A 103,848-nucleotide genomic window follows, 5' to 3' on the forward strand; every position below is an offset into this window, starting at 1 on the left:
TCCAGCTGATCGCCCCGGACGGCACGGCGTACACGCTGAAGTCGTACGGGACGGGCGGCAGTTCGGACAACATCGACACGACGTACTCCGTGAATGCCTCGTCGGAGGCGGCCAACGGGGTGTGGAAGCTGCGCGTGAGCGACAACGCGAACCTCGACACCGGGCGGATCGACGCCTGGGCGCTTCAGTTCTGACCGCCGCTCAGTAGTCCCCCTCGTCCTCGCGGTACGGCTCCGGGTCCGTCACCCAGCCCGCCGCGAGGACGAGCCGTGTGTGGCGGTGTACGGCCAGGAAGCCGAAGGGGCGGTCGAAGGTCGCCTCGATGGTCGTGTTCTGCCAGCGGAGCTGAGGGATACCCGCCCCGACCATGCCGAACGCCGTCACCGCCGCCGCCTCGAAACCCCGCGCGCCGAAGCGGGCCATGGCCGACTGCCGGGCCCCCTCCACGTACAGAGGGAAGTCGCTCACCCCTGGAAAGTGGCCCGGCAACTGATTGCGCCTCGCGGTCGTCAGGCCGAACACCTCGTGGTGGTCCAGGAGATCGTGGCTCGCCCGCACCTCGTACGCCAACGTCATGACGTCCAGCGTCGGCGGCCGGGGCCGCGCCGCGCGCTCCTTCACGACACGCAACCCGGGGCCCACCTCGCCGTACGGGAGTCGAGGACCGGAGGCGACCGGATGCCCGGCCAGGACGTCCACCCCCGCCCCCAACACCTGCCCCGGCGTCATCCCCTCCTCGCCCAGCAGCAGATGGACGTCGATGGCGTTGTCGCCGAGCACCTTCAGTTCGGTGACGTGCCCGGCGGAGGTGTCCGCGACGCCGACCCGGTCCAGCAGCGCGCTCCTGCGGGACAGGCCCAGCAGCTCCTGCCCGCGCCAGGGGCCGTTCTCCGGCATCCACAGCCGCTCCACGAAGGGCCGCAGCCAGTTCGTCCGCAGCGCCAGCGCACTCGCCAGCACCAACTCGGTGTCGGCCGTCAGCGGGACGGGCATCTCCTCGATGAGCCCGCCCGTACGCTTCGCCGCCCACGCGTCCAGCGTCCCCTTGTCGGCCACCGGATCCCCGGTCAGCACCCCGTGCGCTGACGTGGGCAGTCCCGCCGTCCACTCGTCCCGCAGCTCCAGAGTCCGCTTGGTCCAGAGCCCGAGTGCCACGTCCAGGCCCGGCATCGACCCCATCGCTCGCAGCAACTCCCGTGCCGCGAAAGCCGATTCATCCGCCGCGATCCCCACCGCGTCGGCCAGTTCCACCCGTGCCGTACCGCCCGCGCCGTCCGCCAGGAAGGCGAGCAGTGGCCAGGCGCCGGTCGCCGAGAAGACCGTGCCGTCACTGGTCTCGTCGGCCCAGCGTGCGGTCAGCCGGTTCGCTGCCCGGATCGTCGCATTCGTAACCGACATGACAATCCCCCTCACCGCACGCTTACCATGCGCGCAGTCGTACGCCCGTTCCCCGAATCAGGAGCACGGTACTCGTGTCCATACCTCCGCCTGCCGGACCCCAGCAGCCATACGGCGCCCCGGGGCCGTACCCGTACGGTCATCCCGGCTACGGCCCCTACGGGCGGCCCGTGTCCATCAACGGGCTCGCCATCGCCTCCCTCGTCCTCGGCATCCTCTGCTTCGTGCCGGCCGTGGGTCTGGTGCTGGGGCTGATCGCGCTGGCGCAGATCAAGAGGAAGGGTGAGCGGGGCAAGGGGATGGCGGTCGCCGGTTCCATCCTGTCGACCGTCGGGCTCGTGCTGTGGACGCTCGCGCTGACCACCGGCTCCGCCGCCGACTTCTGGGACGGCTTCAAGGGCGCGGCGACCGGCGAGGGCACCGCCTTCGCGCTGGACAAGGGCAACTGCTTCGACTCACCCACCGGCAACCTGGAGGGCGAGGCGTACGACATCGACGAGGTGCCCTGCTCCGGCCCGCACGACGGCGAGGTCTTCGCGGTCGTCACCCTGCCGGGCGGGGCCTATCCCGGCGACGAGGAGGTCACCAGGAACGCCGACGACAAGTGCTATGCCCTCCAGGACGGTTACGCCATGGACACCTGGGCCGTACCGGACGACGTGGACGTGTACTACTTCATCCCGTCCCGGCAGAGCTGGCGCCTTGGCGACCGCGAGATCACCTGCTTCTTCGGCGGCACGGAGCGCGACACCGAGCTGACCGGCTCCCTGCGCAGCGACCCGACGACCCTCGGCCTGGACCAGACCGTCTTCCTCTCCGCGAGCAACGCCGTCGACACGGCCCTGTACGAGGAGCCCGAGGAATACGCGGAAGACGACCTCGCGGCCAACAAGGCCTGGGCGAAGGACGTCCAGGTGGTGCTCGGCGCGCAGATCGAGGCGATGCGCGGGCACGGCTGGGGGCCGGAGGCGAAGCAGCCGGTCGCCGAGCTGATCGAGGAGATGGAGGACGCCCGCGCGGAGTGGGCACGGGCGGCCGGGGCGAAGGACGCGGACGCGTACTACGAGCACTACGACAACGGGTACGACTACGTGGACGGCCCCACGACCGTCACCGCCCGCGAAGCTCTGGGCCTGGACACCACCGCACCGACGTACGAGGACGAATCCGAAGGCGGCGGCGGGAGCGATGACACGGGTGGGATCGATGTGTGAGCGCGGCTATAGCGGGGAGAAAGTGCCTGCGTAAAGCCCCCCGTGGGCACAAGTCATCACATCGAGTGATTCTCTGGCCTTTGCTTGCACGGGACAACTCATGGTTGCCACGCTGTTGCTGTCTGTACAACCTGATGGGAGCGGCCAGTGACTTTCGGTGAGCAGCCGGCGTATCTGCGCGTCGCGGGTGATCTCCGCAAGAAGATCGTCGACGGCTCGCTCCCGCCGCACACCCGACTCCCGTCCCAGGCCAGGATCCGCGCAGAGTACGGCGTCTCGGACACCGTCGCGCTGGAGGCGCGCAAGGTGCTGATGGCGGAGGGCCTGGTCGAGGGGCGCTCCGGTTCCGGGACCTATGTGCGAGAGCGGCCCGTGCCGCGCCGTATCGCCCGCTCCGGCTTCCGCCCGCCGAGCGGTGCGACGCCCTTCCGGCAGGAGCAGGCCGACGGTGAGGCGCGCGGCACCTGGGAGTCCAGCAGCGAGCAGGCCGAGGCCAGCGTCGCCGTCGCCGAGCGGCTCGGCATCCGGCCCGGCGAACGCGTGATGTGCACGCGGTATCTCTTCCGGGACGCGGGCGAGACGATGATGCTGTCCACGTCCTGGGAGCCCCTCGCCGTCACCGGCCGCACCCCCGTGATGCTGCCCGAGGAGGGCCCGCTCGGCGGCATGGGGGTCGTCGAGCGGATGGCCGCGATCGACGTCGTCGTGGACAACGTCACCGAGGAGGTGGGCGCCCGGCCCGGCCTCGCGGAGGAGCTGCTGACGCTCGGCGGCGTCCCCGGTCATGTCGTCATCGTCGTCCAGCGCACCTACTACGCGTCGGGCCGTCCGGTGGAGACGGCGGACGTGGTGATCCCGGCCGACCGCTACCGGGTCTCGTACCACTTGCCGGTGAAGTAGCCCACCCGAAGGGTGAAGTAGCGCGCCCAGTAGGTGCAGTAGCGCATTCCTGGGTGAGGTAGCGCACACCTCACGGCAGTTGCCATCGTCAGGGACTCCACTCCCGCCAACTCCCGTCCCTTCCGCTGCCGTTGCAATCTGGCCGTTTTCGCAGGTCGCCATGGGCGTGCCCGGTATGCCCGTGACCGGATGCATCTACGTCTCCGCACGGCGCATTCGATGCCGTGCGCCCCCTGCGACTTGGCTGGTTGCGTACCTCTTTGTGAAAAGCCGTATTCGCTGCGTAAAGGTTAGGCGTAGGCTCGGGCATATGCGGATTGCGGTTTCCTTAGCGGGCGGGGCACGGCGCGGCGGCCGGTCGTGGGCGGGAAGGAGCAGTGGAGCGCGATGAACGACAGCACGATCACTCTTCCTTGGCTCGTCGTCCGGCAGGACGACAACGGCAATCGCTACCGGGTGGGCCGTTACGCGACACGGGCCGAGGCGCAGAAGATCGCGGACAGCCTCGACAGCCGCGGACACAAGCAGCTGTACTGGGTCGAGCGGATCGCGCAGAACGGGGACAGCGGGGGCAACTGACACACCCTCCGCTCCCGTAGGCTCCGGCGCATGACGGAACGGATCGTGGTCGGCGCCGCGTTGCTGGACGCGGGCCGCCTGCTCGCCGCGCGGCGCAGCGCGCCGGTCGAGCTGGCCGGGCGCTGGGAGTTGCCCGGGGGCAAGGTCGAGCCCGGCGAGACACCCGAGGCGGCGCTCGTGCGCGAGCTGCGGGAGGAACTCGGCGTGGACGCCGAGCTGATCGAGCGCGTACCGGGGTCGTGGCCGCTGAGATCCCCGTACGTCCTACAGGTGTGGACCGCCCGTCTCCTCCCCGGCACGGGCGAACCCAAGGCCCTCCAGGACCATGACGCGCTGCGCTGGCTGAGCCCCGACGAGCTCTGGGACGTGGACTGGCTGGACCAGGATGTGCCGGCGGTCAGGGAAGTGGCGGCGCGGCTTCGGCCCTAGAATCCCGGGTCCCGTTTCTTCACGGAATACCTTCACGGATTCCTACCCTGTCGCATACCTTTCGCACGGTACCGGCTCCCGAATATCGGGTATGTGGTCACTAACCCTGCGAAACCGGACATGGTGAACCCGCTGGCCTGGGAAGTGATCGGCGTGATCGACACCGGAGGCGACTGCGCCGACTGGACCTTTCCCGCGGAAGCGGGCGCGGTGCGCGCTGCCCGTGCCGCCGTTCGGGGCACGCTGTCCGGCTGGGGTCTTGACAGCCTCGTCGACATCGCCGCGCTGCTGGTCAGTGAGCTGGTGACCAACTCCCTGCGGCACGCCACGGGCCCCATCGGTGTACGGCTGGTCCGTCCCGCCCACCTGGGTGACGTCCTGTTGGTCGAGGTCTCCGACCCCTTGCCGGATCCGCCCCGCGAACGCGTCGCCCAAATCGAGGACGAGAGCGGGCGCGGACTCCAGCTCGTGGCGCACTCCTCGCGCCGCTGGGGGACCAGACCGGGCCGGAACACCGGCAAGACGGTGTGGTTCGAACTCGCGGTGCCCGAGTGATACCTGGCGCCCCCCGTGCCCCGTACCGAGCCCCGTACGAGCCGTGTACAACCCGTCAGTAGGCGTCTGTCGCGGTGTACGTCGACCAGTGCACTGTCGAACGAATGGTTCAGGCCAGTGGCAGGTGCCGAACCGGGTGATTCGACTGCGTGTCCGCTGGTTAGAAGTCTGGAAGTGTTTCCGCAGCCGGGACCGAAAACCATCGGGATCGTGCTGTGATCGTGAACACCGTGTTGTGCGGGGCCGTAGTGCTGGATACTGCGGGCAGCCGCCGCCGGTGACCGGTGCCGGACGCGGTGAGCTGGAGGGGACGGTTCGCGTGAGCGAGATACCAGCGAAGGCGACGGAGTCCGAGGACCCGTCGGACGGCGCGAGGACGAGGGCCGCGACGGGCGCCGCGGGGGAGCGGCCCCACGACACACGGGCCTCACAGGGCTCGCGGACCGCTCGCGACACACATGTCTCTCCGGCACTCCCCTTCGACGAGCCCCGCCCCGGCGACCCCGTCTGGCAGAGCAGCCCGCCCGGCTCCATCTACGACTACATCAAGGTCGCTTCCTTCTCCATCGGCCCCGACGGCCTGGTCGACCAGTGGAGCCTGCGGGCCGAGCAGGTCTTCGGCATCCCGGCCGAGCGCGCCGTCGGCATGGACCCCATCGAGGCGTTCGTCGACCCCGACCTGCGCGACGACGGCCAGCGCAAGATGGCCGAGATACTGGACGGACGGGAGTGGACCGGCGTCGTCCCCTTCCGAGTGCCGGACGCCGAGGGGCGGCCCGGTGCGGAGGGCCTCGCCGAGGTGTACGTCATGCCGACGCGGACCGAGGGCGGTGAGAAGGCCGCCGTCTGCATCGTCGTGGATGTACGCACCCTGCGCCGGATCGAGACCGACCTAGCTGCCTCGCAGTCCATTTTCGGTCAATCTCCCTTCGGCTTCCTGCTGATCGACCCCGATCTGCGGGTGCGGCGGGCCAATCAGCGGTTCGCCTCGCTGTTCGGCGGCACCCCCGACGACCATCGCGGCAAGAACGTCCACGACTATCTCGCCCGCCCCGAGGCCGACCGGGTCGCCGCCACCCTGCGGCGCGTCCTGGAGAGCGGCGACTCCATCACGGACATGCATGTCACCGGCTTTCTGCCGGGCTCCGACGACCGCCGCCACTGGTCCGTCAATCTCTACCGGGTACACAGCGGCAGCGGCCGCCCCATCGGCATCGCCTGGCTCGGAATCGACATCACCGCCCGCCGCGCCGCCGCCCGCGAGGCCGCCGCCGCCCGGCGCAATCTCGCCCTGCTGAACGAGGCCGGGGCCCGCATAGGCAACTCCCTCGACCTGGAGACCACGGCCCGTGAACTCCTCGACGTGGTGGTGCCGGGCTTCTGCGACATGGCCACGGTCGACCTCTACCAGGGCCTTCTGGCCGGCGACGAGACCCCGCCCGGCCTCGCCGACGGCAGCGCGGAACTGCGCCGGGTCGCCTTCGCCAGCGCGGTCTCCGACGCGCCGTTCGTCGGGGGCGGCGCGCCCGTCGCGGTCGGCGCCGTCCACCACTACCCCTTCAACTCGCCCGGCGCGGACGCCCTGCGCACCGCCCGGCCGGAGCATGTGCCCGGCGAGGAGGGCGGCCTCGTCCAGTCCACGCTCGTCGTGCCGATGGTCGCCCACGACACGGTCGTAGGACTGGCGCAGTTCGCCCGTACGAAGGGCAGCGAGCCGTTCGGCGAACGGGACCGTGATCTCGCGGTGGAGCTGGCCGCGCGGGCGGCGGTGTGCATCGACAACGCCCGGCTGTACCGGCGCGAGCACGAGCGGGCGCTGATACTGCAACGGTCCCTGCTGCCGCCCGGCGACCCGGTCGCCTCCGGCCTGGACATCGCGTGCCGCTATCTGCCCGGCAACTCCTCGGCGGACCGGCCCAGCGAGGTGGGCGGCGACTGGTTCGACGTGATCGAACTGCCGGGTCACCGTACGGCGTTGGTGGTCGGGGACGTCATGGGCCGCGGTCTGCGCGCGGCTGTCGCCATGGGCGAACTGCGTTCCGCCGTACGCACGCTGGCGTTGCTGGACCTCGAACCGGCGGAGGTCCTCTCGGCGCTGGACGAGATCGCGCGCGGCCTGGGCGCGCCGGGGGGCGTGCAGCAGGCGACGCGCGCGGCGCGCCGCCCCCGGGAGGCGGACCTGTCGGAGGTGTATCTGGCGACCTGCGTGTACGCGGTCTACGACTCCGTCACCCGCCGCTGCACCTTCGCCAACGCAGGCCACCTCCCGCCGGTCCTGGTCGAGCCCGGTGAGCCGGCGCTGATGCTGGATGTGCCGCCGGGGATGCCGCTGGGCGTGGGCGGGGAGCCGTTCGAGGAGGTGGAGGTCGAACTGCCGGAGGGCGCGCTCCTCGCCCTGTACACGGACGGTCTGGTCGAGTCCCGCGACCACCCCCTGGACGAGGGCCTCCAGGCGTTCGTCGGCGCGCTGACCGACCCCTCCGAGCCGCTGGAGGACGTCTGCGACCACGTCCTGAACACCCTCGACACACACCACGGCGAGGACGACATCGCGTTGCTGATGGCACGTGTCCAGGGACTGCCGGCGGAGTCGGTGGGCGACTGGACCCTCCCACGCGAGCCGCGCAGCGTCGGCCGCGCGCGTGAGTACGCCCGCGGGCAGCTCCTGTCCTGGGACATGGAGCCGCTGGTCGACACGACGGAACTGCTGGTCAGCGAGCTGGTGACGAACGCCCTGCGGTACGGAGAGGGCGAGATCAGACTCCGCCTGCTGCTGGACCGCACTCTGGTCTGCGAGGTCTGGGACTCCGGCCTGGTCCAGCCCCGCCGCCGCCGCGCCCGCGACACGGACGAGGGCGGCCGGGGCCTCCAACTGGTCGGCCTCCTCAGCGCGGCGTGGGGTTCCCGCCGCACCCCGCGCGGCAAGACGGTGTGGTTCGAACTGCCGCTGCCGGACGGGGAGAACGGCCTGACGGACCCGGCGGAGGCGTTGCTCAGCCTGTTCTGAGACCGCTCAGGAGTCGGCGGGGTACTTGCGCCGGTCCCGAGTACGGGGCCCGCCGAAGCTGGGTGGTGCGCCGTCGCGCAGCAGGATGCCACCGAGGACGGCGCCCGCGAGGCCGCCCACGTCAGGGGCGTCGACGGGGTTGCCGTGCATGCGGATGTCCTGTTCGGCGAGGTCGCGGGCCTGTCGGGCGAGGGTGTCGGCGGCGACGAGGTCGGCGAGCTCCCGCCCCGGAGCGGGCGAGGTCAGCAGACGCCGGGCCTCCGCCAGCCGGGTACGCGCCTCGCCGCCCACCGCCGCCCGATGCGTCGCCACGACGTCGTCCGCCCCCGCGACAGCTCCCCGCGCACACACCTCGGCAGCGACCGGAATCACCCCGGCCCGCCCCGACACGACCGGCGCGACGGCCCGCACGATCCGCCGCAACAGCTCGACGGGGTCGTACGGCCGCCCCGAGACCAGCACCTCCCGCACACCGGCGAGAGCGAGATCGGCGTGGATGACGCGGGCCTGGAGCTCGCCGGGGGGCACGTCGGAGGGCGGTTGTCGCCTCACTCCCGCCTCCCGCGCCCCGCGGATCTCCACCTCACCCCCCGTCAGCGCCGCCGGCACCATCGCCGCCGCCGTCGCGAGGTCCCCGGCGAGGCGTTCGATGCCGGTGATGAAGGTGGTGGCCTGGGCGATGGCGGACTCGGCGGTTCGGAGGTGGGTCGCGGCTCGGTCGGGGGTGCCCGCGTCGGCGGACTGGCGGGCGTGATTGAGGTGGGTGGTGGCGAAGACGAGGCGGTCCTTGGCCTGCTCGGCGTGGCCGGCGACGGTGGCGATCGCGGCGGGACCATGGCGTTCGCCGAGTTCGGCGAGGGTGGTGGTGGCACTCGCGGCCCGGCCCGTCAGCTCCCGGAACCGGCCCTCGGCGACGACCAGGGCGTGCCCCAGGCCGCCGCCCAGCCCCTCCTCCAGCCCCCGTACCTGATCGAACGCGGCGGCCTGTCCGTCCAGCAGCCGCCCCGCCTCCTCGCACCGCCCGACGATCCCCGCCAGTGCGTGCCGCCGCGCCGCGGCCTCCTCCGGCACCCCGCCCTCGTACTGCCACCGCATCCGGAACGCCACCGCCAACTCGGCCTCCGCGTCCCGCAGAACCGCCGCGAACCGCTCCGCGACGAACCCCACCTCCTTCTCGCTGACCCGCATCGAGTCATCGGCCGTGTCCAGCTCCACCCCGAAACGCTCCGCGACGAACCCCAGCTCCTCCGCGCTGACCCGCACCGCGTCATCGGCCGCGACCAGCGAAGCCCGCGCCCGCTCGTCCAGCTCCCCGACAGGCGGCTCCACGCCCGCCCCCGGCGCCCCACCTGGTGTCGTACGTTCCCGCGCCCGCCGCCTGCGCCGCAGGAAGCCGTACCCGGCCAGTACGCCCGCGGTGACGATGGCCGCCACCGGCAGGACGAAGTCCACCGCGGAGTCCCCCTCGTCCTCCCCCTGCCCCACCGCCCCGGCGACCGGCCGCTCCGCCCCGCCCGCGACCCCGCCGACCACCGTCATCCCGGGCAGCACCAGCCACACCACCCCGACCAGCCCGCCCACCAGCGCCTGCACCAGCCGCACCGATATCTGCGAGCGCTGACACGGCGGCCGGCCCCGGATCGACGATGACTTCACATTTGGGAGCGTATGAGCAGCAAAGCCACCGCGCGACCGGGGTGTGACAGGGCCGCCGCAAAAGCGCCTGCGGGCCGCCGGGCCGGCCTGCGACGATCGGCCGGGTGACCGCCACCCGCAAGCCCCTCACCCGCGCCGACCTCGCCCCTCTCGCCCGCGCCGCGACCGGCCCGCACCGCACGCTCACCGCGGTGACCCGGCTGCGCGGCGGAAGCAGGAAGGGCGTCTACCGGCTCACCCTCGACGACGGCACGACGGTCGTCGCCTACGTCTGGTCCGCGGCCGAGGACTACTGGGACGCCGGCCCCTCCGACCCGTTCTCCCAGGGCACGGGCCTCGACCTGTTCACGGCCGGGCACGACCGGCTGACCGCCGTCGGCGTCCGCGTCCCGCGTCTGCTGTACACCGACGCCACGCACACCCGCCTCCCGGCGGACGCGGCGATCGTGGAGGACCTGTCCGGCGGCAGCCTGGAGGACCTGCTGCACCGGGATCCGCAGACGGCGCCCGCGGCGATGGAACGCCTCGCGGACCTGCTCGCCACCCTGCACGCCGTCACCGGCCCCCGTGTCGGCGAGGCCGCACCCGTCGAGGGCGCCCTGCGCTCCATCGAGGAGGCCGCCGCCCGCGAACCGCGGATCGCCGCCGTACGCGAGGAACTCACCGCACGGGTGCGGGAGCTGGCCGCCGAGGTCCGGCCCCGCGCCCGGCACACCCTCATCCACGGCGAACTCGGCCCGGACCACGTCCTGCTGACCCCCGACGGGCACCCCGTGCTGATCGACATCGAAGGCCTGCGCCACGCCGACGTGGAGCAGGAGCACGTGTTCCTCCGGCTCCGCTTCGGGCGCCACTACGACGCCCTCCGCGTCCCCGGCCTCGACGAACACCGTCTGCGGCTGTACCGCCTGGCCATGCACCTCGGGCTGGTGGCAGGCCCGCTGCGCCTCCTCGACGGCGACTTCCCGGACCCGGCGCCGATGCGCGCCATCGCCGAGCACAACCTTCAGCAGACGCTCACTCTGCTGAGGAGCGCCTCCTGATCTTCGAGCCCAGCCAGACGAGAGGGTCGTACTTGCGGTCGACCGCCCGTTCCTTCAGGGGGATCAGGGCGTTGTCGGTGATCTTGATGCCTTCGGGGCAGACCTCGGTGCAGCACTTGGTGATGTTGCAGTAGCCGAGGCCGTGTTCGTCCTGGGCGGTCTTCTTGCGGTCGAGGCCGGTGTCGGCGGCGGCGTCCAGGGGGTGCATGTCGAGTTCCGCCACCCGCATCAGGAAGCGCGGGCCCGCGAAGGCCGGTTTGTTCTCCTCGTGGTCGCGGACCACATGGCAGGTGTCCTGGCACAGGAAGCACTCGATGCACTTGCGGAACTCCTGCGAGCGGTCCACGTCCTCCTGCATCATCCGGTACTCGCCGGGGCCGAGGTCCTGTGGTGGTACGAAGGACGGGACCTGCCGTGCCTTGTCGTAGTTGAAGCCGACGTCCGTCACCAGGTCACGGACCACCGGGAACGCCCGCAGCGGCGTGACCGTGATCGTCTCCTCCCGGGTGAACACCGACATGCGCGTCATGCACATCAGCCGCGGGCGGCCGTTGATCTCCGCCGAGCACGAACCGCACTTGCCCGCCTTGCAGTTCCAGCGGACGGCGAGATCGGGCGCCTGGGTGGACTGGAGGCGGTGGATGATGTCGAGGACCACCTCACCCTCGTTGACCTCGACCTTGAAGTCCTCCAGGTCACCGCCCTGGACATCGCCCCGCCACACCTTGAAGCGGGCCTCGTAGCTGCTGCTCACTGGTAGAGCTCCTCTTCGGCGAGGTACTTGACCAGCTCCTCCTTGTCGAAGAGAGCCAGCAGGTCCTGGCGGACGGGGTCGGTGGTCTCCCGGACAAGATTGATCTGGCCGCGTTCGGGGTCCGTCGCCGCGAGACCGCCCGTCGGGTCGGCGAGGTGGCACAGCAGATTGATGTTGCGCCACTTGCGGTCCATCGTCGGATGGTCCTCGCGGGTATGGCCGCCGCGCGACTCCGTGCGCTCCAGCGCCGCCCGCGCCACGCACTCGCTGACCAGCAGCATGTTGCGCAGGTCGAGCGCGAGATGCCAGCCGGGGTTGAACTGGCGGTGCCCCTCGACCCCGGCCCGGCGGGCCCGTACCCGAAGGTCGGCGAGTTTCTCCAGCGCCTGCTCCATCTCGCCCTCGCGGCGGATGATGCCGACCAGGTCGTTCATCGCCTGCTGGAGTTCCTGATGGAGGGTGTACGGGTTCTCCGGCGGGCGCGGCCCGTCGTCCTCGCTCCCGGTCGGGCCCTCCGCGGAGAAGGGACGCAGCGCCTCCGCCGCCGCCGTGTCGATCTGCATGTCGCTGACCTCGGGGCGTTCGAAGGCCTGCGCCGCCGCGTACTCGGCGGCGTGCCAGCCCGCCCGGCGGCCGAACACCAGCAGGTCGGAGAGGGAGTTCCCGCCGAGGCGGTTCGAGCCGTGCATCCCGCCGGCCACCTCACCGGCCGCGTACAGGCCCGGCACCCCGCGCGCCGCCGCCGACTCCGAGTCGACCGCGATACCGCCCATGACGTAGTGGCAGGTCGGCCCGACCTCCATCGCCTCCGCCGTGATGTCCACGTCCGCCAGCTCCTTGAACTGGTGGTACATGGAGGGCAGTCGGCGCCGGATGACGTCCGCCGGCATACGCGTCGACACATCCAGGAAGACCCCGCCGTGCGGCGAGCCCCGGCCCGCCTTCACCTCGGAGTTGATGGCCCGCGCCACCTCGTCACGGGGGAGCAGTTCGGGTGGTCGCCGGTTGTTGTCCGGGTCCTCGTACCAGCGGTCGCCCTCCTCCTCCGACTGCGCGTACTTCTCCTTGAAGACGTCGGGGATGTAGTCGAACATGAACCGCTTGCCCTCGGAGTTGCGCAGCACCCCTCCGTCGCCACGCACCGACTCGGTGACCAGGATCCCCTTCACGGAGGGGGGCCAGACCATGCCCGTGGGATGGAACTGCACGAACTCCATGTTCAGCAGGGGCGCGCCCGCGAGCAGCGCCAGCGCGTGGCCGTCGCCCGTGTACTCCCAGGAGTTCGACGTCACCTTGAAGGACTTGCCGATCCCGCCCGTCGCGATGACCACGGACGGGGCCTGGATGACGAAGAAGCGGCCCGTCTCACGCTCGTAGGCGAAGACCCCGGAGACCCGACCCCGCTCGTCCTTCAGGATCCGGGTGACCGTGCACTCCTGGAAGACCTTGAGCCGGGACTCGTACTCGCCGGTCTCCTTCTTGTCCTCCTGCTGGAGCGAGACGATCTTCTGCTGGAGGGTGCGGATCAGCTCCAGGCCGGTGCGGTCGCCGACGTGCGCCAGGCGCGGATACTCATGGCCGCCGAAGTTCCGCTGCGAGATACGGCCGTCCTTCGTGCGGTCGAAGAGCGCGCCCCAGGTCTCCAGCTCCCAGACCCGCTGCGGCGCCTCCTGGGCGTGCAGCTCGGCCATCCGCCACTGGTTGAGGAACTTGCCGCCGCGCATGGTGTCGCGGAAGTGGACCTGCCAGTTGTCGTGCTCGTTGGCGTTGGCCATGGCCGCCGCGATACCGCCCTCGGCCATCACGGTGTGCGCCTTGCCGAAGAGCGACTTGCAGATCACGGCCGTACGGGCGCCTCGCTCCCGTGCCTCGATCGCCGCCCGGAGGCCCGCGCCCCCCGCGCCGATCACGACGACGTCCCACTCCTGCCGTTCGACCACGGACATCTGTTCAGTCCCCACTCACGAATTAGAAGAAGCGCGGATCGTCGAAGACCCCGGACGCGACGAGATAGACGTAGAAGTCGGCGAGCGCCACGCTCACCAGCGACGCCCACGCCAGCTGCATGTGCCGGGCGTTGAGCTTCCCGATCCACTGCCACATGCGGTAGCGCACGGGGTGTTTGGAGAAGTGCTTGAGCTTGCCGCCCACGATGTGCCGGCAGGAGTGGCAGGACAGGGTGTACGCCCAGATCAGCGCGATGTTGAGGAGGAAGACGAGGGTGCCGAGGCCCATGTGGCCCCACTCGTAGTTCTCGTCGCGGAAGGCGAGCACCGTGTCGTACGTCAGGATCCCGGCGACCAGGAGCGCGGCGTAGAAGAAGTACCGGTGGATGTTCTGCAGGATCAGCGGGAAGCGGGTCTCACCGGAGTACTTCGTGTGCGGCTCCGCCACCGCGCAGGCCGGGGGCGACATCCAGAAGCCGCGGTAGTAGGCCTTGCGGTAGTAGTAGCAGGTCAGGCGGAAGCCGAGCGGGAAGATCAGGATGATGATCGCGGGGGAGATGCCCCACCAGCTCCCGAAGAGATCCCAGTTCGGCCCGCCGCGCATGGTCTCGCAGTTCTCCGCGAGGCAGGGCGAGTAGAACGGGGAGACATACGGCGCCGCGTAGTAGTCCGCGTTGGCGAAGGCCCGCCAGGTCGAGTACACGATGAACGCCAGCAGACCGGCCGCGGTGACGGCCGGGGCCAGCCACCAGCGGTCGGTCCGCAGGTGCGGGGCGGTGATCGCGGCGCGCGTACCGGTGCGTACGCCGCCGCTGTTCAGATGGGGTTCCGTACCAGTGGCCAATGCATGACTCCGGTCGGGTCGGGTGGGGGGTCAGGGGGCGTGGCGGTCCCTTGCGCCGAGACCCTCGTCATCCGTGTCGATCCACAGAGAGTCGTCGTACGGCGTGTCGGGGATGGTGACGAGTTCTGGTTTGCGCTGGGTGGCGGGGGACGCGGCGGAGTCCCGCAGCAGCGCGACGCTCTCGCGGAGATGGTTGGCGTCGGTGCGGACGCGGCGCATCTCGATTCCGCCGGTGCCCAGCTGCTTCTCCAGCCGGCCCACGGACCGGGCCAGGTCGTCGAGGCAGCGCTGGACAGCTGTCAGGTCGTCTTGCACGGACATGACGTGACCTCACTTCCGTGGGCCGTTCGGCCCTGGGTGGCAACGTTCATGCGCCTGCGAGTGTTGCGCGTCACACCTGCCCCTGTGAAGGCATGTGCAGCGATTGGCGGATTGCGCGCCTCCGACGCGCGCTCGCATGCGCTCTGTGTACGCCGGGGGAGCTCACGGAGTGCGGGAGCCCGCGTTGCTCCACTCGGGTGGGCTTGCGCGCTCCCGCCGCCGTGTCGTCTCCGCCCGGCGAACCCTTTCCTCTTCAGTGGGGTGCCTTAGATCTGATCAACTCCAAAATACCGCCAAAAGTGATCAGAACGTACATATCGTCACCGGCGGGTTGGCTCCCCGGAGGTACCACAGATGTCCCACGACGGCGTCGGAACTCGCTCGGTCATGCGCTCGGCCGCCTTCCTCGGCGCGGGCGCGCTCGCGGTCTCCGTGCTCACCGGATGCAGCGACCCCGACCCGGCCGGCAAACCCCTCGCAGGGCAGGACATCGCCCCGGCCGCCCGCGCCGAGATCGCCGACGGCGGCACCCTGCGCTGGGCCGTGGACGCCGTACCGGAGACGCTGAACACCTTCCAGTCGGACGCCGACGCCACGACGACCCGGATCGCGCAGGCCACCCTGCCGTCGATGTTCCGGCTCGACGCGAACGGCCGCTCGGAACGCAACCCGAACTACCTCGAATCCGCCAAGATCGTCGAGACCGAGCCCAAGCAGGTCGTCCTGTACAAGCTCAACCAGCAGGCCGTCTGGAGCGACGGCCGCGAGATCGGCGCCGCCGACTTCTCCGCCCAGTGGCGGGCCCTGTCCGGAAAGGACAGCGCCTACTGGACCGCCCGCAACGCCGGCTACGACCGCATCGAGAAGATCGAGCGCGGCGACAACGACCTGGAGGTGCGGGTCACCTTCGGGCGCCCGTACGCGGACTGGCGCTCCCTCTTCTCCCCGCTGTACCCGAAGGAGGTCATGGGCACGCCCGACTCCTTCAACGACGGGGCCCGGGGCAAGCTCAAGGTCAGCGCCGGTCCCTTCACCGTGAAGAAGATCGACCGCAAGGGCGACCAGATCCGGCTCATCCGCAATCCGCGCTGGTGGGGCGAGCCGGCCAAGCTCAACGAGATCCTGCTGCGGGCCGTGCCGCGCGACGAGCGGGCCGCCGAGCTGGCCGCCGGGGAGCTGGACCTGGCCGAGGTCGACCCCACCGCGGCCAAGCGGATCGCGCTCGCGGCGCCCCCGCGTCCCGCCTCACCGTCGGCCAGTGTCTCCAGCACCCCGCTGATGGGCCCCGACCGGCGCACCCTCACCCCCAAGCAGAAGCGGGACCGCGTGCGATTCCGGGGCTTCGAGGTACGCAAGTCGCTGGAGCCGTCGTACACCCAGCTCGCGCTGAACGGCGGGGACGGTCCCTTCGCCGACGAGCGCGTACGGCGGGCGGTGGCCCGCGCCCTCGACCGCGAGGAACTGGCGAAGCTGGTCCTCTCCCCGCTCGGACTCCCCGCCGAGCCGGTCGGCAGCCATCTCGCACTGGCCGGCCAGGCGGCGTACGCCGACAGCAGCGGGGCGATCGGGGGCCAGGACCGGAAGGAGGCGCAGGCGCTGCTCGCGGATGCGGGGTGGGTGCCGGGCGGGCCGGTCGAGAAGAAGAAGGGGGAGAAGGGGGAGAAGGCGGCGGGGGCCAAGGGGGAGAAGGCCGAGAAGGGCGAGAAGAGCGGCAAGAAGTCCGAGTCCGGGGACGACGGGACCTACATCGTCGGCGAGGACAACAAGGGGGAGGACGGTGACGAGGGGCGCAAGGGGGAGCATCTCGCCCAGGACGGCAAGCAGTACGGCAAGGGCGGGGTGCCCGGCGCGTATGCCCCGCAGGGCACCGCGGCACCGGCGGGCGCGGCGGTGCGGCCGCTGGCCAAGGACGGGAAGCCGCTGACGTTGAGGTTCGTGGTGCCGGCGGGGGAGGGGTCGCAGACGCTGCGTACCGTGGCGGACCGGATCGGGATCATGCTGGAGCGGGTCGGGATCCGTACCGTGATCAGCAAGGTCTCGGACGAGAGCTACTTCAAGGATCACATCGCGTCCGGGCAGTACGACCTCGCGCTCTACTCCTGGCCGGCTTCCGCGTACCCGGCGACCGACGCGCGGCCCATCTACGCCAAGCCGGTGCCGGCGGCCGACGGCTCGCTGAACGTCGAGCAGAACTACACGCGGGTCGGTACCGACCAGGTGGATCAGCTCTTCGACGAGGCGATCGCCACGCTGGACGAGTCCGAGTCGCGCGCGCTGATCCGGAAGGCCGACTCACGGATCTGGGCCGCGGCGGGATCGCTGCCGCTCTTCCAGCGGCCTCAGCTGGTGGCGGTGCGGGCGAGCGTGGGGAACGCGGGGGCGTTCGGATTCGGGACGCCGGTGTATGAGGACATGGGGTTCCTGAAGAAGGCGCAGAAGCCGGCGGCGACGGCCTCGACCGACTAGGGGTCTGGGGCGGAGCCCCGGAAGGATGGGACGGGTAGGGGCGGCGGGGGCGCATAAAAGGCCCCCCACCTGCACCGACGTATCCCGGCGAGCCCCAGCGGCAGCGGCCCCGTACCATGGGGTGAGGCCGTGGCGTGTCCAGCCCGGCAGGGCCCGCGTATCAGAGAGCTACGCGAGAGCCGTCGTCACCACTCCGGGAGTACGCCACACCATGGCCACGCGCCACGACATCCGCAACGTCGCCATCGTCGCCCACGTCGACCACGGCAAGACGACCCTCGTCGACGCCATGCTGAAGCAGGCCGGTGCCTTCGCAGCGCACGCCGCCGAGTCGCTCGACGACCGCATGATGGACTCCAACGACCTGGAGCGTGAGAAGGGCATCACGATCCTGGCCAAGAACACGGCCGTGAAGTACCACCCGAAGGATGGCGGCGACGTCATCACCATCAACATCATCGACACCCCGGGCCACGCCGACTTCGGTGGCGAGGTCGAGCGCGGTCTGTCGATGGTGGACGCGGTGGTGCTTCTCGTCGACGCCTCCGAGGGTCCGCTGCCGCAGACCCGTTTCGTGCTGCGCAAGGCGCTGCAGGCCCGCCTGCCCGTCATCCTGTGCATCAACAAGACGGACCGCCCCGACTCCCGTATCGACGAGGTCGTGAACGAGGCCTACGACCTCTTCCTCGACCTCGACGCCGACGAGGACCAGATCGAGTTCCCCATCGTCTACGCCTGTGCGCGTGACGGTGTGGCCTCGCTGACCAAGCCCGAGGACGGCACCGTCCCGCAGGACAGCGACAGCCTGGAGCCGTTCTTCTCCACGATCCTGTCCCACGTCCCGGCCCCCGAGTACGACGAGGAGGCCCCGCTCCAGGCGCACGTCACCAACCTGGACGCGGACAACTTCCTCGGCCGTATCGCGCTGCTCCGTGTCGAGCAGGGCGAGCTGCGCAAGGGCCAGACCGTCACGTGGATCAAGCGCGACGGCACGATGTCCAACGTGCGCATCACCGAGCTGCTGATGACCGAGGCGCTCACCCGCAAGCCGGCCGAGGTGGCGGGCCCCGGTGACATCTGCGCGGTCGCCGGTATCTCGGACATCATGATCGGCGAGACCCTCGCCGACCCCGAGAACCCGATCCCGCTGCCGCTGATCACGGTCGACGAGCCGGCGATCTCGATGACCATCGGTACCAACACCTCGCCGCTGGTCGGCCGTGGTGGTACCGGCAAGGGCGCCGACAACAAGGCCGCCGTCAAGGACCGCAAGGTCACGGCCCGTCAGGTCAAGGACCGCCTGGACCGCGAGCTGATCGGTAACGTCTCCCTCCGGGTGCTCGACACCGAGCGTCCGGACGCCTGGGAGGTCCAGGGCCGTGGTGAGCTCGCGCTCGCCATCCTGGTCGAGCAGATGCGCCGCGAGGGCTTCGAGCTGACCATCGGCAAGCCGCAGGTCGTCACCAAGGACGTCGACGGCAAGGTCTACGAGCCGGTCGAGCGCATGACGATCGACGTGCCCGAGGAGCACATGGGCGCGGTCACGCAGCTCATGGGCGTCCGCAAGGGCCGGATGGACAACATGTCCAACCACGGCTCGGGTTGGGTCCGCATGGAGTTCGTGGTGCCGTCGCGCGGTCTCATCGGCTTCCGTACCGAGTTCCTCACGCAGACGCGCGGCACCGGCATCGGCCACTCCATCCACGAGGGCCACGAGCCCTGGTTCGGCGCCCTGCAGACCCGTAACAACGGTTCGCTGGTCGCCGACCGCGCCGGTGCCGTCACCGCCTTCGCGATGACGAACCTCCAGGAGCGCGGTGTGCTGTTCACCGACCCCGGCACCGAGGTGTACGAGGGCATGATCGTCGGCGAGAACTCCCGCTCCGACGACATGGACGTGAACATCACCAAGGAGAAGAAGCTCACCAACATGCGCTCCTCCTCGGCCGACTCGTTCGAGGCGATCGTTCCGCCGCGCAAGCTCTCCCTCGAGCAGTCCCTGGAGTTCTGCCGCGACGACGAGTGCGTCGAGGTGACCCCGGAGGCCGTCCGTATCCGCAAGGTGAACCTGGACGCCCGCGAGCGCGCCCGCGCCGCGAGCCGCGCCAAGCACGGCTAGTATTCGGACACTTGGGCCCGGACTCCCCCGCTAGGGGAGTCCGGGCCCTTTTGCAAGCCATTTTCCTATGGCCGAGAATCAGCCTCCTGTCCGAAATGCGGGGATCGTCGCCCGATAGCCATGTAACACGCCCGTTTCGCGCCGTTCTTGACGCCGACGGTTTGTCCGGACTTTGGAAGATCTACGCGCCAGCTGTGACTGAATTGAGATTTAAAGACGGTAGTCGGTAGTTGGCGCATGGCAGATAGTTATCGGCACCAGGGGGGCGGCTGAACCTCCCTACGCGCGTCCGGCTGCGGACTTCCGTACGCCTCGCTTTGGGCATACTCATACCAGCGAAACGGGCGAAACGTGACAAGTCGTATCGGTATTGAGGGTGGCGGTGCCTCGGCCATCGCGGACGGTGAACCGTCGCCGGCGATGAAGGCCGAGGAGGAACAGCTCGTCGGCCGGTCCCCCGGCCAGTTGATGTGGATCCGCTTCAAACGCGACCGCACCGGCGTGATCTCGGCCTCGGTCGTCATCTTCTTCTTCCTGATCGGCCTGCTCGCCCCGGTCGTCTCCTGGCTCTACGGCAAGAACCCGTACACGGTGTACGCCGACGAACGCCCCGAGCTGTTCGACAGCGCGGGCGTGCCGGTGCAGCCCAACGGCGGCATCAGCGGCGAGTTCTGGTTCGGCCTCGAACCGGGCAACGGCTACGACGTCTTCACCAAACTCCTCTACGGCATCCGGACTTCGCTGGGGATCGCGGTGGCGGTCACCCTCGCGACCGTGCTCACCGGCATCATCCTGGGCGTCACGGCCGGCTATCTCGGCGGCAAGGCGGACTACTGGATCAGCAGGGTCATCGACTTCCTGCTCGCCTTCCCGGCCCAGCTGTTCTTCATCGCGAGCATGCCCGTGGTGGTCTCCCTGTTCGTCAGCCCGCGTGACGAGACCCCCGTCTACGTCCGGGTCGTCGCCCTCATCCTGGTGATGTGGTTCCTGGGCTGGATGAGCCTCGGACGGATCCTCAGAGGCACCACACTCGCCCTGCGGGAACGGGAGTTCATCGAGGCCGCCAAGGTCAGCGGGGCCCCGCCGGGCCGGATCATCCGCAAGGAGATCCTGCCGAACGTGGTCACGCCGATCCTCGTGCAGAGCACCTACATGCTCCCCAACTTCGTGACCGCCGAGGCCGGTCTGTCCTTCCTCGGCGTGGGCATCGTCGAACCGACGCCGGACTGGGGGCAGATGTTCTCCAAGGCGTCCACCGAGCTCGTGATGCAGAACGACATCACCTACATGTTCTTCCCGGGCATCTCGATGATCATCTTCGTCGTCGCGTTCAACCTGCTCGGGGACTCCGTCAGGGACGCCTTCGACCCCAAGACGGCGCGCTGAACAACTGGTTGGCACTTCCTTCGCACTGGTGACACACAGATGGGTGGAAACTGAGTGATGAGTAAGGGCGGACGCCACACATACGCGGCAATCTCGGTGCTCGCGGCCGGCGCACTGGTGCTGACCGGGTGCAGCGAGGGCGGCAGCAAGGGCGGTGGCGATGACAAGAAACAGCAGGAGAACGCCGAACGCCAGCAGTCGGCGATCAAGTTCGGGGACGCGGCCGCGTCCAAGGGCCCCGCGGCCGAGGTCCCGGGAGCCAAGAGCGGCGGCACCATCTCGGTGCTGGCACGCGACAGTTATGCGCACCTGGATCCGGCCCAGATCTACGTCCAGGACGAGATGTCGGTCTCGCAACTGCTGCACAGAGGTCTGACCGGCTACAAGGCGACCAGCAACGACGGCAGCAAGCACGAGGTCGTCGGCGACCTCGCCACCGACTCCGGCACCACCACCGACGGCGGCAAGACCTGGAAGTTCACGCTCAAGGACGGCATCAAGTTCCAGGACGGCTCGGCGATCACCTCGGCCGACGTACGGCACACCTTCGAGCGGCAGTTCGCGGCCTTCATCAACCAGGGCCCGCCGTACATCCAGCAGTGGCTGGCCGACACCCCGGGCACCGACTACCGCAAGCTGCTGCCGGACGGCCCGTTCAAGGGCAAGCATCTGCCGGACAGCACCCTGGAGACACCGGACGAGAAAACGGTTCTCTTCAAGTTCAAGAACCCGCACCCCGACCTCCCGTACGCCCTCGCCATGACGGGCTACGCCGTCGTCTCCCAGAAGGGCGACACCAAGGAGAAGTACGACAAGGCGCCGGTGGTGACCGGGCCGTACAAGATCCAGGAGTTCAAGTCCGGCAAGTCCATGGTGCTCGTCAAGAACGAGAACTGGGACCCGGCCACCGACCCGCTGCGGCACCAGTACGTCGACCGGTTCAACATCACCTTCAACCAGCAGTACGAGGACTCCACCAAGGCGCTCCTCGCCGACAGCGGCACCGACCGCACCGGCGTCAGCTTCAGCAACCAGGTCGACGCGGGCAACCTGTCCAAGGTCCTGAACGACCCGAAGATGAAGTCCCGTACCGTCTCCGGCTTCCAGCCGTACGTCGGCCAGGTCAACATCAACATGAGCCACGCGGAGATGAAGGACCTCAAGGTCCGCCAGGCCATCGCCTACGCCCTCCCGGTCACGCCGTTCGTGCGTGCCTACGGCGGCACCGACGCGATGGAGGTCGCGGGCGGCATCATCAGCCCGACCGTCAGCGGCTACGACCCGTCGTTCGACCCGTACGGCAAGAAGAAGAAGCCGGCCGGTGACCCGGCCAAGGCCAAGAAGCTGCTCGAAGAGGCCGGCAAGACCGGACTGAAGCTGACCTTCGGCTACATCAACACCCCCGAGGGCCAGCAGTACTCCACCGCCATGGCGGCGGGCCTGGAGAAGGCCGGCTTCGACGTCCAGCGCCAGGAGATCCCGGCCGAGACCTTCTACGACCAGGTCAGCAAGCTGGACAACAACTACGACATCTTCCACACCGCGTGGGGTGCCGACTGGCCGTCCGCCTCGACCGTGATCCCGCCGCTGTACGACGGACGCGTGATCGCCGAGGGCGCCCAGAACTACTCGCAGGTCAACGACCCCAAGGTCAACAGCGAGATCGACCGCATCAACAAGATCACCGACCCGGTCAAGGCCGCGGCCGAATGGGAGACGCTCGACAAGTACCTGCTCACCAAGGTGGTCAACGTCGTACCGACCGCCTACTACAAGCAGGTCCAGATCGCCGGATCCAAGATCGGCGGACTTGTCTACGACGACATCATCGCCGGCGTCGACGCACGCCGCCTGTTCGTCAAGTAACCCCGCCCGCCAGGCATCCGGTGCCCTCCGCCCGTGCGAGGGGCACCGGATGCCGCCCGGTTCGACGTCTGAGAGCCTGCCATGCTGCGCTTCCTGGTCCGCCGGTCCCTCGGCGCCGTGATCATCCTCTTTCTGCTGAGCATCGTCGCGTTCCTGCTGTTCTTCGGGATGCCGCGCGACCCGGCGCTCCTGATGTGCGGCAAGACGTGCACCCCGGCCAACCTGGAGAACCTGCACCGGGTGCTCGGCCTCGACAAACCGATCCCCGAGCAGTACTGGATCTTCCTGACCAACCTGGTCTCGGGCAGCGACGACTTCGCCCAGGGCCCCTGCCCCGCGCCCTGCTTCGGCTACTCGTACCACTCCAACGAGCAGGTCTGGGGCACCCTGATGGACCGGCTGCCCACCACCGTCTCGCTCACCCTCGGCGGGGCCGTCTGCTTCCTGGTCGTCGGTCTCGGCACCGGTCTGATCGCCGCCTGGAAGCGCGGCACGCTCGTCGACAAGACCTTCACGGCCGGCGCGATGGTGATCAGCTCGATGCAGATCTACTTCCTCGGCCCGCTGGCCCTGGCGATCCTCGTCTATCAGACCCATGTCTTCGACAAACCGGCCTACAACCCGTTCACCGAGAACCCCGGGGCCTGGTTCACGGGCCTGATCATCCCCTGGGTCGTCCTGTCCACGATCTTCGCCTCGCAGTACACCCGTATGTCCCGCTCGTCGATGATCGAACAGCTCCAGGAGGAACACGTCCGCACCGCCCGCGCCAAGGGCATGTCCAGACGGTACGTCTTCTTCCGCTACGCCTGGCGCGGCTCCCTGATCCCCATCGTCACCATCTTCGGCATCGACCTCGGCTCACTGCTCGGCGGCGCCATCATCACGGAGTACACCTTCGGACTGCCGGGCCTCGGCCGGCTCGCGGTGGAGTCGGTGTTCTTCAGCGATCTGCCGCTCCTCTTGGGCGTGATGCTGTTCTCCGCCACCATGATTCTGCTCTGCAACATCGTCGTCGACGCCACGTACGCCTTCATCGACCCGCGTGTGCGGCTGGCCTAGGCCGCGCTGAGGAACAGGCTGAGGAGCACTGACGTGACCACTCTGACCAAGGAGGCCGGCGCCCCGGTCCCGGCCGGCGAGGGCGCGTTCCTCTCGGTGCGGGACCTGCATGTCAGCTTCCGGACCGAGGACGGCGTCGTACGGGCCGTGGACGGGCTGTCGTTCGACCTGGAGCGCGGCAGCACGCTGGGCATCGTGGGCGAGTCGGGCTCGGGGAAGTCGGTGACCAACCTGACGATCCTCGGCCTGCACAACCCCATGTTCACCACCGTCGAGGGCGAGATCCTGCTGGACGGCAAGGAGCTGACCACCGCCCGCGAGTCCGAGCTGGAGAAGCTGCGCGGCAACAAGGTCGCCATGATCTTCCAGGACCCCCTCACCGCGCTGTCGCCGTACTACACGGTGGGCCGGCAGATCGCCGAGCCGTACATGAAGCACATGCGCGCCTCGAAGAAGGCCGCCTGGGAGCGGGCGGTGGAGATGCTGGGGAAGGTCGGCATCCCCAACCCGCGGCAGCGTGCGAAGGACTACCCGCACCAGTTCTCCGGCGGTATGCGCCAGCGCGCGATGATCGCGATGGCCCTGGTCTGCGACCCCGATCTGCTGATCGCCGACGAGCCGACCACCGCCCTGGACGTCACCGTCCAGGCGCAGATCCTGGACCTGCTCAAGGACCTCCAGCAGGAGTTCGGCTCGGCGATCATCTTCATCACCCATGATCTCGGGGTGATCGCCGACATGGCCGACGACATCATGGTGATGTACGCGGGCCGTGCGGCGGAGCGCGGCAGCGTCGCCGAGGTGCTGAGGGCGCCGCAACACCCGTACACCTGGGGCCTGCTGAACTCGATGCCCCGTCTCGACTCGGACCCGCACGCCCCGCTCGCCCCGATCCCCGGCACCCCGCCGTCCCTGCTCCGCCCGCCCTCCGGGTGCCGTTTCCATCCCCGCTGCACCTTCCAGGACCGGGTCGGCGGCAACCGCTGTGTCAACGAGGTCCCGCTGCTCGGCCCGGACCGCTCCTCCGCCTGCCATCTGACGGCGGAGCAGAAGCGGACCATCTTCATCGAAGAGATCAAGCCCCGACTCGGCTAGTGGCCAGGAGGAGTACGGATATGACAGAGGACCTCGTCCTCCCCGCTCCCCGCGACGCCGTCACCGACGCGCCCGGCGAACCGCTGCTGGAGGTGGAGAAGCTCGTCAAGCACTTCCCGGTCAAGGGCGGCTTCCCGATCCGCCGTACGGTCGGCCAGGTGCAGGCGGTGGACGGCATCGACCTGACCGTGCACGTCGGCGAGAGCTTCGGTCTGGTGGGGGAGTCGGGCTGCGGCAAGTCCACGACCGGCCGGCTGATCACCAAGCTGCTGGAGCCGACGCGCGGCCGGATCTCGTACCGCGGCAAGGACATCACCCGCGCCACGCGCAGAGAGCTGGCGCCGATCAGGTCCGAGATCCAGATGATCTTCCAGGACCCGTACGCGTCGCTGAACCCGCGCCAGACGGTCGGCAAGATCATCTCCGGTCCGATGGAGATCAACGGGCTCCAGCCGGACGGCGGCCGGGAGAAACGGGTCCGTGAGCTGCTGGAGATCGTCGGCCTCAACCCCGAGCACTACAACCGCTTCCCGCACGAGTTCTCCGGCGGCCAGCGGCAGCGTATCGGTGTCGCCCGTGCCCTGGCCCTGGAGCCGAAGCTGATCGTGGCGGACGAGCCGGTCTCGGCCCTGGACGTGTCCATCCAGGCGCAGGTCGTGAACCTGCTGCAGAAGGTCCAGCAGGAACTCGGCATCGCCTTCCTGTTCATCGCCCACGACCTCGCCGTGGTCCGCCACTTCTCCCAGCGCGTCGCCGTCATGTACCTCGGCAAGGTGATCGAGGTCGGCGACCGCGACTCCATCTACACCCGCCCCCGGCACCCCTACACCCACGCCCTGCTGTCGGCCGTGCCCGAGGTGAACATCACCGGGGAGGAGGCGGCCCAGCGGGAGCGGATCCGGCTGGCCGGCGATGTGCCGTCCCCGATCTCCCCGCCCTCCGGCTGCCGCTTCCGCACCCGCTGCTGGAAGGCGCAGGACAAGTGCGCCTCCGAGGAACCGCCCCTGGTGCAGCTCTCCGGCAACCACACGGGCCATCTGACGGCCTGCCACTTCCCGGAGGACCCGACGATCGAGGCGCGGGACGAGGACATCGTGCTGGATCCGGCGCTGGCGGCGCTGGAGGAGGGGGCGGAGGACGACTAAGGGGCCGCCTCGGCCACGGTGATGATCTCGGGGCTGGTGGCGGTGAGCGGGGTCCGCCGCCAGTCGCCGTAACGGTCGACGACGGTCAGGCCGGCCTCGCGGAGGTGGGCGTCCAGTGCTTCGGGGGTGAGGAAGCGCAGGGTGGAGCGGCTGACTCGGGGGCGTTGCCAGGTGTCGCCGTCGTAGGTCTCGGTGAACGTCACGCGATCGCCGAGGACGGGCCGCTGCACCTCGTGCCACATCCGCAGGGCGTGTCCGTCCGGGGCGGCCACCTCACGCACCCGCTCGGGCGTCCACGCCTCCCACGGCCGTGCCGCCGGATTCCGCGTCTCGAACACGAACCGCCCGCCGACGCGCAGGGCGCCACGCACGGCCCGTAGCGCGGCACGCAACTCCTCGTCGCGGAGCAGCACTTGGAAGACATGCCCGGTCATCACGACGAGATCGAACTCGCCGTACCAGTACCGCGTCCGCAGATCCCCGAGCACCCACTCGACCGCGCCCGCGCGCTGCCGCGCCTGTACGAGCATGGCGGCGGCGGGATCCAGCCCCACGAGGCGCCCGCGATGCCCCTCACCATGGGCCCGCCGCAACAACTGCCCCGTCCCGCATCCGACATCGAGCACCGCGTCGGCACCCATCACGAACCCGAGGTAGAAGTCGTCCCCCGGCCCCCAGGGGTTCAGGATGTCGTACAGAGCGGCTAGCGAGAGATCCCCGAACGACCGATCGACCACTCGCGGAAGTGTGCCACAACTCCCCCTGCGCCAGGGCCGCTTCGCCGTCCTTCAGCGCAGGACCCGCCCGCGCAGGACGATGCGCCGGGGATGCCGCAGCACCCCGGGCTCCAGGCGCGGATCCGCGTCGTACACGGTGACGTCGGCGAGACCGCCCTCGACCAGCCCCGGCAGCCCCAGGAAGTCCCGCGCCACCCAACTCGCCGCGCCCACCGCCACGTCGGCGGGCAGTCCGGCGGCGATGAGGTGCTCGACCTCGGTGGCCACGTTGCCGAAGGGGGCGGAGTCGGTGCCTGCGAGGACGGTGACGCCGGCGTCGTGGGCCTCGCGGACCCGGCGGATCATGATGCGGTGGCCTTCGCGCCAGAGCCTCCCGCGGGGGTTGTCCTTGACCTGGGGTGCCCTTCGGGCGAAGGGGGTGAGGGTGGGGACGTACGCGGCACCGTGCCCCGCCATCAGCTCCACGCACTCCTCCGGCATCCCCATGCCGTGCTCGATCGAGTCGACGCCCGCCCGCGCCGCGTTGAGCACGCCCTGCGCCGACTGGCAGTGCGCGGCGACCCGTCCGCCCTCCGCGTGCACCGCGTCGGTGACGGCACGCAGGATGTCGTACGGCACCGGGTCCGCCTCGTAGTCCCAGTCGCCCATGAGCTTGCACCAGCCGTCATGGGCCTTGGCCTCGGCGACGGCGGCGGTGACGAGGTCGTCGGTGATGGTGTGGAAGTCGGCGTTCTTCGACAGCCCGGCCCACGCCAGCCACCGCCCTGCGGTGATCATGCGCGGCATGTCGGGCGCGTCCCGCAGCGCGTCCGGGATCTCACCGAGCAGCCCAGGGAACCGCAACGCCGTCGTCCCGGCGTCCCGGTGCGCGGTGATCTGCTCGGCGAACGCGTCGGGGTCCCAGCGCTCCTGGTCCTGGGGCGCGGCCCCCGGGTGGGTGTGGACGTCGACCAGTCCCGGGAGCAGAAAGCCGCCGTCGGCCACCGTCTCCGCCTCGACCGAGGGGCGTTCGAAGGTGATGCGGTCACCGAGGATCCAGAGCTCGCCGACCGCGCCGGCGGGGAGGAGGGTGCCGCGCAGGTGAAGGGCCATCTTCTCAACCTACTTGAGGGGGAGGGGAGTTGAGTGGCAGGGCGCGTCCCCGGCGGCCCCGGCCGACTCACCCGCATTCGATGAGATGCCGTTCCCCTCGGCCTCGGCCGGCCTCATCCGCCGGACAGGCGCTCGCGGCCGTCACGGGGCGCGAACACCGCGAAGGCGTCCGCCTCGGTGGCCCGGGCGGCGAGGAAGTAGTCGGCCCACTCGGCCGCCTGCTCGTACGCCGACTCCGCGGCGACCCGGGCGACCGCGGCCGGCACGTCCAGCGGGGTGCGCCGCAGCTCGACCCCCGGCCCGAGCAGCGCCCAGTGGGCGCCGGGCCTGCCGTACGGCATCCCGACACTGCCCGGGTTCACCACGAGCCGCCCGGTCGCGAGCCGGGTGAACGGCATATGGGTGTGGCCGCACACGACGGTGCCGACAGCGGGGGCGACCCCGGCGAGGACCTCCGCCCAGCGTCCGGCGGCGGAGTCGACCAGCACCACCTCCTCGTCGTCGCGCGGTGTCGCATGGCAGAACAACACCTGCCCGAGCCCTTCGACGGGCAGCGTGCGGGACGTCGGCAACCGCTCCAGGAAGTCGACCTGTTCGTCGCGGAGGCTGTCGGCGGCGAACGGGGCGATGGGATCGGGGATCGTCGTACGCGTTCCACGGCGGTACTCGACGAGTTCGCGGTCGGCGTTGCCCCGGATCCACACCGCCCGGTCGCCCAGCCCGGTCAGGAGATCCATGACCTGCGTCGGCTGCGGGCCGTACGCGATGTCACCGGTGAGCACGATCCGCTCCGCGTCCCGGACGTCGGGCTCGGCGAGGACGGCTTCGAGGGCGGGCAGGACGGCGTGGATGTCGGAGAGGACGGCTACTCGGTTGGGCATGTCGCCAGTATCCGGGGGCGAGGGGAGGGCCGGTGGACCCACGAGTTCCCGCGAAGCCCGTACTACTCGCACTGCGAAGGAAATGTCCGAGGGCCCGCGCCGGGGAGGCGCGGGCCCTCGGACGAAACGCAGGCGTGGCTCAGGCCACCGGCTCCTTGGAGAGCACCGGTGCGGTGGTCGCCTCGTGGGTCTCCGGGTAGTGGCAGGCCGTCAGGTGGCCGGGCTTGTTGCCCTCGACCTGGACCAGCGGCGGGGCCTCGGAGGCGCACTTGTCCGTCGCCTTCCAGCAGCGGGTGCGGAAGCGGCAGCCGGAGGGCGGGTTGATGGGCGAGGGGACGTCGCCCTTGAGGCGGATGCGCTCACGGGCCGGAGTGTCGTCCGCCGTCGCCTCGGGCACGGCGGACAGGAGCGCCCGGGTGTAGGGGTGGCGCGGGTTCTCGTACAGGTCGTCGCGGTCGGCGATCTCGACGATCTTGCCGAGGTACATGACGGCGACGCGCTGCGAGAAGTGGCGGACCACGGCGAGGTCGTGGGCGATGAACAGGAACGCGATGCCGAGTTCTTGCTGGACCTTCTGGAGCAGGTTCACGACCTGCGCCTGGATGGACACGTCGAGGGCCGAGACCGGCTCGTCCGCCACGATCAGCTTCGGCTCCAGGGCCAGGGCACGGGCGACACCGATGCGCTGGCGCTGGCCGCCGGAGAACTCGTGCGGGAAGCGGTTGTAGTGCTCGGGGTTGAGGCCGACGATCTCCAGCAGTTCACGGACGCGCTTCTCGCGGCCGCCCGCCGGGTTGATGTCGTTGATCTCCATCGGGCCGGCGATGATCTTGCCGACCGTGTGCCGCGGGTTCAGCGAGGCATACGGGTCCTGGAAGATCATCTGGATCTCGGAGCGGACCGGCGCCAGCTGCTTGCGGTTGGCGTGCGTGATGTCCTTGCCCTGGTACGAGATCTTCCCGGCCGTCGGCTCCAGCAGACGGGTGATCAGACGCCCCGTCGTGGACTTGCCACAGCCGGACTCGCCGACCAGACCGAGGCTCTCGCCCTCGTTGACCTGGAAGTCGAGGCCGTCGACGGCCTGGACATGGCCGACGGTCCGGCGGATCGGGAAACCGCCCTTGATCGGGAAGTGTTTGGTCAGCCCGGAGACGTCCAGGAGGGGAGTGGTGCTGCTCATGGTGGTGAAATCCCGTCTCTTGTACGTCAGTTGGCCGAGCTGCCGGCCAGGTCGGAGAAGTACTCGCCGCGCTGCTCGGCGGTCAGGTGGCAGGCGGAGCCACGTCCGTCGACGAGCTCCAGCAGCGGACGCTCCGACGAGCACAGGCCGCCCTCGACCTTCTCGGCGAAGGCACACCGCGGGTGGAAACGGCAGCCCGACGGCGGGTTCAGCAGCGACGGCGGCGATCCCGGGATCGGGTTCAGCGGCACGTCCACCGGGTGGTCCAGGCTCGGCATGGAGCTCAGCAGGCCCCAGGTGTAGGGGTGCTGCGGGTCGCGCAGCACCTCCTTCTTGGTGCCGCGCTCCACACACCGGCCGCCGTACATCACCAGCACGTCGTCCGCGATGTCGGCGATGACACCGAGGTCGTGCGTGATGAAGATGATCGCCGTGCCGAACTCCTTCTGGAGGTCCTTCAGCAGGTCCATGATCTGCGCCTGGACGGTCACGTCGAGGGCCGTGGTCGGCTCGTCCGCGATCAGCAGCTCCGGGTCGCAGACCAGCGCCATCGCGATCATCGCGCGCTGCCGCATACCGCCGGAGAACTGGTGCGGATAGTCGTCGACCCGGATCTCCGGCTGCGGGATCCCGACCCGCTTCAGCATCTCGATCGCCCGCTCACGGGCCGCCTTCTTGGAGCAGCCCGTGTGCTTGCGGTACGTCTCACCGATCTGCTTGCCGATGGTGTGGTACGGCGACAGCGAGGTCAGCGCGTCCTGGAAGATCATCGACATCTTGTTGCCGCGGAGCTTCTCCAGGGTCCTCTCCGAGGCGCCGTTCAGCTCCTCGCCGTCGAGGGTGATGGAGCCCTCGACCGTGGTGCTGTCCGGGTTGTGCAGACCCAGGATGGTCAGGTTGGTGACCGATTTGCCGGACCCGGACTCGCCCACGATGCCCAGCGTCTTGCCGCGTACGAGGTCGAAGGACAGACCGTCGACGGCCTTGACAGTGCCGTCCTCGGTCGAGAAGTGCACCTTCAAGTCCTTGATGGAGAGGAAGGGCTGCTGATCGGTGCTCGTCACGGGGACGCTCCAGTGAGGGGTGATGCGGGGTAGCTGGTGGGGGCGGGGGTCAGGCGAGCCTGATGCGCGGGTCGATCAGGGCGTAGCAGGCGTCGACCACGATGTTGGCGAGGACGACGAAGCTGGCCGTGACCACCATGACGCCGAGCAGCATGGGCAGGTCGTTGTTGGTCGCGGACTTCACCGCGAGCATGCCGATGCCCTGGATGCTGAAGGTCTTCTCGGTGATCATGCCGCCGCCGAGGAGGACGCCCATGTCGATGCCGAAGATGGTGACGATCGGGCCCATGGCGCCGCGCCAGGCGAACCGGAAGAACACATTGGGTCCGGACAGGCCCTTGGCCCGGGCTGTGCGGACGTAGTCCTCGTTGAGCTGCTCGACCATCTGGGAGCGCGTCATACGGGTGTAGTTCGCGGTGAAGATCAGCGCCAGGATCAGCCATGGCAGCAGGAGTCCGGCGAACCATTCGCCCGGGTTCTCGGAGAAGGGTGTGTATCCGGGCTGGTCCAGGATCTGCCACTGGTACACGAAGAGGTACAGAGCCAGGGTGCCCACGAAGTAGATCTGCATGGACGAGGCGACCAGCGAGGCGCTGCTGGCGAACTTGTCGGTGGCCTTGCCCTGCTTGCGGGCGGCGAGCATGCCGGCGCCGACGCCGAAGATCAGGAACACCACGGACGAGCCGATGAACAGCGAGAACGTCGTCGGGAACCGGTCCAGGATGGTGGAGAGGACGGGCTCGCGGTTGACGAACGAGTAGCCCAGGCAGGGGGCGTCGCAGTTGCCGAAGCCCGGGTACTCCCGGCCGAGGAAGATGCCGCTGAGCCAGTGCCAGAACTGGACCGGCATCGGGTCCGCGATCCCCATGTTGTGGCGGATCAGTTCCAGCGTCTCCGGGGTGCAGAGCTTGCCGCAGGCGATCCGGGCCGGGTCGCGCGGCACCGCGTAGAAGAGCATGAACGTGACCGCGCTGATGATGAACAGCGTGACCACGGCGCCGATGAACCGGCGGACGAGGAAGCGAAGCATGGGGGAGTGGCTTTCCTGGGAGGGCCGTCGTGCGGAGAGGCCGGACCGGGGGTCACCCGGGGGGCCCGGTGGACGAGCCGAGGGTGGGGCGGCACTCGGCCGCCCCACCTCTCAGGTGTGGATCAGGACTTGACGTACATCTTGTAGAGCATGCAACCGTCGAAGTTCGGGTCCATCTTCACGTTGCCGAGCTTGGAGCCGTGCATGTAGATGCGCTTCATGTAGACGTCGGGGACGAACGCGCCGATCTCGGTGATCTGCTTGTCCAGGGCCGCCCACATCTTGTTGGCCTTGTCCTGGTCGGTCTCGGCGGTCGCGGCCTTGATGGCGGCGTCGACGGCCGGGTCCTTGAGGTGCGAGTAGTTCTGGCCCTGGTCGACGACCTGGCTGCTCTCGAAGAGCGGCTGGAACACCGAGTAACCGGTCGGCCAGTCCGCGGACCAGCCACCCCAGTAGACGTCGAACTGGTTGTCGAGCTTGCCGATCTGGTCGTACCAGGTCGTGGAGTCGATGCCCTTGGTGACGACCTCGAAGCCGGCGGCCTTGAGGGCGTTCTCGACGACGACCTTGATCTTCGCCTGCTGCGGGTCCTGCTGGTAGGCGTAGACGACCTTGTAGCCGGACTTGCCGGCCTTCTTCAGGATCTCCTTGGCGGCCTTCGGGTCACCCTCGGGCTTCGCCAGCTTGCCCCAGACGTCCTGCGACTCGTAGCCGGCGACGAGCGGGCTCATGATGCCGGTCGCGTAGTCACCGCGCACCTTGCCACCGAGCAGCTGACGGATACCGGCGGTGGGCCAGGCCTTGATGATGGCCTCACGGACGGCCTTGTCCTTGACCCGGGTGGTGTTGATCCAGTAGACGCTGACGCCGTTGCCGAGCTGCTCGAAGACGCGGTCCTTGGCCTCGGTCTGCGCCTTCTGGATGCGCTCCTGCGGGATGGTGCGCCAGCTGGTGGCGTACTGGTCCTTGCCGGCGTCGGCGAGCAGACGGTCGATGGCCGTCAGCTGCTCGATGCCGAAGGTGAAGTCGAACTGGTCCGGGTAGGCGTTGCGGATCGGGTCCGTCGCCGGGTCCCAGTGCTCGTTGCGGACCAGGGTCATCGACTTGTCGGTGACGTGCGTCTTGATCCGGTACGGACCGCTGGACACCGGCTTCTTGTCGTAGTCCTGCTTGGTGTCCTTCTTGACCGGGGTCGGCGCGTAGGAGTGCATCGCCAGGACGTAGTTGAAGTCGGGACGCGCCTCGGAGAGACGGAAGGTGATGGTCTTCCCGCTCGTCTCGATCGACTTCAGGTGCTTGCCGCCGTACGGGCCCGGGTACGACTTGCGGTACTCCTGCGAGCCCGTCAGCCAGGTCTGGACGTAGAACGCGCCCTCGGTGACGAAGTTGGCGAAGCAGCGCTCGATGCCGTGGCGGACGTCATCGACGGTGAGGTCGGAGCCGTCCTCCCACTTCACGCCGTCCTTCAGGGTGAAGGTCCAGGTCTTGCCGCCGTCCTTCATGGTGCCCGTGTCGGTGGCGAGGTCGCCGACCAGGGTCTGGGAGCCGTCGTCCCCGATCTTGTAACCGGTCAGGGTGCGGGAGATGACGATCGCCGCGAGCGAGTTCCAGGCGTAGTAGATGCGCTGCGGGTCGAGGTGCGAGAAGTCGTCGTCGTTCAGCAGGTAGGCGGTGCCGCCCTTCTTCGCGCCGGCGACCTCGGGGGCCGGGCCCTTGGAGTCCTCGGCGGTGCCGATCTTGACGACGGTCGCGTCGGCCTTGGCCGCTTCCTGCTTGCCGCCGCCACCCGAGTTGCTGGTGCTGTCGCCGCTGCTGCACGCGGAGAGCACGGAGCTCGACGCGGCCACGACACCGGTGGCTATCAGGAAGTTTCTGCGCGAGAAGGACATCGCAATCCTGCCTTCGAAAGGTGAGTGATGAGAGGGATCCGGCACCCCGGCGCCGTCGCCGGGGTCCTGAAAAAAGCCGGAGTCAACGCTTGGTCTTCGGGTCGAGCGCGTCGCGCACCGAGTCGCCGAGGAGGTTGAACGCCAGAACGAAGATCACCATGGACAGACCGGGGAAGAGCAGGAAGGTGATGTCGTCCTGGTAGACCTTGGCCGCCTGGCCGATCATGACGCCCCAGTCCGGCGTCGGGTCCTGGATGCCCACGCCGAGGAAGGCAAGGCCCGCCTCCGTGGTGACCATCGCCGGGACGCTGAGCGTCGCCTGGATCAGGATCGGCGTCCAGAGGTTCGGCAGCAGCTCCTTGAAGATGATGCGTGCCGGAGACGCCCCCGTGACCTTGGCCGCCTCGACGAACTCCCGCTCGCGCAGGGCCAGTACCTGGCCGCGCAGCAGTCGGGCGATGGAGGCCCAGCCGAAGACGGTGAGCAGGCCGACGAGGCAGACGACGGTGAGCCAGACGGGTGTGTTTTCGTCGGCGCCCACGAACAGGGCGAGCACCACAGGGGTGAAGGCCACGAAGAACAGCTGCGACGGGAAGGCCAGCAGGATGTCGATGACCCGGCCGATCAGCCAGTCCGTCTTGCCGCCCAGATAGCCGGCGGTGACTCCGAGCGTCACGCCGATGATCACCACGAGGAGGGTGATGGCCGTGGCGATGAGCAGGGAGTTGCGGATCCCGTAGAGCAGGAAGGTGAAGAGGTCCCGGCCGAGCCCGGGCTCGATGCCGAACCAGAACTCGCTGTCGATGCCACCGTTGGGCTTCACCGGGAAGCTGTTGTCACCCAGCAGTCCGGGCGTGTTCAGGCCGTACGTCGTGTACGGGTCCTTCCCGTAGAGCTTGGCTATCAGTGGTGCGCACAGCGCGATCACGAAGAAGAAGATCACGATGCATGCCGCGGCGATGCCCGTGCGGTCCCGCTTGAAGCGTCGCCAGGCCAGCTGTCCCGGGGACTTGCTCTCGTTGGCCGAGTTGGCGGGAGAAGTGATCGACTTCTCGACGCTGTCGTCGGTTACCTCAAGCGGGGCAGCCGCTGATGGAGTTGGGGGGGTCATGGTGCTCCTGGCCCAAGGGAGGGTCTGAGTGACTCCGCAGGGCACGCTCCCCTACGGGCTACGCCGGACTTTTTCAACGCAATTCATTCAAGGTCAATAAATTCTCGGCCGACTTGGTTGTCTATTTACGTTCTTTACCCTGTCTTGACCATTCCGTAGCTACGCGGGTAGCGCAACGATATTGAGTTGTGCCTTGACTCGGACCAACTAGACGAATCGGGCAGAGAGTTCGATATGCGGATGCTCCCGTATCGAAATGTGTACATCCAGCGGTCGTAATCCAACGGTTCGGCATCGGATCGCGAAGATCCATTGCGTGGTGCATCGAAGATCCATGGGTCGGCGGGGGAGTCGGTGAAGAGGGCGGCCGGTGATCCGGATGGAGAAGTCCGTTTCGCCGGACGTATGGATGCGTGCATCCGGATGGTCTGTCGCCCCATTGGCTTGAGTCCGTGTGCGCTATGTGCCTTTTGACTCGATATTGGCCCGTAACGGATCAGCGCCAGAGGAGGCACTCCATGCGTGGAGCCACGCACGCCCGATGGGCCGCATGCGCGATGGCGGTCGCGCTCGCGACGAGCGGCTGCGGAGGCGGGGGCGACACCGGCAGCGCGGGCGACGCGGCGCTGAGCGCCGCGTGGACCGATCCGCAGAACCCGCTGGAGCCGGCCAACACCAACGAGGTGCAGGGCGGCAAGGTGCTGAACATGATCTTCCGCGGGCTCAAGCAGTACGACCCGAAGACCGGCGAGGCCGAGGACGTGCTCGCCGAGCGGATCGAGAGCACCGACTCGCAGAACTACACCATCACCCTCAAGGACGGCTGGACCTTCAGCGACGGCGAGAAGGTCACCGCCAAGTCCTTCGTGGACGCCTGGAACTACGGGGCGAGCCTGAAGAACAACCAGAAGAACGCCTACTTCTTCGGCTACATCGACGGCTACGACCAGGTCCACCCGGAGAAGGGGGCGCAGACCGCCGACACCATGTCCGGGCTGAAGGTCGTGAACGACCGCACCTTCACCGTCCGGCTCAGCCAGAAGTTCTCCAGCTTCCCCGACACCCTGGGCTACAACGCCTTCGTTCCGCTGCCCCGGGCGTTCTTCGACGACCACGCCGCCTGGCTGGCCAAGCCCGTCGGCAACGGCCCCTACAGCGTCGAGTCGTACACCAAGGGCTCCGAGATGCGGCTGGTGAAGTGGGACGCCTACCCGGGCGAGGACGCGGCCCGCAACAGCGGCGTCACCCTCAAGGTCTACACGGACAACAACACGGCCTACACCGACCTGATGGCCGGCAACCTCGACCTCGTCGACGACGTCCCGGCCCAGCAGCTGAAGAACGTCAAGGCCGACCTCGGCGACCGCTATCTGAACACCCCGGCCGGCATCATCCAGACCCTGGCGTTCCCCTTCTACGACAAGGAGTGGAACAAGGCCGGCTCCGACAAGGTCCGCAAGGGCCTGTCCCGGGCGATCGACCGCGAGCAGATCACCGAGACCATCTTCCAGCGCACCCGCACCCCCGCCACCGACTGGACCTCACCCGTCCTTGGAGCCGAGGGCGGATACAAGGACGGGCTGTGCGGCCAGTGGTGCGACTACGACCCCGCCGCCGCGAAGAAGCTGATCGAGGAGGGCGGCGGGCTGCCCGGCGGCCAGGTGAAGATCACGTACAACGCGGACACCGGCTCCCACAAGCTGTGGGTGGACGCCGTCTGCAACTCCATCAACAACGCCCTGGACAACGACCGCGCCTGCGTCGGCAACCCGATCGGCACCTTCGCCGACTTCCGGGCCAAGTCCACCACCCAGAAGCTCTCCGGGCCGTTCCGCGCGGGCTGGCAGATGGACTACCCGCTCCCGCAGAACTTCCTCCAGCCGCTCTACTACACCGACGCCTCCTCCAACGACGGCAAGTGGTCCAACGAGGAGTTCGACAAGCTCGTCGACGAGGCGAACGCCGAGACCGACGTCGCCAAGGCCGTCCAGACCTTCCAGAAGGCCGAGCAGGTCGTCCGCGACCACATGGCGGCCATCCCGCTCTGGTACCAGAACGGCAGCGCGGGCTGGTCCTCGCGCCTCTCGAACGTCTCCCTCAACCCCTTCAGCGTCCCCGTCTACGACCAGATCAAGGTCGGCTGAGCCCGCCGTGGGGCAGTACGTCGTACGGCGCCTGCTGCAGATGGTCCCGGTGTTCATCGGAGCCACCCTGCTGATCTTCCTCATGGTCAACGTCATGGGCGACCCCGTCGCGGGCCTGTGCGGCGACCGGCAGTGCGACCCGGCGACCGCGGCCCGGCTGCGCAAGGAATTCGGCCTCGACCAGCCGGTCTGGCAGCAATACCTGACCTACATGGGGAACGTCTTCACCGGAGACTTCGGTACGGCGTTCAACGGCCAGGAAGTCACCGAGCTGATGTCGACGGCCTTCCCGGTCACCATCCGGCTCACGATCGTGGCGATCGTCTTCGAGATCCTCATCGGCATCACCCTCGGCGTCGTCACCGGCATGCGCCGAGGCCGCCCCGTCGACACAGGCGTACTCCTGGCCACCCTCGTCATCATCTCCGTCCCCACCTTCGTCACCGGCCTGCTGCTCCAGCTGCTGCTCGGCGTCGAATGGGGCTGGATCAGACCGTCGGTGTCGCCCGCGGCCCCCTTCGGCGAGCTGATCGTCCCGGGTCTCGTCCTCGCCTCGGTGTCCCTCGCGTACGTCATGCGTCTGACCCGTACGTCCATCGCGGAGAACCGGCGCTCCGACTACGTCCGTACAGCGATCGCCAAGGGCCTGCCGAGACACCGGGTGGTCACCCGCCATCTCCTCCGCAATTCCCTCATCCCGGTCGTCACCTTCATCGGCGCCGACATCGGCTTCCTCATGGGCGGCGCGATCGTGACGGAGCGGATCTTCAACATCCACGGCGTCGGCTTCCAGCTCTACCAGGGCATCCTGCGCCAGAACACCCAGACCGTCGTCGGCTTCGTGACGGTCCTGGTGCTGGTCTTCCTCCTCTGCAACCTGGTCGTCGACCTCCTGTACGCCGTACTCGACCCGAGGATCCGCTATGCCTGAGCAGCCGTTCGGCAGGGGAGGCGCGATGGACTTCACCGCGAGCCCGGTGGAGGCACCCGCGCCGGCCGCCCCGCCCAGGACACCCGGGGAACCGGAGAGCGAGGTCGTGGCCGCCCCCACCGAACGGGCCCGCAGCCTCTGGTCCGACGCCTGGCGCGACCTCCGCCGCAACCCGGTCTTCATCGCCTCGTCCCTGATCATCCTGTTCCTTCTGGTGATCGCCCTCTGGCCCTCGGCGATCGCCTCCGGCAGCCCCCTCAAGTGCGACCTCGCCAAGGCCCAGCAGGGCTCCGCACCAGGCCATCCCTTCGGCTACGACGGCCAGGGCTGCGACGTCTACACCCGCACCGTCTACGGCGCCCGTACGTCCGTCGCCGTCGGCGTCTGCGCCACGCTGGGAGTCGCGGTCCTCGGCTCGGTACTGGGCGCGCTGGCAGGCTTCTTCGGCGGCCTCTGGGACGGGCTTCTCTCCCGCGTCACCGACGTCTTCTTCGCCATCCCGGTCGTCCTCGGCGGCCTGGTCCTGCTCTCGGTGGTGACCAGCAACAGCGTCTGGCCGGTCATCGGCTTCATCGTGCTGCTCGGCTGGCCGCAGATCTCCCGTATCGCCCGCGGCGCCGTCATCACCGCCCGACAGAACGACTACGTCCAGGCCGCCCGAGCCCTGGGCGCCTCCCCCTCCCGCATCCTGCTGCGCCACATCGCCCCCAACGCCGTGGCCCCCGTGATCGTGGTGGCGACCATCGCGCTGGGCACGTACATCGCCCTGGAGGCCACGCTGTCCTACCTCGGCGTCGGCCTGAAACCCCCCAGCGTCTCCTGGGGCATCGACATCTCGGCAGCCTCCCCCTACATCCGCAACGCCCCCCACGCCCTCCTCTGGCCCTCCGCCGCCCTCGCCCTCACGGTCCTGGCCTTCATCATGCTGGGCGACGCGGTACGGGACGCCCTTGATCCGAAGCTGAGGTGAGGGGCGGTGGACTCTCTGGACGCGGGTTGCGCGGGCGGGGCGCCAACCGCTGACAGGCTCTCCGAGGGTCTGGTGGCGAGGCCCTTGGCCAGGGCCATCGCTGAGGTGAGGGCCCTGGACTCTGTCGATCCGGGATGCGCGGGTGGGTCACCGACCGTCCGCAGGCTTTCCGGGGGCCTGGCGACGGGGGTCTTGGCCGGGGCCTACGGCGTCGCGGCGATCCGCGGCTCGGCCCCCTTCACGCGGGGGGACGTCGTGCGGCCCGCCGGCCGCCAAGGGTCCCGGTGGCCCGGTGGTCGTCGACCCGGGTTTCCTCCCGCCCGGGGACCGCGGTCCTTCTCGCGCCCGGAGACCTGGGCCCCCGCCCTCGATCCGAAGCTGCGGTGCAGGGCGATGGACCGCACAGCGCGAGACGTACGAGGCGGCCCCCCGACCCGCCGCCGAGGGCTCCGGCATCCCGGATCTCCCCCCGCCCGGGGACCCCAGCTCCTCCCACCCTCGGCGCCCCATCCCCCCGCCCCCACCCCGAAACCGAGGTGACCCCCCGTCATGCTGCTCGAAGTGCGTGATCTGCACGTGGAGTTCCGGACCCGGGACGGGGTTGCCAAAGCCGTCAACGGGGTGAGTTACGGCGTCGACGCGGGGGAGACGCTCGCCGTGCTCGGGGAGTCCGGGTCCGGGAAGTCGGTGACCGCGCAGGCCGTGATGGGGATTCTAGACCAGCCGCCCGGGAGGATCACCGGCGGCGAGATCCTCTTTCAGGGGCGGGATCTGCTCACGCTGAAGGAGGGCGAGCGGCGCAAGGTCCGCGGGGCCGAGATGGCGATGATCTTTCAGGACGCCCTCTCCGCGCTCAATCCCGTGCTCTCCGTCGGCGAACAGCTCGGCGAGATGTTCGTCGTGCACCGGGGGATGTCGAGGAAGGACGCGCGCGCCAAGGCCGTAGAGCTGATGGACCGGGTGCGCATCCCGGCCGCCGTCGAGCGCGTCGGGCAGTACCCCCACCAGTTCTCCGGCGGCATGCGTCAGCGCATCATGATCGCGATGGCCCTCGCCCTCGAACCGGCGCTGATCATCGCCGACGAACCCACGACCGCACTCGACGTCACCGTCCAGGCCCAGGTCATGGATCTGCTCGCGGAGCTGCGGCGCGAGTACCGCATGGGGCTCATCCTCATCACCCACGACCTAGGCGTCGTAGCGGACGTCGCCGACCGGATCGCCGTGATGTACGCGGGCCGGATCGTCGAGTCCGCGCCGGTCCACGACATCTACAAGGCGCCCGCCCACCCGTACACCAGGGGCCTGCTGGACTCCATCCCGCGCCTGGACCAGAAGGGCCGTGAGCTCTACGCCATCAAGGGCCTGCCCCCCAACCTCATGAACATCCCGCAGGGCTGCGCCTTCCACCCCCGCTGCCCCAAGGCCCGGGACATCTGCCGCACCGACGTGCCCGAGGTGCACGCGGTCGACGAAGACCGGGGCAGCGCCTGCCACTTCTGGAAGGAGTGCCTCAATGGCTGAGGCGATCATGGAGGTCGGCGGCCTCGTCAAGCACTACCCGCTCACCCGGGGCGTCCTGTTCAAGAAGCAGATCGGCGCGGTCAAGGCCGTCGACGGCGTCGACTTCACCCTCCACCGAGGCGAAACCCTCGGCATCGTCGGCGAATCCGGCTGCGGCAAGTCGACGGTCGCCAGGATGCTGGTCAACCTGGAACGCCCGACGTCCGGCACGATCAAGTACAAGGGCGAGGACATCACCAGACTGTCCGGCCGCGCCCTGAAGGCCGTACGCCGCAACATCCAGATGGTCTTCCAGGACCCGTACACCTCCCTCAACCCCCGGATGACGGTCGGCGACATCATCGGGGAGCCGTACGACATCCACCCCGAGGTGGCCCCCAAGGGCGACCGGCGGAAGAAGGTCCAGGCTCTGCTGGACGTCGTCGGTCTCAACCCCGAGTACATCAACCGCTATCCGCACCAGTTCTCCGGAGGCCAGCGCCAACGCATCGGCATCGCCAGGGGGTTGGCGCTCCGCCCCGAGATCATCGTCGCCGACGAACCCGTATCCGCCCTCGATGTCTCCGTCCAGGCCCAGGTCATCAATCTGATGGGGCGGCTGCAGGAGGAGTTCAGTCTCTCCTACGTCTTCATCGCCCACGATCTGTCCATCGTCCGGCACATCTCCGACCGGGTCGGGGTGATGTACCTCGGCCGGATCGTGGAGATCGGCAGGGACGCCGAGATCTACGACCATCCCACGCACCCCTACACCCAGGCGCTGCTCTCCGCGGTCCCCGTGCCCGACCCGGAGGCGCGTGAGAAGCGCGAGCGCATCATCCTCGCCGGCGACGTCCCGTCCCCGACGAACGTCCCCTCCGGCTGCCGCTTCCGCACCCGCTGCTGGAAGGCCCAGGAACGGTGTGCGGAGGAGGTACCGGTGCTGGCGGTGCCCTCACCCTTCAGGGAGCCCGGCGGGCCCGTCGCCCACGACTCGGCCTGTCACTTCGCGGCGGAGGCGGGCGTGGTGGAAGGGCAAAACAACGGGCCGGGGTGACATGGCGCACCCCGGCCCGTTCACGGCACCCGCACGGCCGTACGCTGTTCAGCCTCCACCGTCCGTATATCGGTACCGCTTCCGTGAAGTTGCCTGCGTGTTAACGCGGTTCATGGCCCTTTGCCCTGCTATGCCAGTGACCGCTTCAGGAAGTCGACCTGGAGCAGCAGCAGATTCTCCGCGACCTGCTCCTGCGGGGTCATATGGGTCACCCCGGACAGCGGCAGCACCTCGTGCGGCCGGCCGGCGGCCAGCAGCGCGGAGGACAGCCGCAGGGCGTGCGCGACGACCACGTTGTCGTCGGCCAGACCGTGCACGATCATCAGCGGCCGGTGCGGCTCGGCGGGTGAGGAGAGCCCGTCGTCGGTGATCAGGGAGCTTTTCGCGTACGACTCCGGCCGCGTGGCGGGGTCGCTCAGGTACCGCTCCGTGTAGTGGGTGTCGTAGAGCCGCCAGTCCGTCACCGGCGCACCCGCGATGCCCGCGCGGAAGACGTCGGGGCGGCGCAGCACCGCGAGCCCCGCCAGCCAGCCGCCGTAGGACCAGCCGCGGATCGCCACCCGGGACAGATCGAGGGGGTGCGACTTGGCGAGGTCCTGGAGCGCGTCGACCTGGTCGTCGAGGGAGAGGGAGAAGTCTCCGTGGATCGCCTTCTCCCAGGCGGGGGAGCGGCCCGGCGTGCCCCGCCCGTCCGCCACGACCACCGCGAATCCCTGGTCGGCGAACCACTGCGAGGTGAGGAAGGCGTTGTGCGTGGCGACCACCCGGGCGCTGTGCGGTCCCCCGTAGGGATCGAGCAAAACCGGGAGCGGGGTGTCACCGGCGTAGTCCCGAGGCATAAGCACGGCGCACGGGACGCGGCGTGCGCCCCCCTCGGTGAGGATCACGCGCGGGGTCAAACCGGGATCTTCGGCATGAGAACGGACGGTCGCGGTCCGCTTTCCGTCCCGCAGTACCTGCACCTCCGCGCCCGGCCGACCGGGGGTGTGGGAGACCAGTACCGTCACCGCCCCGGCACGCACCGCCCCATGGACGCCGGGCTCCTGTGACACCCGCTCCACGCCCAGCTCGTTCACCCGGTACACATGCACTTCGCCGATCTCCGGATCGGCCGCGGCCTCGCCCGCCGACGCCGAGATCAGTACGTTGTCGTCGGAGACGTCCAGCACCGCGCGGACGTGCAACTGCGGTCCCGTCAGCGGGCGTTCGCCCACCGTGAGCACCCGCGCGCCACCCTCGTCGGCGATGCGCACGAGGTTCCCCGAAGGGCTCCAGCAGGGCACCCCGGGGAAAAGATCCAGCCATTGTGGATCTTCGTCGGCATGCACCATCCGGGTCGCCCCCGTCGCCGGGTCCACGGCGAGGAACAGCTGGCTGCGCTGGTCGCGCGCCTGTACGAGCAGCAACGGCGCACCCGCCGCTGACCAGTGCACTCGCGCCAGATAGGGATACCGGGCCCGGTCCCAGGAGACCTCCGTTCGCACCCCGTCGAGGCCGATCACGAACAGCCGTACCTCCGCGTTCGGCGTCCCCGCCGCCGGATACGGCACCCGCTGCGGCTCCCGCTCCGGACGCGCCGGATCGGCGATCCACCACCGCTGCACCGGCGTGTCGTCCGCGCGCGCCACCAGCAGCCGGTCCGACTCCGGGCCCCACCAGAAGCCCCGGTAGCGCGCCATCTCCTCGGCCGCGATGAACTCGGCCAGGCCGTACGTCACCCCCTCCGACTCCGGCTCGGCGAGCGCGCGATCCCCCTCGCCCTCGGCGCCGACCACCCTCAGGGCGCCCTGCGCGACGTACGCGATGTGCCGTCCGTCGGGGGAGGGGCGCGGGTCGATCACCGGGCCGGGGACGGGGAGTTCACGTGCCGTGCCGGCCCGCAGCTCGGCCGTGAAAAGCCGCCCTGACAAGGCGAAAGACGCCAACTCTACGTCCGCGTCGGTGGCATGGGCGACGATGCCGGCACCGGCCTCACGGCTGCGCTCGCGCCGTGCCCGCTCCTCGGCCGAGAGGTCCTCCGAGGCGCCGCCCAGCAGGGCGCGCGGGTCGGCGGCCACGCGCTCCTCGCCGGTCTCCGTGTCGAGCACCCACAGCGAACTCGCCGGGTCCGTACCGGAGGTGGAGCGCAGGAAGGTGACACGGGAACCGTCGGGCGCCACCGCGAACGCGCGCGGCGCGCCGAGCGTGAACCTCTGGGTGCGGGCGTGCCGTCGGGGGAAGGAGACAGGCTCGGTCGTCATGCCCCGACCATATTGGCCAGTGCGCCCCCTTGTGCGGCTGTGCGCCGATCGATGCGCACGTACGGATAGTTATGATCACTAGCGCATAGTGGGTATGAACCTGCTGGCTGCTCCATGGATTTATCTGCGATCTGTCTGCCCCCATGTCTGGAATTCTTGGAGGTGAGCCGCCGTGGCACTCTCGATTTCGGCGGTGGTGCTACTGGCGATCATCGTCTTCCTGCTGATCAAGAAATCAGGACTGAAGGCCGGCCATGCGGTGGTCTGCATGCTGCTCGGCTTCTACCTGGCGTCCTCGACCGTCGCACCCACGATCAGTGAGCTGACGACGAACATCGCGGGCATGATCGGCAGCATCAAGTTCTGACCGTCCTGGCCGCCTCGTAGGGTGGGCTCCATGACGGAACTGCCCGAACTGCCCGACCGGCGTCTTCTGCTGGTGCACGCGCACCCCGACGACGAGTCGATCAACAACGGCGCGACCATGGCCAAGTACACGGCCGAGGGTGCCCGGGTGACCCTGATCACCTGCACCCTCGGCGAACTCGGCGAGGTCATCCCCCCGGAGCTACGGCATCTCACCGGCGCCGCGCTGGGCGCACACCGCCTGGGCGAGCTGACCGCCGCGATGCGCGAGCTCGGCGTGGCGGACTTCCGTCTCCTCGGCGGCAAGGGCCGCTACGGCGACTCGGGGATGATGGGTCTCGCCGACAACGACGACCCGGCCTGCCTCTGGCAGGCGGACGTCGACGCCGCGGCCGGCACCCTCGCCGAGGTGATCCTGGAGGTACGGCCCCAGGTCCTCGTCACCTACGACCCCGACGGCGGATACGGCCACCCGGACCACATCCAGGCCCACCGCATCGCGATGCGCGCGGCCGAGCTGGCCGCCGACGCCGGGTGGGAGATCCCCAAGATCTACTGGAACCGCGTCCCGCGCGCCGTCGCCGACGCGGCCTTCGCCCGGCTTCGGGAGGATCTGCCCGGACTGCCCTTCGGGAAGTCCGCCGCGGTCGACGACGTCCCCGGCGTCGTGGACGACGCCCGTATCACCACCGTCATCGACGGCACCGCGCACGCCGCCGCCAAGGCCGCCGCGATGCGGGCGCACGCCACACAGATCGAGGTGGCCGAGCCGTACTTCGCGCTGTCCAACGAGCTGGCGCAGCCGCTCTTCACCACGGAGTACTACGAGTTGGTGCGGGGTGAGGCGGGGGCGGAGACGGAGTCCGACCTCTTCGCCGGTCTCGCGCCCGGTCAAGCCACCCGGGAGGCGTCATGAGCTCGATGCTCGCCCAGCCGCTGAAGCTGAAGCGGCCCTCCGCCCTGCGGGCCCTCGCCTACCTCGGGCTCTTCGTGCTCGGCGGCGTCGTCGGCGTCGCCGGGGCGCTGGTGCAGCCGGCGTGGTTCCCGGGCGGGCTGCTGCTCGCGCTCGCCGGCGAGGCCGGGCTCCTGCTGGGCGCCGGCCGGGCGGCGGGCAGCAGGGCCGGGGCCGTGGCGCCGGCCGGCGGCTGGATGATCTCCGTCATCCTGCTCACCGCCAGCCGTCCGGAGGGCGACTTCGTCTTCGGCACAGGAACCGCCTCCTATCTCTTCCTCCTCGGAGGCATGGCGGTAGCTGTGATCTGCGCCACCCTCGCCCCATTGCGGCAACCGGGTGGCGACGGCGTCCGACTTGCCAAGTGACGTACCACTTCTCCACTCGATACTCGTGCGAGTCCCGTGTGGGTTTCCCAGGCGGTCGTGGGATGCGGGCCAGAAGTGGCCAGTATGGTGGTGCGCGCCGCCGAGCCGCCCCCAGCAATGAGGGCGAAACGGGCGGTGGAGCCAACCGGGAGAACCTGCCTTGAGTCGTGAAACTGACACTCCGTCCTCCGGGCCCAACGGGCGCGGCGGAGCCGCATACCCCTCGGGCACGCCGCCGTACGGGACCCCCATGGCTTCCGACAGCGGCGCGGACGCGGCCCGTTCGGGCTCGCAGCCGGAGGAACGCAAGACCGAGACCACGCTGACGACCCGGATCCGGATCAACATCCCCGGGTCCCGGCCCATTCCGCCGGTCGTCGTGCGCAAGCCCGTCACCGAGGCTGCCGAGAACACCGGCGATGCCGCCGAAGTAGAGGCACCGGCACCGTCCGGCGTCACTTCCACGGCCACCGGTCATGTCGAGCCCCAGGCCGAGCCCGCCGCGCAGGCCGACGAGAAGACCAGCGACTGGTTCGCGCCGCGCAAGTCCTCGGGCGGCAAGGGCGGTCAGGGCGGCCCCGCCACCAACGGGGCCGGGCTGCCCGGCGGTTCGGGCGCGGGAGCCAACGGCGCGGGTGCCGGGCGTCCCGGTGGTGTCGTCGGTTCCATGAGCGTGCCCGGCGGCTCCCGTCCCGGTGGCGCGAACGGCGCCCGGCCGGACGGCGGCTCCCGTCCCGGCGCGGGGCTCCCCGGCGCGACCGGCGGCCCCGTGGCCCCCGGGCACGGCGGCGGCACCGGTTCCTTCGACGTGACCGAGGCACTGGCGGCGGGCCCGCTGGGCGGCGGCAACGGCACCTCCCCGGGCGGCGAGGTGCGCCGCGACGACCTGCCGTACTTCTCGGAGAACGGGAACGGGAACGGGAACGGAAGCGGGAGCGGCCGTCCGAACGGCCCAGGCGGCCAGAGCGGCTACGGCGCTCAGGGCGGCCCCGGCGGCTTCGACCCGGCCGCGGACTTCAGCGCTCCGGGCGACTTCGGCGACTTCGGCGGCTCCAGCGACTTCAACGGCCCGAACGGCCATGGCGGCCGGGGCGGCTCACAGGGCCCCGCCGGCCGCACGACCGGCCCGGTCACCGGCGACGGTCCCATGGTGCCGCCGGTCGGCGGCGGCGGACCCGGGGCGCCCGGTGGTTCCGGTCTGCCCGGCAATTTCACCGTCCCCGGCATCCACGCGGGCCCGCCCCGGGCAGGCGGCCCGAACGGTCCCGGCAACGGCCCGAACGGTCCCGGCGGCGGTCCCACGGGCCCCGGCGTCCCCGGCAACGGCCCGAACGGCCCCGCGGGCCCCGGCGCCGGCTTCCAGCCCCCGGGTCACGGCCCCGGCGGCGGCATGAGCGACGACACCGCGATCCTCACGCCGCAGAAACCGGCCCCCGAGCCCGGCAACCCGAACTACGGCGGCGTGGCGGACAACGTCTCCAGCCACACCGTCACCAGCGGCATCCCGGTCGTGCCCGGCGGCGCCCAGGGCGGACCCTTCGGGCCGGGCGGCGACAGCGCGGCACCCGGGCCGCACACGCCCCCGAAGCTCCCCGAGCCGTCCTCCGCCGGCTCCTCGTCCTCCCGCGCGCCCAAGAAGAAGGGCCGCAGCAAGCTGGCGCTGATCGGCGGCGGCGTGGTCGTCCTCGCGGGCGGCCTCTACGGCGCCGGTCTGCTGATGAACCACACCGACGTGCCCAAGGGCACCACCGTGCTCGGTGTCGACATCGGCGGCGGCACCCGCGACGACGCGGTCAAGAAGCTCAACGACGCCTTCGACGACCGGGTCGGCAAACCGCTGAAGCTGTCGGTGGGCGGCAAGACCGTGGAGCTGCAACCGGACCAGGCGGGGCTCCAGTTCGACATGCAGCAGACCGTCAGCACGGCCGCGAACAGCGACTACAACCCGATCTCGGTCATCGGCTCCCTCTTCGGCAACGAACGGGTCGTCGACCCGGTCATGCCCACCGACGGCGAGAAGCTGCAGGCCGCCCTGCGGGACGCGTCCGGCGGCTCCGGCTCGGTGACCGAGGGCACGGTCAGCTTCAAGACGGGCAAGGCGGTCGCCGTCTACGGCAAGCCCGGCAAGGGCATCGACGCCGCCAAGTCGGCCACGGCGGTCGAACAGGCGTACCGCACCCAGGTGGAGACGGGCCAGTCCGGCGCGGTGCAGGTGGCGACGACCACCCAGCAGCCGACGGTCACGAACGCCGAGGTCGACCGGTTCATGAAGGAGTTCGCCCAGCCGGCGATGGCCGACAAGGTCACGATCCAGACGGACGCCGCGCACAGCATCCAGTTCGGCTCCCTGTCGCTGCCGAAGATCCTCGGCGCCAAGGCCGTCGACGGCAAGCTCGTGGACACGTACGACCTCACGGCGCTCAAGACGGCGTACGGCAACACCTTCGACGGGGTGCAGATCAACGGCGCGAGCGGCAAGCGTGATGTCCTGCCACAGGACGTCGCCTCCGCCCTGCGCAAGGCCCTGCGCGGCAAGTCGGCGGCCGAGCGCACCGTCACCATCGACACCAACCCGAGCTAGCCCGACCGCTCGGACCAGGGGGCACCCGGCACTCGCCGGGTGCCCCCTGGCCGTCGTATGACATCTGTCATCCGGCAGTCAGGACCGCCGACACTGCCGGGCCCGCACCCCGCGCGGCCAGTCTTGGCGACATGACAACGACAGCGTTGAACACGACGACTCCGGTGGTCGCATTCGACCAGGTGAGCAAGAGCTACGGGAGCGTACGGGCCGTCGACGGCCTCACGCTCGCGCTGCACCCGGGGGAGACCGTGGCCCTGCTGGGCCCGAACGGGGCGGGCAAGTCCACCACGCTCGATCTGCTGCTCGGCCTCAAGCAGCCCGACAGCGGCACGGTCGGCCTCTTCGGCACCGACCCGCGCTCGGCCATCGTCGCCGGACGGGTCGGCGCCATGCTGCAGAGCGGCGGCCTGATGGACGAGGTCACGGTGGCCGAGCTGGTGCGGCTGGCCTGCGATCTGCATCCGCGGCCGTACAAGGTCGCCGATGTCCTCTCCCGTGCCGGCGTCACCCAGATCGCCGACCGCAAGGTCGACAAGCTCTCCGGCGGCCAGGCCCAGCGGGTCCGCTTCGCCCTCGCCACGGCCGGCGACAGCGACCTGATCGTGCTGGACGAGCCGACGACCGGCATGGACGTCACGACCCGCCAGGCCTTCTGGGCCACCATGCGCGAACAGGCCGCCCAGGGGCGCACGGTCCTGTTCGCCACGCACTACCTGGAGGAGGCCGACGCGATAGCCGACCGGGTGCTCGTGCTGCACCGGGGCCGGCTGCTGGCCGACGGCACGGCGGCCGAGATCAAGGCCAAGGCGGGGGTGCGCAGGATCTCCTTCGACCTCGCCGACGGCACCGTGGACGAGTCCGTTCTCCGCGACCTGCCCTTCCTCACCACCCTCGCCGTCTCCGGCCGGACCGTGCGCATCCAGTCCTCCGACGCCGACGCGACCGTCCACGCCCTGTACGGGCTCGGCCTGTACCCCCTGGGCCTCGAGGTCACCGGGCTCGGCCTGGAGCAGGCGTTCGTCGCCATCACCACCGCCGAGGAGGCACGTACGTCATGAACGGCCTGATCCGACTCGAACTCACCCGCGCCCTCCGCAACCGGAAGTTCCTGTTCTTCTCCGTGCTGTACCCGTCGCTGCTGTTCCTGCTCATAGCGGGCAGCGCCGACAGCACCAGCAAGGTCGACGGCACGGGGCTGACCCTGCCGACCTACATGATGGTCTCCATGGCCTCCTTCGGCGCGCTCACCGCCGTCCTGATGGGCAACAGCGAGCGCATCGCCAAGGAGCGCGAGAGCGGCTGGGTACGGCAGCTGCGGCTCACCACGCTGCCGGGCCGCGGGTATGTGCTGGCGAAGACGGCGAGCGCGGCCGTGGTCAGCCTGCCGTCCATCGTCATCGTCTTCGCCGTCGCGGCGGTCGTGAAGGACGTACGCCTGGACGCCTGGCAGTGGCTCGCCCTCACCGGCGCGATCTGGGCCGGCAGCCTCGTCTTCGCCGCGCTCGGCGTCGCCCTCGGCTATCTCGCGAGCGGGGACGCGGTCCGTCCGATCACGATGATCACCTACTTCGGGCTGTCCATCCTCGGCGGTCTGTGGATGCCGACGACGTCCTTCCCGTCCTGGCTCCAGGACATCGCCAAGTGGGTGCCCACGCACGCGTACGCTGCCCTCGGGCAGGCCATCGAACAGAGCCAGGCACCGCACGCGAAGGACCTCGTCGTCCTCGTCGTCTCCTTCGCCCTGTTCACGGGCGGCGCGGCCTGGCTGTACCGGAAGGACACGTTGAAGGCGTGAGCGGCACAGGCGTCGGCATCGGGCAGCGCCCGGAGAACCGCAAGCAACGCTTCGTCAAGGTCCTGTGGACCGGCATCTGGCTGGTGTACCTGAGCGCACCGGCGGGCGACCTGCTGCACGGCGGGCACAGCACGGGCGTGCGGATCCTCGGCTGGATCGGCCTCGCGGCATTCGTCACCTGGTACATGCTGCTGCTCTTCCGCACCGGCCGCGGCGAACGCAACAGCGTCGTCCTCGCCTCCCTCGGCGTCCTCGCCGCCCAGTCCACCCTCCTGGCCCTCACCCTGGGCCGGGAGTGGCTGGTGCTCTTCGTGTACGTCTCCATCGCGTCCGGCGCGGCCCTGCCGCTGCGCATGGCGCGCTGGACCATCCCGGGCGCGTGCGCGCTGATGACGGCGCTCGCGTTCGCGACACCGGACGGCACGGCATTCCTGCCCGCGCTGCTGATCCCGGCCCTGCTGGGCGGCTTCGCCATGACCGGCGTACGCGAACTCGTCCGCACCACGATCGCCCTGCGCGAGGCCCGTGCCACGGTCGCCCAGCTCGCCGCCAACGAGGAGCGCCTGCGCCTGGCCCGAGACCTGCACGACCTGCTGGGCCACTCCCTCTCCCTGATCACCATCAAGAGCGAACTCGCCGGCCGCATGCTCCCTGCCCACCCCGACAAGGCCGCCCAGCAGGTCGCCGACATCGAGCAGGTCAGCCGGCAGGCCCTGGTCGACGTCCGCGAGGCGGTGTCCGGCTACCGTCGCCCGCGCCTGGCGGCCGAGCTGGCGGGTGCCAGGGTCGCCCTGACGGCGGCCGGCGTCACGGCCGGGCTCCCCGCCGAGCCCGACCTCACCGGCGTCCCCGAGGACAGCGAGACGGCCCTCGCCTGGGCGCTGCGCGAGGCGGTCACCAACGTCGTACGGCACAGCGGCGCGAACGCCTGCACGGTCGAGCTGCTGCACCGGCAGACCCTGGACGGGCCGTTCCTGGAACTCACCGTCGAGGACAACGGCTCGGGCGGCTCCGGAGAGGGCCCCGGCAACGGCCTCACCGGCCTCGCCGAGCGCCTGGAGAAGGCGGGCGGCGCGCTGGAGGCGGGCCGGGCCAGGCACGGCTTCCGGCTGGTCGCCCGGGTCCCGGTGCCCGGTGACCGGGCCGTAGGATCCGGCTCATGAGCCGCACGATCAAGGTCCTCCTCGCCGAGGACCAGTCGATGGTCCGCGAGGCCCTGGCCGCCCTGCTGGGCCTGGAGGACGACATCGAGGTCGTCGCCCAAGTCGCACGCGGCGACGAGGTGTTGGCGGCCGCCCGGGCCCACGACATCGACGTGGCCCTGCTGGACATCGAGATGCCGGGCATGACGGGCATCGAGGCGGCGGCCCGGGTCCACCGGGAACTCCCGGACGTCAAGCTGGTCGTCCTCACCACCTTCGGCCGCCCCGGCTACCTCCGCAGCGCCATGGAGTCCGGCGCCGACGCCTTCCTCGTCAAGGACGCCCCCGCGGCCCAACTCGCCGAGGCCGTACGCAAGGTGCTCGCGGGGGAGCGGGTCATCGACCCGACCCTGGCCGCGGCGGCACTCGCGGAGGGCGCCAACCCGCTGACCGACCGCGAGCGGGAGGTCCTGCGGGCGGCGGAGGACGGCTCCACCAACGCCGAGCTGGCGGCGACCCTGCACCTGTCCCAGGGCACGGTCCGCAACTACCTGTCGACGGCGATCCAGAAGCTGGCGGTACGCAACCGGGCGGAGGCGGTACGGATCGCGAGGGAGAAGGGCTGGCTGTAGTGCCGGCGGCGGTCAGTTGAGCATCGCCCGCGCGGCTTGCGCCTTGTGCCGGATGCGGTCCGCGGTCGCCTCGTCCACCGCGCCCACGACCTCCGCGTACGCCTCCAACTCGTCCGCGCCCTTGAGGAAATCCCCCCGCTGGACGAGCAACTGCGCCCGGTCGAACCGCAACCGGGCCGGATGCGCGGGCAGCGCCAACGACAGCTCCACGCCCCACAGGGCCACATCCGTCCGCTCGGGCCGGGCGGCCGCCCACGCCCGGATGTTGTTGAGGATCCGCTGCACCACCTCCAGCGGATCCGCCGCCGTCAGCATCGACTGCTCCAACGGCGCCCCCGTGGCCCCGACCACCAGCAGCTCCGCATCGCTGCCCGTCAGCAGCCGCCCCCCGTCGAAGGGATCGACGAGCACCTGATCGTCGGCCGGCCCGAACCCCACCACGAAGTGACCGGGCAGGGCGACCCCGTACACCTGGGCCCCCGCCCGCCGAGCGACCTCCAGCCACACCACCGACAGCAGGATCGGCAGCCCGCGCCGCCTCCGGAGGACCTCGTGCAGCAACGACGACTCCAGTCGCTGATAGTCCCCGGGCGTCCCGCGGAAGCCGTACCGCTCGCCGAGCAGCTCCCGCAGCGCGACCGCCCACGCCCGCGGCCCGCCGGGCCGGTACGGCAGCTGTCCGGCCAGGTCGTCCAGCTCCATCTGCGCGGAGTCCAGCCCGGCCTCGTCCAGCGCCCCGTCCGCCTCCGCTCCCAGCAGCAGACACAGCACGGACAGGTCAGGCCGCTCGGACCGTGCCTCTTCGGCGAACCGCCGCCGCAGCTCGGCGGAGCGTTCGGGGGTCGGGGGGTACAGGGGACGCATAGGTGGCTCGTGCCCTTTCACGGCGATCGGTACCGCTCCTCACGGAGATCGATAGTGGTGGTACGCGTGGTGCGCGGTGAACCCCATCCCGGCGTACATCTCCCGCGCGCCCACGTTGTCCGTCTCGACCTGCAGCCACGCCGCCGACGCCCCCTCGTCGAGGGCCCGCCGGGCCAGCGCGGCCATCACCCGGGTGGCCAGCCCCTGCCGCCGCAGCGCCGGATCCACCTCCACGGCGGCGAACCCGGCCCACCGCCCGTCCACGACACACCGCCCGATGGCGGCAGGCGCACCGCCGCCGGCAGCCGGGACCGTCGCGAACCACACCGAAGGCCCGCTCCCCAGCACCCGCAACGCCACCTCGCTCACCCCCTTGCGCTGATACCGCGTAAGCCAAGCCTCGTCCGCCTCCCGGGCCAGCACCACTCCGGCGCCCTCGTCCAGGTCGGCGATCGGCGCCAGCGCCGCGATCCACATCTCGGCGGAGACCTCCCGCACCCACCCCAGCCGCTCCAGCTCCGCGCACAGCAGCTCCTGCGTGCCCTCGGCGCCGGTCGCGGTCTGGACGTACGCGGGGAGCCCACGGTCGCCGTACCAGCGCCGTACGGCATCGAGCGCGGCCGGCAGCGGCAGCCCGGGGTCGCCGAGCGGCAGCGCCGAATTGGCCCGCCGGGTGAATCCGGACGCGGCCCGCAGCTCCCACTCCCCGAGCCGTTCGCTCTCCACCGGCCGCCACGCGCGCGTGGAGACATGCGCGAGTTCCTCGTACGAGGCGGAGGGCCCCCGGCGGCGGGCGGGCGCGGCGGGCACGACCTTGCCCGCGACCAGGGAGGTTTCCGGAATCCTGACCGTCTCACCGCTCTTCCGTGTGATCCGGAGCACACCGTCGTCCCAGGATGCGAGAACACCCACCGTGTCGGTGAACTTCTCACCCGGAGTCGCAGGATCGTTCAGGCGGCGTACGGAGACCCGTTTACCCACGTCAGCAGCGGTGACACGGACCTCGAAGCGCCCGCTCGCAGATATTTCCACAGGTCGGTTCACCCCTCCTGTTCGGATCATGCCCAAGAACGGAGATACTAGGGGCGGGCATCGACGACGCCGCGCTCCCGCGCGCCAGGCGGCGGAGCCTACGGAGGCCCGCCAGCGCCCTATCGAGGAGGAACGACAGCGTGACCTACGTCATCGCGCAGCCTTGTGTCGACGTGAAGGACAAGGCGTGCATCGAGGAGTGCCCGGTCGACTGCATCTACGAGGGCTCCCGGTCCTTGTACATCCACCCGGACGAATGCGTCGACTGCGGCGCCTGTGAACCGGTCTGCCCGGTCGAGGCGATCTTCTACGAGGACGACACTCCGGAGGAGTGGAAGGACTACTACAAGGCGAACGTCGAGTTCTTCGACGAGCTCGGCTCCCCCGGCGGCGCCAGCAAGCTGGGCCTGATCGAGCGCGACCACCCCTTCGTCGCCGCGCTGCCGCCGCAGAACCAGTAAGAGCGGCCCGCACGCGCGCCGCCTCGGTCCCGTACGGCTCGATCACCTTGATCGTCGTACGGGACCGAGGCGTTGCCATATCCGGCAGTACCGGCGGCTGTACCAGAAAGTGAGTCAGATCCCGTGTCCGCAGTCTCCGACCGTCTTCCGACCTTCCCCTGGGACAAGCTGGAGCCGTACAAGAAAACGGCCGCCGCGCACCCCGACGGCATCGTCGACCTCTCCGTCGGCACGCCGGTCGACCCGGTCCCGGAGCTGGTCCAGAAGGCCCTGATCGACGCGGCGGACTCCCCGGGCTATCCGACGGTCTGGGGCACCCCGGCCCTGCGCGACGCGATCACCGGCTGGGTGGAGCGCCGCCTGGGCGCCCGCGAGGTCACCCACCGCCACGTCCTGCCCATCGTCGGCTCCAAGGAACTGGTCGCCTGGCTCCCCACCCAGCTGGGCCTGGGCCCGGGCGACCGGGTCGCCTACCCGCGCCTCGCCTACCCGACGTACGAGGTGGGCGCCCGCCTGGCCCGAGCGGACTACGAGACGTACGACGACCCGACCGAGCTGGACCCGAGGGGCCTGAAGCTCCTCTGGCTGAACTCCCCGTCCAACCCCACGGGCAAGGTCCTGTCCAAGGCCGAACTCACCCGGATCGTCGCCTGGGCCCGCTCGCACGGCATCCTGCTCTTCTCCGACGAGTGCTACCTGGAGCTGGGCTGGGAGGCCGACCCGGTCTCGGTCCTGCACCCGGATGTGAACGGCGGCTCGTACGAGGGCATCGTGTCGGTGCACTCCCTCTCCAAGCGCTCGAACCTGGCGGGCTACCGCGCGGCGTTCCTGGCCGGTGACCCCGCCGTCCTGGGCCCCCTCCTGGAGATCCGCAAGCACGGCGGCATGATGACCTCGGCCCCGACCCAGGCGGCGGTCATCGCGGCCCTCGGCGACGACGAGCACGTCCGCGTCCAGCGCGACCGCTACGCCGCCCGCCGCAAGGCCCTCCGCAAGGCCCTGGAAGCCCATGGCTTCCGCATCGAGCACAGCGAGGCCAGCCTCTACCTCTGGGCCACCCGCGACGAGTCCTGCTGGACGACGGTCGCCCACCTCGCCGACCTGGGCGTCCTGGTAGCCCCCGGCGACTTCTACGGCGAGGCGGGTGCCCAGCACGTACGGGTGGCCTTCACGGCGACGGATGAGCGGGTGGCGGCGGCGGTACGACGGCTGGCGTAGCCACTGCCCGAACCGGCCCCGTCCCCAGCTGACGTAGACCGAGCCGCACGCACACAAAAGCCGACGGGGCCCAGGGAAACTCCCTGAACCCCGTCGGCGAAAGCCGGGCGCAGCCGATCGTCAGCTGACCGGCAGACCCTGCACCGGCAGCGCCCCGGTCGACGGCAGCCCACCCTGCGTCGCCGATCCGGCCACGTCGCCGAGGACGGCCCCGGCCGACCCGGCCACGCCGCCCGCGGTCTCCTGCGCGGCGGTGGCCCGCTCCTTCGCGACCTTGCCGCCGGTCTTCGTCACCTTGCCACTGGCCTTGGCCGCGGTCGGCACGGCCTTCTTCGCGGCCTTGCCGCCGGTCTTCGTCACCTTGTCGCCGGCCTTCGCGGCGGTCGGCAGCGCCTGGTCGACCGCCGTGTCGACGGCGCCACCCGCGATCCCGGTGGCGTTCGCGGCCGCACCGTCGACGACGGTCGTGCCGTCGAGGGCGGTCAGCCCGCCGACCTTGGAGGCGTCGGGCAGTTCGGGGGCCGCGCTGGCGGAGCCGGCCGCACCGACCCCGGCAGCCGCCCCCGCAGCGACGAGCAGCGCGGCACGGGCGATCCGGCGGGTCAGGGGGAGGGACATGATGCTCCTTCGACGGGTATGTCGGATAAGAACGATGAAGTGTCCGACGCCGCCCGGCAGTTGACCGACTGGCTGTTGATCTCCGGGCTCGGACGCAGTGACTACCGCTCGAAGCCCGCGAAGGTTGCGGCGCCCCAATGTAAAGAGTTGGCAATGCGTCGCATTATCGCCTGCGGATAAAAACGGGCAAAGCGCTTCCCGCCGGAAAGCCCGCCGAATCCTTACAGCCCTTTGTTCTCAAGGCTTTTGACGGATTCGGGGATGACCGCGCGAAAACCTGCCCATGCCATCGCCGCCCAACACCTCGGGCAACCCGTGAGGGTGACCGGTCGAACGGCAGGGCGTACCGCGCGGCCTTCTACCGGCTCGTCACGATCCGCACCGGGCCCGCGGCGCTCCCGCCCGCCGCCGACGACCCCGGCGCGGTGACCGCGCGCCACTGGCTGTCGGTGTTCCCGGCGATCCACTCCCGGCCCGCGTACGACACCCGCTTGATGTGCAGATCAGAGGCGTTGGCCACGGCCCAGTGGGCCAGCTGCCACCCACGCTCCCCGGAATTCTTGGCGGCGGGCACCGGCAGCACGACGGTCCGGTCGTCCTCCTTGATCACGGACGGTGTCGGCGAGGGCGTGGCTTTCTCGCCGCTCACCTCCGCCGCGGCCGGCTGGAGCGCGTCCCGCCCGAAGTCCCGCAGCAGCGCGTCCCGTACGGAGTCCGCCCCTGCGGCCCGGGTGGCGCCCGGACGTCCCTCGCAGGTCAGGGTGGCCGCCGAACGCCCGGTGAGCGCGGCGGCGAGCAGGGTCGCGTCCGGTTCGTGCTTGGCGTACGCCTCCGGGTAGCCGCTGCGCTGGACGCGCTGTGCGGCGACGGTGAGCGGCAACTCCGTGTAGCCGCGGACCTTGACCAGGTGCTCGTAGAAGATGCCCGCCGAGTAGATCGGGTCCTGGATCTCCTTCTCGGTGCCCCAGCCCTGCGAGGGCCGCTGCTGGAACAGGCCGAGCGAGTCGCGGTCGCCATGGGCGATGTTGCGCAGCCCCGACTCCTGGAGGGCGGTGGCCAGCGCGATGGTGACGGCCCGCTCGGGGAGTCCGCGGCCGGTGCCGACGGCGGCGATCGTCGCCGCGTTCACCGCCTGCTCCGGCGTGAACTCGTATCTGGCGCCATCGCCCTTGCCCGAGACGACATCGCAGCCCGGTGTCCCGGTCCCTCCGGTGACGTACTGCACCGCGAGATAACCCGCGACGGCGAGCAGGACCATGAAGGCCGCCCCGCTGCGGAGGAGGCGGCCACGGCGCTTGGGGGAGGGTGACGACTCTGGCACATCCTACAAGGTAGCTGAGGTTACTGAGGAGTATGGGCCGTGTGGAAAATCGGTGGGAAAAGTGGGGTGACGGGCTGGCGCGTTAGGGTCGGCACCATGGCCGACACCTCCCTTGACCTCACGCTGGACGCCGCGAAGCTCACCGCGCAGCTCGTCGACTTCCCCTCCGTCAGCGGCACCGAACAGCCCCTGGCGGACGCCATCGAGACCGCCCTGCGCGCCCTGCCGCACCTCACGGTCGAGCGGTACGGCAACAACGTCGTGGCGCGGACGAACCTGGGCCGGGCGGAGCGCGTGATCCTCGCGGGGCACATCGACACGGTGCCGATCGCGGACAACGTCCCGTCGAGGCTGGACGAGGACGGCGTCCTGTGGGGCTGCGGCACCTGTGACATGAAGTCCGGCGTCGCGGTACAGCTGCGCATCGCGGAGACGGTCCCGGCCCCCAACCGCGACCTGACCTTCGTGTTCTACGACAACGAAGAGGTCACCGCCGACCTCAACGGCCTCAAGCACATCGCCGAGAACCGTCCCGAGTGGCTTCAGGGCGACTTCGCGGTGCTGCTGGAGCCGTCGGACGGCGAGGTGGAGGGTGGCTGCCAGGGCACGCTCCGGGTGCTGCTGAAGACCAAGGGCGAGCGCGCCCACTCCGCGCGCTCCTGGATGGGCTCGAACGCGATCCACGCGGCGTCCCCGATCCTGGCCCGCCTCTCCTCGTACGAACCGCGCTACCCGGTGATCGACGGCCTGGAGTACCGCGAGGGCTTGAACGCGGTCGGCATCTCGGGCGGCGTGGCGGGCAACGTCATCCCGGACGAATGCGTGGTGACGGTCAACTTCCGCTACGCCCCTGACCGCACGGAGGAGGAAGCGGTCGCGCATGTCCGCGAGGTCTTCGCCGACTGCGGGGTCGAGGAGTTCGTGATCGACGACCACACGGGCGGCGCGCTCCCCGGCCTCTCCCACCCGGCTGCGGCGGCCTTCATGGCGGCGGTCGGCGGGGTCGCCCGCCCCAAGTTCGGCTGGACGGACGTCTCCCGCTTCTCGGCGCTCGGTATCCCGGCGGTCAACTACGGCCCGGGAAACCCGCATTTGGCACACAAGCGGGACGAACGTGTTGAAACGGCCAAGATCCTCGCGGGCGAGGCCCGGCTGAGGGCGTGGCTCACGGCGTAGCGGGGCCGCCGGGACGGCGCTTCATGGCGGACATGCTCACGTCCCCCGTCCGTAACCCGGATGGATCTACGCTGACGTGGAAAGACCTGGCAAGCGGAGGGAGCGCTACATGGCTACCGGCAACCCCGAGGGCAAGAAGCAGCCACCGGAGGAGCAGCGGCTGGGACCGGTCCTGAGGCGGCGCGGCCAGGTGACCGCGAGCACCACGGACCAGCGGCTGCTGGACGCGGGCGGGCCGACCGACTGGGTCCACACCGACCCCTGGCGGGTCCTGCGCATCCAGTCGGAGTTCATCGAGGGCTTCGGCACCCTCGCCGAACTCCCCGCGGCGATCAGCGTGTTCGGCTCGGCGCGCACACCGGTCGACTCTCCCGAGTACGACGCCGGAGTGCGCCTCGGCCGGGGCCTGGTCGAGGCCGGCTGGGCCGTGATCACGGGCGGCGGGCCCGGTGCCATGGAGGCCGCCAACAAGGGCGCGTGCGAGGCGGGCGGCATCTCGGTCGGCCTCGGCATCGAGCTCCCCTTCGAGCAGGGCCTCAACCCCTACGTCGACATCGGCCTCAACTTCCGCTACTTCTTCGTCCGCAAGATGATGTTCGTCAAGTACGCCCAGGGCTTCGTGGTCCTCCCCGGCGGCCTCGGCACCCTCGACGAACTCTTCGAGGCCCTCACCCTCGTCCAGACCCAGAAGGTCACCCGCTTCCCGATCGTCCTCTTCGGCAGCGAGTACTGGGGCGGCCTCATCGACTGGCTCAGGAACACCCTCATCGCCCAGGGCAAGGCAGCCGAGAAGGACCTCCTCCTCTTCCACGTCACGGACGACGTGGAGGAGGCGGTGGCACTGGTGTCGAAGGAGGCGGGGCGCTAGCGCTGGGCTTGAGCCGGGGAGACGGCGAGGCACCTCTCGACGCCGGCCGGCACTGTCAGCCGGCCCGGCGTTCGAGAACGGCACCCCACCATCCCTGGCCCTCACCCACCCCGGAGGGGGCGCCAGGGATGGCGGGACGGCACTTCCCAACACCGGTCCGCACCTTCCAGCCGGTCCGGTGTTCGGGGATGGGGCCATGCCATCCCTAGCCCCCACCCACCCGGTGGGGCGGCATTTCCCAGCGCTGGTCCGTGTCTTCCAGCCGGTCCGGCGTTCGAGGACGGGGCCACGCCATCCCCAACCCCCACCCACCCGGAGGGGCGGCACTTCCCGACACCGGCCCGCATCTCCCAGCCCGTCCGGCGTTCGAGCACGGGGCCATGCCGTCCCTAACCCCCACCCACCCGTAGGGGGCGTCAGGGATGGCGGGACGGCACTTCCCAACACCGGTCCGCATCTCTCAGCCCGTCCGGCGTTTGAGGACAAGGCCCCTTCAGGGCCGGAGCGGGGTCTGGGGCGGCAGCCCCAGTGGGGGCGACGGGGCTGAGCCCCTGGGGGATGGGACGGGTAGGGGCGGCGGGGGCGAAAAACCCGGCTACGCCAACCCCCGTCGCGCCACCGCCGGCCGCCGATGCCCCGCGATGGACGCCACCATGTCCAGCACCTGACGCGTCTCCGCCACCTCATGCACCCGATACACCTGCGCCCCCAACCACGCCGAAACCGCGGTCGTCGCCAACGTCCCCACCACCCGCTCCTTCACGGGCTTGTCCAACGTCTCCCCGACAAAGTCCTTGTTGGACAGCGACACCAACACCGGCCACCCCGTCGACACCATCTCCCCGAGCCGCCGAGTCGCCTCAAGACTGTGCCGGGTGTTCTTCCCGAAGTCATGCCCCGGATCGATCAGAATCGACTCCCGCGGCACCCCCAACGCCAACGCCCGCTCGGCCAACCCCACGGTCACCCGCAGAATGTCCGCCATGACGTCGTCGTACGTCACCCGATGCGGCCGAGTCCGAGGCTCCGCACCCCCGGCATGCGTACACACCAGCCCCACCCCGTACCGCGCAGCGACCTCCGCGAGGCCCGGATCCACCCCACCCCACGCGTCGTTCAGCAGATCCGCCCCCGCCTCGCACACGGCCGCCCCCACCGAGGCCCGCCAGGTGTCCACGCTGATCACCACATCGGGAAACCGCCGCCGCACCTCGGCCACGAACCCGACCGTCCGCCGCGCCTCCTCCTCGGCGGTCACCTCTTCCCCAGGCCCGGCCTTCACCCCACCGATGTCGATGATGGCCGCACCCTCCGCCACGGCCTGCTCCACGCGCGCGAGGGCCGGCTCGTCGCGGAACGTCGCGCCCTGGTCGTAGAAGGAGTCCGGGGTCCGGTTCACGATCGCCATGATCACCGGCTCGTGCGCCTCGAACTCGCGCCTGCCCAGCCTGAGCATCCCCTGTGACCTCTCCTTGAGCGTCCTGGTGCGTCCTGGTGCGTCCTGGCCTTTCGACCGCCTGCGACCCTAACTGTCAGAGTCGCATGGCACGATCGGACACTGACACACTCGACCGCACGCACACACCGACCGTGGGGGCCACAGCGATGGTTATGTTCCTGTTCCTGGTCGTCGCGCTGGCCGTCGTGGTCGCCGCGGTGACCCTCGCCGTGGTGGGCGGCGGCGAGGGCGACGGCCCGCTGCCGGAGGCCGCGCCCGAGCGACTGCAGGACCCGCTGCCGCCGGACCGCCCGGTCAACCGCGCCGACATCGACAGCCTCCGCTTCCCGCTCGCCGCCCGCGGCTACCGCATGTCCGACGTCGACGACGCCCTCAGCCGCCTCGCCGCCGAGCTCGCCGAGCGCGACGCCCGGATCGCCGACCTGGAGTCCGCGCTGGCCGGGGCCCAGACGCCGGCCGGCGGCCATGGGGCGGGCCATGTGTCGATGGACAAGCCCACCAGAGAGGACCAGCAGTGAGCGACGGCACGGCCCTCGCCGGTCCGGACGGCGCCCTGCGCTGCCCCTGGGCCCTGTCCACCCCGGACTACGTGGCGTACCACGACGAGGAGTGGGGCCGCCCGGTCCACGGCGACGCCGCGCTCTACGAGCGGCTCAGCCTGGAGGCCTTCCAGTCCGGCCTGTCCTGGATCACCATCCTGCGCCGCCGCGAGGGCTTCCGTGCCGCCTTCGCCGGGTTCGACATCGCCAAGGTCGCGACCTTCACGGACGCCGACAGGGACCGCCTCCTCGCCGACGCGGGCATCATCCGCAATCGCGCCAAGATCGACGCGACCATCGCCAACGCACGCGTGCTGACCGACTGGGCCCTGGGCGAGCTGGACGACCTGATCTGGTCCCACGCGCCCGACCCGACCGCCCGCCCCGTCCCGAAGACCTTGGCGGACGTCCCGGCGGTCACCCCGGAGTCGACGGCCCTGTCCAAGGCCCTGAAGAAGCGCGGCCTGCGCTTCGTGGGCCCGACGACGGCGTACGCCCTGATGCAGGCGTGCGGCCTGGTCGACGATCACCTGGAGGCGTGCGTGGTGAGAAGCGCCCTCTCGTAGTCCCCTACGCCGGGCTAGTCCCCTACGCAGGGCGCGGCCCCGAGTTCACCGGCCCAAGTACTTCGGCTTCTCCTTGTTGACGAAGGCCTGCACGGCGATCGCGTGGTCCTCCGAAGACCCCGCCCGCGTCTGCAGCTCGTCCTCCTTCTCCAAGGTCTCCTCGAGCGAGTGCGACAGCCCGAAGGCCACCGCCTCCTTGATCGCCCCATAGGCGACCGTCGGCCCCTCGGCCAACGCCCGAGCCACCTTCTCGGCCTCCGCGCGCAGCTCACCAGGGGCCACCAGCCGGTTCGCGATGCCCAACTCGTACGCCTCCTGCGCCTTGATGTTGCGCGGGAAGAGCAGCAGGTCGGTGGCGCGGCTCGGGCCGACGACCCGCGGCAGCGTCCAGGAGATCCCGGAGTCGGCGGTGAGCGCCACCCCCGCGAACGACGTGTTGAAGGCGGCCGTGTCGGCCACGACCCGGTAGTCCGCGGCCAGCGCGAACCCGAAGCCCGCCCCCGCCGCGACCCCGTTCACCCCGGCCACCACGGGCTTCGCCATCCCGGCGATCGCCCGCACGATGGGGTTGTAGTGCTCCCGCACGGTGCTCATGGTCTGCCCGGAACCGGTCTCGCGGTCGGCGACCAGCAGCCCGATGTGCTCCTTCAGGTCCTGCCCCACGCAGAACGCCCGCTCCCCGGCCGCGGTCAGCAGCACGGCCCGTACGGCGGAGTCGTCCGCCGCGGCCTGGACCGCGTCCCGCAGTGCGACCTTGGCCGCGATGCTCAGCGCGTTCATCGCCTCCGGGCGGTTCAGCGTGATCGTCGCGAGTCCGTCGCTCACCTCGTAGAGCACGGTGTCGGCCATGGCGTATCCCCTCCGGTGTACGGCTCGGGGCGTACTCATCAGTACGCGATTGTCTGAGGACAGCATGGCGGAGATCACGGACGACGGCCCTGACCGGAGGTGTGACCTGCGTCAAAGAATTTGTGTCCGGTTCTGTTGGGCCGAAGTGTGTGCGGTGGCGCAGTATCGCAGTCACATCGCCGAATTGAGTGGTTTTGCTCGCGCGCGTTGCCCAAGCGATGCCGACTGATGTTGGTCATCGGGTCCTGAGATGCGGGATAATGGCTTGGAAGCAATGTGTTCGATGCCGGTGTCGCGAGTCTGTGCCAGACGCGCGTGCCCTCCATGGGGCCGTCGGCTTTGACGATGAGCTGGTTTCAGGAAGGGGAACGAGCATGGCGGCCATGAAGCCGCGGACGGGCGATGGCCCGCTCGAGGTGACCAAGGAGGGGCGGGGCATCGTCATGCGCGTTCCGCTCGAAGGCGGCGGTCGGCTCGTCGTCGAGCTGACCCCTGACGAGGCCGACGCGCTCGGCGACGCCCTCAAGAAGGTCGTCGGCTGACGCGGCAGCGACCCCACCCTTTCGGCGGCCCCGGCATCGCACATGGTGCCGGGGTTGCTGCTTGTGTGGAACATCCGGTACGTCCGTGCCGTACGGCTGGTCAGGCGGTCTTCGTGCTCAGCGCTTGACCGCGCACAGCAGCCCGTCCCCGACCGGCAGCAGGGACGGCACCAGCTCCTGGCTCTCGCGCACCGCGCGCAGCAGCTCACGTATGCGTATGACTTCGGTGGGCTGCGGGCCCGAGTCGACCGTGCGGCCGTTGGTGAAGACGCCCTCGAAGACGACCAGGCCACCCGGACGCAGCAGGCGCAACGATTCAGCGAGATAGTCGAGGAACTCCAGCCGGTCACCGTCGCAGAAGACGAGGTCATAGCCGGCGTCCGCGAGCCGGGGCAGGACGTCCAGGGCGCGGCCCGGGATGAAACGGGCGCGGTTGCTGGCGAAGCCGGAGGCGCGGAAGGCCTGGCGGGCGAACTGCTGGTGCTCCGGCTCGGGGTCGACGGTCGTCAGGACGCCGTCGGGGCGCATGCCGTGCAGCAGGTGGATCCCGGAGACGCCGGTGCCGGTACCGATCTCCGCGACCGCCTTCGCGTCCACGGTGGCGGCGAGCATCCGCAGCGCGGCGCCCGTGCCGGGAGACACCGAGCGCAGCCCCGCCTCGCGGGCCCGGTCCCGGGCCCAGCGCAGGACGTCGTCCTCGGCGACGTAGGCGTCGGCGAACGCCCAGCTCGTCTGCCGGTTGCCGGTAATGACCCTCTCCTGTCCCCGTGGTTGCCTGGGCGTGACTGTATCCGTTGCGGGCGGGAACCCGCAGATGGGACCGCGCGTTTAGAGGGGTGGGAAGACGAGCGGGGGGACACAGTTGGATCACGATGAGGAGCAGGGCCGGGAGCAAGTGCCGACGCAGGCGCATCAGCCGTATCGGCCCAGATCAAATTCTCGTAAAACCGCTTATCCGGAGCTAACGGGCGAGGTGGCTATGGTAGGGGCTCCACTGGACACCACCAGAGCCGACAGGGGAGGTGCGGCTGCGCCTGTGGATCGGGGAGGAGTGCTGCGGCGCTTTCTCGGATCGGCGGGCAGGCCGAAATCCGTGAACGACACCGCTGACCGCAGCCACGCCGGCGATTACGCCCAGACCGCGACCTTCTCCACCGACGCGGACGGGCAGGCGTGGACTCCGCCCACCTGGGAGGAGATCGTCAGCACGCACAGCGGCCGCGTCTACCGACTGGCGTACCGCCTCACCGGCAACCAGCACGACGCCGAGGACCTGACGCAAGAGGTCTTCGTCCGCGTCTTCCGCTCCTTGTCCACCTACACGCCGGGCACCTTCGAGGGCTGGCTGCACCGCATCACCACCAACCTCTTCCTCGACATGGTCCGCCGCAAGCAGCGCATCCGCTTCGACGCGCTGGGCGAGGACGCGGCCGAGCGGCTGCCCAGCAAGGAGCCCACACCGCAGCAGGTCTTCAACGACGCCCACTTCGACGCGGACGTCCAGCAGGCCCTCGACACCCTCGCGCCCGAGTTCCGCGCCGCGGTCGTCCTGTGCGACATCGAAGGACTGTCGTACGAGGAGATCGCCGCGACCCTCGGCGTCAAGCTCGGCACCGTCCGGTCCCGTATCCACCGGGGCCGCTCGCAGCTGCGCAAGGCCCTCGCCCACCGCTCGCCGGAGGCGCGCGCCGAGCGCCGCTCCTTCGTGCCGCGTGTGGCAGCGCTGGGGGGAGGGGGCGCGACCGCGTGAGTGGCTCCCGACCCAACCCCGCCGAACGGCTCCTGGCCGAGCAGCACCTAGGCGACCGACTCTCCGCCCTCGTCGACGGAGAGCTCGGTCATGAGACGCGCGAGCGTGTCCTGGCCCATCTGGCGACCTGCGCCAGGTGCAAGTCCGAGGTCGACGCCCAGCGCCGGCTGAAGAACGTCTTCGCGGAGGCGGCCCCGCCACCGCCCTCCGAGAGTTTCCTGGCCCGTCTCCAGGGTCTCCCCGGGGGCAGCGACCTCGACGGCGACGGTGGATCGCCGCTGGGCGGCGGGGCCGGCTTCGAAGGACTCCCCGGCCGGCCCGGCGCCGCCACCGGCGTCTTCGGTATGAAGCGGGGCGAGCGCTTCGAGTTCGGATACGTCCCCTCCCGTGCCCACGCCCCCATACTCCCCGTCGCGGACCGTGGCTTCCGTACCCACCCCGTGGGCCGTCCCGACACTGATCGCTCGGCGTCCTCGCGGATGCGGTTCGCGTTCGTCGCGGCGGGCGCGGTGTCGCTGGCCGCGATCGCGCTGGGCGGCGTCACCACCAGCGCGCCCACCGATGCGGAGGCCCGCGGCGGCTCGGGGTCCGGCAGCAATGTGACACCCGCGCGGACGGCGGGCACCGGCGCCTCTACGACCCCGGAGAACCAGCGTCGCCGTGGACTCGGCCCCCTGCTCGCGCAGGGCCAGGGCCAGCGTTCGCTCGACACCCCGGCGGCCTCGACCGAGGTGTCGGCTCCGCTGCTGCCCGGGATGCCGGCCCAGCCCGCCGACGCGGAGCTGCACACCCTGACGGCACCCGTGGTGGCCGGTGCGGCCGCCATGTCCCCGTTGATACGTCCGCTCAGCGCGACCCCGCCGCTCACCCTGACCGCCTGGTCCAAGGACACCGGGATCCCCGCGACCCCGGGCCTGCTCGCCGCACCCGTCCCCGACGCGACGTCGTCGCCTTCCGCCTCCCCCGCCACCGAGCGCTGACCCAGCCCCTGCGCAGCGGCCCGCGAACCTGATTGAATCCGGGTGGGCCGCGCGCTGTGCCCATGGGCCGGGCGCGGAATCGATACACCGTGTGCCGGATGGGGAGGTGGCTCGAAGCCGAGCGCGACAGCGCAGAGTTGAGTAGGCATGCGGGCGCGGGGACGTTCCTGTTGGCTGCCCAGCCGGACTCGAGCCACGGTCAGCAGGAGTAGGAAGCGGAACATGAACGAGGGCAAGCCCGCGAAGGCGAAGTGGTGGAACCGCCCCCGATTGCAGGGCCATTCCTCGGAGCCCACGGCTGACGGCGACTTCGAGTTGGCACGGCCGTTGGGGGGTGGGGCGGCGGATGGTGACTTCGAGCTTCGGCCGGCTGGGAGTGGCGATGACGTCGCTTCCGAGGGGGACTTCGAGCTGGCGCGGCCGGCCGGGGTATCGGTGCCCGCTTCATCGGAGGGCACGGCTGGTATTGCGGACGCTGTAACCGCGGAACCCTCCGAGGATGCCCGTGTCGAGACCGGTCCTGCGGTGAGCCTTGCCGACAGCGCCGCATCCCCTCCTGCCAGCCCCACACCCCTCCACGACCCCGACCCCTACAGCACCCCGCCCTACGGCGAACCCGGCCCCTGGGCACCCGCCCCACCGGTTCAGCACCCGGCGACGACGCCCTCGCACGGCACGGCCGTACCGATGCCGCCGCCCGAGCCTGCCCCGGCGTACGGGGCGCAGGCCACGGCGCCTGCGAGCGACGTCACTGCGCCTCAGACGACAGCCGCCGCCTCCGCCCCCGTGCCGCCCCAGGCGACCGGCCTCTCGACCCGCACGCCCCCTCCGGCCCCCGCGGCAGAGCAAGCACCCGGCATACCCGCCCCCGCACCGCACCCGGCGCCCCCAGCCCCCGCCGCCCCGGCGCCGCCCTCAGGCATACCGGCGCAGGAAACGCACCCGACTGCTGAGGCGCCGACCGGATCCGTCCCCGCCCAGTCGGCACCTCAGGCCCCTGTCCAGCCGGCGGCCTCGACCGTCGCCCAGCAGGCGCCCCTGGCCCCTGCCCGGCAGGCGCCCCCGGCCCCCGAGGCGCCCACCGCCCCCATCCCCACCCAACCGGCGCCTCAGCCCCCTGCCCAGCCCGCGCCCCCGACCGCCCCCACCCTCAACAACACCCCCACCAACCCCCCCTTCGACCCCCCACCCCCCACCAACCCCTGGCAGAACTACGACCCCTGGTCCCAGACCCCCCACCCCACCGCTCCCCTCCAACAAACCGGTGCCGCCGTCCCCAGTCAGGCGCAGCGGCGTTCGCGGGGGAAGAAGGTGTTGGTTGTCGGGGGGTTGCTCATCGCGTTGGTCGCCGGAGGTGTCGGTGGGGTCGTGGGGGCGTATCTCGAGCGGAATGGTGGGGTGGGGGACGTCGTGTTGCCGCAGGCCGGGGTCGAGGCTGTCGGGCGGGCGCCGGACAGTGTCGCCGGGATCGCGGCGCGGGCGCTGCCGAGTGTGGTGACGTTGCATGTGACGGGGAGTGCGGAGCAGGGGACCGGTACCGGCTTCGTGCTCGACGGCCAAGGGCACATCCTCACCAACAACCACGTCGTCGAGCCCGCGGGGGAGGGCGGCGAGATATCCGTGACCTTCCACAGCGGGGACACGGCCAAGGCCACCGTCGTCGGACGGGACAGCGGCTATGACCTCGCCGTCGTCAAGGTCAGCGATGTCCGCGGGCTGAAGCCCCTGCCGCTCGGCAACTCCGACAACGTCCAGGTCGGTGACCCCGTCGTCGCCATTGGTGCCCCGTTCGACCTGGAAGGCACCGTCACCTCCGGCATCATCAGCGCCAAGGAGCGTCCCATCACCGCCGGAGGCGAGGGCGGGGACGGCAGTGACGGGAGTGATGTGTCGTATGTGGATGCCCTCCAGACCGACGCTCCCATCAATCCCGGCAACTCCGGCGGGCCCCTCCTCGACGCCGAGGGGCGGGTCGTCGGGATCAACTCCGCGATCCGGTCCGCCGACAGCGGCTCCGACCTCGACGGCGGCCAGGCCGGCTCCATAGGCCTGGGCTTTGCCATCCCGGTCAACCAGGCCAAGCGGGTCGCCGAGGAACTGATCAACACCGGCCGGGCGACACACCCGGTCATCGGCGTCACCCTCGACATGGACTACGCGGGCGACGGGGCCCGCGTGGGCACCAAGGGCAGCGACGGCGGCTCCGCGGTCACCGCGGGCGGGCCCGGGGACAAGGCCGGTATCGAGCCGGGCGACGTCATCACCCAGGTCGACGGCCAACGCGTCCACTCCGGTGAGGAACTGATCGTCAAGACCCGCGCCCACCGCCCCGGCGACCGGCTCGAACTGACCCTGGAGCGGGACGGCAAGGAGATCACGATCGAGCTGACACTGGGGTCCTCGAGTGGGCGCTGAGCCGGGTCCGGGCAGGGCCCCGGACTCACATGAACCTCACAGGACATCTCGCGCCGACGGCCCCACGCGCGCCCTGACAAGGCAAACAACCCGGAAAACCGCACGGCCACCCGCATTCGGAGGCCTCGGGACAGTACCGGTCGTAGCGGATCGCCGGGTACCGTGGATCCGGCCCGGACCACGGAAGACCACCCAGACCGCCGAGGGCCGAGGACCGAGGACATCGCAAGGAGCTTCAGGTGTTCAATGACATAGGACCGCTCGAGCTGGTGACGCTCATCGTCCTCGCCGTGCTCGTCTTCGGTCCGGACAAGCTCCCGAAGCTGATCCAGGACGTCACGCGGACGATCCGTAAGATCCGCGAGTTCTCGGAGAGCGCCAAGGAGGACATCCGGCAGGAACTCGGTCCGGAGTTCAAGGACTTCGAGTTCGAGGACCTCAACCCCAAGACGTTCATCCGCAAGCAGCTCGACAATGATGAACTAGGGCTCAAGGAGATCCGCAACGGCTTCGACCTGAAGAAGGAAATGGCCGAGGTCACCGACGCCGTCCACAGCCGTGAGGCGGAGTCCACGCCGTCCGCCGGCTCGTCCGGGTCCTCCGGCGGCACCATCGACATGACCAAGAAGCCCGAGACTCCGCGCGACGAGCGCCCGCCCTACGACGCCGACGCCACCTGAGCCGTACGAACACGGGAGCGGTCAGCCGCTCGTACGTGACGCTTCTCATACTCCGCCCGGGTCGCGCGCGGCCTGAACCCGCCCTCCGCGCGCCCCGCGCGCCGGGCGGTTTCCCTGCTGCTCGGAGCGGTGTGGCTATGCTGCCGAGTTGTTGTGCGGACCGTACCCAGACAAGTAACGCCGCCCGAAGGGGGGCGGGCAGGGCTGGTCCGTCGAGAGCGAGGAGGCGTCCGGGCACATGGAGACGACGAGTCAGACGACGAGTCGCGCAGTCGCGCAGGAACCGGCCGTGGAGAGCGGACAGCAGGTCCCCTCCGCCCGGCGCACGGTCGACGGCTACCTGCTGGCGCCCTTCCCGTGGTACGGCCTCGATGAGGCCTTCACGGGGCCGCGCTGGCTGATGCAGGTCGGCACGGCGGCCGACGGGGCCGTGGAGCACGGTTCGATCGGGCACGGGGACGAGCCCTCCGTGCGGAACGAGGCGACGGAGGACCGGGAGAAGTTCGCGGTCGTGGTGACCGTCGCCGCGAATCCGTCCCGGAGGAGTGCGGACGGTACGGGGCTGCTGGAGGCCACGTCGGTGTCCTCGGCGGCCTGGCTCGCGGGGGTGGGGCTGCTGACGTTCACCTGGCCCGGGCAGATGGACCATTCGCTGCGCGACGACTGGTTGGATCAGCAGACGGAGACGGCCTGGGCGTTGGCCGACGATCTCGCCGGGCCGGCCTGGTCGACGCTGTCCCTGCCGGTGGACGGGGTGCCCACGCCCTTCCACTACCGGGAGTCCGAGTTCGGGTGGGTGCTCGCCGGGTCCACCGAGGCGGGGGTGCATGTGGGGGCGTACGGCAGGGGGATGAGTGCGTATGGTCTCGGCTTCGCCGTGATCAAGGACATCGGCCAGTACGCGTAAGTGGAAATGGAAAATTGGGGGCACCGCGGATCTCGGTGCCCCCTCGCCGTAGGCGGGTCCGTCAGAACTTGTTGCGCGGCGTGATGCCCAGGGACATGCCCGAGAGGCCCCGCTGCCGGCCGCCCAGCTTCCCCGCGATGCCCCGCAGTGCGGCGCCCGCCGGGCTGTCCGGGTCCGTCAGGACGACCGGCTTGCCCTCGTCGCCGCCCTCGCGCAGGCGGACGTCGATGGGGATGTTGCCGAGGACGGGGACCGTCGCCCCGGTCGTGCGGGTGAGGCCGTCGGCGACGGCCTGACCGCCGCCCGTGCCGAAGACGTCGACCATCTCGCCGCAGTGCGGGCAGGGCAGGCCGGACATGTTCTCGACCACGCCGACGATCTTCTGATGGGTCTGTACGGCGATGGAGCCGGCCCGCTCGGCGACCTCGGCGGCGGCCTGCTGCGGGGTCGTCACGACCAGGATCTCGGCGTTCGGGACCAGCTGGGCGACCGAGATGGCGATGTCGCCCGTGCCCGGCGGCAGGTCCAGGAGCAGGACGTCCAGGTCGCCCCAGTACACGTCCGCCAGGAACTGCTGGAGCGCGCGGTGCAGCATCGGGCCACGCCACACGACCGGGGTGTTGCCCGGCGTGAACATGCCGATGGAGATGACCTTCACGCCGTTCGCGGACGGCGGCATGATCATGTTCTCGACCTGGGTCGGATGCCCGTCGGCGCCCAGCATGCGCGGCACGCTGTGGCCGTAGATGTCGGCGTCGACGACGCCCACCTTGAGGCCGTCGGCGGCCATCGCGGCGGCCAGGTTGACCGTCACCGAGGACTTGCCGACGCCGCCCTTGCCGGAGGCGACCGCGTACACGCGGGTCAGCGAGCCGGGCTTGGCGAAGGGGACTTCGCGCTCGGCGGTGCCGCCGCGCAGGGCGTTCGCCAGCTCCTTGCGCTGCTCGTCGCTCATCACGTCGAGCGTGACGTCGACGCGCGTGACGCCCTCGACCGCGGAGACCGCGTCCGTCACGCGCTGCGTGATCGTCTCGCGCATCGGGCAGCCGGAGACCGTCAGGTACACGGTGACCGCGACCGCACCGTCCGCACCGATCTCCACCGACTTGACCATCCCGAGTTCCGTGATGGGGCGGTTGATCTCGGGGTCGTTCACCGTCGCCAGTGCTTCGCGCACCGCGTCTTCCGTAGCCATAGGACGATGGTACGGCCCGGTAGCCATGCCCCGGAAAGCCCGTCAGCGGTCGTCTACGTCACGTCCGCGCGACCGATCCGCCGGGAATACCCCGGCCTCGCGGTGACCGTTGTGCCGCTCGTCCAGCTCCTTCATCACGTCCTGGAGCTCCGAGCGCATCCAGTCCCTGGTGGCGACCTCGCCGAGGCCGATGCGCAGGGCGGCGATCTCCCTGGTCAGGTACTCGGTGTCGGCGATCGACCGCTCGTTCTGCTTGCGGTCCTGCTCCAGGTTGACCCGGTCGCGGTCGTCCTGCCGGTTCTGCGCGAGCAGGATCAGCGGGGCGGCGTAGGAGGCCTGCAAGGACAGGACCAGGGTGAGGAAGATGAACGGGTACTCGTCCCAGCGCAGGTCCGTCGGCGCCGCGATGTTCCACAGCACCCACACGACGATCACGATCGTCATCCAGACCAGGAACCGCCCGGTGCCGATGAAGCGGGCGATGCGCTCGGAGAGCCGTCCGAAGGCCTCCGGGTCCCACTCGGGCAGGATCCGGCGGCGCGGCGGGCGGGGTTGGTCGAGGCGATTGCGGGGCGCCCGGGAGGACGCGGTGGCGCCCGAGGCTGTGCGCTCGCGTGTGCTCTCACGCTCAGGTGCCATGCGCCGCTGCCCCCTCGCCCGCGCCGTTGTCGCTCTCCTCGTCCAGGTGGAACTCCGTCTCCCGCCAGTCCTCCGGCAGCAGATGGTCCAGTACGTCGTCCACCGTCACCGCGCCCAGCAGTGACCCCGAGTCGTCCACGACGGGAGCCGCGACCATGTCGTACGTCGCGAAGAACCCGGCGACGACCGGCAGCGCGGCGTCCGGCTCCAGCGCTTCGAGCGCCTCGTCGAGCAGCGCGCTGACCAGGGTGTACGGCGGGTCGCGCAGGAGGCGCTGGAAGTGCACCGTGCCGAGGTATTTGCCGGTCGGTGTCTCGTCGGGCGGGCGGCAGACATACACCTGGGCGGCGAGGGCCGGGGACAGGTCGGGGTTGCGGACGCGGGCGAGGGCGTCGGCGACGGTCGCGTCGGGGCGCAGGATGATCGGCTCGGTCGTCATCAGACCGCCCGCCGTGTGCTCCTCGTACGCCATCAGTCGGCGCATGTCGGCCGCGTCGGCGGGCTGCATCAGGCTCAGCAGCCGTTCCTGCTCGTCCGTCGGGAGCTCGCCGAGCAGGTCGGCCGCGTCGTCCGGGTCCATGGCCTCCAGGACGTCTGCGGCGCGCTCCTGCTTCAGCTTGCCGAGGATCTCGATCTGGTCGTCCTCCGGCAGCTCCTCCAGGACATCGGCGAGGCGGTCGTCGTCGAGGGCGGCGGCGACCTCGGCGCGGCGTTTGGGGGAGAGGTGGTGCAGGACGTTGGCGAGGTCGGCGGGCCGCAGCTGCTCGAAGGTGGCCAGCAGACTCTCGGCGCCCTGTCCCTGCTCCTCCAGGGAGAAGCCGGTGACCGCGGACCACTCGACGGTCAGCGACTCGCCCTTGGCCCGTCGGAAGGCGCCGCTCCTGCCGCCCTTCCGCACGAAGACCTTGTCGATCTCCCACTCCCTGCGGGCCGGCAGCTGGCCGACCGAGAGATCGAGGACGGTGACCTCCTCGCCGGTCTCGACGAGGGTGACCCGCCGGTCGAGGAGCTCGCCGAAGACGAGGCGCTCGGTGGGGCGCTGCTCGAAGCGGCGGACATTGAGCACGCCGGTGGTGATGACCTGGCCGGACTCGACGCCGGTCACGCGGGTCATGGGCAGGAAGATACGGCGGCGGGTGGAGAGTTCGACGACGAGGCCGAGCAGGCGCGGGGGACGCCGGCCGACCCGGAGCATGACGACCAGATCGCGTACGCGGCCCACCTGGTCGCCGTTCGGGTCGAACACGGCGATGCCGGCGAGGTGCGAGACGAAGATCCGGGGAGCGCCGGCTGCCATGGCTTCAGGCTCCTTCGCATGCGGGGTGTGCGGTGGTGCTGTCGCGGCTGCGCTGCCGTGCCGCCTTTTGTCGAAAATTGCCCGCTCGGGTGGGCTTCAGGCTAGCCCGTCCGGATCCGATACGCCCTGGTGAGAGGTCCGGACGGACTGGCTCCGCCTGGGGGGTGACGTGCGGGTACGCTGCCGTACGCCGCTCAGCTCTCACGAGTTCACGACAGAAAGGCAGCCCACCTGTGACTGCGATTCTCCAGGGTCGTACTCGCCGGGCCGCGCTGATGACCGCCATCTGCGCCCTGGTCGTGTCGGGAACGGGGCTGACGGGATGCAGTGAGGACCCGGACGAGGGCACCAACGGTGTCGGCAAGCTGCCGGCCGCCGACATCCAGCGCAAGACCCGCACGGCCGCCGAGTCCGCCAAGGCGGTGCGCCTGTCGGGGAACGTGGCGACCAGTGGCCGTACCTACAAGCTCGACATGCAGCTGAAGGCCGACGGCGCGACGGGGTCGGTGACCGCGCAGGGGTCCACGTTCCAGCTGCTGCGGATCGGCGAGCAGCTGTATCTGAAGGCCGACGCCGGCTTCTGGAGCGACGCGGGCGACGACGGCAAGGCGGATGCCGGGGCCGTGGACAAACTGAACGGCAAGTATGTGAAGGTGCCGCAGGGCGACCCGGCGTACAAGAAGTTCAGCGGCTTCACGGACAAGGCCGTCCTCCTCGGCGGCCTGCTGACCCTGCACGGCACCCTGGCGACCGACGGCCACCACGAGCAGGCGGGCACCCGCACCATCCGCATCACCGGCGACAAGGGCTCCGGCGGCACCCTGGACGTCTCCCTGGACGGCGACCCGTATCCCTTGCAGCTGACCCGAGCGGGCGGCGGAGGCACCCTCACGTTCTCCGACTGGGGCAAGGACTTCGCCCTGAAGGAGCCCCCGAAGGGCGACACGGTGGACTACGGCAAGCAGCTGCCGACGTCGTGACAGGACCTAGCGGCGCCGCTTCTTCAGCAGCAGTCGCGGGAGGCCCGCCGGGATCGGCCGGCGTGTCGTCGCCGGGGACGGCAGCGGTGCCTCGGCCAGGGAGCCGTCCGGCAGCGGTGCCGTGGTGCCCGTCGGCTCCAGCCGCAGCACCCGGCACTCACGGGCCCACCGCCCCGGCATCGCCTCACCGTCGGGGGCGTTGAGCCGCTTGCCCTTCAGCTCGGCGACCGCGGCCTCCCAGGCCTCCGACCCCGCCCCGAGCTCCACGACCTTCGCCGTCCACGACAGCAGCCGCCCGCCCTTGTCCTTGCTGCGGACCGTCACCTCGGCCTCGGCCCCGTCGGCCAGCCCCGGCAGCGGCTGCTCGCCCGGACCGTCGCCGATGACACACGCCGCGCCCTCGTGCCACACATGCCACAGCGCACGGGCCGGGACGCCGGGCCCCTTGACCCAGATCAGCCCGGACTTCTTCGTGGCCTCCTCGACGAGGGCCTGGTCGAGCAGCTCGCTTGTCATGGGCTCAGCCTAGCGAGCGGCGCTCACAGCCAGCCGTTGCGCTTCAGCGTGCGGTGGATGCCGAGACAGATCGCCACCGTGACGCTGAGGATCACCGGGTAGCCGTACTTCCAGTGGGTCTCCGGCATGTAGTCGAAGTTCATGCCGTACACCCCGCACACCATCGTCGGTACGGCGATGATCGCGGCCCACGAGGTGATCTTCCGCATGTCCTCGTTCTGCGCCACGGACGCCTGGGCCAGGTTGGCCTGGAGGATCGAGTTCAGCAGCTCGTCGAAGCCGATGACCTGCTCGTGCACACGGGCGACATGGTCGGCGACGTCCCGGAAGTACTTCTGGATGTCCGGGTCGATCAGCCGCATCGGACGCTCGCTCAGCAGCTGCATGGGGCGGAGGAGGGGCGACACCGCGCGCTTGAACTCCAGGACCTCGCGCTTGAGTTGGTAGATCCGGCCGGCGTCCGTGCCGCGCGGCGAGCCCTTGCGGCCGGGCGAGAAGACCTCGGTCTCCACCTCGTCGATGTCGTCCTGCACCGCGTCGGCGACGGCGATGTAACCGTCGACGACATGGTCGGCGATGGCGTGCAGCACGGCCGAGGGGCCCTTGGCGAGCAGCTCGGGATCGTCCTGGAGGCGGTGCCGCAGCGCCCGCAGCGAGCCCTGGCCGCCGTGCCGGACGGTGATGAAGAAGTCCCGGCCGGTGAAGCACATGACCTCGCCGGTCTCGACGACCTCGCTGTTGGCGGTGAGCTCGTCGTGCTCGACGTAGTGGATGGTCTTGAAGACGGTGAACAGGGAGTCGTCGTAGCGCTCCAGCTTGGGCCGCTGGTGCGCCTGCACGGCGTCCTCGACGGCCAGCGGGTGCAGTCCGAACTCACCGGCGATACCGGAGAATTCGGCCTCGGTCGGCTCGTGCAGCCCGATCCACACGAAGCCCCCGTCACGCCGCACCTGGCGCATCGCCTCGTGCGGGGTCAGCGGCTTGTCGGTCTCCAGTCGGCGGCCGTCACGGTAGACGGCGCAGTCGACGACGGCCGAGGGGGTCCCGGGGTCGCGGGTGGTGTCGTAGGCGCCACTGTCCTTGCGCAGCGAGGTACGGGCCGGACGGACCACGGCGCGCAGGTCTCGGATCATCGACATGAGCAGGCTCCTTCGCAACGGGCAACGAAGCGCGGAGAACCGCTGTACGGCTGGAACTGCCCGGAATGGGGACGTCCTGACCTCAGGATGTTTGGCACGTCCACAAAGCGGGGAGCACCGCACCGTTGCGGTGATGGGCTTCGTTGCTGATTCAGATCAGACGATCAGGCAAAGCGAAACGAAGTGCTCTTCCGTGTGAGGACGCAAGCGTGAGAGGACGGCGGTCAGCCGGAGCGGAACAGCCGAATCAGCTACATCAGCGGCGGGAAGAGCGAGTGGTACTGCACGGTCGACTTCGATCCATGACAGCCCCACCTCCTCCGGCCGGTCCCTCGTAAGGGACGATCCACACCCCGTACGGGGTTCCCCGTAGGGGAGTTTTCATCAGCGTCGGGACTCGATAGCGACGCTTCTGCGTGCTGCCCCGAACACCGGGCAAGAGTATCAGCCGACTGAAGTGTCAAGGCGCTGCTTTGCCCGGTACTGACGAGTTCTATGCTCGCGGCATGGCTGATGTTCTTCCTCTGGTCGAGGCCCGGTTGCGCACCGCGCTGGGCGAACCGGACGCCCGCGCGGCGGTCACTTTCCTCGGTACGGACCGCATCGAGGTGCTCCGTTTCCAGGACGGGGACATCGTCCGCTACGCCACGCTCGGCATGTCCGCGCAGCCCATGGGCGACCCCTCCGCGATGATCGCCGACCCGGTCAAGGGCCCCCGCGCGGAGCTGGTCCTCTCGGTGCGCGCCGGGCTCGCCGACACCGACAAGGCGCTCCGCCCGCTCGCCGTACTAGCCGCGTCCCCCCAGGTGGAGGGTGTGATCATCGCCCCTGGTGCCTCGCTGGACGTCGGTGACCCGCTGTGGCCCGACGCCCCCTTCACCTCGGTCCTGGTCGCCGAGCCCGGCGGTCTGGTCGAGGACCTGGAGCTGGACGAGCCCCTCGACCCCGTGCGCTTCCTGCCCCTGCTCCCCATGACGCCGAACGAGGCCGCCTGGAAGCGGGTGCACGGCGCCCAGGCCCTCCAGGAGCGCTGGCTGACGAACGGTACGGACCTGAGGGATCCCGCCCGCAGGTCCGTCCCGCTGGACTGACGCGGCGTGAGGAACCTCACCAACGGGTGGCCGAAAAGCATCAGTTGGCGAACACGGTGACGCTGTCCTCGGTGGCGTGCAGCGTCTCCAGTTCCTCCACGTCGTGCGTGAGCGCGTTGCGCCGTACGACGACCACCAGCGCGCCCGCCACGGCCGTGACCGCCGCCACCACGAACGGGACGCGGACGCTGCCGGTCCACTCCTCGATGCGCGGGGCGAAGTAGGGCGCTGCCGCTGCCGCGAACCAGCGCACGAAGTTGTAGCCCGCGCTCGCCACGGGACGCGGCGCGTCCGAGACGCCGAGCGCCAGCTCCGTATAGACGGTGTTGTTCACGCCGATGAACGCGCCGGACAGGATCGTGCAGACGACGGCCGTGGTGTGGTCGCCGTACCCGAGGACCAGCACATCCGCCGCGAGCAGCACCAGCGACCCGCCGAGCACCCTCAGCGAACCGAACCGCCGCTGCATGCGCGGCGCCACGAGCACCGAGAACACCGCGAGCAGCACGCCCCACGCGAAGAAGACCGCGCCCGACCGGTACGGGCTCATGTCCAGCACGAACGGTGTGAAGGCCAGCACCGTGAAGAACGTGTAGTTGTAGAAGAACGCCGAGACCGCCGCCGACGCCAGGCCGCCGTGGCCGAGCGCCCTGATCGGGTCGAGGACCGAGGTCTTGCGGGCCGGCTTCGGCTGCTCCTTCAGGAACGCCGTGATGCACAGGAAGCCGACGGCCATCAGGAAGGCCGTACCGAAGAACGGGTAGCGCCAGCTGGCGTCCCCGAGCAGCGCGCCCAGCAGCGGTCCGCACGCCATGCCGAGGCCGAGGGCGGACTCGTACAGCAGGATCGCCGCCGCGCTGCCGCCGGCCGCCGCGCCGACGATGACCGCGAGGGCCGTCGAGACGAAGAGCGCGTTGCCGAGCCCCCAGCCCGCCCGGAAGGCGACCAGCTCGCCGACCGATCCGGAGGTGCCGGCCAGACCGGCGAAGACGACCACGAAGGCGAGGCCGAGGAGGAGGGTCCTGCGGCCGCCGATACGGCTGGAGACGTAGCCGGTGAGCAGCATCGCGACGGCGGTGATCAGGAAGTACGAGGTGAAGAGCAGAGAGACCTGGCCGGGAGTGGCGTTCAGGCCGCCGGCGATGGACGGCAGGATCGGGTCGACGAGTCCGATGCCCATGAAGGCGACGACGGAGGCGCCGGCGGTCGCCCAGACGGCCCGGGGCTGTCGCAGCAGAGAAGTAGATGGCATATACATATATTAAGTTAGGTAGGCTAAATAATGCAAAGGGCATCCGGCTGCCCCGGCGGACGGGTTCCGTCCGGACGGGTGATCGTCCTTGACGTGGCGCAGAAGGGGTAGGACCGTGGGGGCCTATGAGGGGCGAACCCAGTTGCCCGAAGTGTGGTGGCCGGGTCAGGGCTCCCGGACTCTTCGCCGACACCTGGCAATGCGATGTGCACGGCACCGTGCATCCGGTGCAGCCCGTGATCCCGCCAAGCGTCGAGGCCCTCGGTGTGGTCGTGCATCGCACGCAGGTGCCGGTCTGGATGCCGTGGCCGCTGCCGATCGGCTGGCTGTTCACGGGAGTCGCGAGCGCGGGTGACGATCGCAGCGGGGGTCGGGCGACTGCTGTCGCCTGCTCCGGGCCGGGGCCGCTCGGGGGGATGGGTGAGCTGATCCTCGTCGCGGAGGAGCTCGGGGTCGGGCTCGGTGCCCGGTACGCCGGTATCGACGGGCCGGATCCGGGGTCGTACATGAATGTCGAGAAGCCGCCACAGGCCAAGGTGCTCGCCGCCGGGCGGCCCACGCCGCTGTGGCATGTGTCGGGGACGCCCGATGACCGTGCCGTGTTCGCGGGGGAGGCGCTCGGGATGTGGCTGTGGGCGGTCATGTGGCCCGAGCAGTCGGGGCTGTTGATGTACGACGAGCTGGTGCTGACGGATCTGCGGGATGCGGGGGCCGAGGTGGAGCTGGTGCCGTGCGGGGCGTTGTCGCCGCGCTTGCTCGAGCCGTAGGGCGCCAAATGGCTCGGGTGCCTGGTGGGGGTGTGCGGCTGCGGGTTGTTTGTGGTTGCTCGCGCCCACGCGGCGGAGCCGCATATCGATACAGCCCCGCGCCCCTGAGGTGGGCGACTGTAGGGGTCTCTTGTGCTGTGCGGGTGTGACATGCGGTCGTTGAAAATGCGGTTATCCTTGAGCGGCCCCTTCCGTGTCGTCCCCCGTCTGGAGTTCGCGTCGTGCGTATCGACCTGCACACCCACTCCACGGCTTCCGACGGGACGGACACCCCGGCCGAGCTGGTGCGTAACGCCGCTGCCGCCGGGCTGGACGTCGTGGCGCTGACCGATCACGACACCACGCGTGGGTATGCCGAGGCTGTCGCCGCGCTGCCCGAGGGGCTCACGCTCGTCACCGGGGCCGAGCTGTCCTGCCGTATCGACGGCATCAGCATGCACATGCTGGCCTATCTCTTCGACCCCGAGGAGCCCTCGCTGCTCGCCGAGCGTGAGCTGGTGCGGGACGACCGGGTGCCCCGGGCGCAGGGCATGGTCGCCAAGCTCAACGCGCTGGGCGTGCCCGTCACCTGGGAGCAGGTGCTGCGGATCGCCGGGGACGGCTCGGTCGGGCGGCCGCATGTGGCCACCGCGCTGGTCGAGCTCGGGGTCGTACCGACCGTGGGCGACGCCTTCACCGAGGACTGGCTCGCCGACGGCGGGCGGGCTTATGTGGAGAAGCACGAGACCGACCCCTTCGAGGCGATCCGGCTGGTCAAGGCCGCGGGCGGGGTGACCGTGTTCGCGCATCCCGCCGCGAGCAAGCGGGGTCTCACCGTGCCGGAGGCCGCGATCGCCGAGCTGGCCGCCGCCGGGCTCGACGGCATCGAGGTCGACCACATGGACCACGAACCCGAGACGCGGGCGCGGCTGCGCGGGCTGGCCAAGGAACTGGGGCTGCTGCCGACCGGGTCCAGTGACTACCACGGCAGCCGCAAGACCTGTGTGCTCGGCGAGTACACGACGGATCCCGAGGTGTACGGCGAGATCACGCGGCGGGCGACCGGGGCGTTCCCCGTGCCGGGGGCCGGCGGGGTCTGAGGCTCGCCCCCCATCCACCCCTTCACGTCCGCTCGTTTCGTATCCGCAAGGCGCTCATGTTCGACGTTGCCGTTTTCGGCTCTCTCTTCCTGACCCTGTTCGTCATCATGGATCCCCCCGGGATCACCCCGATCTTCCTCGCGCTCACCGCGGGCCGCCCGGCCAAGGTGCAGAAGCGGATGGCCTTCCAGGCCGTCTGTGTGGCGGGCGGTGTGATCGCGGTGTTCGGGCTCCTCGGGCATCAGATCCTGAACTATCTGCATGTCTCCGTCCCCGCGCTGATGATCGCGGGCGGGCTGCTGCTCCTCCTGATCGCGCTCGACCTGCTCACCGGCAAGACGGACGAGCCCAAGCAGACCAAGGACGTCAATGTCGCCCTCGTCCCGCTGGGCATGCCGCTGCTGGCCGGGCCGGGGGCGATCGTGTCCGTCATCCTCGCCGTGCAGAAGGCCGACAGCGCGGCCACGCAGGTCTCGGTGTGGGCGGCGATCCTCGCCATCCATGTCGTGCTGTGGCTTGTGATGCGGTACTCGCTGCTGATCATCCGGGTCATCAAGGACGGCGGGGTCGTCCTGGTGACGAGGCTCGCGGGCATGATGCTGTCGGCGATCGCCGTGCAGCAGATCATCAACGGGGTCACCCAGGTGATCCAGGGCGCCTGAGCCGTCGTAAGCGCGAAGCCCCCGTACGGCGTGTGCCGTACGGGGGCTTCGAAGCTTCTGCGGTGATCCGCGTCTGTTATGAGGCCGTGGTCTCGGCCGGTCGGATCCACAGCCGCTGCCCGATCGAGGCGGCCTGCTGAACGATCCGGTTGACGGAGGCGGCGTCCACGACAGTGCTGTCCACGGGCGTGCCGTCGACCTCGTCGAGTCGCATGATTTCGAAGCGCATGGCTTCTCCCTTCGTCTGGTCATCCTCCTGAGGAGAACTACTTGGTCACATGGGTCACAACCTGCTTCGCACGGAAAACATTCCCTACGCTAAAGAAATTTTTCGAACGCCTAAGTACTGGCCGGTAAGTCATCGCCGAGTGATCAAGGCGGGACCGACCGGGACCGGTTGTGTTCGCAGCGTGACCGCCGGGACAATGGAGGCGATGAACGACGACCTCGGCGCACTCTCCGCCCGCATCGACCACACCAACGAGCTGCTCCAGCGCATGCTCGCCGAGGTGGCGAAGACGCCCTCGACCCATGCGATCTTCGTCGACGCGGGATATCTGTACGCGGCCGCGGGGCGGCTGGTCGCCGGGACCGAGGACCGCCGTGCCTTCGATCTGGACGCCGAGGGGTTGATCGAGGCACTCATCGACAAGGCGCGCACGATCTTCGCGGACAGCAGGTTGCTGCGCGTCTACTGGTACGACGGCGCGCGGCGCCGTATCCACACCGCGGAGCAGCAGTCGATCGCCGAACTCCCCGATGTGAAGGTCCGGCTGGGCAACCTCAACGCCAACAACCAGCAGAAGGGCGTCGATTCACTGATCCGCAGCGACCTGGAGTCCCTGGCCAGACACCGCGCCATCAGCGACGCGGCCCTGCTCGGCGGGGACGAGGACCTCGTGTCGGCGGTCGAGGCGGCGCAGGGGTACGGGGCGCGGGTGCACCTGTGGGGCATCGAGGCGCCGGAGGGCCGCAACCAGGCGGAGCCCCTGCTCTGGGAGGTCGACAGCCAGCGCACCCTGGACCTCGACTTCTTCAAGCCGTACGTCGCCCGGCGCACCGCCGCCGTGTACGAGACCGGCGGGACCCGGCCGATGCGGGAGGGCGTCCGGTTCGTCGGTGCGCAGATCGCGGCGAAGTGGCTCGCGGCACGGGGGCGGGAGTCGCTCGAGGAACTGCTGCCCGGGCATCCCTATCTGCCCGGGTCGGTGGACCAGGATCTGCTGGTGGAGGCGGAGGCGCTGTTGCAGTACTCGCTGCGGGGGCAGGCGGATCTGCGGCGGGCCTTGCGGGACGGGTTCTGGGAGCACTTGCAGGCGCAGTACTAGGTGCGGGGTGCGGGGTGGTGGGCGCTAGGCGGCCGGCTCCGCTCCGTCGATGGATTGCCAGAAGTCGGCGACGGCTTGTGCCGTGCGCAGGGGCTGGTCGGCGTTGGGGGAGTGCTCGGCGCCGGGGACGACCGTGCGGTGGGCGTTGAGCCGTGCGGCCATGTCGTCGAGGACCGGGACCGGCCAGGTGTCGTCGCTGGCGCCGGACAGGACGTGGAACGGGAGCGGGAGGGCGGCGAGTTCGTCGACCCGGTCCGGCTCCGTGGTCAACTGACGTCCCGTGGCGAGGAGTTGGGCGGGCTTGGTGCCGAGCCAGCGGCGGCGCAGCAGATCCGGGCCTCCGATGCCCTTGGCCGGGCCGCCGACCTCCTCGGGCGGGCCCATCGCCAGGATCGCCTCCCAGGTCTCGGCCATCGTCATCACCGCGAGCGCGTCCCTCAGGAGCTTCACGCGCTGCTGCTGGGATTCGGAGATCTGGGCGGGGCCCGACGCCATGAGGGTGAGTGACCGGAACGGCGTGTGGTCGAGGAGTACGGCCGCGCGGGCGATCTGGCCGCCGAGGGAGTGGCCGAGGAGGTGGACCGGGGTGTCGCCGTCGCCGCCGAGAGCCGCCGTCTGGGCGAGGACGTCCTTGGCCAACTCGCCCCGCGCGTACGCGGATTCGTCCTCCTCCGGTCCGTCCGACTCGTGCTGGCCCCGGCCGTCGATGGCGACGGTGCGGTAGCCGCGTGCCGCGAGCGGCTCGTGCATGAGCGTGAAGTCCTCCTTGCTGCCGGTGAATCCGGGGAGCAGCAGGGCGGTGCCTCGGGGGTCGACGCCGGGGGCGGCCGGGTGGTCGACGACGGCGAAGGTACCGCGGGGGGTGTGGAGGGGGTAGGCGCGTGCGTTCGGGGGTGGGGTGAAGGCGGGTTGGGTGGTCACGGGGGGAGGGTAGCTGGTGGGGGTGGCGGGGGAGCCTGGGTGGTCGGGCGCTCGGTGCCTCATGCCGGTCGGGGGTGGTGTTGCGGGAAACGCCGACGGCCCGGCCCCGCCAGAAGCGGGACCGGGCCGTCGTACGTCCTACGGGAGATCAGCCCTCCGTGGGCTCCGCGGCAGCCGTGGCCTTGCGGGTACGGCGAACCTTGGGCTTGGCCTCGGCCGTGGCGTCGGCGGCCTCCGCGGTGACCGCGGCCTTGCGGGTGCGGCGGCGGGGGGCGGGAGCCTCCCTGGCCGTCGGCTCCTGCGTGGCCTGGGCCGGGATGCCGGCGACCTCGGTGGCCTTGGCGGACGCCGCGGTCTTGCGGGTGCGGCGAGCCTTGGGCTTGGCTTCGGTGGCGTCGGCCGTGTCGACCGCGATCTCCGCCTCCGCCGTCGCTGCCGTGGCCTTGCGGGTTCGGCGCGGCTTGGCCTCGGCGGCCTCCGGCTCGGCCGCTGCCGTGGCCTTGCGGGTGCGGCGGGGCTTGGCCTCCGCGCCTTCGGCCGTGTCGACGACCGCTTCGGCGGCCGACGCCGTGGCCTTGCGGGTGCGGCGGACCTTGGGCTTGGCCTCGGTGGCCTCGGCCGTGTCCACGGCGGCTTCGGCCGTGGCCGTCGCCTTGCGGGTGCGGCGAGCCTTCGGCTTGGCCTCGGTGGTCTCCGGCTCCTGGGCCGTCTGGGCCGGGATGTCGGTGACCTCCGGCTCGGCCACGGTCGTGGCGGCCTTGCGGGTGCGGCGGACCTTGGGCTTGGCCTCCGCGGCCTCGGCCGTGTCGACGGCGGCTTCGGCGGTGGCTTCTGCGGTGGACGCCGCGGTCTTGCGGGTGCGGCGAGCCTTGGGCTTGGCTTCGGTGGCCTCGGCCGTGTCGACCGCGGTCTCCGCCTCCGCCGTCGCTGCCGTGGCCTTGCGGGTCCGGCGCGGCTTGGCCGCGGGGGCTTCCTCGGTCTCCGCGACCTGCGGTGCCGTGGTCGCTGCCTCGGTGGTTTCCGTGACCGGCGTGACCTCCGCCGTCTCCGCCGACTTGCGGGTGCGGCGACGGCGCGGCTTGGCCGCGGTCTCCTCGGCCGTGTCCAGGGACGGGCCCTCGGCCGTCGTGACGGCCGCCTCCGCGCTCTGGGCGGGAGCGGTCGTCAGGGTCGGCTCCGGCGCCGCTCCGCCGCGGGTGCGGCGACGGCGGCGCGGGGTGCGCGCGGCGGTGACCGACTCGGCCGGGGTGGCCTCGGTGGTCTCCTCCACGGTCTCGGCACCGGTGGCCGGCGCCGACGTCGCGTCGAGGGTGCTTCCGCCGCGCGTACGGCGACGGCGACGCGGCGTACGCGCCGAGCGCTCACGGTCCGACGAGGACGAACGGGACTCGTCCCGGCCGCCCCGGCCACCGCGACCGCGCGCACCACGGCCGCCGGTCTCGCCGAGGTCCTCGACCTCCTCCGCCGCCAGCCCGGCGCGGGTGCGCTCCGAGCGGGGCAGAACACCCTTGGTGCCGGCCGGAATCTTCAGTTCCTCGAAGAGGTGCGGGGACGTGGAGTACGTCTCCGGCGGGTCGTTGAAGCTGAGCTCCAGCGCCTTGTTGATGAGCTGCCAGCGCGGGATGTCGTCCCAGTCGACCAGCGTGATCGCCGTACCCGCGTTGCCCGCGCGGCCCGTACGGCCGATGCGGTGCAGGTACGTCTTCTCCTCTTCCGGCGACTGGTAGTTGATGACGTGGGTGACGCCCTCGACGTCGATGCCGCGGGCGGCGACGTCGGTGCAGACGAGGACGTCCACCTTGCCGTTGCGGAAAGCACGCAGCGCCTGCTCGCGGGCGCCCTGGCCGAGGTCGCCGTGGACCGCGCCGGCGGCGAAGCCGCGCTGCTGGAGCTGGTCGGCGAGGTCGGCCGCCGTGCGCTTCGTACGGCAGAAGACCATGGCCAGTCCCCGGCCGTCGGCCTGCAGTATGCGCGCGACCATCTCCGGCTTGTCCATGTTGTGCGCGCGGTAGACGAACTGCGCGGTGTTCGCGACCGTCGCGCCCTCGTCGTCCGGCGCGGTGGCGCGGATGTGCGTGGGCTGCGACATGTAGCGGCGCGCGAGACCGATGACCGCGCCCGGCATGGTCGCCGAGAACAGCATGGTCTGGCGGCGGGCCGGCAGCATGTTGATGATCTTCTCGACGTCGGGCAGGAAGCCCAGGTCGAGCATCTCGTCGGCCTCGTCGAGGACGAGCGCCTTGATGTGCTTGAGGTTGAGCTTCTTCTGGCCCGCGAGGTCCAGCAGTCGGCCCGGGGTGCCGACGATGACGTCGACGCCCTTCTTCAGGGCCTCGACCTGCGGCTCGTAGGCACGGCCGCCGTAGATCGCGAGGACGCGGACATTGCGCACCTTGCCGGCGGTCAGCAGGTCGTTGGTGACCTGGGTGCACAGCTCGCGCGTGGGGACGACGACGAGCGCCTGCGGGGCGTCGGTGAGCGCCTCGGGCTCGGCGCGGCCGGCCTCGACGTCGGCGGGGACGGTGACGCGCTCCAGGAGCGGGAGACCGAAGCCCAGCGTCTTGCCGGTGCCGGTCTTGGCCTGGCCGATGACGTCCGTGCCGGAGAGGGCGACGGGGAGGGTCATCTCCTGGATGGGGAAGGGGTTGACGATGCCGACGGCCTCAAGGGCCTCGGCGGTCTCGGGAAGGATTCCGAGCTCTCGGAAAGTCGTAGTCAGGGTGCTGCCTCTTCTGTGTGCGCGGTGCGAGGCGAGCGCGGGGGTCTTTGACGGACCGTGCCGGGGACGTCGGCTGCCATACGGATTGGCCGTAGGACACGGGACCACTGCCGACGCTCTAGCGCTCGTACCGCTGAGGGTGTCCCTCCGGTCGTCGTACGCACTGTGCCGTACGACCGAGGAGGGCTGTCGGGTCGGAGCCGATCGGGCCACCGACCGGGCATCCTCATAACGTGCGGCCCGTCGAGATACGTCTGAGTACTCAGCGGGCGCATTACCACCATACCCCGGAAACGCGCACATGCGATGGCCGAATTGGTCACGTAGTCGGCGTCACAGTGATTGACCAGGGACTTCCGTGACACGGCGAGCGGGCTATTGTGCGCTTCATGACGACGCCTGACAACACCTCTGACGCCTCCGACACCGCCGTCGAACACACCGGGGTCGCCGCCCAGGACTGGGCCACGGCCTCCGCCGATCCGCAGTACCGGGCCGCTGTCGTGGACCTGCTCGGCGCGCTGGCCTATGGGGAGCTGGCGGCGTTCGAGCGCCTCGCCGAGGACGCCAAGCTGGCGCCGACGCTGGCGGACAAGGCGGAGCTGGCGAAGATGGCGTCGGCCGAGTTCCACCACTACGAGAAGCTGCGGGACCGGCTGACGGAGATCGGCGCCGAGCCGACGCAGGCGATGGAGCCGTTCGTCGCCGCGCTGGACGGCTTCCACAAGCAGACCGCGCCGTCGGACTGGCTCGAGGGGCTCGTCAAGGCCTACGTCGGCGACTCGATCGCCAGCGACTTCTACCGGGAGGTCGCGGCCCGGCTGGACTCGGACTCGCGGAGCCTGGTGCTGGCCGTGCTCGACGACACCGGGCATGCCTCGTTCGCCGTGGAGAAGGTGCGGGCCGCGATCGACGCCGATCCGCGGGTGGGTGGGCGGCTGGCGTTGTGGGCGCGGCGGTTGATGGGGGAGGCGTTGTCGCAGTCGCAGCGGGTGGTTGCCGATCGGGATGCGCTGTCCACGATGTTGGTGGGTGGGGTCGCGGACGGGTTCGATCTTGCCGAGGTCGGGAAGATGTTCTCGCGGATCACTGAGGCGCATACGAAGCGGATGGCTGCGCTGGGGTTGGCGGCGTAGGTTTCTCGCCCCCGCCGCCCCTACCCATTCCCGTCCCCCGGGGGCTGCCGCCCCCGGACCCCCGTTGTCGGCCCTGAACGGGCCTCGTCCTCAAACGCCGGACGGGCTGGAGGATCACCGGCGTCGGCTGGAATGTCACCGGCGCGGGCTGGAGGGCACCGACATCGGCTGGAAGCCACCGGCGTCGGAAGATCACCGACGTCAGTTGTCCGGCGGCCGCCGGTCCTCCTGGTCTACGCGGTCGCCGAGTGGCGGCTGAGTCTTCCCGCCGGGCGGACCAGCAGCGACAGGGAAGCGGCCGAGACGATCGCCGCGCCGATCAGGATCACGAAGAGGTTGCCGAAGTCGAGCGCCGTATGCGTGATGAAAGCGCCGAAGAGGCCACCGGCGACACCTGTCGGGAGGACCAGCGAGCGGGCGGGCAGCCGGTGCGGCAGGCGGCGTGCGGCAGCCCATGCCAGGGCCAGGCCGAGGATCGCGGAGCTGATCGCTTCCAAGAGCATGTTGGGGTCCCTCCCACATGGCCGGCCTGCTCGAAACGGTCGTAGCCCGTCATACCCCTGACCTGCGGAATCCAATCCTCCTCTGTGAACGGGCTGTGCTCCATTTGTGGAGAGGCGGGAGGGGTGGGAGGGACGCAGAACGGGAGGGCCCGGCGACCAGGTCGCCGGGCCCTCCCGTCATGTCTGCCGCGTGGGCGCCTCGCTACAGCGCGCCGAAGCCCACCTTGCGCGGAGCCGGCTCGCCGAGCTCCACGTACGCGAGGCGGTCGGCCGGGACGAGGACCTTGCGGCCGTGCTCGTCCACGAGGCTCAGCAGCTGTGTCTTCCCGGCCAACGCCTCGGACACCGCCCGCTCGACCTCCTCGGCACTCTGACCGCTCTCCAGAACGATCTCGCGGGGCGCGTGCTGCACGCCGATCTTGACCTCCACGGCTATGTCCCTCCGACGGTCAGTGAAGTGCGCGTCCTTCCGCGCCGTACCCAGCACACATTAGCCCGGTGAGGGGACGTACACGCTCCGCCCAAGAACGCCAGGAGCGAACAGCGGGCGGGAACAAAGGAGCGGTCAGTGTTGCTCGGCGCCGTGCAGCGGGAAGCCGGCGATGCCGCGCCAGGCCAGGGACGTCAGCAGCTGCACCGCCTGGTCGCGCGGGACGCTGCGGTCGCTGTGCAGCCAGGAGCGGGCCACGACCTGGGCGAGGCCGCCGAGGCCGGAGGCGAGCAGCATCGACTCCGCGCGCGAGAGGCCGGTGTCCTCGGCGATGACGTCGCAGATCGCCTCGGCGCACTCGTTGGTGACCTTGTCGACGCGCTCGCGCACGGCCGGCTCGTTCGTCAGGTCCGACTCGAAGACCAGACGGAAGGCGCCGCCGTCGTCCTCGACGTACGCGAAGTACGCGTCCATCGTGGCCCGTACGCGCTGCTTGTTGTCGGTCGTCGACGCGAGCGCGCTCCGTACGGACTGGATCAGGGACTCGCAGTGCTGGTCCAGCAGGGCGAGGTAGAGATCGAGCTTGCCCGGGAAGTGCTGGTAGAGCACCGGCTTGCTGACGCCGGCGCGCTCGGCGATGTCGTCCATCGCGGCAGCGTGGTAGCCCTGCGCGACGAACACCTCCTGGGCCGCGCCCAGGAGCTGGTTCCGTCGGGCACGGCGCGGCAGGCGAGTGCCCCGCGGGCGTGCCGCCTCTGTCTGCTCGATGGCTGTCACGCCGCCTCCCAATGTCGTCCACATGCGGTGTGCGCCGCGCGGCCATCGTACTTTTCGGTAACCCTGGTGTGCGCGGTGCGAGCGCAGAATTTCACGGACCGGACGGTGACGAAAGTCGCGCGGATGGTTTCAAACCGGGGCGCAACGGGCAGCAAGCCGCCTCTTTCCTGCTCAGCGGCGCACTACTGATCGTCTCCGGCCGTTTCTGATCGTCCGTCCCGGTGGTTCGTCAGCGGTAGTCGTCCTCGTCGATGGATACGACGCGTGCCTGCTCGATCAGATCGGCCTCGTTCGCCCGGTCCTGATCGGCGCCGGTCATGGGGTCGTCGCGGTCGCGCCTGACGTCGGCCTGCTGCTCCGCCGCGTCGGCCGGGGGTGCCTCGACGTCGAACTCCTCGGACTCGTCGGTGTCCTCGTCCACGAACGTGTCGGGGTCGGTCGGATCGACGGCCATGGTGGGCTCCCTTCCTGGAGCGTCCCGGGGGCGCTCTCGTCCCTGGGTGAAGCGGGGGTCCACCTCCGGGTGCCCTGCGTATGAGCCTAGGAGACACCGGTTCGGGATGCTATGTGGCGTACGGGGGATCGTCCGGCTGGGTGGCTGTCGAGCCGGGCGATGCCATTTATGTGTCGCGTGTGACGGCGAACACATGAACCACTGCGTGATCGTCTCGTAACATTGCCGCATGTCTTCGACCGAGCTCCCCTCAGCGCCGGCCGCCAGTGTGCTCCCCAAGGTGGCGACCGTCAGGGTCGCGGACGGCGAGCGCCTGCGATCGGTCGGACTGCCGGGGATCACGCTGACGGTCCGGTCGAGACAGCCCGCGCGCGAAGGGCTGCCGCCCGCGCTCTACGTCCATGGACTCGGCGGCTCCTCGCAGAACTGGTCGGCGCTGATGCAACAGCTCGACGGAGACGTCGACTGCGAGGCCGTCGACCTGCCGGGCTTCGGCGACTCGCCGCCACCGGACGACGGCGACTACTCGATCACCGCGCACGCACGCGCGGTGATTCGCTATCTCGACGCCTCCGACCGCGGCCCGGTGCACCTCCTGGGCAACTCGCTCGGCGGAGCGGTCACCACGCGCGTGGCCGCGGTCCGTCCCGACCTCGTCCGTACGCTCACCCTCGTCTCGCCCGCCCTGCCCGAGCTCCGCGTCCAGCGCACCGCCGTACCGACGGCACTGCTCGCGGTGCCCGGAGTGACGTCGCTCTTCACTCGGCTCAGCCGGGGCTGGACGGCCGAGCAGCGCGTCCGCGGGGTGATGAACCTCTGCTACGGCGACCCTGGGCGGGCCACGCCGGAAGGATTCCGCAACGCCGTCGAGGAGATGGAACGACGGCTTCAACTGCCGTACTTCTGGGACGCCTTGACGCGTTCCGCGCGCGGGCTGGTCAACGCGTACACCCTCAGTGGTCAGCACGCGCTGTGGCGCCAGGCCGAGCGGGTGCTCGCACCGACGCTGCTCATCTACGGCGGCCGCGACCAGCTCGTCGGCTACCGCATGTGCCAGAAGGCCGCCCGCACGTTCCGTGACTCCCGTCTGCTGAGCCTGCCGGAGGCTGGGCATGTGGCGATGATGGAGTATCCGGAGCATGTCGCCCGCGCGTTCCGGGACCTCCTTGAGGACACGGGCACCGGGGCGGGCGAGCCGGCTGTCAGGGATGTCGCCGGGGTCGGCAGTGCCGGTGACGGTGCCGTGACCGAGAACGCCGGGAGCTGAGGCGCGACGTGGGACGCCACAGCCGCCGCGGGTCGACCGCCAAGCGGGACACCGCGGACACGACAGCACGACAGGGCACTCAGGGCACCCGGGGAGGACAGCCGGAGCCAGGGGCTGGTTCCGGGCAGCGGGGGCCGTCCGCGCCGGGTACGGGGCCCGGCAGGGTTCCGGGGGCACGGCCCGGTGCGGCGCCGGGTCCGGGGCCGGGTACCGGCCAGGGTGGATGGCCTCAGTCCGGTGGGCCCGGGGGACGGCGAATACCGGGTCAAGGGCCTGTTCCTCGGCAGGGGATGCCGACAGGGGGCGCACCGGCGTACGGCGGGCGCGGCTTTCCTGACGGCACGCCGGCTCAAGGGATACCGCGGCTGCCTGATGGCACGCCCGCGCGTGGTTTCCCGGGGGTGGCTGATGGGACCCCGCCGCATGGCTTCCCGAGGCTGCCTGATGGCACCCCCGCCCATGGCTTCCCGGGTGTGCCCGGCGGCACCCCGCCGCACGGCTTCCCTAGGCTCCCCGACGGCACGCCCGCGCGTGGGGTCCCCCGTTTCCCGGACGGCACGCCCGCGCGCGGTGTCCCCCGCCTCCCGGACGGCACCCCCGCGCAAGGCATCCCCCGCTTTCCCGACGGCACCCCCGCCCACGGCACTCCCCGCGCCCGTGGCAGCCACCCCGAGCAGCGTGAACCCGGTGGTGGCTGGGGTGACTTGAGGGGCCCGGCACAGGGCGCCTACGGCGCTTCCGTGGCCGCCGGTGCTCCGCCCGCGACCGGCGTTCCGTTGCCGCGGCCCCGGCGGGCGCCGCGTTCCGAGGGGCCCCGGCAGGATTACCTCGACGCATTCGAGCGGGGCGTCACGGACGGCGACGATGTCGACGTTTTCGCGCCCCGTACGTCCGAGGCGGCGCACGCTTCCGACCCGTACGCCTCCGTCGCCGACTGGGACACCAGGCCGGGCGTGGGTGTCGCGGACGACACCGAGTTCGACGACGACGCCCCGCCGACCGGTGAACCCGCGCAGACTCAGGGCGGCAAGGGGCGGGCCTTCACCGGTATCGCCGCTGCCGCCGTCGTCACCGTGCTGGCCGTGGTCGTCGCCGGTCAGGTCGCGAAGGGGCGGGACGACGGCGACGTACAGTCGCAGTCCACCACCGACCAGGCGCGGGACGCCCGGGACTCGGCCTCGCTGCCGGACGGACAGCCGACGCCGTCCGGTGCGCCGGGCGCCGTCCCGCTGACGTACGCGCAGAAGATGGCCGCGACGTATCCGCTCGGCGCCACCCTCAAGGGCTCGGGGGAGTTCGAGGCGATACAGGGCGTCGACAAGGCGCCCGGCACGGGGCGGAAGTTCACCTATCGCGTGGACGTCGAGAAGGGGCTCGGGCTCGACGGCGAACTCTTCGCGCAGGCCGTGCAGAAGACGCTCAACGACGACCGCAGCTGGGCCCACAACGGCGCCTACACCTTCGAGCGCATCTACACCGGCAAGCCCGACTTCGTGATCACGCTGGCCAGCCCCGGCACCACCGCCGACTGGTGCGCCAAGTCCGGACTCGACACCACCGAGGACAACGTCTCGTGCGACTCGGCCTCCACCGAGCGCGTCATGATCAACGCCTACCGATGGGCGCAGGGATCGAAGACGTACGGCGACGACCGCATCCTCGAGTACCGGCAGATGCTGATCAACCACGAGGTCGGCCACCGGCTCGGCTACGGCCATGTGACCTGCGACAAGGACGGCGAGCTCGCCCCGGTCATGCAGCAGCAGACCAAGTTCCTCGACCACGACGGGATCCACTGCCGACCCAACCCCTGGGCGTACCCCGGGAGTTGACGGGTGACTCATATGTCACATTGACATGTGCAGCGAGATCATCCATATTTCTGCACATGTCGTCCCGTCACGCCTCCACTCGCGCCGCCATCGAGCTGGCGCTCATCGGCGTGACCGCTCTGTGCGTGGCCGACATTCACTGTCGCTGACGCTCGCCCCTGGCGTTCGCGTCGCGATTCTCCTTCCATTCCGTGGCTCGGTCACGGCTCGTTGACGACCCGACGCCGGGGGCAGACGTCTGCCTGTTTCCGTCTCACTCCGCGTCATTCCGTATCGCCATTCGAGACAGCGGTACGGCATCCATCACTCCGAGAGGTCGTCTCCGATGCGTCAACCGTCCGTCATAGCGCGCCGCGTGGCCGCGGCATCCGTCAGCCTGGTCGTGGCAGCGGGCGCCGCCGCCTGCGGCCCTGAGGACAACGATGCCAAGGGCTCCGGCGGCGACTCCACGCCCCACAAGGGCGGCACGCTCACGGTCCTCAACTCCAACCCCCAGCAGGACTTCGACCCCGCTCGCCTCTACACCTCCGGCGGCGGCAACGTCCCCTCCCTCGTCTTCCGCACCCTCACCACCCGCAACCGCGAGAACGGCGAGGCCGGCGCCAAGGTCGTCCCCGACCTCGCCACCGACACCGGGCGCCCCAACAAGGACGCCACCGTATGGACGTACACCCTCAAGGAGGGCCTGAAGTACGAGGACGGCAGCCCGATCACCTCGGCCGACATCAAGTACGGCATCGAGCGTTCCTTCGCGCCCGAGCTGTCCGGCGGCGCCCCCTACCTGCGGGACTGGCTGGTCCGCGCGGCCGACTACCAGGGGCCGTACAAGGACAAGGGGGACACGAAGGGGCTCTCGGCGATCGAGACACCGGACGCGCGGACGATCGTCTTCCATCTCAACAAGCCCGAGGGCGAGTTCCCCTACCTGGCCACGCAGACGCAGTTCACGCCCGTCCCGAAGGCCAAGGACACCGGTACGAAGTACGAGCAGCACCCGCTCTCGTCGGGGCCGTACAAGGTCGTCAGCAACGAGAACGACGGTGAGCGGCTCGTCCTGGAGCGCAACACCCACTGGTCCGCCTCGACGGACGCCGAGCGCAAGGCCTACCCCGACAAGATCGACGTACGGTCCGGGCTCGACTCCTCCGTGATCAACCAGCGGCTGTCGTCGTCCCAAGGGGCGGACGCCGCCGCGGTCACCACGGACACCAACCTCGGCCCGGCCGAGCTCGCCAAGGTGACCGGCGACAAGGAGCTGGCCGCGCGGGTCGGCACCGGTCACTTCGGCTACACCGACTACATCGCCTTCAACCCGACGATCAAGCCGTTCGACAACGCCCAGGTGCGCCAGGCGATCTCGTACGCCATCGACCGGTCGTCGGTCGTCAACGCCGCCGGCGGCTCCGCGCTGGCCGAGCCCGCCACCACCTTCCTGCCGAACCAGAAGTCCTTCGGCTACACCCAGTACGACCACTTCCCGGCGGGCGACGCCGGTGACGCGGCCAAGGCCAAGGAGCTGCTGAAGGAGGCCGGGTACGCGAAGGGGCTCACCGTCACCCTGACCCATTCCAACGCCAAGGACTTCGAGACCAGCCCCGAGATCGCGACCGCGATCCAGGACGCGCTCAAGAAGGCCGGCATCACGGTCAGGCTCCAGGGTCTGGAGGAGAACGACTACTCCGACAAGATCCACAGCGTGAAGAGCGAGCCCGGGTTCTTCCTCGCCCACTGGGGTGCCGACTGGCCCTCCGGCGGTCCCTTCCTCGCCCCGATCTTCGACGGCCGGCAGATCGTCAAGGACGGCGCGAACTTCAACACGGGTCTGCTCGACGACAAGTCGGTCAACGCCGAGATCGACGCGATCAACAAGTTGACCGATCTGGACGCCGCCGCCAAGCGGTGGGGTGCGCTGGACGCGAAGATCGGTGAGCGGGCGCTGACCGTGCCGCTGTTCCACCCCGTCTACAAGCGCCTGGTCGGCGGTGACGTCAAGAACGTCGTGATCAGCGACTGGACCGGCGTTCTGGACATCTCCCAGGTCGCGGTGAAGTAGCGCCGTGAGTGAGGCAGTTCTCGCCGTCGAGGCTCCCGGGGTGTCCGCCCCGGGGGCCTCGGGGGCCCGTCAGTTCTGGCGGCGGCTGCGCACGCAGCGTGCCGCCCTGGTCGCGGCGGTCGTCGTCGCGCTGCTCGTCCTGGTCGCGCTCGCCGCACCCCTGCTCACCGCGATCGAGGGCCAGGATCCGACCACCTATCACCCGTCCCTGGTGGACTCCGCGCGCGGGGGCGTGCCCATCGGCTCCTTCGGAGGCGTGAGCGCCGACCACTGGCTGGGCGTCGAACCGCAGACCGGGCGGGACCTGTTCGCCCGGCTCGTGTACGGCGCCCGGGTCTCCCTCGGCGTCGCGCTGGCCGCGACCGTCGTCCAGGTCGCCATCGGCGTCGTGGTGGGCGTCGCGGCCGCGCTCGGGAGCCGCCTGGTCGATCAGCTGCTCAGCCGGTTCACCGACGTCATCGTCGCCATGCCGCTGATGATCATGGCGCTCGCGCTGCTGGCGATCGTGCCGTCGAGTTTCCCGCGGCCCGTGCTGGTCGCCCTGGTCATCGGGCTGATCGGCTGGGGCAGCATCGCGAAGATCGTGCGTGCCCAGACGCTCACCCTCAAAGGGCTCGACTACGTCGCCGCGGCCCGGCTCAGCGGCTGGGGCACCTGGCGGATCGCCCGCCGCGAGCTGCTGCCGGGCATCGCCGCGCCGGTCATCACCTATGCGGCGCTGCTCGTCCCGGTCGACATCACCGTCGAGGCCGCCCTGTCCTTCCTGGGCGTCGGCGTGAAGCCCCCGACGCCGTCCTGGGGACAGATGCTGACCGCGGCCGACGTCTGGTACCAGGCCGCCCCGCAGTACCTGCTGCTGCCCGCCGGAGCGCTCTTCGTGACCGTCCTCGCCCTGACCGTCCTCGGCGACGGCGTGCGCACGGCGCTCGACCCCCGAGCGGCGTCCAGGCTGCGCGTCGGCACCGGCCGCAAGAGGGAGGCCAAGGCATGACCGGCTTCCTCGCGCGCCGGGTGCTGGGCGCCGTCATCACCCTGCTTGCCATCTCGGTGATCGTCTACGTCGTCTTCTACGTCACCCCCGGCAACGTCGCCCAGATCACCTGCGGCCCCCGCTGCTCACCCGCCCAGGTCCAGCAGGTCGCCGGGCAACTGCACCTGGGCGACCCGCTGTACGCGCGCTACTGGGACTTCCTCCAGGGCCTGGTCGCCGGCCAGGACTACTCCACGGGCACGTCCGTGCAGCACTGCTCGGCGCCCTGCCTCGGCCTTTCGTACCAGAGCGACCAGCAGGTCACCGCGCTGATCCTGGCGAAGCTCCCGGTCAGCCTGTCGCTCGTCTTCGGCGCGATGGTGCTGTGGCTGATCCTCGGCGTCGGCACCGGCGTCCTGTCCGCATGGCGACGCGGCCGTCTCACCGAGCGGCTGCTGACCGGCATCACGCTCGCAGGCGTGGCCACCCCGGTCTTCGTCATCGGCCTGCTCCTGATGATCGTCGTCTGCGGGCAGCTCCAACTGCTGCCGTTCCCGCAATACGTCGCCTTCACCGACGACCCCGAACAGTGGGCGTGGAACCTGCTGCTGCCCTGGCTCTCGCTCGCCCTGATCGAGGCCGCCGCCTTCGCCCGGCTGACCAGGGCGTCGATGCTGGAGACGCTGGCCGAGGACCACATCCGCACCTTCCGGGCCTACGGCGTCGGCGAACGGTCGGTCATCGGGCGGCACGCGCTGCGCGGGGCCCTCGCGCCCGTCATCGCCCTCAACGCCAACAACTTCGGCAGCGCGGTCGGCGGCGCGGTACTCACCGAGACACTCTTCGGCCTGCCCGGCATCGGGCAGGAACTGGTCCACGCCGTCAAGGTGGTCGACCTTCCGGTCGTCGTCGGCATGGTCCTGGTCATCGGATTCTTCGTGGTCGTCGCCAACGCCGTCGCGGACTTGCTGTACGCGGTGGCCGATCGACGGGTGGTGCTGGCATGAGCGATGTGACGACTGTTCCTGGGCGGAGCCTGGTCGAAGTCGGCGACCTGACCGTCGACTTCGGCGACCTGCGCGCCGTCGACGGCCTCACCTTCCGGCTGGAGCGCGGCGCGGCCCTCGCCCTGGTCGGCGAGTCCGGCTCCGGCAAGTCCACGGTCGCCTCGGCCCTGCTCGGGCTGCACCGGGGCACGGGCACGCGCGTCGGCGGCTCGATCGACGTCGCCGGAACCGACGTACAGGAGGCGTCCGACGAGGAACTGCAGCGGCTGCGCGGCGGCAGGGCCGCGATGGTGTTCCAGGACCCGCTGTCGTCCCTGGACCCGTACTACGCGATCGGCGACCAGATCGCCGAGGTGTACCGCGTGCACGCGCGTGCCTCGCGACGAGCCGCACGCGCGCGTGCCGTCGAGGTGCTGGACCGGGTCGGCATCCCGGACGCGGCCCGGCGCTCCCGGTCGCGCCCGCACGAGTTCAGCGGCGGCATGCGCCAGCGCGCGCTCATCGCCATGGCGCTGGCCTGCGAACCCGATCTGCTGATCGCCGACGAGCCGACGACAGCACTCGACGTGACCGTGCAGGCCCAGATCCTCGACCTCCTGCACACGCTCCGCGAGGAGACCGGCATGGGGCTCCTGCTCGTCACGCACGACGTCGGGGTCGCCGCCGAGAGCGTCGACGAGGTGCTGGTGATGCGGCACGGGCGGGCAGTGGAGCAGGGGCCGGTGGCCGAGGTGCTGGGGGCGCCCGCGCGGACGTATACGCGGGAGCTGCTGGGTGCCGTACCGAGGGTGGATGCGCCGCGCGAGGTCCGTGCGGCGGAGACCGTCGGGGAGGTCGTGCTGGAGGCGACCGGCCTCCGGCGTGAATTCGGGCGCGGGAAGCGGGCGTTCACGGCGGTCGACGACGTCTCGCTGACCATCCACCGCGGCGAGACCCTCGGCATCGTCGGCGAGAGCGGCAGCGGCAAGACGACCCTGGGACGCATGCTGGTCGGGCTTCTGGAGCCGACGGCCGGGGAGGTCCGGTACGACGGGCACGCGCGCGTGGACGTGGATCCGGCCGTGCAGATGGTCTTCCAGGACCCCGTGTCCTCCCTCAACCCCCGCCGCACCGTGGGCGAGTCGATCGCCGACCCGCTCCGCGCGCGAGGCGAGCGCGACGAGGGGCGCATCCGGGGGCGCGTCAGAGAGCTGCTGGAGCGCGTGGGGCTCGAAGCGGCGCACTACGACCGCTATCCGCACGAGTTCAGCGGCGGCCAGCGCCAGCGCGTCGGCATCGCACGGGCGCTCGCGGCCGACCCGCGCATCATCGTCTGCGACGAGCCCGTCTCCGCGCTGGACGTCACCACGCAGGCCCAGGTCGTCGCCCTGCTGGGCGAGTTGCAGCGCGAACTCGGACTCGCTCTCGTCTTCGTCGCCCACGACCTCGCCGTCGTACGTCAGGTCAGCGACCGGGTCGCGGTGATGCGCCGCGGCCGGATCGTCGAGGAGGGCCCCGCCGACGAGGTGTACGACAACCCGCAGGACCCGTACACCAAGCAGCTCCTGGCCGCCGTACCGGTACTCGATCCCCGGATCGCGGCCCAGCGGCGGGCCGCAAGGCGGGAGTTGGCGGCGGTGTGACCCTCCGGTCCGTCAGCGCGGTCCAGGTGTGACGATCCGTGCGTGTTTGATCTCCTAGCGCGACGGAACGCGACCCGCACGGGAAAGTTACGACCGTTCACCCCTTTTGGTGGTGCGATGGACAACCGTCCGTCGCGCCACCGCCTTGTCCGCATACGTTCGTCCCGCTGCGAGCCGCCGGGGGAACGGCGGCTCCCCTTATGGGAGATCGGGGGTGTACTCGTGCGCATCGGACTGATTACGGAGGGCGGCTATCCGTATGTGAGCGGTGACGCCAGACTCTGGTGCGACCGGCTCGTACGCGGGCTGGAACAGCACGAGTTCGACATCTACGCGCTCAGCCGCACCGAGCGCCAGGAGGACGAGGGCTGGGTCCCGCTGCCGGCGCAGGTCAGCCGAGTGCGCACCGCGCCGATGTGGGCCGCCGAGGACGACGGAGCGGGGTACGGGCGTCGCGCGCGCCGACGGTTCGCCGAGCACTACGGCGAGTTGGCGGCCGTGCTCTGTGCGGGGGGCCTCGCAGAAGCCCCGGAGGATGGGTCCGCACTTGAGGCGGACCGTTTCGGCAACGCGCTGTACGGGCTCGCCGAACTCGCCCGCGACGAGGGCGGCCTGGTGGGAGCGCTCCGTTCGGAGGCCGCCGTACGCGCTCTGGAGCGCGCCTGTCGGTCGCGGGGCGCGCTCCGGGCGGCGCGCGAGGCGCGCGTACCCGATCTGCTGACGGTCGCCGCGCAGCTGGAACACGCCCTGCGCCCCCTCTCGCTCGACTGGTACGAGGACGACGGCCTGGGCGCGGCCGACCTGTGCCACGCCACGTCCGGCGGCCCCGCGGCCCTGTCCGGCCTGCTCGCCCACCACTTCTGCGACGTACCGCTGCTGCTGACCGAGTACGGCGTGCGGCTGCGCACGCACTACCTGGCCGCGCCCGACGCCTCACCGGCCGTACGGGCCCTGCTCGCCACCTTCCACGGCCGGCTCACCGCCGAGGCCTACTCCCGGGCCGCCCTCATCACCCCCGGCAACGGCCACGCCCGCCGCTGGCAGGAACGCTGCGGCGCCGACCGTGCGAAGCTGCGCACCGTCTACCCCGGCATGGACGCCTCCCGCTTCGCGGACGTCGGCGAGAGCACGGATTGCGCGGACCCGGACTCGCTGGTCTGGGTCGGCCGCGTCGAACCCACCAAGGACCTGGTGTCGTTGCTGCACGCCTTCGCCGAGGTCCGCAAGGAGGAGACGAAGGCACGCCTGCGGATCGTCGGCACCCCTGCCGGTTCCGAGGGTGCCGCCTATCTCGGCCACTGCAAGGCCCTGGCCGCGCAGCTCTTCCCCGACGAGGCCGAGGGCCCGCACACCGTGGGCGACAACCCGGTGTCCTTCGAGGAGATCGGCGACCCGGAGCTCCTGTCCCTGGCCGACGCGTACGCCTCGGGCGCCGTGACCGTCCTGTCCAGTGTCGTCGAGGGCTTCCCCATCGGCCTCGTCGAGGCCATGCTCTGCGGTCGCGCGACGGTGTCCACCGACGTCGGCGCGGTGGTGGAGGTCATCGGCGGCACCGGTCTCGTCGTACCGCCGCGCAACCCGAGGGCCCTCGCGGAGGCGTGCGTCGCCCTGCTGCGCGACCCGGAGCGCCGCGAGCGCCTGGGCGCGGCGGCACGCGCGCGTGCGCTCGAACTGTTCACCGTCGAGCAGAACGTCGCGGCGTTTCACGGCATTTACCTGGAGATCGTCTCGCGCACCCCGGTCCGCCGAGTCGTCCTCGACGACTCCGGAGACCCCCTGCCCTTCGCCGTCCCCGCCGAGGCCCACGTCCCCGGCCGCTGGACCGAACGGCCCCATGGCCTGGTCGCCCGAGGCGGGCCGGCCCGCCCCCAGGGGGCGCCTGTACGCGCCACCACGATCCCGGCGACGGGGGGTGCCCGATGAACGGCCTGGACGGAGGGCGCCCGATGAACGGTCTGGACGGAGGGCGCCCGATGAACGGCCTGGGAGGACTGGATCGCCCCGGGGCCCCGACGAGTGCCGGGGCGTGGGACGAACGGTCGGGGGAGTGGCTGGACGACCATGACGATGCGGCCGGCGCGCCGGCCGGGCTTGCTGGGGAGCGGGCGTCTGAGGATCGGGTGTCTGCAGATCGGGGGGCCGTGGTTGGAACCTCGGTGGACGGGACCTCGGTGGACCGAGCCTCGGCTGCCCGCCCCGATCGCCCCGCCCGCCGAACCGGCGCCGACCCGGTGAAGGCCCTGATGCATCGCCACCGTGAGCTGTGCGAACGCGCGGTGGACCCTCTGGACATCGCGGCCGGCCTGGAGGCCCACGGCATCACCGACCGCACGGCGGCACGCTTCCTGCACCGGGACGTCTTCTCCCTCGCCGAGGAGATGTACGCCCGAACACCCCGGGACGGTGAGGAACCCCCGGGCACCCAGCCCCTGACCCCTCCCCGCGCCCGCCCCGACTGGATCCTCCTCACCCTCCTCCCCGGGGCACTCTGCGCGGCGACGGTGACCGGCCTGCACCTCACCCACGGCCAGTCCCGACTGATCACGGCCGCCGTGGGAACCCTCGTCGTGACCCTCGCCCTGCGCGCGGCCGTGGCCCGAGGCCCCCTAGCCGGCCGGCACATCACCCGCCCGACCGCCACCCGGATCGGCTGGCTCATCGCCTACGCCCTCCTCGGCGACGGCCTCCTCCGAGCAGCCGCCACCGGCGGCCCCGACGCCCTCCCCACCGGCACCGCCCAGGGCCCATGGCCCCTCACCGTCGCGCCCGTCCTGGCCCTGGCCCTGTCCTGCGCCCCCGCGGCCTGGTGCGCCCACCTCCTCGCCGTACGGGCCCGCCACAGACTCTCGGCCAGCCGAGCCCTGAAGGACTTCGCCACCTCCGCGAAACCCCTGCTCCTGGCCACGCTCGCCCTCTACCTGGGCGCCCTGACGGCCCTGCTCACCCTGACCGGCACCACCCTCCACGAGCCCGCCGCCTACCCGCAGACCCTCACCCTGGGCGCCCTGCTGCTCCTGGCCCGCCTCCTCACCGCCCACGGCTTCACCCAGGCCCCCGCACTCGTCCTCACCGCGGCAGCCTCAGCCGAGGCAACGGCCCTCGCGACCCTCTTCGCCGCCCGCCTCCCCGGCTGCGCGCGACTGGCGACGCCCGTCCAGTCCCTCCTCGACATCTGGGGCCCGGCGGCCATCCCCACGATCGCCTGCGGCACGGGCGCGCTGACGCTCCTGCTGCATGCGATGCGCACGCTGACGAGGGCATCGGCCCACGCACCCCAGGACCACCCGTGTTGAGGGGCAGGCCCCCTCGTCCCTCCTATCCGAAGCCACAGAAGCCACAGAAGTCACGGAAGCTGCAGAAGCCCTCGAAGGAGACCCCCAAATGATCACCTCCCGACCCGATCACCCCTCGGCCCCGGGAGCCGCCCGATGAGAGTCCTACTGATCGGAGCCAACGGCTACCTCGGCCGCTTCGTCGCGGACCGCCTCCTCGCCGACCCCGCGGTCCAACTCACCGCACTGGGCCGAGGTGATGACGCCGACGTCCGCTTCGACCTGGCCTCCGGCAGCCCCGGCGCCCTCACGCGCTTCCTGGACGCGGTCCACCCCGGCGTGGTCGTCAACTGCGCCGGTGCCACCAGGGGCGGTGCCCGCGAACTCACCCGGCACAACACCGTCGCCGTCGCCACCGTCTGCGAGGCCCTGCGCCGCAGCGGCTGCGGCGCCCGCCTCGTCCAGATCGGCTGCGGCGCGGAGTACGGCCCGAGCCAGCCCGGCTCCTCCACGGCCGAGGACTCCGTCCCCCGCCCCGGCGGCCCGTACGGCGTCAGCAAACTCGCCGCCACCGAACTGGTCCTGGGTTCCGGCCTGGACGCCGTCGTGCTGCGCGTCTTCTCACCCGCGGGCCCCGGCACCCCCGCCGGCTCCCCCCTCGGCCGCCTCGCCGAGGCCATGCGCCGCGCCATGCAGTCCGGCGACGGCGAGCTGAAACTCACCGGCCTCGGCGCCCAACGCGACTTCATCGACGTCCGCGACGTCGCCCGCGCCGTCCACGCCGCCTCCCTCTCCGCCGCGCAGGGCGTCATCAACATCGGCTCCGGCCGCGCTGTCCGCCTGCGCGACGCCGCCGCCATCCTGGCCCGCGTGGCCGGTTACGGCGGCGCCCTGCACGAACTCGACGGCCCCCCGGGACCGTTGCGCCCCTCCATCGGCCACCCCCGAGCCGACTCGGACCACGCGATCCACGCGGCCCACCCGGGAGTGCACACGGTCCATTCCGGAGCGCACGCGGCCCACACCGCCCACACGGCCCCCGTCGCCTACCCGGACGGCTGCGGCAGCTGGCAGCAGGCCGATGTGCGCACCGCCCGCGACCGCCTCGGCTGGCGCCCGCGGATCAACCTCGAGGAGTCTCTGGGCGACATCTGGATGGAGGCGGCATGCCGTATCTGACCGGCGCCCGATCGACTTCGCCGAACACGAGCACCGCCCTCCACACCGGCCTCGGCATCCCCGGCTATGCCCACCCCCTCCTCGCCCCCGCCGAGTGGGGCGAACTCACCCGCCCCGGCACCCCCGTGCACTGGGCCGTACTGAACGTCGCCGACGGCCCCGGCGCCCGCCCAGACCCACACTGCCTGGAGACCGCGGGAAGGCTCCACAACGCCGGAGTACGCGTCCTCGGTCACCTCGACGCCGCCGCCCTCGACCGGGCCCACCTCGGCACGGTCCACGGAGCCCGCGCCTTCGGCGAGGTGATCTCCAAGGCACACCGCTACATCGACTGGTACCGCGTGGACGGCTTCCTCCTGGACCGCTGCCCGACCGACGGCACCGCTCTGCCCGAGGTCCTGCGCACCGTCACCACACTCCGTGCGCTGCGTGACAAGGCCCACATCGTCCTGGGCCACGGCACCCACCCGCACCCCGGCTATGCCGACTGCGCCGACCAGCTCGTCACCTTCTCCGGAGCGTGGCGCGACTACCGCTGGTCGCAGGTCGCGGAGTGGACGGCGGACTATCCCCCCGACCGCTTCTGCCACTTCGTCCACGGAGTGCCGCTCGGCCATCTCGACGAGGCCCTGCGCATCGCCCGTTGGCAGGGCGCCGCGACGATCTGGTTCACCGACCACACGGACCGCGGCGGCCGCGCCGACCCCTGGGAGACACTGCCCGGCTACTGGGACGAAATCGTCTCGCGGATCGGAACAGGTGTCTCGGAATGAAAAAGGCCATGGCACTGTTACCAGGAGAACAAATGTAGTGATCGACCGACCAACGGAGTCCCCGTGTCGCTGCCACCCCTGGTCGAGCCGGCCCCCGAGCTCACCGTAGACGAGGTTCGCAGGTACTCCCGCCACCTGATCATCCCGGATGTCGGGATGGACGGGCAGAAGCGGCTGAAGAACGCCAAGGTGCTGGCCGTGGGCGCCGGAGGCCTGGGCTCGCCGGCGCTGATGTACCTGGCCGCCGCCGGTGTCGGGACCCTCGGCATCGTGGAGTTCGACGAGGTGGACGAGTCGAATCTGCAGCGCCAGATCATCCACAGCCAGTCCGACATCGGCCGCTCCAAGGCCGAGTCCGCCCGCGACAGCGTCAAGGGCATCAACCCGTACGTGAACGTGATCCTTCACGAGGAGCGGCTCGAGGCCGACAACGTGATGGACATCTTCAGCCAGTACGACCTGATCGTCGACGGCACGGACAACTTCGCGACCCGCTACCTGGTCAACGACGCCTGCGTGCTGCTGAACAAGCCGTACGTCTGGGGCTCGATCTACCGCTTCGACGGCCAGGCATCGGTCTTCTGGTCCGAGCACGGCCCCTGCTACCGCTGCCTCTACCCGGAGCCCCCGCCCCCCGGCATGGTTCCCTCCTGCGCCGAGGGCGGCGTCCTCGGCGTGCTGTGCGCGTCCATCGGCTCCATCCAGGTCAACGAGGCCATCAAGCTCCTCGCGGGCATCGGTGAGCCGCTGGTCGGCCGCCTGATGATCTACGACGCCCTGGAGATGCAGTACCGCCAGGTCAAGGTCCGCAAGGACCCGAACTGCGCGGTCTGCGGCGAGAACCCGACCGTCACCGAGCTCATCGACTACGAGGCCTTCTGCGGCGTCGTCTCCGAGGAGGCCCAGGAGGCCGCCGCCGGCTCGACGATCACTCCCAAGCAGCTCAAGGAGTGGATCGACGACGGCGAGAACATCGACATCATCGACGTCCGCGAGATCAACGAGTACGAGATCGTCTCGATCCCCGGCGCGCGTCTGATCCCGAAGAACGAGTTCCTCATGGGCACGGCTCTGGAGAGCCTCCCGCAGGACAAGAAGATCGTCTTGCACTGCAAGACGGGTGTCCGCAGTGCGGAAGTCCTCGCGGTCCTGAAGTCCGCGGGCTTCTCCGACGCCGTGCATGTCGGCGGCGGCGTCATCGGCTGGGTCAACCAGATCGAGCCGGACAAGCCGGTCTACTGAGCGCACGCCCTCACCGGTAGGGCGAGTCAGGCTCCAGCGGCGGGGGGG

At 70.4% G+C, this 103,848-nt stretch carries 94 protein-coding genes (1 of these 94 only partly in view); 59 read left to right on the forward strand and 35 right to left on the reverse strand.

What is annotated here, in order from left to right:
• Window positions 1-194 carry the end of a S8 family peptidase gene (locus IE325_RS09780; RefSeq protein WP_190069392.1) on the forward strand. It extends 1,366 nt beyond the left edge of the window, so the window shows 194 of its 1,560 coding nt (coding positions 1,367-1,560); its start codon lies off the left edge, out of view; its stop codon occupies window positions 192-194.
• A gap of 7 nt (window positions 195-201) precedes the next feature.
• Here IE325_RS09780 and IE325_RS09785 read toward each other — a convergent pair whose 3' ends face one another.
• Window positions 202-1,398: a serpin family protein gene (locus IE325_RS09785; RefSeq protein ID WP_190069393.1), complete on the reverse strand. Its 1,197-nt coding sequence runs from the start codon at window positions 1,396-1,398 to the stop codon at window positions 202-204.
• 74 nt (window positions 1,399-1,472) lie between these two features.
• Here IE325_RS09785 and IE325_RS09790 point away from each other — a divergent pair, with 74 nt between their 5' ends.
• From IE325_RS09790 to IE325_RS09815, 6 genes are all read left to right on the forward strand, one after another.
• On the forward strand, window positions 1,473-2,612 hold the full coding sequence (locus IE325_RS09790) for a DUF4190 domain-containing protein (RefSeq protein WP_190069394.1): 1,140 nt from the start codon (window positions 1,473-1,475) through the stop codon (window positions 2,610-2,612).
• A gap of 147 nt (window positions 2,613-2,759) precedes the next feature.
• Window positions 2,760-3,512 (forward strand): GntR family transcriptional regulator, encoded by a 753-nt coding sequence (locus tag IE325_RS09795; RefSeq protein WP_190069395.1) that lies wholly within the window; start codon window positions 2,760-2,762, stop codon window positions 3,510-3,512.
• Between the two features lie 387 nt (window positions 3,513-3,899).
• Window positions 3,900-4,091, forward strand: a complete 192-nt coding sequence (locus tag IE325_RS09800; RefSeq protein ID WP_190069396.1) for an SPOR domain-containing protein — start codon at window positions 3,900-3,902, stop codon at window positions 4,089-4,091.
• 30 nt (window positions 4,092-4,121) lie between these two features.
• Entirely contained in the window at window positions 4,122-4,520 is a 399-nt protein-coding gene (locus IE325_RS09805; protein ID WP_190069397.1) for a (deoxy)nucleoside triphosphate pyrophosphohydrolase, read from the forward strand.
• A 120-nt stretch (window positions 4,521-4,640) separates the two neighbouring features.
• Window positions 4,641-5,075 carry an ATP-binding protein gene (locus IE325_RS09810; protein WP_373315145.1) on the forward strand — a complete coding sequence of 145 codons (435 nt, stop codon included), beginning with the start codon at window positions 4,641-4,643 and terminating at the stop codon, window positions 5,073-5,075.
• A 319-nt stretch (window positions 5,076-5,394) separates the two neighbouring features.
• Window positions 5,395-8,082 (forward strand): SpoIIE family protein phosphatase, encoded by a 2,688-nt coding sequence (locus IE325_RS09815; protein ID WP_190069398.1) that lies wholly within the window; start codon window positions 5,395-5,397, stop codon window positions 8,080-8,082.
• A 6-nt stretch (window positions 8,083-8,088) separates the two neighbouring features.
• On the opposite strand, the gene IE325_RS09820 is transcribed toward IE325_RS09815, so the two are convergent.
• Complete coding sequence (locus IE325_RS09820) at window positions 8,089-9,738, reverse strand: hypothetical protein (RefSeq protein ID WP_229911738.1); 1,650 nt, start codon at window positions 9,736-9,738, stop codon at window positions 8,089-8,091.
• A gap of 104 nt (window positions 9,739-9,842) precedes the next feature.
• Here IE325_RS09820 and IE325_RS09825 point away from each other — a divergent pair, with 104 nt between their 5' ends.
• Window positions 9,843-10,781 carry a phosphotransferase family protein gene (locus tag IE325_RS09825; RefSeq protein ID WP_190069399.1) on the forward strand — a complete coding sequence of 313 codons (939 nt, stop codon included), beginning with the start codon at window positions 9,843-9,845 and terminating at the stop codon, window positions 10,779-10,781.
• Here the strand turns inward: IE325_RS09825 and IE325_RS09830 are convergent.
• The 4 genes from IE325_RS09830 to IE325_RS09845 are packed head-to-tail and all read right to left on the reverse strand — an operon-like array spanning window position 10,756 to window position 14,646.
• Window positions 10,756-11,535, reverse strand: a complete 780-nt coding sequence (locus tag IE325_RS09830) for a succinate dehydrogenase/fumarate reductase iron-sulfur subunit (RefSeq protein WP_190069400.1) — start codon at window positions 11,533-11,535, stop codon at window positions 10,756-10,758. The two genes, IE325_RS09825 and IE325_RS09830, sit on opposite strands and share 26 nt — an antisense overlap.
• Window positions 11,532-13,481 (reverse strand): fumarate reductase/succinate dehydrogenase flavoprotein subunit, encoded by a 1,950-nt coding sequence (locus tag IE325_RS09835; protein WP_190069401.1) that lies wholly within the window; start codon window positions 13,479-13,481, stop codon window positions 11,532-11,534. Before IE325_RS09835 ends, IE325_RS09830 begins: the two co-directional genes overlap by 4 nt.
• 22 nt (window positions 13,482-13,503) lie before the next feature.
• Window positions 13,504-14,325 (reverse strand): succinate dehydrogenase subunit SdhC, encoded by an 822-nt coding sequence (gene sdhC, locus IE325_RS09840; RefSeq protein ID WP_190069402.1) that lies wholly within the window; start codon window positions 14,323-14,325, stop codon window positions 13,504-13,506.
• Window positions 14,326-14,355: 30 nt separating this feature from the next.
• A complete protein-coding gene (locus IE325_RS09845; protein WP_190069403.1) occupies window positions 14,356-14,646 on the reverse strand; it encodes an Rv0250c family protein in 291 nt (96 codons plus the stop codon).
• Between the two features lie 354 nt (window positions 14,647-15,000).
• On the opposite strand from IE325_RS09845, the gene IE325_RS09850 reads away from it, so the two are divergent.
• The 7 genes from IE325_RS09850 (at window position 15,001) to IE325_RS09880 (ending at window position 25,785) form a co-directional block, all read left to right on the forward strand.
• On the forward strand, window positions 15,001-17,112 hold the full coding sequence (locus IE325_RS09850; RefSeq protein ID WP_190069404.1) for an ABC transporter family substrate-binding protein: 2,112 nt from the start codon (window positions 15,001-15,003) through the stop codon (window positions 17,110-17,112).
• Window positions 17,113-17,323: 211 nt separating this feature from the next.
• Window positions 17,324-19,231: a translational GTPase TypA gene (gene typA, locus IE325_RS09855; protein WP_190069405.1), complete on the forward strand. Its 1,908-nt coding sequence runs from the start codon at window positions 17,324-17,326 to the stop codon at window positions 19,229-19,231.
• A gap of 351 nt (window positions 19,232-19,582) precedes the next feature.
• Window positions 19,583-20,617 (forward strand): ABC transporter permease, encoded by a 1,035-nt coding sequence (locus IE325_RS09860; protein ID WP_190069406.1) that lies wholly within the window; start codon window positions 19,583-19,585, stop codon window positions 20,615-20,617.
• A 57-nt stretch (window positions 20,618-20,674) separates the two neighbouring features.
• Complete coding sequence (locus IE325_RS09865; RefSeq protein WP_190069407.1) at window positions 20,675-22,483, forward strand: ABC transporter substrate-binding protein; 1,809 nt, start codon at window positions 20,675-20,677, stop codon at window positions 22,481-22,483.
• 81 nt (window positions 22,484-22,564) lie between these two features.
• The gene (locus tag IE325_RS09870) at window positions 22,565-23,545 is read left to right on the forward strand and encodes an ABC transporter permease (protein WP_190069408.1); all 981 of its coding nucleotides are present in this window, start codon (window positions 22,565-22,567) and stop codon (window positions 23,543-23,545) included.
• Between the two features lie 33 nt (window positions 23,546-23,578).
• The gene (locus IE325_RS09875; protein WP_190069409.1) at window positions 23,579-24,640 is read left to right on the forward strand and encodes an ABC transporter ATP-binding protein; all 1,062 of its coding nucleotides are present in this window, start codon (window positions 23,579-23,581) and stop codon (window positions 24,638-24,640) included.
• A 20-nt stretch (window positions 24,641-24,660) separates the two neighbouring features.
• On the forward strand, window positions 24,661-25,785 hold the full coding sequence (locus IE325_RS09880; RefSeq protein WP_190069410.1) for an ABC transporter ATP-binding protein: 1,125 nt from the start codon (window positions 24,661-24,663) through the stop codon (window positions 25,783-25,785).
• On the opposite strand, the gene IE325_RS09885 is transcribed toward IE325_RS09880, so the two are convergent.
• The 8 genes from IE325_RS09885 to IE325_RS09920 all read right to left on the reverse strand — a co-directional run bounded on the left by IE325_RS09885 (window position 25,782) and on the right by IE325_RS09920 (window position 34,769).
• Window positions 25,782-26,522, reverse strand: a complete 741-nt coding sequence (locus tag IE325_RS09885; protein ID WP_190069411.1) for a class I SAM-dependent methyltransferase — start codon at window positions 26,520-26,522, stop codon at window positions 25,782-25,784. The genes IE325_RS09880 and IE325_RS09885 overlap by 4 nt on opposite strands.
• A 51-nt stretch (window positions 26,523-26,573) precedes the next feature.
• Window positions 26,574-27,614, reverse strand: coding sequence for an amidohydrolase family protein (locus IE325_RS09890; RefSeq protein ID WP_190069412.1), 1,041 nt, complete (start codon window positions 27,612-27,614; stop codon window positions 26,574-26,576).
• Between the two features lie 113 nt (window positions 27,615-27,727).
• Window positions 27,728-28,495, reverse strand: a complete 768-nt coding sequence (locus IE325_RS09895) for a metallophosphoesterase family protein (protein WP_190069413.1) — start codon at window positions 28,493-28,495, stop codon at window positions 27,728-27,730.
• A 139-nt stretch (window positions 28,496-28,634) separates the two neighbouring features.
• A complete protein-coding gene (locus tag IE325_RS09900; RefSeq protein WP_190069414.1) occupies window positions 28,635-29,675 on the reverse strand; it encodes an ABC transporter ATP-binding protein in 1,041 nt (346 codons plus the stop codon).
• A gap of 26 nt (window positions 29,676-29,701) precedes the next feature.
• Entirely contained in the window at window positions 29,702-30,739 is a 1,038-nt protein-coding gene (locus IE325_RS09905; RefSeq protein WP_190069415.1) for an ABC transporter ATP-binding protein, read from the reverse strand.
• Window positions 30,740-30,788: 49 nt separating this feature from the next.
• Complete coding sequence (locus tag IE325_RS09910) at window positions 30,789-31,769, reverse strand: ABC transporter permease (RefSeq protein ID WP_190069416.1); 981 nt, start codon at window positions 31,767-31,769, stop codon at window positions 30,789-30,791.
• A 122-nt stretch (window positions 31,770-31,891) separates the two neighbouring features.
• Window positions 31,892-33,658 carry an ABC transporter substrate-binding protein gene (locus IE325_RS09915; RefSeq protein ID WP_190069417.1) on the reverse strand — a complete coding sequence of 589 codons (1,767 nt, stop codon included), beginning with the start codon at window positions 33,656-33,658 and terminating at the stop codon, window positions 31,892-31,894.
• A gap of 82 nt (window positions 33,659-33,740) precedes the next feature.
• The gene (locus tag IE325_RS09920) at window positions 33,741-34,769 is read right to left on the reverse strand and encodes an ABC transporter permease (protein WP_190069418.1); all 1,029 of its coding nucleotides are present in this window, start codon (window positions 34,767-34,769) and stop codon (window positions 33,741-33,743) included.
• Window positions 34,770-35,287: 518 nt separating this feature from the next.
• On the opposite strand from IE325_RS09920, the gene IE325_RS09925 reads away from it, so the two are divergent.
• The 5 genes from IE325_RS09925 to IE325_RS09945 all read left to right on the forward strand — a co-directional run bounded on the left by IE325_RS09925 (window position 35,288) and on the right by IE325_RS09945 (window position 41,374).
• Window positions 35,288-36,913, forward strand: coding sequence for a peptide ABC transporter substrate-binding protein (locus IE325_RS09925; protein WP_190069419.1), 1,626 nt, complete (start codon window positions 35,288-35,290; stop codon window positions 36,911-36,913).
• Between the two features lie 7 nt (window positions 36,914-36,920).
• Window positions 36,921-37,844: an ABC transporter permease gene (locus IE325_RS09930; protein WP_190069420.1), complete on the forward strand. Its 924-nt coding sequence runs from the start codon at window positions 36,921-36,923 to the stop codon at window positions 37,842-37,844.
• Complete coding sequence (locus tag IE325_RS09935; RefSeq protein ID WP_190069421.1) at window positions 37,837-38,814, forward strand: ABC transporter permease; 978 nt, start codon at window positions 37,837-37,839, stop codon at window positions 38,812-38,814. The genes IE325_RS09930 and IE325_RS09935 overlap by 8 nt, the downstream gene beginning before the upstream one ends.
• Before the next feature lie 549 nt (window positions 38,815-39,363).
• A complete protein-coding gene (locus IE325_RS09940) occupies window positions 39,364-40,338 on the forward strand; it encodes an ABC transporter ATP-binding protein (protein WP_190069422.1) in 975 nt (324 codons plus the stop codon).
• Entirely contained in the window at window positions 40,331-41,374 is a 1,044-nt protein-coding gene (locus tag IE325_RS09945) for an ABC transporter ATP-binding protein (protein WP_190069423.1), read from the forward strand. The genes IE325_RS09940 and IE325_RS09945 overlap by 8 nt, the downstream gene beginning before the upstream one ends.
• Before the next feature lie 128 nt (window positions 41,375-41,502).
• Here the strand turns inward: IE325_RS09945 and IE325_RS09950 are convergent, their stop codons facing one another.
• Entirely contained in the window at window positions 41,503-43,614 is a 2,112-nt protein-coding gene (locus IE325_RS09950; protein WP_190069424.1) for a S9 family peptidase, read from the reverse strand.
• A gap of 172 nt (window positions 43,615-43,786) precedes the next feature.
• On the opposite strand from IE325_RS09950, the gene IE325_RS09955 reads away from it, so the two are divergent.
• From IE325_RS09955 to IE325_RS09990, 8 genes are all read left to right on the forward strand, one after another.
• Window positions 43,787-43,981: a hypothetical protein gene (locus IE325_RS09955; RefSeq protein WP_019755516.1), complete on the forward strand. Its 195-nt coding sequence runs from the start codon at window positions 43,787-43,789 to the stop codon at window positions 43,979-43,981.
• 39 nt (window positions 43,982-44,020) lie between these two features.
• Window positions 44,021-44,896: an N-acetyl-1-D-myo-inositol-2-amino-2-deoxy-alpha-D-glucopyranoside deacetylase gene (gene mshB / locus IE325_RS09960; RefSeq protein ID WP_190069796.1), complete on the forward strand. Its 876-nt coding sequence runs from the start codon at window positions 44,021-44,023 to the stop codon at window positions 44,894-44,896.
• Window positions 44,893-45,300 carry a DUF6113 family protein gene (locus IE325_RS09965; protein WP_190069425.1) on the forward strand — a complete coding sequence of 136 codons (408 nt, stop codon included), beginning with the start codon at window positions 44,893-44,895 and terminating at the stop codon, window positions 45,298-45,300. Before mshB ends, IE325_RS09965 begins: the two co-directional genes overlap by 4 nt.
• A gap of 160 nt (window positions 45,301-45,460) precedes the next feature.
• Window positions 45,461-47,881, forward strand: a complete 2,421-nt coding sequence (locus IE325_RS09970) for a hypothetical protein (RefSeq protein WP_190069426.1) — start codon at window positions 45,461-45,463, stop codon at window positions 47,879-47,881.
• Between the two features lie 131 nt (window positions 47,882-48,012).
• Entirely contained in the window at window positions 48,013-48,942 is a 930-nt protein-coding gene (locus tag IE325_RS09975) for an ABC transporter ATP-binding protein (RefSeq protein ID WP_190069427.1), read from the forward strand.
• The gene (locus IE325_RS09980; RefSeq protein WP_190069428.1) at window positions 48,939-49,679 is read left to right on the forward strand and encodes an ABC transporter permease; all 741 of its coding nucleotides are present in this window, start codon (window positions 48,939-48,941) and stop codon (window positions 49,677-49,679) included. The genes IE325_RS09975 and IE325_RS09980 overlap by 4 nt, the downstream gene beginning before the upstream one ends.
• Window positions 49,676-50,842, forward strand: coding sequence for a histidine kinase (locus IE325_RS09985; RefSeq protein WP_190069429.1), 1,167 nt, complete (start codon window positions 49,676-49,678; stop codon window positions 50,840-50,842). Before IE325_RS09980 ends, IE325_RS09985 begins: the two co-directional genes overlap by 4 nt.
• Window positions 50,839-51,453, forward strand: coding sequence for a response regulator transcription factor (locus IE325_RS09990; protein ID WP_190069430.1), 615 nt, complete (start codon window positions 50,839-50,841; stop codon window positions 51,451-51,453). Before IE325_RS09985 ends, IE325_RS09990 begins: the two co-directional genes overlap by 4 nt.
• A gap of 12 nt (window positions 51,454-51,465) precedes the next feature.
• Here IE325_RS09990 and IE325_RS09995 read toward each other — a convergent pair whose 3' ends face one another.
• Both IE325_RS09995 and IE325_RS10000 read right to left on the reverse strand, forming a co-directional pair.
• Window positions 51,466-52,317: a transglutaminase family protein gene (locus IE325_RS09995; RefSeq protein ID WP_190069431.1), complete on the reverse strand. Its 852-nt coding sequence runs from the start codon at window positions 52,315-52,317 to the stop codon at window positions 51,466-51,468.
• A 39-nt stretch (window positions 52,318-52,356) separates the two neighbouring features.
• Window positions 52,357-53,349 carry a GNAT family N-acetyltransferase gene (locus tag IE325_RS10000; protein WP_190069797.1) on the reverse strand — a complete coding sequence of 331 codons (993 nt, stop codon included), beginning with the start codon at window positions 53,347-53,349 and terminating at the stop codon, window positions 52,357-52,359.
• A 140-nt stretch (window positions 53,350-53,489) separates the two neighbouring features.
• Here IE325_RS10000 and fdxA point away from each other — a divergent pair, with 140 nt between their 5' ends.
• Window positions 53,490-53,810, forward strand: a complete 321-nt coding sequence (fdxA, locus tag IE325_RS10005) for a ferredoxin (protein ID WP_019058397.1) — start codon at window positions 53,490-53,492, stop codon at window positions 53,808-53,810.
• A gap of 123 nt (window positions 53,811-53,933) precedes the next feature.
• Window positions 53,934-55,028: a bifunctional succinyldiaminopimelate transaminase/glutamate-prephenate aminotransferase gene (locus IE325_RS10010; protein WP_190069432.1), complete on the forward strand. Its 1,095-nt coding sequence runs from the start codon at window positions 53,934-53,936 to the stop codon at window positions 55,026-55,028.
• Between the two features lie 120 nt (window positions 55,029-55,148).
• On the opposite strand, the gene IE325_RS10015 is transcribed toward IE325_RS10010, so the two are convergent.
• Together IE325_RS10015 and IE325_RS10020 are read right to left on the reverse strand one after the other, a co-directional pair.
• Entirely contained in the window at window positions 55,149-55,646 is a 498-nt protein-coding gene (locus IE325_RS10015) for an ATP-binding protein (RefSeq protein ID WP_190069433.1), read from the reverse strand.
• A 358-nt stretch (window positions 55,647-56,004) separates the two neighbouring features.
• The gene (locus IE325_RS10020) at window positions 56,005-56,967 is read right to left on the reverse strand and encodes a VldE C-terminal domain-containing protein (RefSeq protein WP_190069434.1); all 963 of its coding nucleotides are present in this window, start codon (window positions 56,965-56,967) and stop codon (window positions 56,005-56,007) included.
• A 96-nt stretch (window positions 56,968-57,063) separates the two neighbouring features.
• On the opposite strand from IE325_RS10020, the gene dapE reads away from it, so the two are divergent.
• Window positions 57,064-58,143, forward strand: a complete 1,080-nt coding sequence (dapE, locus tag IE325_RS10025) for a succinyl-diaminopimelate desuccinylase (protein ID WP_190069435.1) — start codon at window positions 57,064-57,066, stop codon at window positions 58,141-58,143.
• A gap of 109 nt (window positions 58,144-58,252) precedes the next feature.
• A complete protein-coding gene (locus tag IE325_RS10030) occupies window positions 58,253-59,011 on the forward strand; it encodes an LOG family protein (RefSeq protein ID WP_190069436.1) in 759 nt (252 codons plus the stop codon).
• 595 nt (window positions 59,012-59,606) lie between these two features.
• On the opposite strand, the gene folP is transcribed toward IE325_RS10030, so the two are convergent.
• The gene (gene folP / locus IE325_RS10035; protein WP_190069437.1) at window positions 59,607-60,467 is read right to left on the reverse strand and encodes a dihydropteroate synthase; all 861 of its coding nucleotides are present in this window, start codon (window positions 60,465-60,467) and stop codon (window positions 59,607-59,609) included.
• A gap of 155 nt (window positions 60,468-60,622) precedes the next feature.
• Between folP and IE325_RS10040 the strand changes: the two genes are divergently transcribed.
• Window positions 60,623-60,988, forward strand: a complete 366-nt coding sequence (locus IE325_RS10040; protein ID WP_190069798.1) for a DivIVA domain-containing protein — start codon at window positions 60,623-60,625, stop codon at window positions 60,986-60,988.
• Entirely contained in the window at window positions 60,985-61,575 is a 591-nt protein-coding gene (locus IE325_RS10045; protein ID WP_190069438.1) for a DNA-3-methyladenine glycosylase I, read from the forward strand. Before IE325_RS10040 ends, IE325_RS10045 begins: the two co-directional genes overlap by 4 nt.
• Window positions 61,576-61,620: 45 nt before the next feature.
• Here IE325_RS10045 and chcB read toward each other — a convergent pair whose 3' ends face one another.
• Entirely contained in the window at window positions 61,621-62,424 is an 804-nt protein-coding gene (chcB, locus tag IE325_RS10050; RefSeq protein ID WP_190069439.1) for a 2-cyclohexenylcarbonyl CoA isomerase, read from the reverse strand.
• Between the two features lie 374 nt (window positions 62,425-62,798).
• On the opposite strand from chcB, the gene IE325_RS10055 reads away from it, so the two are divergent.
• A complete protein-coding gene (locus tag IE325_RS10055) occupies window positions 62,799-62,966 on the forward strand; it encodes a DUF3117 domain-containing protein (RefSeq protein WP_003966491.1) in 168 nt (55 codons plus the stop codon).
• Window positions 62,967-63,083: 117 nt separating this feature from the next.
• On the opposite strand, the gene IE325_RS10060 is transcribed toward IE325_RS10055, so the two are convergent.
• Window positions 63,084-63,716 carry an O-methyltransferase gene (locus tag IE325_RS10060; RefSeq protein WP_190069799.1) on the reverse strand — a complete coding sequence of 211 codons (633 nt, stop codon included), beginning with the start codon at window positions 63,714-63,716 and terminating at the stop codon, window positions 63,084-63,086.
• 301 nt (window positions 63,717-64,017) lie between these two features.
• Between IE325_RS10060 and sigE the strand changes: the two genes are divergently transcribed.
• From sigE to IE325_RS10085, 5 genes are all read left to right on the forward strand, one after another.
• Complete coding sequence (gene sigE, locus IE325_RS10065) at window positions 64,018-64,716, forward strand: RNA polymerase sigma factor SigE (protein WP_190069800.1); 699 nt, start codon at window positions 64,018-64,020, stop codon at window positions 64,714-64,716.
• Window positions 64,713-65,696, forward strand: a complete 984-nt coding sequence (locus tag IE325_RS10070) for an anti-sigma factor family protein (RefSeq protein ID WP_190069440.1) — start codon at window positions 64,713-64,715, stop codon at window positions 65,694-65,696. Before sigE ends, IE325_RS10070 begins: the two co-directional genes overlap by 4 nt.
• A gap of 222 nt (window positions 65,697-65,918) precedes the next feature.
• Window positions 65,919-68,111 carry a trypsin-like peptidase domain-containing protein gene (locus IE325_RS10075; protein ID WP_190069441.1) on the forward strand — a complete coding sequence of 731 codons (2,193 nt, stop codon included), beginning with the start codon at window positions 65,919-65,921 and terminating at the stop codon, window positions 68,109-68,111.
• Between the two features lie 239 nt (window positions 68,112-68,350).
• A complete protein-coding gene (locus IE325_RS10080; protein WP_190069442.1) occupies window positions 68,351-68,791 on the forward strand; it encodes a sec-independent translocase in 441 nt (146 codons plus the stop codon).
• Between the two features lie 238 nt (window positions 68,792-69,029).
• Window positions 69,030-69,698 carry a hypothetical protein gene (locus IE325_RS10085; RefSeq protein WP_190069443.1) on the forward strand — a complete coding sequence of 223 codons (669 nt, stop codon included), beginning with the start codon at window positions 69,030-69,032 and terminating at the stop codon, window positions 69,696-69,698.
• A 61-nt stretch (window positions 69,699-69,759) separates the two neighbouring features.
• On the opposite strand, the gene IE325_RS10090 is transcribed toward IE325_RS10085, so the two are convergent.
• From IE325_RS10090 to IE325_RS10100, 3 genes are read right to left on the reverse strand one after another with little or no spacing between them, the layout of a single operon-like run.
• On the reverse strand, window positions 69,760-70,893 hold the full coding sequence (locus IE325_RS10090; protein ID WP_190069444.1) for an Mrp/NBP35 family ATP-binding protein: 1,134 nt from the start codon (window positions 70,891-70,893) through the stop codon (window positions 69,760-69,762).
• A 42-nt stretch (window positions 70,894-70,935) separates the two neighbouring features.
• On the reverse strand, window positions 70,936-71,532 hold the full coding sequence (locus IE325_RS10095; RefSeq protein ID WP_190069445.1) for a DUF1003 domain-containing protein: 597 nt from the start codon (window positions 71,530-71,532) through the stop codon (window positions 70,936-70,938).
• Entirely contained in the window at window positions 71,522-72,829 is a 1,308-nt protein-coding gene (locus tag IE325_RS10100) for a magnesium transporter MgtE N-terminal domain-containing protein (protein ID WP_190069446.1), read from the reverse strand. Before IE325_RS10100 ends, IE325_RS10095 begins: the two co-directional genes overlap by 11 nt.
• A 233-nt stretch (window positions 72,830-73,062) precedes the next feature.
• Between IE325_RS10100 and IE325_RS10105 the strand changes: the two genes are divergently transcribed.
• Window positions 73,063-73,809 carry a hypothetical protein gene (locus IE325_RS10105; protein WP_190069447.1) on the forward strand — a complete coding sequence of 249 codons (747 nt, stop codon included), beginning with the start codon at window positions 73,063-73,065 and terminating at the stop codon, window positions 73,807-73,809.
• 6 nt (window positions 73,810-73,815) lie between these two features.
• Here IE325_RS10105 and IE325_RS10110 read toward each other — a convergent pair whose 3' ends face one another.
• Window positions 73,816-74,325: a hypothetical protein gene (locus IE325_RS10110; RefSeq protein WP_190069448.1), complete on the reverse strand. Its 510-nt coding sequence runs from the start codon at window positions 74,323-74,325 to the stop codon at window positions 73,816-73,818.
• Between the two features lie 23 nt (window positions 74,326-74,348).
• Window positions 74,349-75,464 carry a magnesium and cobalt transport protein CorA gene (locus IE325_RS10115; RefSeq protein ID WP_190069449.1) on the reverse strand — a complete coding sequence of 372 codons (1,116 nt, stop codon included), beginning with the start codon at window positions 75,462-75,464 and terminating at the stop codon, window positions 74,349-74,351.
• A gap of 506 nt (window positions 75,465-75,970) precedes the next feature.
• Here IE325_RS10115 and IE325_RS10120 point away from each other — a divergent pair.
• A complete protein-coding gene (locus IE325_RS10120; protein ID WP_190069450.1) occupies window positions 75,971-76,555 on the forward strand; it encodes a suppressor of fused domain protein in 585 nt (194 codons plus the stop codon).
• A 40-nt stretch (window positions 76,556-76,595) separates the two neighbouring features.
• On the opposite strand, the gene IE325_RS10125 is transcribed toward IE325_RS10120, so the two are convergent.
• Window positions 76,596-77,813 (reverse strand): MFS transporter, encoded by a 1,218-nt coding sequence (locus IE325_RS10125; protein WP_190069451.1) that lies wholly within the window; start codon window positions 77,811-77,813, stop codon window positions 76,596-76,598.
• A gap of 119 nt (window positions 77,814-77,932) precedes the next feature.
• Between IE325_RS10125 and IE325_RS10130 the strand changes: the two genes are divergently transcribed.
• The 3 genes from IE325_RS10130 (at window position 77,933) to IE325_RS10140 (ending at window position 80,315) form a co-directional block, all read left to right on the forward strand.
• A complete protein-coding gene (locus tag IE325_RS10130; protein WP_190069452.1) occupies window positions 77,933-78,574 on the forward strand; it encodes a DUF6758 family protein in 642 nt (213 codons plus the stop codon).
• 221 nt (window positions 78,575-78,795) lie between these two features.
• Window positions 78,796-79,653, forward strand: coding sequence for a PHP domain-containing protein (locus IE325_RS10135; RefSeq protein ID WP_190069453.1), 858 nt, complete (start codon window positions 78,796-78,798; stop codon window positions 79,651-79,653).
• A 56-nt stretch (window positions 79,654-79,709) separates the two neighbouring features.
• Complete coding sequence (locus IE325_RS10140) at window positions 79,710-80,315, forward strand: MarC family protein (protein WP_190069454.1); 606 nt, start codon at window positions 79,710-79,712, stop codon at window positions 80,313-80,315.
• Window positions 80,316-80,391: 76 nt separating this feature from the next.
• On the opposite strand, the gene IE325_RS10145 is transcribed toward IE325_RS10140, so the two are convergent.
• Window positions 80,392-80,544: a DUF8834 family protein gene (locus IE325_RS10145; RefSeq protein WP_190069455.1), complete on the reverse strand. Its 153-nt coding sequence runs from the start codon at window positions 80,542-80,544 to the stop codon at window positions 80,392-80,394.
• Window positions 80,545-80,749: 205 nt separating this feature from the next.
• Here IE325_RS10145 and IE325_RS10150 point away from each other — a divergent pair, with 205 nt between their 5' ends.
• Window positions 80,750-81,643 carry an NYN domain-containing protein gene (locus IE325_RS10150; protein WP_190069456.1) on the forward strand — a complete coding sequence of 298 codons (894 nt, stop codon included), beginning with the start codon at window positions 80,750-80,752 and terminating at the stop codon, window positions 81,641-81,643.
• Between the two features lie 24 nt (window positions 81,644-81,667).
• Here IE325_RS10150 and IE325_RS10155 read toward each other — a convergent pair whose 3' ends face one another.
• Together IE325_RS10155 and IE325_RS10160 are read right to left on the reverse strand one after the other, a co-directional pair.
• Window positions 81,668-82,564: an alpha/beta fold hydrolase gene (locus IE325_RS10155; RefSeq protein WP_190069457.1), complete on the reverse strand. Its 897-nt coding sequence runs from the start codon at window positions 82,562-82,564 to the stop codon at window positions 81,668-81,670.
• 148 nt (window positions 82,565-82,712) lie between these two features.
• A complete protein-coding gene (locus IE325_RS10160) occupies window positions 82,713-85,190 on the reverse strand; it encodes a DEAD/DEAH box helicase (RefSeq protein ID WP_190069458.1) in 2,478 nt (825 codons plus the stop codon).
• 482 nt (window positions 85,191-85,672) lie between these two features.
• Between IE325_RS10160 and IE325_RS10165 the strand changes: the two genes are divergently transcribed.
• Window positions 85,673-86,419: a ferritin-like fold-containing protein gene (locus tag IE325_RS10165; RefSeq protein ID WP_229911740.1), complete on the forward strand. Its 747-nt coding sequence runs from the start codon at window positions 85,673-85,675 to the stop codon at window positions 86,417-86,419.
• A 233-nt stretch (window positions 86,420-86,652) separates the two neighbouring features.
• Here IE325_RS10165 and IE325_RS10170 read toward each other — a convergent pair whose 3' ends face one another.
• The 4 genes from IE325_RS10170 to IE325_RS10185 form a co-directional block, all read right to left on the reverse strand.
• On the reverse strand, window positions 86,653-86,922 hold the full coding sequence (locus IE325_RS10170) for a hypothetical protein (protein WP_190069460.1): 270 nt from the start codon (window positions 86,920-86,922) through the stop codon (window positions 86,653-86,655).
• Between the two features lie 202 nt (window positions 86,923-87,124).
• Window positions 87,125-87,352: a DUF3107 domain-containing protein gene (locus tag IE325_RS10175; RefSeq protein WP_147993573.1), complete on the reverse strand. Its 228-nt coding sequence runs from the start codon at window positions 87,350-87,352 to the stop codon at window positions 87,125-87,127.
• Window positions 87,353-87,487: 135 nt separating this feature from the next.
• The gene (locus IE325_RS10180; RefSeq protein ID WP_190069461.1) at window positions 87,488-88,129 is read right to left on the reverse strand and encodes a TetR/AcrR family transcriptional regulator; all 642 of its coding nucleotides are present in this window, start codon (window positions 88,127-88,129) and stop codon (window positions 87,488-87,490) included.
• 229 nt (window positions 88,130-88,358) lie between these two features.
• Window positions 88,359-88,583: an Rv3202a family protein gene (locus tag IE325_RS10185; RefSeq protein WP_190069462.1), complete on the reverse strand. Its 225-nt coding sequence runs from the start codon at window positions 88,581-88,583 to the stop codon at window positions 88,359-88,361.
• Window positions 88,584-88,812: 229 nt separating this feature from the next.
• Here IE325_RS10185 and IE325_RS10190 point away from each other — a divergent pair, with 229 nt between their 5' ends.
• From IE325_RS10190 to moeZ, 12 genes are all read left to right on the forward strand, one after another.
• Complete coding sequence (locus IE325_RS10190) at window positions 88,813-89,850, forward strand: alpha/beta fold hydrolase (RefSeq protein WP_190069463.1); 1,038 nt, start codon at window positions 88,813-88,815, stop codon at window positions 89,848-89,850.
• Between the two features lie 290 nt (window positions 89,851-90,140).
• Window positions 90,141-91,682 carry a DUF3152 domain-containing protein gene (locus IE325_RS10195; RefSeq protein ID WP_190069464.1) on the forward strand — a complete coding sequence of 514 codons (1,542 nt, stop codon included), beginning with the start codon at window positions 90,141-90,143 and terminating at the stop codon, window positions 91,680-91,682.
• A 56-nt stretch (window positions 91,683-91,738) separates the two neighbouring features.
• Entirely contained in the window at window positions 91,739-91,831 is a 93-nt protein-coding gene (locus tag IE325_RS47000) for an Ms4533A family Cys-rich leader peptide (RefSeq protein ID WP_312025441.1), read from the forward strand.
• A gap of 176 nt (window positions 91,832-92,007) precedes the next feature.
• Window positions 92,008-93,735 (forward strand): ABC transporter substrate-binding protein, encoded by a 1,728-nt coding sequence (locus tag IE325_RS10200; protein ID WP_190069465.1) that lies wholly within the window; start codon window positions 92,008-92,010, stop codon window positions 93,733-93,735.
• Between the two features lie 4 nt (window positions 93,736-93,739).
• Window positions 93,740-94,726, forward strand: a complete 987-nt coding sequence (locus IE325_RS10205) for an ABC transporter permease (RefSeq protein WP_190069466.1) — start codon at window positions 93,740-93,742, stop codon at window positions 94,724-94,726.
• Window positions 94,723-95,712 carry an ABC transporter permease gene (locus IE325_RS10210; RefSeq protein ID WP_190069467.1) on the forward strand — a complete coding sequence of 330 codons (990 nt, stop codon included), beginning with the start codon at window positions 94,723-94,725 and terminating at the stop codon, window positions 95,710-95,712. The genes IE325_RS10205 and IE325_RS10210 overlap by 4 nt, the downstream gene beginning before the upstream one ends.
• Window positions 95,709-97,334 carry a dipeptide ABC transporter ATP-binding protein gene (locus tag IE325_RS10215; protein WP_190069468.1) on the forward strand — a complete coding sequence of 542 codons (1,626 nt, stop codon included), beginning with the start codon at window positions 95,709-95,711 and terminating at the stop codon, window positions 97,332-97,334. Before IE325_RS10210 ends, IE325_RS10215 begins: the two co-directional genes overlap by 4 nt.
• A 222-nt stretch (window positions 97,335-97,556) precedes the next feature.
• Entirely contained in the window at window positions 97,557-99,257 is a 1,701-nt protein-coding gene (locus IE325_RS10220) for a DUF3492 domain-containing protein (protein WP_229911741.1), read from the forward strand.
• 50 nt (window positions 99,258-99,307) lie between these two features.
• Window positions 99,308-100,627: a subtilase-type protease inhibitor gene (locus tag IE325_RS10225; RefSeq protein ID WP_190069470.1), complete on the forward strand. Its 1,320-nt coding sequence runs from the start codon at window positions 99,308-99,310 to the stop codon at window positions 100,625-100,627.
• A 135-nt stretch (window positions 100,628-100,762) separates the two neighbouring features.
• Complete coding sequence (locus IE325_RS10230; protein WP_190069471.1) at window positions 100,763-101,785, forward strand: NAD-dependent epimerase/dehydratase family protein; 1,023 nt, start codon at window positions 100,763-100,765, stop codon at window positions 101,783-101,785.
• Entirely contained in the window at window positions 101,773-102,558 is a 786-nt protein-coding gene (locus IE325_RS10235) for a spherulation-specific family 4 protein (RefSeq protein WP_190069472.1), read from the forward strand. Before IE325_RS10230 ends, IE325_RS10235 begins: the two co-directional genes overlap by 13 nt.
• A gap of 63 nt (window positions 102,559-102,621) precedes the next feature.
• Entirely contained in the window at window positions 102,622-103,800 is a 1,179-nt protein-coding gene (gene moeZ, locus IE325_RS10240) for an adenylyltransferase/sulfurtransferase MoeZ (protein WP_190069473.1), read from the forward strand.
• Window positions 103,801-103,848 lie beyond the last annotated feature (48 nt).

The organism is Streptomyces lanatus (assembly GCF_014655715.1).
In the GTDB taxonomy this organism is placed as follows: domain Bacteria; phylum Actinomycetota; class Actinomycetes; order Streptomycetales; family Streptomycetaceae; genus Streptomyces; species Streptomyces lanatus.

Bases quoted from the DNA above. Each gene is read 5' to 3' on its own strand.
- IE325_RS09990 (WP_190069430.1), top strand. From the start codon at position 50,839: ATGAGCCGCACGATCAAGGTCCTCCTCGCCGAGGACCAGTCGATGGTC.
- IE325_RS09965 (WP_190069425.1), top strand. From the start codon at position 44,893: ATGAGCTCGATGCTCGCCCAGCCGCTGAAGCTGAAGCGGCCCTCCGCC.
- IE325_RS09980 (WP_190069428.1), top strand. From the start codon at position 48,939: ATGAACGGCCTGATCCGACTCGAACTCACCCGCGCCCTCCGCAACCGG.
- IE325_RS10185 (WP_190069462.1), bottom strand. From the start codon at position 88,583: ATGGCCGTCGATCCGACCGACCCCGACACGTTCGTGGACGAGGACACC.
- IE325_RS09920 (WP_190069418.1), bottom strand. From the start codon at position 34,769: ATGACCCCCCCAACTCCATCAGCGGCTGCCCCGCTTGAGGTAACCGAC.
- IE325_RS09800 (WP_190069396.1), top strand. From the start codon at position 3,900: ATGAACGACAGCACGATCACTCTTCCTTGGCTCGTCGTCCGGCAGGAC.
- IE325_RS09925 (WP_190069419.1), top strand. From the start codon at position 35,288: ATGCGTGGAGCCACGCACGCCCGATGGGCCGCATGCGCGATGGCGGTC.
- IE325_RS09915 (WP_190069417.1), bottom strand. From the start codon at position 33,658: ATGTCCTTCTCGCGCAGAAACTTCCTGATAGCCACCGGTGTCGTGGCC.
- dapE (WP_190069435.1), top strand. From the start codon at position 57,064: ATGGCCGACACCTCCCTTGACCTCACGCTGGACGCCGCGAAGCTCACC.
- IE325_RS09910 (WP_190069416.1), bottom strand. From the start codon at position 31,769: ATGCTTCGCTTCCTCGTCCGCCGGTTCATCGGCGCCGTGGTCACGCTG.
- IE325_RS09945 (WP_190069423.1), top strand. From the start codon at position 40,331: ATGGCTGAGGCGATCATGGAGGTCGGCGGCCTCGTCAAGCACTACCCG.
- IE325_RS10090 (WP_190069444.1), bottom strand. From the start codon at position 70,893: ATGGCTACGGAAGACGCGGTGCGCGAAGCACTGGCGACGGTGAACGAC.
- IE325_RS09895 (WP_190069413.1), bottom strand. From the start codon at position 28,495: ATGCCCAACCGAGTAGCCGTCCTCTCCGACATCCACGCCGTCCTGCCC.
- IE325_RS10130 (WP_190069452.1), top strand. From the start codon at position 77,933: ATGAGGGGCGAACCCAGTTGCCCGAAGTGTGGTGGCCGGGTCAGGGCT.
- IE325_RS09940 (WP_190069422.1), top strand. From the start codon at position 39,364: ATGCTGCTCGAAGTGCGTGATCTGCACGTGGAGTTCCGGACCCGGGAC.
- folP (WP_190069437.1), bottom strand. From the start codon at position 60,467: ATGCTCAGGCTGGGCAGGCGCGAGTTCGAGGCGCACGAGCCGGTGATC.
- IE325_RS10160 (WP_190069458.1), bottom strand. From the start codon at position 85,190: ATGACCCTCCCCGTCGCCCTCTCCGGCACGGACGTCATCGGCCAGGCC.
- IE325_RS10140 (WP_190069454.1), top strand. From the start codon at position 79,710: ATGTTCGACGTTGCCGTTTTCGGCTCTCTCTTCCTGACCCTGTTCGTC.
- chcB (WP_190069439.1), bottom strand. From the start codon at position 62,424: ATGGCCGACACCGTGCTCTACGAGGTGAGCGACGGACTCGCGACGATC.
- IE325_RS10030 (WP_190069436.1), top strand. From the start codon at position 58,253: ATGGCTACCGGCAACCCCGAGGGCAAGAAGCAGCCACCGGAGGAGCAG.
- IE325_RS10145 (WP_190069455.1), bottom strand. From the start codon at position 80,544: ATGCGCTTCGAAATCATGCGACTCGACGAGGTCGACGGCACGCCCGTG.
- IE325_RS09850 (WP_190069404.1), top strand. From the start codon at position 15,001: ATGTCCCACGACGGCGTCGGAACTCGCTCGGTCATGCGCTCGGCCGCC.
- IE325_RS10150 (WP_190069456.1), top strand. From the start codon at position 80,750: ATGAACGACGACCTCGGCGCACTCTCCGCCCGCATCGACCACACCAAC.
- IE325_RS47000 (WP_312025441.1), top strand. From the start codon at position 91,739: ATGTCGTCCCGTCACGCCTCCACTCGCGCCGCCATCGAGCTGGCGCTC.
- IE325_RS10215 (WP_190069468.1), top strand. From the start codon at position 95,709: ATGAGCGATGTGACGACTGTTCCTGGGCGGAGCCTGGTCGAAGTCGGC.
- IE325_RS09845 (WP_190069403.1), bottom strand. From the start codon at position 14,646: ATGTCCGTGCAAGACGACCTGACAGCTGTCCAGCGCTGCCTCGACGAC.
- IE325_RS09935 (WP_190069421.1), top strand. From the start codon at position 37,837: ATGCCTGAGCAGCCGTTCGGCAGGGGAGGCGCGATGGACTTCACCGCG.
- IE325_RS10120 (WP_190069450.1), top strand. From the start codon at position 75,971: ATGGCTGATGTTCTTCCTCTGGTCGAGGCCCGGTTGCGCACCGCGCTG.
- IE325_RS09785 (WP_190069393.1), bottom strand. From the start codon at position 1,398: ATGTCGGTTACGAATGCGACGATCCGGGCAGCGAACCGGCTGACCGCA.
- IE325_RS09900 (WP_190069414.1), bottom strand. From the start codon at position 29,675: ATGAGCAGCACCACTCCCCTCCTGGACGTCTCCGGGCTGACCAAACAC.
- IE325_RS10100 (WP_190069446.1), bottom strand. From the start codon at position 72,829: ATGGCAGCCGGCGCTCCCCGGATCTTCGTCTCGCACCTCGCCGGCATC.
- IE325_RS09880 (WP_190069410.1), top strand. From the start codon at position 24,661: ATGACAGAGGACCTCGTCCTCCCCGCTCCCCGCGACGCCGTCACCGAC.
- IE325_RS09865 (WP_190069407.1), top strand. From the start codon at position 20,675: ATGAGTAAGGGCGGACGCCACACATACGCGGCAATCTCGGTGCTCGCG.
- IE325_RS10230 (WP_190069471.1), top strand. From the start codon at position 100,763: ATGAGAGTCCTACTGATCGGAGCCAACGGCTACCTCGGCCGCTTCGTC.
- typA (WP_190069405.1), top strand. From the start codon at position 17,324: ATGGCCACGCGCCACGACATCCGCAACGTCGCCATCGTCGCCCACGTC.
- IE325_RS10195 (WP_190069464.1), top strand. From the start codon at position 90,141: ATGCCGACAGGGGGCGCACCGGCGTACGGCGGGCGCGGCTTTCCTGAC.
- IE325_RS10170 (WP_190069460.1), bottom strand. From the start codon at position 86,922: ATGCTCTTGGAAGCGATCAGCTCCGCGATCCTCGGCCTGGCCCTGGCA.
- IE325_RS09995 (WP_190069431.1), bottom strand. From the start codon at position 52,317: ATGCGTCCCCTGTACCCCCCGACCCCCGAACGCTCCGCCGAGCTGCGG.
- IE325_RS10075 (WP_190069441.1), top strand. From the start codon at position 65,919: ATGAACGAGGGCAAGCCCGCGAAGGCGAAGTGGTGGAACCGCCCCCGA.
- IE325_RS09890 (WP_190069412.1), bottom strand. From the start codon at position 27,614: ATGGCCCTTCACCTGCGCGGCACCCTCCTCCCCGCCGGCGCGGTCGGC.
- IE325_RS10055 (WP_003966491.1), top strand. From the start codon at position 62,799: ATGGCGGCCATGAAGCCGCGGACGGGCGATGGCCCGCTCGAGGTGACC.
- IE325_RS10085 (WP_190069443.1), top strand. From the start codon at position 69,030: ATGGAGACGACGAGTCAGACGACGAGTCGCGCAGTCGCGCAGGAACCG.
- IE325_RS09950 (WP_190069424.1), bottom strand. From the start codon at position 43,614: ATGACGACCGAGCCTGTCTCCTTCCCCCGACGGCACGCCCGCACCCAG.
- IE325_RS10225 (WP_190069470.1), top strand. From the start codon at position 99,308: ATGAACGGCCTGGGAGGACTGGATCGCCCCGGGGCCCCGACGAGTGCC.
- IE325_RS09835 (WP_190069401.1), bottom strand. From the start codon at position 13,481: ATGTCCGTGGTCGAACGGCAGGAGTGGGACGTCGTCGTGATCGGCGCG.
- IE325_RS10015 (WP_190069433.1), bottom strand. From the start codon at position 55,646: ATGTCCCTCCCCCTGACCCGCCGGATCGCCCGTGCCGCGCTGCTCGTC.
- IE325_RS10200 (WP_190069465.1), top strand. From the start codon at position 92,008: ATGCGTCAACCGTCCGTCATAGCGCGCCGCGTGGCCGCGGCATCCGTC.
- IE325_RS10210 (WP_190069467.1), top strand. From the start codon at position 94,723: ATGACCGGCTTCCTCGCGCGCCGGGTGCTGGGCGCCGTCATCACCCTG.
- IE325_RS10190 (WP_190069463.1), top strand. From the start codon at position 88,813: ATGTCTTCGACCGAGCTCCCCTCAGCGCCGGCCGCCAGTGTGCTCCCC.
- IE325_RS10040 (WP_190069798.1), top strand. From the start codon at position 60,623: ATGTTCCTGTTCCTGGTCGTCGCGCTGGCCGTCGTGGTCGCCGCGGTG.
- IE325_RS10235 (WP_190069472.1), top strand. From the start codon at position 101,773: ATGCCGTATCTGACCGGCGCCCGATCGACTTCGCCGAACACGAGCACC.
- IE325_RS10115 (WP_190069449.1), bottom strand. From the start codon at position 75,464: ATGTCGATGATCCGAGACCTGCGCGCCGTGGTCCGTCCGGCCCGTACC.
- IE325_RS09975 (WP_190069427.1), top strand. From the start codon at position 48,013: ATGACAACGACAGCGTTGAACACGACGACTCCGGTGGTCGCATTCGAC.
- IE325_RS10165 (WP_229911740.1), top strand. From the start codon at position 85,673: ATGACGACGCCTGACAACACCTCTGACGCCTCCGACACCGCCGTCGAA.
- IE325_RS09805 (WP_190069397.1), top strand. From the start codon at position 4,122: ATGACGGAACGGATCGTGGTCGGCGCCGCGTTGCTGGACGCGGGCCGC.
- IE325_RS09870 (WP_190069408.1), top strand. From the start codon at position 22,565: ATGCTGCGCTTCCTGGTCCGCCGGTCCCTCGGCGCCGTGATCATCCTC.
- IE325_RS10110 (WP_190069448.1), bottom strand. From the start codon at position 74,325: ATGACAAGCGAGCTGCTCGACCAGGCCCTCGTCGAGGAGGCCACGAAG.
- IE325_RS10125 (WP_190069451.1), bottom strand. From the start codon at position 77,813: ATGTATATGCCATCTACTTCTCTGCTGCGACAGCCCCGGGCCGTCTGG.
- IE325_RS09810 (WP_373315145.1), top strand. From the start codon at position 4,641: ATGGTGAACCCGCTGGCCTGGGAAGTGATCGGCGTGATCGACACCGGA.
- IE325_RS10095 (WP_190069445.1), bottom strand. From the start codon at position 71,532: ATGGCACCTGAGCGTGAGAGCACACGCGAGCGCACAGCCTCGGGCGCC.